We start from the raw sequence: 115343 nt of genomic DNA, 5'->3' as shown, positions 1-115343 counted from the left end.
CAGCCCCGCCATCGCACCGGCCATGGCCAGCAGTGACAGCAGCAGCAGTGCCTTTACCCGGTCCGACCATTGGCCAAGGCGCCCGCGCGGGGGCGGGGTCGGCTGGTCGGAGGGAGGGGCGGAGCGGTCGGTCATGGGGCGCAGATAGGATGCTTCAAGGCCGGGCGCAAGGGGGTGGATGGATAGATCAGCCCGATCGTGCCATGGCGATGCCCTGCTGCAACGCCTGGGCCATGCGTTCGGCCTTGTCGCGCAGGAAGGCGGATGCCTGGGGCGTGAACAGCCGATCGGCCGTCTCGGCGAACAAGGCCAGCCAGCGCTGGAAATGTGCCGCCTCAAGCCCCGGAATGCCGGCATGGACCTGCATGGGGCGGCCACCATAGCGGCCGGTACCCATGGTCACCGACGACCAGAAATCATGTACCCGGCGCAGATGGGCCGCCCATTCATCATCCCCCTCCCCCACCATGGCGTGGAAGACCGGACCCAGCAGCGGGTCCAGCCGGACATTGGCGTAGAATGCCACGATCAGGGCGGCCAGACTGGTGTCATCGATGCGGGGATAGGGGGGATCGGCGTCATTCATGGCCCTGTTCTATATCAAAGCCCCTTAAGTTTAGCTTAGGGGGATTTGATACGGCGGCGACCGAGGCCGCTGATCGGAACGATCAGCAGAAACGAACATGACGGACACAGGCTTGTCCGCGCGGACGGTTTGCGTTGCGCCGATCGCTTGCCTACAATCGCCATAACAACAAACGGATGCATCCATGCCCCGCGGCGACCTCTTCTCCCCGCTCGACCCTTTCCAGACCGGCCGACTGAAGGTTGATGATCTGCACACGATCTATTGGGAACAGAGCGGCAATCCCGATGGCGTGCCGGTGCTGTTCCTGCATGGCGGGCCGGGTGCCGGCGCCTCGCCCACCCATCGCCGGTTCTTCGACCCCACCTTCTACCGCATCATCATCCTGGACCAGCGCGGGGCCGGCCGGTCCACGCCGCTGGGCGAGTTGCGCGACAATGACATTCCGCATCTGGTGGGGGATCTGGAGGTGCTGCGGGCCCATCTGGGCATCGACCGCTGGATGGTGTTCGGCGGGTCCTGGGGTTCCACCCTGTCCATCGCCTATGCCGAGGCGCATCCCGACCGGGTGATCGGCCTGATCCTGCGCGGCATCTTCCTGATGCGCCGGTCGGAGATCGACTGGTTCCTCTATGGCATGAAGCAGATCTTCCCGGAGGCCTGGGCCCATTTCAACGCCTATATCCCGGCGGATGAGCGGGGCGACCTGCTGGAGGCGTACTGGAAGCGGCTGACCCATCCCGACCCCAATGTGCATCTGCCGGCAGCCCGGGTCTGGAGCATGTATGAGGGGGCCTGTTCCACACTGATGCCCAGCCCGGAACTGGTCTCCGCCTCGGGCGAGGATACGCACGCCCTGGGGCTGGCCCGGATCGAGGCGCATTATTTCCGCAATAACGGCCTGGACCCGGAAGACAGGCTGCTGCGTGACATCCGCAACGTGCGGCACATCCCCGCCGTCATCATCCAGGGCCGATACGACATCGTCTGCCCCATCCGCACGGCCGACGAATTGCACCGCGCCTGGCCGGAGGCGGACTATATCGTGGTACCCGATGCCGGGCACAGCGCCATGGAACCCGGCGTGCGCACCGCCCTGGTCCAGGCCACGGAGCGGTTCAAGACACTGCGCTGAAGCTTTTCGTGTTCCTCAGGCGCCGGCGCCGCATCCGCGGCTTGGCTTCACGCCGCACGTGCGGCGCGGCGGCGGTCGCCGCCGGAGCGGTTTCCGGTTACCCGCAAACCGCTCTAAGCGCCCGCACCCGGCCGGATCGTGTAGCGCACGTAAGGATCGGCCCCGCCCGACACCTTGTCATAGAGGATGCGGGCGCGGGCATTGTCCGTCTCGGTATGCCAATAGACGCGTCCCCAACCGGCCTCGCTGCCCATCCCGACCAGCCGGTTGATCAGGGCCCGCCCCACGCCCTGGCCGCGCGCCGCCTCCGCCGTGAACAGATCCTCCAGATAGCAGAGCAGTTGCGCCGACCAGGTATGGGGGTGCAGCACATAATGGCAAAGTCCCAGCAACCGGTCCTGGGCATCGACAGCCACCAGACCATTGACAGGGGAGACGGGGTCCAGGATGCGGCACCAGAGCGTTTCGGTCACCCGTTCCGGCACCTGCACCTTGTAGAAGGTGCAATAGGCGTCCCATAGCGCCCGCCATTCGGTCCGGTCGGTGGCCACGACCGTCCGCACGCTCACTTCACCCGCCATCATCCACTTCCCTGCTGATCTCCAGCCTCCGGATATCGCATTGGCGGCGGCCCCTGTCCATGCGGCGCATGTGACATCGGGCATATGACCATCGATTTTCCCCATGATCACAAGAGCCTGGGCCCGGCAAGTCGGCGGCTTCCCCCGACGGCTTCCCCCAACGGCTTCCCCTTGTCATGCCCCCTTGGCCTGTGGCACAGCTTTGGTTTGGCCGGCGGAACGGCGGCGGCGGATCGGAACGGCGCATGCGGACCCTTTTTCACCATCCCCTCTCCCCCTTCTCGCGCAAGGTGCGGGTGGCGCTGGCCGAAAAACGCCTGGATTTCGACCTGGTGGTTGAAAAGCCCTGGGAGCGGCGGGAGGAGTTCATGCTGATGAACCCCGCCGGCGAGGTGCCCGTGCTGGTGGAGGACGATGGCACCGCCATCGCCGAGCAGGGGGCGATCTGCGAATATCTGGAGGACGCCTACCCCACCGCCACGCTGCTGGGCAGCGAGGTGGCCCTGCGCGCCGAGGTGCGGCGGCTGGTCGGCTGGTTCGACGTGAAGTTCAAGGCGGAGGTCACCGACCTGCTGGTGGGGGAAAAGCTGTTCAAGCGCTTCTCCGGCCAGGGCACGCCGCAGGCACAGTCGATCCGCGCCGGCCTGGCCAATATCCATTACCATCTGGACTATATCGGCTGGCTCTGCGAACGGCGCACGTGGCTGGCCGGCGACCAGTTCAGCTGGGCCGACATCGCCGCCGCCGCCCAGCTGTCATCCATCGACTATCTGGGCGACGTGCCCTGGGATGATCATCCGGAAGCCAAGAATTTCTATGCCCGCGTGAAAAGCCGGCCCAGCTTCCGCCCCATCCTGGCCGACCATCAGCCGGGCCTGCCGCCGCCCAAGCATTACGCCGATCTGGATTTCTGATCCTTTCCTCAATCTCGTCGCAATTCGGCCGCAACCCGTGGGTTAGGATGCGGGCGGGGCGTTACCCGTTTGAAGGAAGTGGAGAAACAAGATGCGCCGGTCGTTGGTTCCCTTTGCCCTTGCCGGCCTGCTGGCCGCCGCGGTTCCCGCCGTATCGGCCCAGACCATTGCCCCGCCCCCTGTCACCGACACCGTGTCGCTGAACCTGTCCGTCGAGGATTGGGTGAAGACGGAGACGGCGCTGGTCACCCTGGTGGTCGATATGGCCGGCAACGGCAATGGCGGCACCGTCCGCACCGATGTGCTGAAGGCCGTGGCCGGCATCGCCGATAAGGCGGACTGGCGCATCGTGGCCATGAACCCGCAGAGCGACAGCGCCGGGCTGGAGCGCTGGCAGGCGCAATTGCAGGCCCGCCTGCCGGAAGGTCAGCTGGCGGCCCTGGGCGACCGCGCCAAGAAGGCCAGCAAGCCGGGACAGCAGGTGCGCGTCGGCAACATCACCTTCGATCCCACCCTGGAAGAGACGGAAGCGACCCGCGCGGGCCTGCGCGACCGCATCTATACCCAGGTGAATGCCGAGTTGAAGCGCCTGAGCGCCGCCTTCCCCGGCCGCGCCTATCGCGTGGGCGACATCAGCTTCTCCGAGGAGGAGGCACGGGCGGCTGTGGCGGTCACCAGCGCCTTCCGCTCCAAGGCGGCGATGGAGTCCGCCCCCATGGCCGACGCGTTGCCGGGTGTGCAGCAGAAGCTGGTGACGAATGCCCGCGTCACCCTGTCGGTCTTCGCCCCGCAGCCGTGATCATGTGCGGGGGTGCGGCCGTCACCGAACCGGTTGCAGCCGCACCCCCGGATTCCGTACCATCTCCGGCCATTGGGCAGCGGGCCGGATCGGAGGATGGGTGTCTGACAAGGAAATCGCCCTCATCCTGGCCTGCGACGACGGCTATTTCTTCCATCTGAAGAACCTGCTGCTCTCCATCGCGAGGAATGCGCCGTCGCTGCAGGCGATGGACAAGTTCTGCATTTCACCCGGCATGGCGCCGGAACATGTGGAGTTCATCCGCAGCCACGGCGTCACCTATGTCCCGATCGGCCATGATGCCTTCGACGGGCCGCTGCGCCAGATCGTGGCGCAGAAGCCATACACCTTCTGCCAGTTCATCCGGCCGCTGTTCCCCAGGATCGTCACCGGCTACGAGCACCTGCTCTACCTGGATTGCGACATCTGGGTGCAGGATGACCGGCTGCTGCCGGTCATCACCCAGGCGCTGACCTATTCGCCCCGCCGCGTGGTCGCCGCGCCCCTGATCTCGCATTACTACGAATCGACGATCATCAGCGCCGACAAGAACCTGGAGGTGCAACGCAACTGGGTCCATGGCGGCTATGACATCGTCCTGGCCGAGGCCATCGCCAACCGCACCTTCTTCTCCTCCGGCCTGTTCGCCCTTCCCGCCCGATCTCCCTTCTGGGACCTGTGGTGGCAGGAGGTGCTGGAGGTGGCGCCGCGCATCCAAATGGTCAACCGGGAATTCATCCATTTCGCCGAGCAGACAGCCTTCAACGGCGTCATTGCCCGCCATGGCCTGGCCACGGTGCTGGACCCGCTCTACAATTTCCACTGCAATGCCGGCGGGGTGGCCCGCAGCACCAACACGGGCAAGGTCTGCTCCGTCATGTCCAAGCCGATGCAGGAGATTTGCGTCGTCCATCTGGCCGGATGGAGCGGGCTGCAGGACAGCTACCGCGAGCGCCGGCTGGTCTATGAAGAATAGACCCGGAGCTGCTGGTTTGCCGTGTCATTGACGGGTTATACAGTCGGCCTGAATGATTGCCCTTCGGCCAATCATTCAGGCCCCTCAGTCGCCGGCGCCCACATCCGTGGGCTTGGCTTACGCGGCACGTGCCGCGCGGCGGCAGTCGCCGCCGTACCAACGGTCGAATATTTCGACCGTTGGTATCAGCCGATCCAGCTGTTCAGCGCATAGAGAACGCCGCCGATGGCGGCACCCAGCAGGGTGCCGTTGATCCTAATATATTGCAGGTCGCGGCCCACGCGCAGTTCCAGGCGGTGGGTGAACTCGCCCACATCCTGGGCCTTCAGGGTGCGGGCCACGAAATCGCGGATGGCCTGGCGCCAGCGCGGCAGGGCCCCGACGAAGGCCTGTTCCACCGCCTGGTTCAGCCGGTCGCGGACCGGTGCCTCCTGCATGGCGCCGGCCAGGGATTCCGCCACGCCGTGCAGCGCCCCCCTGATATGCCCGTCCGGCCGGTCCAGGTCGGCCAGGGCCGCGTCGCGCAGGCCCGACAGCAGGTCGTTCAGCAGCGGCCCCATCGCCGTCGGGCCCGCGAACTGCCGCACCGCCTCCAGCAGGCGCTGGGCCAGCTCGCTTCCCTCCTTGATCTCGTCCGGCAGGGCGCGCAGCCAGTCGCGCAATTCCCGCCCCGCCGGGGCGTGCGGGCTGCGCAGGTCCCAGAGATGGCCCAGGATGGCCTCGTTGATGGTTTCGGCCAGGGACTTGTCCATGGAGGACGGCATCCACCAACGCGACTTGTCGGCCACCGCCGCCTCCACGAAGCTGCGCTGGCCGTGGAACAGGTGGATCAGCCGGTCCACCATCTCCCGTACCAGCAGTTCCATGGCGTCGCTTTCCACGAAATGCCGGGCGGCACCGGCCAACGCGGGACGCAGGTCGGCCTGGGACAGGCCGGCGGCCAGCGCCCGGCCCAGCGCCTGGGCCAATGGCGCCTCCCCCTGCTGGGACAGGAGGCCGGGCAGCATGCCGGCCACCAGATCGACCAGCTTGTCGCGGTCGGCCGGGTCGGCCAGCAGCCGGGCGATGCGCGCGGCCGGATCCATGCGCCGCACCTGTTCGACCAGCATGGCGGGTTCCAGGAATTCCCGATCGATATAGGCGGCGATGCCGTCGGCGATACGGTCGCGATTGTGCGGCACCAGGGCGGTGTGCGGGATGGGCAGGCCCAGCGGCCGGCGGAACAGGGCCGTCACCGCGAACCAGTCGGCCAGCCCGCCCACCATCCCGGCCTCCGCCACCGCCCTGAGCGCCGGGGCCACACCCGGCGGCATGAAGGGCGCATGGCTGGCCGCCCAGCCGCCCGCCGCCAGGGCCAGGAACGATCCGGCCAGCCAGCGATGGCGCGACAGGTCGCGGGCCAGACTGTCATCGTCGGCGGCATCAGGAAGGGTCGAGGGGGGTGAATTGGGATCACGCATGCTCACATCCTACGCCGGCCATCGGGTTCCCGCCCCGGAATTTACCCGCCCGTTACAGGCCCGATACCAATTGTCTCGGCCGCCAGCTGCGCCGCCAGCCCTTCACGATAGGTGGGGTACAGCAGGTGATAACCCAACACCTGCTTCAACCGATCGTTCCGCACACGCCGGTTGTCGGCATAGAAGCTGGCGGCCATGGCCGACATGGCGGCCGGATCGAACGGCTCCAGCTTTGGTGGTTCCATCCCCAGCAGGCGGGCGGCATGTTCCACAACCTGGGCTGCCGGTGCCGGCTCGTCATCCACGACATTGCAGGCCGTCCCCGGTTGGGGTCGGGCCATGGAGGCCAGCAGGGCGCCGCCGATATCATCGACATGGATGCGGCAGAACACCTGACCCGGCTTGTCCACCCGCCTGGCCGTGCCGGCGCGCATATTGTCGATGGCGCTGCGTCCGGGACCATAGATGCCGGGCAGGCGGAACAGATGGACGGGCACGCCGGCCCCGCGATGCAGGTCCAGCCACCCCGCCTCCGCCGCTACGCGCCGCCGCCCGCGCGGGCCGGCAGCGGCCAGCGGGGAAGTCTCATCCACCCAGCCACCCCCGGCATCGCCATAGACCCCGGTGGTGGAGAGATACCCGACCCAGCGCAAGCCGGCAGCCCGCGCCGCGATGTCCGGCCCGTGCCGGTCCAGCACGGGATCGCCCGCCTCGTCGGGCGGGACGGAGGACAGGATGTGGGTGACATCGTCCAGGATGGTGGCATCCAGGGGCTGTTCCCGGTCGAAGGCGACGGCGTCGATGCCGGCGGCACGCAGGGAAGCGGCCTTGTCGGCCCCCCGCGTGGTCCCGCCGACCTGCCATCCAAAAGCGCGCAGACGGGCCGCCAGCCGCAGCGACGTGTATCCAAGACCGAAGATGAACAGCCGGCCGGCCGGCATGTCCGGCATGGGGAGCTTGTCGATCATGACTTTTTTGACACTTGCCAGCGGTGGGTGGATGGGGATTTGTAGCGTGCCATGACCCGTCTGCTCAATGCCGGGGCGTTGATCGCCCTCATCCCTCTGTGCCTGCCGCTGCCTGCCGCGGCGCATGAGGGCCTCGTTTTCCCCAACCGCGCCGCTTGCCTGGACCGGGCGGCGGACCTTCCCGATTTCGCGTTCGAGGAGGCGAAGCTGTGGGAGCGCCAGGGCGGCGGGGCCGATGCCCGCCTCTGCCAGGCGCTTTCCCTGCTGCTGCGCGGTGATTGGGAACTGGCGGCCCCGGCGCTGGAGGCATCGGCCGCGGAACTGACCCGCGACTCCGTGCCGTCGCGCGCCAACCTGCTGAGCCGGGCCGGCATGGCCTGGACCAACGCCCACAAGCCGCAGCAGGCCGAAGCCGCCTATGGCAAGGCGCTGGACCTGATGCCGCGTGACACCCAGATCCTGATGGACCGGGCCATCGCCCGGGCCGGCATGGAACATTACTGGGAAGCCATCGAGGACCTGAACCGGGTGGTGGATCTGGCGCCGAAAATGGCGGAGGCCTGGCTGCTCCGGGCCCAGGCACACCATGTGCTGGCGCTGGATGCCAAATCGATGGTGGATGTGGAGGAGGCGCTGCGCCTGTCGCCACAAAATGGTGAGGCATTGCTGCTGCGCGGCAATCTGCGCGCCGCAAAAAGCGACGCGTTGCATGCCAAGCAGGACTGGGAAGCCGTGCGCCGCGTGGCCGCCGGCACGCCCGCCGCCGCCATCGCGCTCCAGAACCTGAACGCGCTCGACCGTGCGCAGACGGAACAGAAGCGGGAATTGAAGAAGAAGGAAAAATAAACGCCTACGCCCCGGCCAACTCCACTGGCCGATCCTGCTTCAATCCGATCCCCGTCAGCTTCAGCCGCCGTGCCTCCGCCATCAGCCAGGCGATCAGGTCGGCAGCCAGCGCCGGGGCATAGCCGTCGGGGCGGATGTTGGAGACGCAGTTGCGCTCCGCATCGCGCGTCACGCCCGGCTGCGGATTGAAGGTCAGATAGGCGCCGATACTGTCCGCTGCCGTCAGGCCCGGCCGTTCCCCGATCAGCATCACCACCATGGCGGCGTTCAGGGCCGCCGCCACATCATCGCCCAGCGCCACCCGCGCCTGGGTCGCCAGGATCAGCGGCGCCAGATCCCAGCCCGCCAGCCGCGGCAGCAATTCATCCAGCAGTGCCTTGCCATGGTCATGCAGGGCACGCGCCGACAATCCGTCCCCCAGCACGATGACCGCATCATAGCTTTTCTGCGGCCCCTGCCCGTGGCAGCGCATGCCGGACAATTGCCCCTGGTCATCGGGATGCAGCCGCCTTCCCAGGTCGGGCCGCTGCAGATAGGCCGCCCGGTCCGGCGCCCGGCTGCGCACCCGCAGAGTCGGGTGGTCGGACAGGGCATCAGCCAAAGCATCGGCTTCGAAGGGTTGATGCACCGCGTCGCGGGCCAGGGCATGGGCCGCCTGGAATTCCAGCAGCCTTTCCACGGGCAGCGCGTCGCCCGTACGGCCCAGGGCGATGCGGGCGGGCGTGAAACGGCGCAGGTTGGACCAGGGGTCGAAGGTGCTCATGCCGCCACCCCCTCGATCAGCTTCAAGGCCCCGCTGCCGGCACCCAGAGCGGGGCGCACGCGGGCATCGCCATCCATCACACCCATCCGCTGCAACCACGCCTCGAATTCCGGTGCCGGACGCAGGCCCAGGGCGGTGCGCACATAATTGGCGTCGTGGAAACTGGTGCTCTGATAGGACAGCATCACATCATCCGCCCCCGGCACGCCCATGATGTAGGAACAGCCCGCCACCCCCAGCAGGGTCAACAGATTGTCCATGTCGTCCTGGTCGGCCTCGGCATGGTTGGTGTAGCAGACATCCACCCCCATCGGCAGGCCCAGCAGCTTGCCGCAGCAATGATCCTCCAGCCCGGCACGGATGATCTGCTTGCCGTCATAGAGATATTCCGGGCCGATGAAGCCCACGACGGTGTTGACCAGCAACGGATCGAAGGCGCGGGCCACGGCATAGGCGCGGACCTCCATCGTCTGCTGGTCCAGGCCGTGATGGGCCTCGGCCGACAGGGCGCTGCCCTGCCCCGTCTCGAAATACATCACGTTCCGGCCGACCGTGCCGCGCTTCAGGCTCTGGGCCGCCTCGTGCGCCTCTTTCAGCACCGACAGGTCGATGCCGAAGGACCGGTTGGCGGCCTGCGACCCCGCGATGGACTGGAACACCAGGTCGACGGGGCCCGCCCGTTCCATCACCTGGATCAGGGTGGTGACATGGGCCAGGACGCAGGATTGCAGCGGCACGTCGAAACGGCGACGCAGATCATCGATCATGGTCAGCAGGTCCAGGCACCGCGCAGCCGAATCCGTGGCCGGGTTGATGCCGATGGTGGCGTCGCCGCACCCATACATCAGCCCGTCCAGGATGGAGGCGGCGATAGCCTTGGGATCGTCGGTCGGGTGGTTGGGCTGCAGCCGCACCGACAGGCGGCCGGGCAGGCCGATCGTCGTGCGAAACCGCGTGACGACCCGCGCCTTGCGCCCCACGGCGATCAGGTCCTGGTTGCGCATCAGCTTGGACGTGGCCGCCACCATTTCCGGGGTCAGGCCGGGGGACAGCGTCGCCAGCGCCTCGGACGTGGCGGCATCGGACAGCAGCCAGTCACGGAACTGCCCGACACTCATGGACGCGACCGGCGCGAAGGATGCCGCATCATGGCTGTCCATGATCAGCCGCGTCACGTCGTCATCCTCGTACGGGACCAGCGGTTCGGCCAGGAACGCCTTCAGCGGCAGATCGGCCAGCGCCATGCGGGCGGCCACCCGTTCCGCATCGCTGCCCGCCGCCACCCCGGCCAGGAAATCGCCCGACCGGGCCGGCGTGGCGCGGGCCAGCAGGGTCTTCAGGTCATCGAACCGATAGTTCGTCCGCCCCACGGTCGCGCCATATGCCATGCCAGCCCCCGTCGTTTGACGGGAGATAGCGTAGCAAAGTGGGGAAGAACGGCAAGATGCTGCGGTGCAAAAGACTAGGTATTGGTCACATCCGTGACCAATACAGGCCGGCGACCGCCGGCCCGGCGCACGTGCGCCGCAAGCCAAGCCCGCGGATGCGGGCGTCCGGCGCCTGAGGGAACAGAAATTAAGTCATCCAGCCGGGGAACAAGGCCCGCAGCCCCGCCGCGATGATCTCCACCGCCACGGCCGCCAGCAGCAGGCCGGTCAGGCGGTTCATGATGTTCAGGCCGGTCTGGCCCAGCTTGTTGCCGATGGGCACGGCCAGCCGCAGGGTCAGCAGCAGGAAGGCGCAGACGATCAGGATGCAGCCGACCAGGATGGCATAATGCTCCCAGCCGATACCGCGCTGCGCCTCGATGATCACGGCGGAGATGGAACCGGGACCGGCCAGCAGCGGCAGGCCCAGCGGCACCACGCCGATGGCGGTGCGGGTGCCGGCCTCATCCGCTTCCTGCTGGGTCTGCTTCACGCCGCTGACCGTGGCGTTCAGCAGTGACAGGGCGATCAGCAACAGCACGATGCCGCCGCCCACCCGGAAGCTGGCCAGACTGGTGCCCAGCACAGTCAGCACCGCATCACCCAGAAAGACCGACGTGACCAGCACGGTCGCCACCGTCAGCACGGCCGAACGAGCGATGGCGTTGCGTTCCTTCGCGCTTCGCCCCTCCGTCATGCCCAGGAAGATGGGGATGGCGGCGAACGGCGTCAGGATGGCGAACAGCGCGATGAGGAACCGCGAATATTCCGACCAGGCTTCCATTTGTCTGTCCGATTGGCGCCCGGCCTTTGATGGCGGGCATTATGGATTGGCCGGGGCACCATAACATGGTTCTGGGGCCGGAATGGAAGGGCCGCAACGCAAAAGGGCGGGCACCGGGGCCGCCCTTCGCATCATAGGGTACCGAAGGAATCAGCCGGCAGCCCCATGGCAATGCTTGAACTTCTTGCCGCTGCCGCAGGGGCACGGCGCGTTGCGCGGGGTGTTTACCCAGGCCTCGCCATCGGTCAGGTCGGTTTCCTGCGCGACGGGCAGGGCCGCGGCCCCCATGCCGAAATGCGGCAGGGTGGCACGGCGCATGCCATCGGGCAGCGGCGCATCGGCCGGCGGCTGGCCACCGGCGAAGGCCGGGTCAAGGCGCGTTTCCTGCCCGAATTCCGGCATGGGCAGGGGCTCCGGTTCCGTCATGCGGACCTGGATCAGCATCAGCATCTGGGTCACCTGCTCGCGCAGATTATCCAGCAGGCCGGAGAACAACTCGAACGCTTCCTTCTTGTACTCGTTCAGCGGGTCGCGCTGCGCATAGGCACGCAGGTTGATGCCCTGGCGCAGATGGTCGAGCGACAGCAGATGGTCCTTCCAGACCTGGTCCAGGATCTGCAGCAGCAGGCTCTTCTCGATATTACGGATCAGGCCGGCCCCATAGGAGGCCTCCTTCTCCGCCATCTTGTCGTCGGCATATTTCAGCAGCCGCTCGGTGATCTCCTCGTCCGCGATGCCTTCCTCCTTGGCCCAGTCGCGGACCGGCAGGTCGGCACCCAGCAGGCGCAGGCATTCCTCATGCAGCAGGTTGACGTCCCACTGCTCGGCATAGGCGTTTTCCGGGATGGCGCGGCGCACCATGTCGGTGATCACCTCATGGCGCATGGACGACACCATCTCCTGGACGTCCTCTGCCTCCATGATCTCGCGGCGCTGTTCATAGATGACCTTACGCTGGTCATTCATGACATTGTCGTATTTCAGCAGGTTCTTACGGATCTCGAAATTGTGGGCTTCGACGCGCTGCTGGGCCTTTTCAAGGGCCTTGTTGATCCAGGGATGGATGATCGCCTCACCCTCCTGCAGGCCCAGCTTCTGAAGCATGCCGTCCAGGCGCTGGCTGCCGAAGATGCGCATCAGGTCGTCATCCAGCGACAGGAAGAACTTCGACGCGCCCGGATCGCCCTGGCGGCCCGACCGGCCGCGCAGCTGGTTGTCGATGCGGCGGCTCTCATGGCGCTCGGTGCCGACGACATACAGGCCGCCGGCCTTGATCACGATCTCCTTGGCGACCGCGATCTCGGCCTTGATCTCGGCGATGCGGCGCTGGCGTTCCTCGCCCTCCGGCACGTCCGCCAGTTCGAATTCGACCCGCATGTCGAAATTGCCGCCCAGCTGGATATCGGTGCCGCGGCCGGCCATGTTGGTGGCAATCGTTACGGCACCGGGACGACCCGCCTGCGAAACGATATAGGCTTCCTGCTCATGATAGCGGGCGTTCAGGACGTTGTGCGGGATACCCTTCTTCTTCATCAAAGCCGACAGCGTCTCCGACTTCTCGATCGACACGGTGCCGACCAGCAGCGGCTGCTGCTTGGCGCTGCATTCCTCGACCAGCTTGACGATGGCCTCGTACTTCTCCGCGGCCGAGCGATAGACCTCGTCGTCATTGTCCACGCGGGCGACGGGCAGGTTGGTGGGAATGTCCACCACTTCCAGACCATAGATCTCCGCGAATTCCGACGCTTCGGTCATGGCCGTGCCGGTCATGCCGGCCAGCTTGGGGTACAGGCGGAAATAGTTCTGGAAGGTGATGCTGGCCAGCGTCTGGTTTTCGCGCTGGATCGACACGCCCTCCTTGGCCTCCAGCGCCTGGTGCAGGCCTTCGGAATAGCGCCGTCCCTCCATCATGCGGCCGGTGAATTCATCAATGATGACGACCTTGTCGTCCTTGACGATGTAATCCACGTCGCGGGTGAACAGCTGGTGGGCCTTCAGTGCCTGGTTCATGTGATGGACCAGGGAGATGTTCTGGATGTCGTAAAGATCGCCGGTCTTCAGCAGTTCCATCTGCGTCAGGATCTGCGCCACCTTCTCCGTGCCCGATTCGGTCATCGAGACGGCCTTGGCCTTCTCGTCCTTCTCGAAATCATCCGGGCCGATCTGGGCCATCACCTTGTTGATGGCGATGTACAGTTCGGAACCGTCGGTGGAAGGACCGGAGATGATCAGCGGCGTGCGCGCCTCATCCACCAGGATACTGTCCACCTCATCGACGATGGCGTAATTGAAGGGCCGCTGCACCATGTCTGACAGGCGGTACTTCATATTGTCGCGCAGATAGTCGAAGCCGAACTCGTTGTTGGTGCCGTAGGTGATGTCACAGGCATAGGCGGAGCGGCGCTCGTCATCATCCAGCCCATGGACAATGACACCCGTGGTCAGGCCCAGGAAACCGTACAGCTTGCCCATGTGGCTGGCATCGCGGCTGGCCAGATAGTCGTTGACGGTGACGACATGCACGCCCTTGCCCTGAAGCGCGTTCAGGTAAACGGCCAGGGTACCGACCAGGGTCTTGCCTTCGCCGGTTCGCATTTCGGCAATCTTGCCAGAATGCAGAACCATGCCACCGATCATCTGCACGTCGAAATGACGCATGCCCATGACGCGCCTGGACGCCTCGCGCACGGTGGCGAAGGCGTCGGGCAGGATGTCCGCCAACGTCTCGCCCTTTTCCAGCCGGTCGCGCAGCCAATCGGTGCGCATCTGCAATTCGGCATCCGACAGGCCGGCCAGTTTCGGCTCCAGCGCGTTGATGGCTTCCACCTGACGGCGAAGGCCCTTGACCACCCGCTCATTGGCGCTGCCGAACAGCTTGCGGGCGATGGAACCGAACATAGAGGCACTCCGACTAGGAACAGGCGCGATTGAAGACACCGGGCACAACGAAATCCCGGTAACGGCCGGGCCGGCCGCCGGGATGGCTTCGCACCGGAACAGGGCTTGCCCATTCCAGCGCCCGTCACAGATAAGACCGCGCATCGCATCGGTCAATGCGGCATGCCACCGCCAAGGGGCTTTTCACGGGCTTTCCTGCCATGAAATGGCCACGCGGAAGCGCTTTCCATTGGCCTTATGGCTACGCGCGTGGCCCCTTGCCTGCGCACAGCCTGTCATGCTTTATGCCGATGCGGTCAGGAGGGGCTGTTCCCGCCTACCCATCGGACAGTTTGCAGGGAACCTCCACAGATGTCGTTCAAGACCATGCGTGCCGCTCTGGTTGCCGCCGCCCTCGGGTCGGTCGCCGCCGCCGCATTGACCCCGGCCATGGCGCAGGACGCCGCCAAGCCGGCCGCAGCCCCGGCCACCAAGCCCGCCGCCGGCACGCTGGCCGACGATCCGGTCGTCGCCCGCGCCAATGGCAAGGAATTCAAGCGCTCCGACGTGCTGGCCCTGTTGCAGCAGCTGGACCCCCAGGTGCAGCAGATGCCCTTGCAGATGATCTATCCGCAGCTGGTCGACCAACTGGTGCAGGCGCAGCTGGTGACCGAGGCTGGCTACAAGGCGAAGCTGCAGGACAGCGCCGAGGTCAAGCGCCGCCTGAAGCAGGCCGAGGAGCAGTTCGTGCAGCAGGCCTGGCTGAAGGCCGAGATCGACAAGAAGCTGACCCCGGAGAAGCTGAAGGCCGCCTATGACAAGTGGATCAAGGAGAATCCGCCGCAGGACGAGGTGAAGGCCAGCCACATCCTGGTGAAGACCAAGGAAGAGGCCGACGCCATCATCAAGCAGCTGAAGGGCGGCGCCGATTTCGCCAAGCTGGCGGCCGAGAAGGGCACCGACGGCACCAAGGAGACGGGTGGCGACCTGGGCTATTTCGTCAAGGACCAGATGGTGAAGCCCTTCTCCGACGCGGCCTTCGCCATGAAGGTGGGCGACATCAGCCAGACCCCGGTGCAGACCGATTTCGGCTTCCACGTCATCAAGCTGGCCGACAAGCGCAAGCAGGTGCCGCCGACCTTCGAGCAGGCCACCCCGCAGCTGCGCCAGATGGTGGCGCAGGAGATCGCCGAAGACGTGGTGAAGGGCCTGGAAAAGACCGCCAAGGTCGAGAAGTTCAATATCGACGGCTCGCCGATGGTTGCCGCCCCGGCCGCTCCGGCGCCGCAGAAGAAGTGATCAGCCGGGCGCCGGTTCCGCCGGCGCCTCGCAGATGCTGGCAAAAGCACCCCGTCGCATTGCGGCGGGGTGCTTTTTTTCTGCCATCCGTTGAGGGCTGAAAAGGCTCCATTACATCCTATTGTATTCATCACCCGAACCGATCGCAGCCGATGACGACGGTGGATTTGCGTTTACTAATGGATGAACCGAAGTTATTTAATTTCCCGCAATAGGGCATTTAATTACGCGGGTGCTGGTATGGCGAATTTGACGGAGCCGACGGATTTTTCGGCAACGATGTTCACGACGGGCCGGTTGACGCTGGGAGACCAGATGACGGGCACGATCTACATCGGCAACGACGAGGATTGGCTTGCCATGGACCTGGTGGCGGGCACGTCCTACCGGTTCGACACCATCAGCACCTTCGACCACGTCTTCCTGTCGCTTTTCAATTCGGCGGGATCCTATGTCAGTGGCACGGGCAATCCCGACAATCTCGGCTATACGCCAACGACTTCCGGCCGCTACTACCTGTCGGTCATGGGGCTGGAAGCCAGCGACGTCGGCGCATATATCGTGAAGATGCTGCCGGGGGTCCCGGATGATTACACGTCATCGACCCAGACGACGGGCCGGTTGACGGCCGGCGGTCAGGCGACGGGCGTGTTCACCATGCCCAACGACGATGACTGGTTCGGCGTCGATCTGGTCGCGGGCACCGCCTACCAGTTCGATGTCACCAGCACCGTTTCCCAGGTCGTCCTGTCGCTCTACGGCTCGACCGGGTCCTATATCTCGAACTCGGCCGGCGTGAACAAGACCAGCTTCACGCCCACGGTCTCCGGCCGTTATTACCTGTCGACCATGAACCTGTTCTCCGATCAGACCGGTTCCTACACGGTGAAGGTGTCGGGGCCGGCGGCTGTCGCGGACGATTATCCGGCCTCCACGTCGACCACGGGCATCCTGGCCGTCGGCGGCGAGGCGATGGGTACGATCGGCACGGGCGGCGACAAGGACTGGTTCGCCATGAACCTGGTGGCCGGCACCACCTATCAGTTCGATGGCTATGATGCGGCCAGCGGCGGCGGCACGCTGCCCTCCATCTATCTGTCGCTCTACAATTCCTCCGGCACCCTGATCTCCGGCACCGCCGCCGCCGACAAGACGACCTACACGCCCACCGTGTCCGGTCGCTACTACCTGTCGGCCGAAGGCCTTCTCACCACCCATACGGGCACATATTCGCTGAAGGCGACCGCACTGGCTTCAGACGATTATGCCAACAGCACGGCAACGACCGGCACGCTGGCGATCGGTGGCCAGGCAACGGGTACGATCGGCAGCGCCAGCGACAAGGACTGGTTCGCGGTCGATCTGGTGGCCGGCACGACCTATCAGTTCGACGGCCTCGACGCGGCCAGTGGCGGCGGCACGCTGCCCGCCATCTATCTGTCGGTCTATAATTCCTCGGGCAATCAGGTCTCCGGCGCCGCCACGGCCGACAAGACGACCTACACGCCAAGCGTGTCGGGCCGCTACTACCTGTCGGCGGAAGGGCTTGTCAGCACCGATCGCGGCACCTACACGGTGAAGGCGACAGCCCAGGCCACGGACGATTATGCGGCCAGCACGGCAACCACCGGCCTGCTGGTGATCGGCGGCCAAGCGACGGGCGTGATCGGGAACACCAGCGACGATGACTGGTTCGCGGTCAATCTGGTGGCCGGCACATCATACGAGTTCCAGGGGCTCGGCGCGCGCGACAACGGCGGCACGGTGCCCGGCCTCAACCTCACGCTGCTGGATCCCTCCGGTAACTATATCCCCACCCTGGGCGGCCTGGAGAAGGCGGAATACACGGCCACGACATCGGGCCGTTACTTCCTGTCGGCGAAAGGCTTCGGCGGCACGGGTACCTACACGCTGAAGGCGACGGCCGTGTCGGTGGATGATTATCTGGGCAGCACGCAGACGACGGGCGTGCTGACCATCGGTGGCGCCGAGGTGAAGGGGACTATCGGCGTCGCCCGCGACAAGGATTGGTTCGCCGTGGATCTGGTGGCCGGACAGACCTACCGGTTCGATGCCTTCGACGCGGAAAGCGGCGGCGGTACGCTGCCCGGTGCCTATCTGGACCTCTATACGTCGACCGGCGGTTCCCTCTATATCGGCGCTTCGGACAAGACCGGCTACACACCCATCGCTTCCGGCCGCTTCTACCTGTCCGTGGGCGGCACCTTCGAGACGCAGACCGGCACCTATTCGGTGAAGGCGTCGATGGCGCCGGTCGACGACTACAAGGGGACGACGGACACCACGGGCGTACTGGCCGTCGGCGGCGAGACGAAAGCCACCATCGATGCGATCGGCGATGCGGACTGGTTCGCCATGGATCTGGTCGCTGGCACGACCTACCAGTTCGACGGTCTTGGAGCCTCCGGTGGCGGCGGCACGTTGCCCCGCGTCTATCTCTCGTTCTTCAACGCGTCGGGCACCTACATTTCCAACACGTCCACCGTCGATCAGGCCACCGTCACGGTGAACACATCCGGTCGCTATTACATATCGGCGCAAAGCCTCAACAACACCGATCTGGGCACCTATACGCTGAAGGCGAAGGCGCTGTCGGCGGACGATTACCTTGCCAACATGAACACGACGGGTGTCGTGGTGGTCGGCGGTCCGCAGGTGACGGGCACGATCGGCATCATCAACGACAGCGATTGGTTCGCGGTGGACCTGGTGGCCGGGCAGACCTACCAGTTCAACGGCTTCGACGCGGCCGTCGGCGGCGGGACCTTGCCCAGCATCATGCTCTCGCTCTATTCCACGCTTGGCAATTACCTCCAGGTCGGCGGCCTGGACAAGATGAGCTACACGGCCATCGTGACCGGCCGGTACTATGTGTCCATCGGGAGCTTTGTCGAGAGCCAGACCGGCAGCTACTCTCTCTCGGCGGCGACTGTCACGGACGATTATTCCGGGATCAAGGATACGACGGGCAGGCTGGCGATCGGTGGCGAGACGACGGGCAAGATCGATATCAGCAACGATCGGGACTGGTTCGCCGTGGATCTGGTGGGTGGGGCCACCTATCAGTTCAATGGCTTCGATGCGGCCAGCGGCGGCGGTACGCTGCCCAGCATCTTCCTCGCGATGTACGATACCGTTGGCGGCTACATCGTCAATACGGGTGCCCTGGACAAGCTGAGCTTCACGCCCACCACCTCGGGGCGCTATTTCGTGGGGGTCGAAAACATCAATGATGTGGGTGTGGGCACCTACACGCTGAAGGCTTCCTCCTCCCAGGCATCCTTCCCCACCCTGTCGGTCAGCGCGCCGACCGCCGCGGAAGGCGGCGGCAATCTGGTCTATACGGTCAGCCTGTCGTCGGCATCGACGGTGCCCGTCACCTTCGTGGCGAAGACCGCCGGCGGCACGGCCACGGCCGGCACCGACTATACGACGGTCGAGAAGACCATCACCATCGCCGTCGGCGCCACCTCCGTCACCATCGAGGTGCCGATACGCAACGACAACAAGGCCGAGGCGGATGAAACCGTCACCCTGACCCTGTCGCAGGTGACCGGCGCCCTGCTGCCCGGCAACGCCGTCGACGGCGTGGTAAGTGCGACCGGAACCATCCGGAACGATGATTTCGGCGCCGCCTTCACCCTGGATGCCTATCGCGCGTTGAACCCCGATCTGGTGTCGGTCTTCGGCAACAATGACGGCGCCTATGTCAGCCACTATATCAGCAACGGCCGGGCGGAAGGCCGGGCCAGCGCCGGGTTCGATGCGGAGGCCTATGCGGCACTCAATCCCGACCTGTTCAACGCCTTCGGGTTGAACGAGGATGCGCTGGCCAGCCACTACCGCACCAATGGCAAGGCGGAGGGACGCCTGGCCGAGGGGTTCGATGCCGAGGCCTATGCGGCCCTGAACCCGGACCTGTTCGGGGCGTTCGGCACCAACCACACCGCCCTGATCAGCCATTACATCAGCAATGGCAGGGCGGAAGGCCGCGTGGCCACCGGCTTCGACGCGGAAGCCTATGCGGCCTTGAACCCCGACCTGTTCAATGCCTTCGGCCTCAACGCCACCAGCCTGATCACCCATTACATCCAGAGCGGCCGGGCCGAGGGACGGGTGGCCACCGGCTTCGACGCGGAGGCCTATGCAGCGCTGAACCCGGATCTGTTCAACGCCTTCGGCCTGAACCATTCCACGCTGATCAGCCATTACATCAGCAACGGCCGGGGCGAAGGCCGCCCCGCCTTTGCGGTGGATACGGGCGGCAGCGGCCAGGCCATGCTCGACCTGGTCGGGGTTACGGAGACCGGCTTCTGATGCCAGGAAACCCTGACGGACGGTGACAATACCGGATGTCAGGGTTCCTTTCCGGCCTTCCCAAATCGCGCGATCGCCGCCATCCCCACCACCAGTGCGGCCAGCCAGACCATCCGGCTCTGGTACCGGTCGTGCGGGTTGGACAGCGCCCCGCTGATGAAGGCATTGCCGATCAGGGCGATGGCGGTGAACAAAGCCAGTGCGGCCATATCACGCCGCCCGGTGCGCAGGCCCCACACCGCCACCAGGATCAGGCCCAGGCCCGACAGGTGCGCCACCGGCACATGCACCAGGTTCAGCGCGTCGAACAGGGCTTGGGTCGTCTCCTCCCGCTGCTGGCGGGCGGACATGAAATCCAGATAGCGCCGGCCGGGTAGCTGGGAAGAGAAGATCCAGCGCGTCACCTCCTGCCATTCATCCAGCCCGTCGCCGGTCTGTACCATGGTCAACTGGTCCCAGGTGGCCACCAGGGCGGTGTGCAGAAAGGCGCCCGGATAGGCGCTGACGATGCCGCCGACCAGACGCGACAGTTCCGCGTTCGCCCCATCCCACCAGCCGATGGCCCGGAAGGGGCTGTCCGCGTGCCAGATGAAATCATCCGCCGTGGCGGGCAACCGGTCCTGATAATCGCAGAGCTTGATGGTGGCGTCCGGGCAATGGTCGGCCAGATAGCGCTGGGCCAGCCCATCCTGGACCAGCCGGCCGAAGATGAAGACCGGCCCGCCCGGCGTGAAGCCCGGCTTGCCGATCAGCGCCATGTGCAGGGTCGGCATGGCCACCAGCGACAAGGCCAGCAATGCGGCGGCCGGCGCGACACGTGGCGCCAGGCCCCAGCCCCGCCAGCGGTCCAGCCCCTTGGCCGTGGCGATGGTCACCACCAGCCCCATGGCCAGCGCCATGCCCGACATGTGCGACAACAGCGCCAGCAGCCCGATGGAAGCCACCCCCGCCCGTTCCCGCCATTCCAGCCGGTCCCAGCGGAAGGACAGCAGCCAGAAACAGAGGACCAGCAGCGGCAGCAATATGTCGGGCATCAGCTGCCCCACATACCAGGAGACACCGGTCAGCAGGGACAGGGCGATGGCCACCACACCCGTCACCTGACGCTGCGGCCAGTCGCGGAAACCCACCTGATGCACACGCAACAGCAGATGGATCAGCCACAGCGTGACCACCGCCTGCGCCAAAGCCGGCCCCCAGAAGCTGAACCAGCCGGCGGAGGTAAAATAAAGGAACAGGCCGTAGAAGAAGGACCGGCCGGGCTCCAGCCCCCAATCCAGCACCCGCTTGATATAGCCGCCCGTATCGAAGAACACGATGGGGAAGCCGTTCCACAAGGCCGCCCCCAGCAGCGCGAAACCGCCCAGCCACAAGGCCAGCCGGGGTGCATCCAGGCCGGGCAGGCGGCGGCGCGGAAGGGGGCTGTCGTCGGCGTCGCTCATGGAAGGCCTCTGGCATGCGGGAAATACCAGCATGGCGCTACCATGATGGCGACGATCGGGCAATGAAACGGCTGTGTCGGCGGGGCCAAAACCAACGACCCTGTTGCAAACCACCGGAAAACAATTTCATCTGGCCGTTGTGACGCCATATTCCTGGCGTTCCATGCTATGCCATGTCCCGTCCCGTCCTTCGCCCCCCGATCCAGATGCCGCGCATTTCCGCCCTGCTGTTCGCCACGGGTATTATCCTGGCGCCCGCCGCCCTTGCCGCGCAGGAAGGGGCCCCGCCCCCTGCCGCCCCGCCGGGACCGGCCGCAGGGCCGGAGACGCGTCCGTTCGAACTGACCGGCGTGGAGATCACGGCGGAGCGTGACAGGCCCCAGGCCTGCTTCGCCTTCTCCCGTCCCCTGCCGCGCCAGCGCGGGCGGGTGAACGAACTGGCGCGGTTCATCAGCATCGAGCCGGGCCAGGGCGTTACCATTGCCACCCGCGACCAGAGCCTGTGCCTGGATGGCTTGAAGCATGGCCAGCGCTATGCCGTTACCATCAATGCCGGCCTGCCGGCGGCGGGGGCGAAGGAAAAGCTGGTCGATGCCGTCACCCGCGATCTGGCCGTGCCGGACCGCAAGCCCAGCCTGTCCTTCCGCGGCCAGGGCTATATCCTTCCACGTGTCGGCGGCGACGGCCTGCCGCTGCGCAGCGTCAATGTCGCCCGCGCGCGCCTGACCGTGCTGCGGCTGAATGACCGGGCGCTGGTGGAACAGATCTATTACGGCCGCTCCAACCAGAGCATGACCGATTTCGAGATCGGCGACGTGCTGGACCAGAAGGGCGAGCGCGTCTGGAAGGGCGAGATGGCCATCGGCGGGGAGCGCAACAAGGCAGCCGCCACCCCGTTCCCCATCGATGCGGTGATCGGCACCCTGCCGCCCGGCGTCTATGTCGCGGTGGCCGAAGATGCGGCTCTGTCCTTCCAGGCCTGGGACAAGCGCGCCACGCAATGGTTCGTCGTCTCCGACCTGGGCCTGACCAGTTTCAAGGCCGGCAACGGCCTGTATGTGTTCGCCCGTGGCCTGTCCACGGCCCGGCCGCAGCCCGGTGTCGAACTGCGCCTGGTAGCCCGCGACAAGCGCGAACTGGGCCGCGCCGTCACCGGCCCCGATGGCCTGGCCCGATTCGAGGCGGCGCAGATCGGCGGAGTGAACGAGGCGTCACCCCAGGCTTTGTTCGCGTCCAGCCCCGATGGCGGCTTCTCGCTGCTGGATTTCGGGGCGCCGGCGGTGGAACTGGCCGGCAAGGGCGATGGCGGCCGCGTCGTACCTGGTACTGCCGATACCTATATGTTCCCCGAACGCGGCGCCTATCGTCCCGGCGACCCGGTCTGGCTGACGGCGCTGCTGCGCGACGTGGATGCCAAGGCGCTGTCCGGACAGAAGTTGACCTTCAAGGTGGTCCGCCCCGACGGGTTGGAGGTCGAACGCCGTCTGGTCGATGATGCCGGCGGCGGTGCGCATGTGCTCCGCGCCGAACTGCCGGCCAATGCCCCGCCCGGCCGCTGGACGGCGACGGCGCATCTGGACCCGAACGGTCCTATTGTGGGCCAGACGAAGTTCAATGTCGGTGAGGTGGCACCGGCCCGTGTGGAATTCGCGCTTTCCGCCGATCGCGCCCGCATCGGTGCCGATGGCAAACTGTCCCTGTCGGTCGATGCCCGGTACCTGAATGGCGGGGCCGCCGGTCTGCTGCCGGGTGAGATGACCGTGACCCTGCGCCCCACCGACCGGTCATGGCCGGGGCTGGAGGGCTATCGTTTCGGGCTGGCCCAGCAGGGGCTGGCGCCGGAAAAGCGTACCCTGCCCGGCTTCACCACCGGGGCCGACGGCAAGGTGCAGGTCGCGGCCGACCTGGGCAAGCTGCCGGAAACCAGCCGCCGGATGGAGGCGGTGCTGCGTGCCACCCTGCATGATGTCGGCGGCCGGTCGGTGGAAAAGGAACTGGTGCTGCCGGTGGAGCATCAGCCCTTCGCCCTGGGCCTGAAGCCGAATTTCGGCGGCGATGCGGTGCCGGAGGGGGCCACCGTGTCGGTCGATGTCGCCGCCATCTCCCCCGACGGGCAGAGGATCGCCCGCAACGGCCTGTCCTGGGACCTGTTCGAGGAAGAGTACGATTACGAATGGTACGCGGCCGATGGCCGCTGGGAATACCGCACCATCGTCAAGGATCGCCGCCTGACCGGCGGCAGCATCAATATCGACGCCGGCAAGCCGGCCAGCATCGAGGAACAGGTCCGCGCCGGCCGTTACCGGCTGGAACTGTTCGACCCGGCCACGGGCATCGCCTCGTCGCTCCGCTTTTCCGCCGGCTGGTGGGTATCGGCCAAGCTGGGCGATACGCCCGACGCGGTGGAGGTGAAGGTCCAGGACCCGCTGCACAAGCCGGGTGAAAAGGTTCGCGTCTTCGTGCGCCCGCCCTATGCCGGCACCGTGGTCCTGGCCCTGGCCGACCGGTCCATCCGCCATACGCTGGTCAGCGAGATCGGAACGGAGGGCGCCTTCGTCGAGCTGCCGCTGCCCGCCGACCTGACGGCCGGTGCCTATGTTCTGGCCACCGCGTTTGCACCGGCCGATGCCGGCAGCCGCACGCCGCCGCGCCGCGCGCTGGGCATGGGCTGGGTCGCCGTCGATCCGGCCGACCGGTCGCTGTCTGTCGCCATCGGTGAACAGCCGGCCGTGCATCCGCGCGGGTCGGCCCATCTGCCCGTCACCGTGGCGGGGGCGGAACCGGGTTCGACCGTGCGCCTGCTGGTCACCGCCGTGGATGAGGGCGTGGCCCGCCTGCCGGAGACCCAATCCGTCGATCCCGTCGGCTGGTTCCTGGGCAAGCGCCGGCTGGCCGTGGAACTGCGCGATGTCTATGGCCGCCTGGTTGGCCCGAACGAGGGCGGGGCCGCCCCGGCACCCGCCAATGGCAATGACGGCAAGGGTACCCGCGTCACCACGGCACCGCGTTCCGGGCCGGTGACGGCGCTGCATTCCGGCGTGGTCACCGTGGGTGCCGACGGCAAGGCCGATGTCACCCTGGTCCTGCCCGACATGGCCGGCCGCCTGTCCCTGACCGCCATGGCCTGGACCGATGCCAAGGTCGGCGTCGGCAAGGGGTCGCTGGAGGTGCGCGACGATATCGCCACCGACATGACCCTGCCGGGCTTCCTGGCGCCGGGCGACCGGGCGCGCATCACGCTGGGCCTGGAAAACCTGTCCGGCCCGGTGCGCGGCGCCTACAAGGTGTCGTTGACCGCCGAAGGCCCGGTGAAGCTGGAGGGCGGCAAGGCCGACACCAGCTTCCAGGGTCTGGCGCGGGCCAAGAAGGTCACGCTGGACCGCACGCTGGTGGCCGGCGATCCTGGCTATGGCGTGCTGGTGGTCAATATCACGGGGCCGGAAGGCTACAGCCTGACCCGCCGCTTCCCCATCAATATCCGCCCGGCCCATGCTGTCGCGGCCACCCAGGCGCGCGGCACCATCGCCCCCAACCAGACGGCCAGCCTGACGGCACCCAAGCCGGATGGCGCCATCGCCGGCACCTCGTGGAAGCTGGCCATGGCCGGCACGCGGGAACCGTTGGACGCGCTGTCGCATCTGCTGCTGATCGATGCACGGCCCTTCGGGTCCGCCGACCAGATCGCCGCCCGCCTGCTGCCCCTGCCCGGTGCCAATGATTGGCTGAAGGGTCTGGGTCTGCCGGCCGATGAAAAGCTCAAAGCCAAGGCCGACGATCTGGTGGAACGGCTGATCGGCCGCCAGCGGGCGGACGGCGCCTTCTCGCTCTGGGCCCATGACGGGGCCGCCGATCCCTGGCTGACCGCCTTCGCGCTGGATGTGCTGACCCGTTCGCGCGAAGCCGGGTTCACTGTGCCGGAGGATGGTTATCGCCGGGGCATGGACTGGCTGGTCCGTTCCATCGGCAACAGCTGGGTGGAGGATGCGGAGCTGCCGGCGCGGGCCTATGCGCTGTATGTCGCCGCGCGCGCGCGGGCCATCGACGCCACGCCGCTGCGTTTCTTCCAGGAGACGTTCCAGGCCCGCGTGCCCACCCGCCTGGCCCGCGCCCAGATCGCCGCCGCCTTCGCCATCCTGGGTGACGGGCAGCGGGCGGGCGACATCCTGGCCAAGCTGGATGAGCCGTTGCCGGTTGCCGTCGGCATCCGCGATTTCGGTTCCCCCCTGCGTGACCGCGCCGCCACCCTGGCGTTGCTGATCGCCGCCAATGCCGATCCCGCCCGCATCCAGGCGGAAGAAACGGCGCTGGCCGCCATGCTGCGCGATCCGGCGCTGGTGGCCACGCAGGAACGCGCCTGGCTGCTGCTGGCCGCACAGGCGCTGGCCACGCGCGGCACGGCACTGAACCTGACTGTCGATGGCCAGCCGGTGACCGGCGACCGTCCGCTGCTGCGGCCGCTGGCCGAAGGGGCGCTCCTGTCCGTCGCCAATCGCGGTGAGCAGCCGGTGCGCACCCTGACCACCACAGCCGGCATCCTGTCCACGCCGGACAAGGCGGAAGCCGCTGGTGGCCTGACGCTGACCCGGCAGTTCAAGGATGGCAAGGGCCGCCCCGCCAACCTGAAGTCCATCCGTGCCGGCGACCTGCTGGTCGTGGTGCTGGAGGGCAAGGCTGAACAGCCGCTGACCGGCCCGCTGCTGCTGATCGATCCGCTGCCCGCGGGCCTGGTGGTGGAGAATGTGCGTCTGGCCGGCAGCGCGCAACTGGGCGACCTGTCCTGGCTGGGCACCCTGTCGGAGGCGGCGTTGGTGGAGTTCCGCGACGACCGGTTCGTGGCGGCCCTGGACGGCATGCCGGACAATGGCAATTTCCGTCTGGTCTATCTGGCGCGTGCCGTGACCCAGGGCAGCTTCACCCTGCCGTCGGCCCGGCTGGACGACCTGATCGATGGCGGCCGCTATGCCCGCACGGCGGCCGGCAGCCTGACTGTCCTGCCCCCGGCACCGGTGGCAGCACCGCCCGCACCCGTCCCGCAAGCGGCGCCGCCCCCGGCACCGTGACCCGGATCGGGCCTACGACCTTGGTAGATGCGGCGGAAATGCACAGGGGACCATCCTTCCGGAACCTTCATTTCGCACCTGCACTCGGCTAGGATCGCCGCGATTTACCACTGTTCAGTTGCCAAGAAGGCCCGTGCCATGGACATCACCAAGATCCCCGTCGGCAAGAACCCGCCCTGGGACATCAATGTCGTCATCGAGATCCCGCAGGGCGGCCAGCCCGTGAAGTACGAGCTGGACAAGGACAGCGGCGCGCTCTACGTCGACCGTTTCCTGCACACCGCCATGTTCTATCCGGCCAATTACGGCTTCGTGCCGCACAGCCTGGCCCTGGATGGCGACCCGATCGACGTGATGGTGGTGGGCACGACCCCCGTGGTCCCCGGCGTCGTCCTGCGCTCGCGCCCCATCGGCGTGCTGATCATGGAAGACGACGCGGGCATGGATGAGAAGATCCTGGCCGTGCCGGTGGACAAGCTGCACCCGTTCTACAAGGACATCACCAGCTACCGTCAGCTGCCGCAGATCCTGGTCGAGCAGATCGCCCACTTCTTCGAGCATTACAAGGATCTGGAGCACGGCAAGTGGGTCCGCATCGTCCGCTGGGACGAGGCCGACGTCGCTGCCAAGCTGATCGAGGAAAGCGTGGAGCGGTTCCAGAAGGAAGGCTGAGCCTTTCCGCTGGCACCAGCACTGCGAACTTGCAAAGGCCGGGCGGCAGCGCCCGGCCTTTGTCATATAAAGGTGCGCAATTTCTTAAAATCGCTCCAACCTATATGCGTCTTTCAAGTGGTGATAGGATCATAGACCTTAAATCGACGACAGGAAGATGTCATACCGGCTCTGACGGGTACGTCCAACGGGGACACGCTGGTGGGTGGCGTTGAGGGTGACACGATCACCGGCCTGGGTGGAAACGACAACCTGGACGGCAGTACCGGGGATGACCAGATCGACGGCGGCGAAGGTAACGACTTCCTGTACGGTGGTTTTGGCACCGACACGCTGATCAGCAGCCTGGGCGACGATACGATATTTGGCGACGCCGGCAATGACAGCATCCAGGGCGGCGACGGCAACGACCTGGTCGTGGATTTCAGCGGTGCCAACCGGATCGACGGGGGCGCCGGCAATGATGAATTCCGTATCTACGCCTCCGGCAACACCATCACGGGTGGCAGTGGCGTCGATACGATCCAGTTCCACAACGTCACCTCCGGCGCGGTCAGCATCGTCACCGACTTCACGGCCGGTGCCGGCGGCGACATCGTTGACATGCTGCCGTCCGGCACCAACGTCTTCGCGGACACTCTTGGCGGCAACCTGTTCGACAACCACCTGCGGCTGGTGCAGAACGGGGCCGACACGGTGCTGGAGGCCGATTATGACGGCGGGATGAACCTGTTCGGTTATAGCTTCACGCCGATCCTGCGCATGACCGGCGTGCAGGCCGGCAGCCTGACCGCCTATAATTTCAAGGGCTTGGCGCCACTTTCTACCATCGTCCATTCCCTGACGGGAGGGGCCGGCAATGATCGCCTGGATGGGTTTGGCGGTAACGATACGCTGGATGGCGGGGCCGGCAACGATATGCTGGCCGGGGGCGCTGGCAACGACCGGCTGACCGGTGGGGCGGGCATCGACGTCGCCTTGTTCACCGATATCCGGGCACGCTACACGATTACCAGGCAAAACGAGCTGACGATCGTCCGCCACGCTTCCGGCGAGATAGACATCCTGAACGGTGTCGAATATCTGGCATTCACGGACCAGACGATCTCGACCGCCGTACCGACCCTATCCTTCACCGGGGGCGCGGTGAAGGAGGGGGCGTCCGGCACGGCTTCCCTGCTTTATACGGTCACGTTGTCGGAGGCATCGTTCGCACCTGTCACCTTCACGGCGCACAGGTCGGGTGGCACAGCGATGGCGGGCAGTGACTATAGCTTTGTGAACCATGCCATCACCATCGCAGCCGGTGCGACCTCTGCCACCATCGAGGTGCTGGTGAGCGGCGACACCAAGGCGGAGGCGGACGAGACCGTCATCCTGACCCTGTCGAATGTCAGCGGAGCCACCCTGGTCGGTGGTGGCAATATCGGTGGCACGATCAGTGCCACTGGAAAAATCCTGGACGATGATAGCGCCGCCGCCTTCACACTCGCCGCCTACCGCGCCCTGAACCCCGACCTGATATCCGCTTTCGGCACCGATGACGCCGCCTATGTCCGCCATTACATCACCAACGGCAAGGCGGAAGGCCGGGCCACCAGCGGGTTCGACGCCGAGGCCTATGCGGCACTGAATCCCGACCTTTACACTGCCTTCGGTCTGAATGCCGATGCCCTGGCCAGCCATTACCGCACGAATGGCAAGGCGGAGGGACGGCTGGCCGAAGGGTTCGATGCCGATGCCTATGCCGCGCTGAACCCCGACCTGTTCACCGCGTTCGGTACCAACCATGCCACCCTGATCAGCCATTATATCAGCAACGGCCGGGCGGAAGGACGGGTGGCCACGGGCTTCGATGTCGAGGCCTATGCCGCCCAGAACGGCGACCTGTACCGGGCTTTCGGTCTGAACGCGGCCAGCCTGATCGACCATTACATCAAGAACGGCCGGGCCGAGGGCCGTCCGGTCGACGGGTTCGATGCGGAAACCTATGCGGCCCTGAACCCCGATCTGTTCAGCGCCTTCGGGCTGAACCACAGCGCCCTGATCAGCCACTATATCAGCAATGGCAAGGCGGAGGGACGGCCGGCCTTCACCGAGAATTCCACCCCTGCCGCGGCCCCATGGCCCTGCTGGGCCTGCTGGATGACGGGTTCTGACCCAACCATTCATACCGTGTCCCGGTGATCGTAACCGATCACCGGGCTTCAATCGCCAGCGCCGCCATCCGGCGGCTTGGCTACGCCGCACGTGCGGCGCGGCGGCAGTCGCCGCCGTACCAGATCCCGATGAGCTTCACTCACCGGGATCTGGTATCACGCGCATTTCCGCATGGGCCGGGCGGCGACGCCCGGCCTTTTTGCTGCCTGCAGGGCCGTTGTCACGGCTTTGACTCGCCCCCGTCCGCCATAATCCCGTTTAGAGGATGGCGCCAAAGGCGGCGTCCAGCAGATGGGGAGGCGGCATTGGCCAGCATCATCGGCGGGAGCAATCCCGAAGCCCTGACAGGGGACGCCGCGCATGACAGCATCCATGGCGGCGGCGGCAACGATACCCTGCGCGGCGGGGCCGGCAATGACACGCTGGTGGGTGGGGAAGGCTGGGACGCGCTGTTCGGGGAGGCGGGCGACGATGTGCTGATCGGCGGGTCGTTCGACACGCTGACCGGCGGAGCGGGCCGCGACCTGTTCGTGCCACGGGCCGAGGGCCAGGATTATTTCGCACCTCCGTCGGTGATCACCGACTTCACCCAGGGTGAGGACCGGATCGACCTGTCGGCGACCGGCATCAGCGACTTCGCCACCGCCCGCCTGTTCCTGCGGGAGGAGAGTGCGGACAATACGCGGTTCGAACTGCGCGCCACCAACGGTTACGCCGCGCTGATCATCAACCGGCCGCTCTCCACCCTGACCGCTGCCGATTTCGTGTTCGCGGCCGATAGTGGTGCCCGCAACTTGGTTGGAGGGACCGGACCGGACGATCTGGTGGGCGGGTCGGGCAACGACACGCTGGATGGCAGCCTGGGCGATGACAGCATGATCGGCGGGGCCGGCAATGACCGGCTGGTGCTGCGCGGCGGGTTCGATGATGCGCGCGGCGGGGCGGGACAGGATGTCTTCGTCCCGGCAGCGGCCGGCGGGTTCAGCACCCACCGCATCCTGGATTTCACGCCGGGCACCGACAAGATCGACCTCACCGCCTATGGTATCGGCAGCTGGAATGCCGTCAGCTTCCTGTTCAATTCCGACTATAACGGCACCGACAGTTCGGCCATCAACCTGATGCGCGGCGGACAGACCACACTGGTGTTCGACGGCGTGGAACGGTCGCGGGTGGTGCCGGCCGATTTCATCTTCGCCAACATCACCACGCCGCTGGAGCTTTATGGCGGGTTCCAGACCGACCTGTTCGGCGGGCGGGCCAATGACCGGTTGCATGGCGGCACCTTCGCCGAGCGCATGTTCGGCGAACAGGGGGACGACATCCTCTATTCCGGCGGCGGGCAGGAGACGATGTCTGGCGGGCTGGGGCGCGACATTTTCGTGCTGGCCGACCTCAACTCCCCGGCCACCACCACCATCGTGGATTTCCAGCAGGGGCTGGACAAGATCGACATCTCCGCCATGGGCATCGCCAGCTTCGACATGCTGCGCACCATCATGGGGCTGACGCCGGGCACCAACGGCACCTTCAATGTCGGCAACACCCTGCTCAGCCTGAACATCACCCGCGATCGGCTGCGCGCCGATGATTTCACCTATGCCGCCGACCAGCCGGGACGGCAGCTGGTGTCCAGCGGCGGCAATGGCGGGCTGATCGGGGCGGCGGGCAATGACACGCTGATCGGCGGGGCCGTATCGGAACGGCTGCTGGGCGGGGATGGCGATGATGTGCTGATGGACCAGGGCAGCCCGATCTATAGCGGCAACAATGACACGATGGTCGGCGGGGCGGGGCGCGACAGTTTCATCATCACCTATATGGACGGGCGCGACGTCATCACCGACTTCACGCCGGGCAGCGACCGGCTGGACCTGTCCGCCCTGGGCATCAGCAGTTTCGAGACCTTCCTGCTGCTGGCCGAATCGGCGCGGGTCAACGGCGTGGCCACCACCTTCATCCGCAGCACCCTGCCCTGGGATGTGGGCGGCGGAGTGGCGCTGCGCACTGATCGCGGCCTTATCACACCCGCCGACATCGTGCTGGCCACCCAGACCAGTGCCGTGACGCGCGAGACCGACGGCAGCACCGCATCCGACCTGTTCGGCGGATCGGCCGGCGATATCCTGCGCGGCAATGTCGGGGTCAACCGCCTGTTCGGAGAGGGGGGCGACGACACGCTGACCGGCGGGGGCGGCAATGACCGGCTTTATGGCGGGGCCGGCACCGACACGGCGCTCTTCAGTGGCAATTCCACCACCTACACCGTCACCACCATCAATGGCATCACGACGGTCCGCCATGGCGGCGGGGTGGATGGCACCGACATCCTGGTCGGGGTGGAAAGGCTGCAATTTGCCGACCGGGTGGTGACGGTCGCCACCACCAATGTCCCCATCCTGACCATCGATGGCGGCTACGCGCCGGAGGGCAACCGGGGCGATACGCCGATCATCGTCGATGGGCGGGTGGTCGGCATGCCCACGACGAATGCCACACCGCTGAACCTGCTCTATACCGTGAACCTGTCCACTGTCGCGGCGGAACCGGTGCGCTTCACCTTCACCGCCCAGGCGGAAAGCGCCTCCACGCCCCTGTTCACCGGCAGCTTCACCATCGCCGCCGGGGCGACCAGCACATTGATCAGGGTGCCTTACGAGCTGGGCGATACGGTACGGGGAACGGATGCCCGCATCATCGGCACAGTCAGCACGGTACAAGGCGCCCTGCTGACCACCGGCGGCGACAGCGCCCGCAACGCCTTCACCGTGCTGAACGATGATTTCCAGGCGGATTTCAGCCTGTCGGCCTATCGCGCCATGAATGGCGACCTGGACCGGTTCTTCGGCGGCGACGATGCGCGCCTGCTGTCGCATTACATCACCAATGGCAGGGCAGAAGGGCGCATCGCCCAGGGTTTCGATGCGGAGGCCTATGCCGCGCAGAACCCGGACCTGTACCGCCTGTTCGGGCTGAACGAAGCGGCGCTGCGCCAGCATTACATCGGCAACGGCGTTTATGAGGGGCGGCCGGCGGACGGGTTCGACGCGGTCGCCTATGCGGCCCTTAACCCCGACCTGTTCAACGCCTTCGGGCTGAGCCGCCAGGTGCTGGTCGAACATTACATGTTCCATGGCAACGGCGAGGGGCGGCTGGCATCCGGCTTCGATGCGGAGGCCTATGCCGCCCTGAACCCCGACCTGTTCGCCGCCTTCGGGTTGAACGAACAGGCGCTGGTGGCGCATTTCATCAATAATGGCAGGGCGGAGGGACGGGCCACGCTGGGCTTCAGTGCCGAGGCCTATGCCGCCCTGAATGGCGACCTGTTCGCCGCCTTCGGCCTGGACCATGCCGCCCTGGTCCGGCATTTCATCACCAATGGAAGGGCGGAGGGGCGGTTGGCCTACAGCCTGGATGGCGGCGTCCCCGATGCCCCGCCCACGGATCTGGCCATCCTGGGGTCCGCCAGCAACTGGGGGCCGGACAATGGCGGCTACTGGTGACGGCAAGGCCCCACTTGCATCGCCGGTCGCAAAAGGTTTCCATGGCGGCTTGCAACCAGGACAAGTAGGGGTAAGCCATGGATTATTCGGACGAGGGGCGGCACAGAAGCGCGCGCATGCTGGTGGTGATCATCAACCTGCTGACCATCGTGGGTTTCGGCCTGATCGGTGTGATCATCGCCTATCTGAAGCGGGCAGACGTACGCGGCACCCTGTGGGAGACGCATTTCACCTATTACATCCGCGGTTTCTGGCTGGGCGTGCTGGGCCTGTGCATCGGCTTCGTCACCACCTTCATCTTCATCGGCGTGCTGGTCATCTTCATCGTCAGCATCTGGTGGCTGATCCGGTCGATCAACAGCCTGCTGAAAGCCATCGACGACCGGCCCATGCCCGATCCGGAAACGCTGCTGTTCTGATCCGCTCCGGCCCTGCCCGATCCGGGTGACAGGGCCGGTAGGCTTCGTCACCGCCCGTTCACGCGATGGGGGCGAAGCCGATCAGGCCGGCGGCGTAGTCGTACATGTAGAGATGGCTGCGCAGCGGGTGGATGCCGACATTCACCTTGTAGGGATCGGCCGCGTTGGTCGACTGGCCCAGATAGACCACATCCGCCGGCGTCTCCGGCGGGGTCGTTGCCGCCGGGCTGTCCACCGTGAACGTATAGGACAGCAGCTGCGCACCGCCCAGTCCCAGCAGCTCGATGCCGATCTGCGTGCCGATATTGGGCACGAACTGCCGCTGCCCGGTGCCGCTTTCCAGCGCATTGGCCGGGATGAAGCTGTCAGGCGCCACCATCAGCATCTGGTTGATGCCGGTATCCATCATGAAATTGGCGCTGGCGCTGGCTGGCTGTGCCTCACCGCTGCCCTTCAGGGTCAACGTGGTCTGCGGCGGTGACCAGATCGGGCTGGACTGCCAGTTCATGGGCACCTGGTTGGTCTGGGCCGGTTCCAGCGGGAGCTCCGTCGGCGTCACCAGCTGCACATAATGGAAGCCCGGAAAGCCCAGATCGGTATGGTCGGCGCCGATGATCGCCGCCTGCTGCGTCAGCACGAAGCTCTGCGTCAGCGGCTGCTTCTGGTCATCCACCGTGACATAGGCGTTCAACAGCGCGTTGTAGGCCGGGTAGGAGGCCTGCGCCGCCACGCCCATCATGCCACCGCCGAAATCGGCCGGATCGTTGATGACCAGCACCATGCAGTTGCTGTCGATGGTTTTGCCCGAGGGCGTGTCGATCAGGCTGATGGGCAGGAAGTACCAGGTGCCCGACCGGATATTGTTCGACGGCAGGTAATGCATCTGGCCCGGCCCGAAGCAGGGATAGTCGTTCAGGTTCAGGTTCGAGGGCAGATAGTTCTGCCCGATGATCATGCCGCAGGAACCGCTATCCAACTGGAACGTGTGCGGCGCGCTGCCGGCCACGCTGGCCTGCACGAAGAAGCCGCCCTGGTCCACGTCGGAACTCTTGTACCCGAAGGAGAAAGTGGTGCCGCCCATATCCCATACTCCCGAAGCGTTAGGTGATTGGTCATAAGCCAGATAACCCGTTTTCCGGGTATTGGCACGGCATTTCTTAGTTAATGCACCCGCTTAGGATGTAAACCGTGGGTGAATGATGCGGGCGATTGACCCATGTCATCGCCCGTCCTTGGTCGCGGTTTATGGTGGCGCCGCTTCCTGGCATGCTGCCGGGGTGGCATGACCCCGTAGCCCGAGGAGCCCCCATGACCATCCGCAACCTGAACAGCCTGTTCAAGCCCGCATCGGTCGCCCTGATCGGGGCCAGCCGGCGGGAGAAATCGGTGGGCCAGGTGGTGGCCCGCAACCTGTTCAATGCCGGGTTCGACGGGCCGATCATGCCGGTGAACCCGCGCGAACGGTCGATCGAGGGGGTGTTGGCCTACCCATCGGTTTCCGACCTGCCGATCACACCGGAGCTGGCGATCATCGCCACCCCGCCCGCCACGGTGCCGGGCCTGATCGCCGAGCTGGGCGCACGCGGCACCAAGGCCGCCGTGGTCATCACCGCCGGTTTCGGCGAGATGGGGGAAGAGGGCAAGAAGTTGCAGCAGGCCGTGCTGGACGCCGCGCGCCCGCATCTGCTGCGCATCATCGGGCCGAACTGCCTCGGCATCATGGTGCCGGGCCAGGGGCTGAATGCCAGCTTCTGCCATGTGCCGCCGCTGAAGGGCGACATCGCCCTGGTGGCGCAGTCGGGAGCCGTGGTCACCAGCATCGTCGACTGGGCCACGCCGCGCGGCATCGGCTTCTCCCACCTCGTCTCGCTGGGGTCCAAGGCCGACGTGGATTTCGGCGACATGCTGGATTACCTGGCCCAGGACGGGTCGGTGCGGGCCATCCTGCTTTATGTGGAAGCCATCACCAGTGCGCGCAAATTCATGTCCGCCGCCCGCACCGCCGCCCGGTCCAAGCCGGTGATCGTCATCAAGGCCGGGCGCAGCGAGGAAGGGTCGCGCGCCGCCAGTTCGCATACCGGTGCGCTCGCCGGGGCCGATGCCGTCTATGACGCCGCCTTCCGCCGCGCCGGCATGCTGCGCGTGGGGGAGTTGGACGAGTTGTTCGCCGCGGTGGAGACGCTGGCCACCGGTGTGCAGATCAGTGGCGACCGGTTGGCCATCGTCACCAATGGCGGTGGCGTGGGCGTGCTGGCCACCGATACGCTGATCGCCGGCGGCGGCAAGCTGGCCAAGCTGGCGCCGGAGACGCTGGAGGGCCTGTCCAAGGTGCTGCCGCCGACCTGGAGCCATGACAACCCGGTGGATATTATCGGCGATGCCGACGGCAAGCGTTACGCCGACGCGCTGAAACTGGTCATGGCCGACAAGAACATCGACGGCGTGCTGGTGCTGAACTGCCCCACGGCGGTGGCCGACGGGCGCGATGCCGCCCAGGCCGTGGCCGATCTGGTGCGCGACCAGAACAGCCGGGCCGGCGGCGGGCGCAAGCTGCCCGTGCTGGCCAGCTGGCTGGGCGAACAGCAGGCGGCACCGTCGCGCAAACTGCTGGACCAGGCCCGCATCCCGCATTACCAGACGCCCAACCAGGCGGTCCGCGCCTTCCTGCATCTGGTGCAGTACAAGCGCAACCAGGAACTGCTGATGGAAATGCCGGCCAGCGTGCCGGAACAGTTCGATGTGGATATGGCCGCCGTCCGCCCGATCATCGACCAGGCCCTGGCCGAAGGGCGCGGCTGGCTGTCGGAGTTCGAGGCCAAGGAGGTCTTGCGCGCCTATGGCATCCCCTGCGTGCAGACCGTGATCGCCGCCACCCCGGCGGAAGCGGAACGGGCGGCCAAGCGCATCGGCGGGCGCATCGCCCTGAAGATCCTGTCCCACGACATCACCCACAAGTCGGACATGGGCGGGGTATCGCTGAACCTGCTGCCGACCCAGGTCTGGGCGGAGGCCGAGGCCATGCATGAGCGCATCCGGAGCGCCATGCCCGAGGCTCGGATCGAAGGCTATACGGTGCAGGAAATGGCGCACCGGCCGGGTGCCCAGGAACTGATCCTGGGCATGGTGGATGATGCGCTGTTCGGGCCCGTCATCCTGTTCGGGGCCGGCGGTGTGGCTGTGGAGGTGCTGGACGACAAGGCCCTGGCCCTGCCGCCGCTCAACATGAACCTGGCGCATGAGGCCATGGCGCGCACCCGCATCTACAAGCTGCTGCGCGGGTACCGCCACATGGCCTGTGCTGACCTGGATGCCGTGGCGCTGGCCATGACCAAGGTCAGCCAGCTGATCATCGATTTCCCGGAAATCAGCGAGCTGGACATCAACCCGCTCTATGCCGACGAGGCCGGGGTGCTGGCCCTGGATGGCCGCATCAAGGTGAAGCCGCTGACCGAACGGTCGCTGAAACGGCTGGCCATCCGGGCATACCCTAAGAAGCTGGCGCACAGCATCCAGCTGCGGTCCGGCCGGGAATTCCTGGTCCGCCCCATCCGGCCGGAGGATGAACCGGCCATCCATGACATGATCGCCGCCACCAGTGTGGAGGATCTGCGCCTGCGCTTCTTCGCGCCGCTGCGCCGCCTGTCGCACCAGATGGCGGCCCGCCTGACCCAGATCGACTATGACCGGGAAATGGCGCTGGTCGCCATCCCGACGGACCAGATGCAGGATGACCAGCCCGGCCCGATCTTCGGCGTGGTCCGCATCACCGCCGATCCAGACAATGAACGGGCCGAATATGCCGTGCTGGTGCGCAGCGACATGAAGGGCAAGGGCCTGGGGTCGCGCCTGATGCGCGAGATCCTGGCCTATGCGCAAAGCCGTGGCATCCATGAGGTGTTCGGCGAGGTGCTGCGGGAGAATGCCGGGATGCTGGGCCTGTGCCGCGACCTGGGCTTCACCCTGCATGACAGTGCCGAGGATCACGGGATTGTGGAGGTGAGTTACCGGTTCGGGAAGTGAATGCGCCCTCTCTACCCTGCCCTCCCCCTTTGATGGGGGAGGGAGAGGGTGGCAGCCGAACATCCGGCGTTGTTCCCTCTCCCTCCCAAGCCATCCGGCTTGGGTCCCTCCCTCTCCCGCAAGCGGGATAGGGCGAAAGAACGTCACACCCGCTCGAACCGGGCCGGCTTGCCGAAGAAGCGGGTGGCGAGTGTGGTGATCCGGTCCGCATCGCCGGTGGTGATGAATTTCACCTCACCCCGGCCGGGCTGGTCGAATTCCGGGTGGCGGTCCAGATAGGCGCGCAGGCTCTTGGCCGTCAGGTCGGGTTGCGACAGCACTTCCACCCCCGCCGGCAGGTTGGCGATGAACAGGTCGGCCACCAGCGGATAATGGGTGCAGCCCAGCATCACCGCCTGCGGCACCACCCCGTCCAGCTGGATCATCAGCCCATCGACATAGCGGCGCACCGCATCCTCAAGCTGGATACGCGACGCGTCATGTTCGATCAGCGGGACCAGTTCGGGGCAGGCCTGCTGCACCACCCTTACCTCCGGCGCCCGCGCCGCGATCTCGCGCGGATAGGCGCCGCTATCCACCGTGCGGCTGGTGGCGAAGATGCCGATGGTCCGCGCCTCCCCCGCCTGACGGCTGGCGGCCACGTCCGCCATCCAGGGCACACCCGTCACCGCCTCTACCATGGGCACCAGCACACCCAGCACGCGGCGTCCGGGCCAGGCATGGTCCAGCCAAGTCTGTTGCAGCCGGCGCAGCGCCACGGCCGAGGCGGTGTTACAGGCGACGATGATCAGCCGCGCGCCGCGTTCGAACAGGCGCGACATGCCGGCCAGGGTCAGGTGGTAGATCTCTTCCGGCGGACGGTCGCCATAGGGCGCGTCGGCATGGTCGCCCAGATAAAGGAAATCGTGCGCGGGCAGGCTTTGATGCAGGGCGCGCAGCACCGTCAGCCCGCCATGACCCGAATCAAACACGCCGATCATTCGAAAACCCATCCCCGAAACCTGTATGCGCTGTTTAGCACGGGTTTGGGGCGATGAAAGGGCATTTCCGCCGCTTGCAAGCCGGCGCGCGCTGTGCCTAACTCCGCGACCATAGTTAGGCCCCGCGCTGGAGCGTTCGCGTCCCATGTCCCTGCTGATCCGTTCCCTGTTCGCCGCTTCCCTGACGCTGACCGTCCTGCCGGCGCTGGCCGCCAATCAGGACACCGCGCGCCCTGTCGGCCCCACCATGGGCGATATCGTCAAACAGGCCGAGCAACCCGCCCGCCCGGCCACGCAGGCCGCCCCGTCGGTGCAGCTGCCCTCTGCCGCCAACATGCCGACCATGGGCGACGTGGTGAAGCAGCAGGATGAACGGGCCAAGGCCGCTGCGGCTGCCGCCCCGGGCTGCACCCGCCCCAAGGCGCCGGGCAAGCTGCCCGATGGCAAGACCGCCACCGATGCGCAGATGCGCGAGGCGCAGGTGGCCGTGAAGACCTATGTCACGGAATCGGAAGCCTTCAATGTCTGCCTGGACAAGCTGGTCAAGGCCTCGCTGAACCGCATCTCCGGCCAGGAATATCTGGCGCTGATCCAGCAGTATGACCTGACCGTCACTGCCATGCAGATCTTCGCCGAACGCTTCAACGTGCAACTGCGTGCCTATCGCGCCAAGAGCGGCGGGGCCAACGGCGGCGGGCAGTAACTTGCACCCTGCCCGGCCCCTCCCGTAAGTTGGGGAGGATCAAATGGCCGGGGGACCTTGAATGCTGCGCCGTCAATTCGCATTGCTCTGTCTGGGTCTTGCCGCCCTGGTCCTGCCGGCAAGCGCGCAGGAGAAGCTGGTTTTCGCCACCGACTGGCGCGCCCAGGCCGAACATGGCGGCTTCTATCAGGCATTGGCCGCCGGGCTTTACAAGGCGCGCGGCCTGGACGTCACCCTGCGCCAGGGCGGTGTGGGCATGGACCCGCAGCAATTGCTGGCCGCCGGCGCCATCGATGCCGCCATGGGGTCCAACGGCTATTTCACCTTGAATCTGGTGGAGGCGGGTGCCCCCGTGGTGACAGTGGCCGCCCTGTTCCAGAAGGACCCCGTGATCCTGATGTCGCACGACCGGCCGGACGTGAACAATCTGGCCGACATGAAGGGCAAGCCCATCGCCATCGGCGATCCCACGGTGCACACGATCTGGCGCTACCTGAAATCCCGCTACGGGTTCGAGGATGCGCAGATCCGCAAATACACCTTCAACATCGCCCCGTTCCTGGTGAACAAGGGCGCCATCCAGCAGGGCTATGCGACCTCGGAACCGCTGACGGCGCTGAAGGGCGGAGCCAAACCCAAGGTCTTCCTGCTGGCCGATGACGGCTACCTGTCCTATGCCGCCACGATCATGGTGCGCAAGGAACTGGCGTCCAAACGCCCGGAAATCGTGCGCGCCTTCGTGGAAGCGTCGATCGAAGGCTGGAAACAGTATCTCCACGGCGACCCCACCGCCGCCAATGCCCTGATCAAACGCGACAATCCGGAAATGGACGATGAGGCGCTGGCCTTCGCGCGCGACAAGATGATCGCCTATGGGTTGGTGGAAAGCGGCGATGCGCTGACGCGGGGTATCGGGGTGATGACGCCCGAACGCTGGGAAGAATTCACCAGGCAGATGGTGACGCTGGGCATCTACAAGCCCGGCATCGACTGGCGCCAAGGCGTGGATTTCACCTTCCTACCCAAGCCATAAAACAAAACCCCCGCCGGTCGCCCGGCGGGGGTTCGCTTATCAGCCCGAAAAGGGCCGATATCAGTAGCGGTAATGATCCGGCTTGAACGGACCGGCCACCGGCACGGCGATGTACTCGGCCTGCTTCTCGGACAGCACGGTCAGCTTGGCGCCGATCTTGTCCAGGTGCAGGCGGGCCACCTTCTCGTCCAGGTGCTTGGGCAGCACATAGACCTTGTTTTCGTACTTGGCATGGTTCAGCCACAGCTCGATCTGGGCCAGCACCTGGTTGGTGAAGCTGGCGGACATCACGAAGCTGGGGTGGCCGGTGGCGCAGCCCAGGTTGACCAGGCGGCCCTTGGCCAGGACGATCAGGCGCTTGCCGTCGGGGAACACGACCTCGTCGACCTGCGGCTTGACCTCTTCCCACTTGTAGTTCTGCAGGGAAGCGATCTGGATCTCGCTGTCGAAATGGCCGATGTTGCAGACGATGGCGCGGTCCTTCATGGCGCGCATGTGATCCTGGGTAATCACATCCACGTTACCGGTGGCGGTCACGAAGATGTCGCCGACGGGGGCGGCGTCTTCCATGGTGACGACCTGATAGCCTTCCATGGCGGCCTGCAGGGCGTTGATCGGGTCGATCTCCGTCACCAGGACGCGGGCACCCTGGGTGCGCAGCGAGGCGGCGGAACCCTTGCCCACATCGCCATAGCCGGCGACGACGGCGACCTTGCCGGCGATCATCACGTCGGTGGCGCGCTTGATGCCGTCCACCAGCGACTCGCGGCAGCCATACAGGTTGTCGAACTTCGACTTGGTGACGCTGTCATTGACGTTGATGGCGGGGACCTTCAGCGTGCCGGCCTTGACCATCTCGTACAGGCGATGCACGCCGGTGGTGGTCTCTTCCGACAGGCCCTTAATCTCGGCCAGCATTTCCGGATACTTGTCGTGCATGATCTGGGTGACGTCGCCGCCATCGTCCAGGATCATGTTGGGGGTCCAGCCATCGGCACTGCGCAGCGTCTGCTCGATGCACCACCAGAACTCCTCCTCCGTCTCGCCCTTCCAGGCGAAGACCGGGATGTTGGCGGCGGCAATGGCGGCGGCGGCCTGATCCTGGGTGGAGAAGATGTTGCACGACGACCAGCGCACGGTGGCGCCCAGGGCCGTCAGCGTCTCGATCAGCACGGCGGTCTGGATGGTCATGTGCAGGCAGCCGACGATGCGGGCACCGGCCAGCGGCTTGGACGCGCCATATTCCGCACGCAGGGCCATCAGGCCCGGCATCTCGGTCTCGGCGATGGTGATTTCCTTGCGGCCCCAGCCGGCCAGCGAGATGTCGGCGACCTTGAAATCGGTGAAGGCGGTCATGATGGCTCCCTGTCGCGCCGGGGCGCGACCCCAATGGGGTTTACGAAAACGCAACCAGCGGCAGGCCATGATGGCTGCCGCATCTGGCGCAGGATGTATCAGGCGGAGCGATATGGGGCAAGCATAAAGATATCTTTATGTGTGCATCTGTTTGTTGCGGTTCGGTGTCGGCTCCGCGACACTTTGACGCCAGCCATGTGAATGAGGCGGATTGCCACCCCCGGCAAGCTGACTGAAACTTGATCCGTGGCGGGGGTATTTTCGGGTGGGACAGTGGTATGGACAATGGTGATCGGGAAGAGGACGGCAACCGGCGGATCGTGACGACGGAAGGCCAATCGGACGAACAGCGCCGGCAGGCCAAGCAGGCCGAACGCATCCGGGACCTGGAACGGCAGATGCGTGGCGCCGCGGCCTTTTCGCGCAAGCCATAACCTACGGCTGCAAGAACCCCCGCGTCACCCGCACGGCCTCGGCCAGACCGACCTTGCGCACCTCTACCCCCTCGGGGAAGGCGCCGACCAGACGTGACGGCATCATCGGGTCCAGCAGCACGAACACCCCCTGATCATCGGCGCGGCGTACCAGCCGGCCGAACGCCTGACGCAGGCGCAGGCGGGTGATCATGTCGTCAAAGCCGCGCCGTGCGGCGATCTTGTCGAAATAATTACGCCGCGCCTTGTGCAGGATATCGGGCCGGGGCCAGGGCACGCGGTCGAAGACGATCAGGCGCAGGGACCGGCCCGGCACATCGACCCCGTCGCGCACCGCATCGGTGCCCAGCAGGCAGGCATCCTCCTCTCCCCGGAAGATATCGACCAGGGTCGGCACATCCATGCCGTCCAGATGCTGGGCCAGCAATGGAATACCCGCTTCCTCCAGCGGCTCGGCGATGCGCTCATGCACGCCGCGCAGCCGCTGGATGGCGGTGAACAGGCCCAGGCCGCCGCCGCCCGCGGCCAGGAACAGCTCGCGGTAAGCCGCCGCCACCTGCCCCAGATCATCCTTGCGCACATCATTGACCACCAGCACGCGCGTCTGGCTGGCATAGTCGAAGGGGCTGGGCACGGCGGCGCGCAACGGCAGCGCACCCATATGGACGGTGCCGGTGCGCAGGTGGGCCGCCTGCCAATCCTGTTCCACATCGCCGGTACCGTCGGTCAGGGTGGCGCTGGTCAGGACCAGACCATGGGCGGCGGTGCCCACCGTGTCGGCGAACGGGATGGTGGGGTCCACCCAGTGGCGATACATGCCCAGATCGAAGTCGCGCCCCTCCAGCCGTTCCACCCCGAACCAGTCGACGAATTTGCGCGGCGTCTCGGCCTTCAGGCTTTGCAACATCAGACGCCAGCCATTGACTTCGTTCTGCGCCCGGCGCTTGCAGGCCCGCGCCACACTGTCCATGCGGCGGCGGGTTTCGGCCTCCAGCTCGTCGCTTTCCTCGTCCAGCATCTCGACCAGCCGGTCGGCCAGCTTCTCCAGCGGCGTGGCCAGCTTTAAGAGCGCGATGTCCAGGTCGTCGGCCAGATCCAGCATGCCGTCGGCCACCGGCTTGCAATCGGTCTCCAGGCTGTAGGGATTGTCCACGCCCTGGGCGCGGGCATAGACCTGACCGCGCACGGCCACCAGGAACGCCTCCAGCGGCCCCTTGGTCTCCCCGCCATGGATGCGCTGCGACCAGGCCTCCCCGGGCAGGATTTGGGCCGCTTGCTGAATCTCCTGCAAAAGTTCCAGCGATGCCTTGTCACCACCGACAAGGTCCTCCACCCGGCGGCGCAGGCCCCGCGCCCGGCTGCGACCCGATACTTCCGCGCCCAACAACCAGCGGCGCAGCTCGGCCGCTTCCGCTGCCGTCAGATGCCCGGCGAAGGCATTGTCGGCGGCGTCGAACACATGATGCCCCTCATCGAACACGTACCGCGTGGGCACATAGGCATCGTCTCCGCCACCCAGTGCGGCCTGCACCATGACCAGCGCATGGTTGGCGACGACGATGTCGGCCTTGCGGGCGCGGCGGACCGATTTCTCGATGAAGCAGCGGGTATAATGGGCGCAGGCATTATAAACGCATTCCCCCCGCCGGTCGGCCAGCCCCAGCGTGCGACCCTTGCCCAATATATCGACCAGCCAGCCGGGAAAATCGCCGCCGGCCATGTCGCCGTCACGGGTCGCCGCCGCCCAGCGCGCCATCAGGCCGATGGCACTGGCATAGGCCGGCTGGGTATGGGCGATATTGGCCGCTTCCTCCAGGTTCAGCAGGCACAGGTAATTCTCCCGCCCCTTGCGCACCACCACCCGCTTGGCCTTCACCGCCGGGTCGGGATGCAGCCGGTCCAGTTCCTTGTCGATCTGCTGCTGCAACTGTCTCGTATAGGTTGATATCCAAACGGGACCGTTATTCTTCTCCGCCCAGACCGTGGCCGGCGCCAGATAGCCCAATGTCTTGCCGACGCCCGTCCCGGCCTCCGCCAGCACGACGCGCGGCACGCCCTGTTCATCGCGCGGCGTGAAGGCGGTGGAGACGGCACTGGCATAATCGGCCTGCTGCGGCCGGGGCTCCGCCGCCGCCCCGCTGCCCACCAGTTCGGCCAGACGCCAGCGCGCCTCCGCAGGTTCCACCGGGATATGGCCGGGCGGCGGCTCCGGCGCCTCGGCCTGCCATTCCTTCAGGTGGTTCCAGATCATCAACCCACGCCGCGCCCGCCCGTCGCCCGGCCCGTGCGGCAGGCCCAGCGCCGCCATCACCGACGGCGCCCAGGACCAGCCGGCCTGCCCCATGAACCAGCCGATGCCGGCGGCGTCCGATCGCTCGCGCGGCTGCTTGCGTTTCTCGCCATCGGGCTCCGGCCGGTTGTTCTCCGCCAGTTCCGACAAGAGCGCGGAGGCACTGTCGATCAGCGACAGGGCCTCCGCCTCCGGATCGCCCGGCACCGGCTGCCCCGTGGCCTCGGCCAACCCCTTGGGCGTGGGCAGACAGAAGCGGGCGGGCCGCACGAAGGCGAACAGTTCCAGCACGTCGAACGGATCGGCCAGCCGCTCCGTCTTCAACCGCCGCCCCACGGCGCGGGCATGGGCCAGGATCACGTTCTGGTGACGCAGGCGATAGGCCGCCTCGTCATGCGGGATCAGCTCCACCTCGCCATCGGGCGTCATCCAGGTGACGCCGCGTGCCCCCACCACGATGGCCGGCGCATCGGGCAGCAGCAGGCGCGGCGGGGCCGTGCGCAACGGTGCCACCGCATCCGACGCCGAAGCGGCACCGGGCCGGCGAAAGGGAACGATCTCGCTCATGGGCGCGGAGTATAGGGACTTCGCACCGCCATGCATCAACAAAACAGGAACATCCGGCCGGCGTCAGTGTGGGGCGGGGCCTGCGACAATGTCCAAGGCGCCGTCCAGCCCCCGCGCCACGGCCGCCATGCCGTCTGCCGTCAGGTGATAGGCCAATGTCCCCGGTGGGCCGGGATACCCTGTCATCCAGGGATCGGCGGCGCAGGCATCATGCCCCGCCGACAGGCTGGATGCCTTCACCAGCAGGGCGCCACTGTCGCTGGCCACGCGCGCGGTGACCAGGGCCAGCTGGTCGGCCACCTTGCGCCCCTGGTCAGCCTGTTTCGGGGTCAGCGGCGTGGCGGCACAGATGCCCGTGGGCGGCAGAACGACCGAATAATCGACGAAGATCAGCAGGGCCGACGGCGCCCGCCGGCGCACCGCATCGGCCACCGCGCGCATGGCCTGATAGGCGGCTTCCAGGTCGCCATCCTTCAGTTCCACGCCCTTGACGCATTTGTCCGTCGGCCCGCCCGTGCGCGCCGCCAGGTTCAGGCAGGATTGCGACATCAGATTGCCGATATAGCGCAGATTGTTGCCGCCGATGGTGACGGTGACCAGCCGCGTGTCGGCATCCACTGCCTCCACCTGCGCCGGCAGCTCGTTCCACCCGACCAGCACGGCCGCCGTCGTGGCCCCGGAACAGGTGGCATCGACCAGCGTCAGGCTGCGTCTGGCCGCCAGCAGATGGGCATAGTTGCGGGTGGAGCGGCCGCAGCGGGCCGGCGCATCCGCCACGTAAGGGGGCAGGCCCGGTCCCGAAGCATAGGAACTGCCCAGGGCCACATATTTGGCACCGACCGGCAGTGTGTCGGCCGGTGCCCCCATCGCCATGACCAGAAGGGCGAACAGGCCGGCCAGGACGGAATGGTGGCGGAGGGGCGGCATGGCATGATCCTTGGCGGCGGACGGGAAAATCATCCCCATATTGCCATCGACCATGCCACGCGCGCCTGCAACCAGACGGGTAACCGCCAGGCGGATGGCATAGACGTCGGGGGCAGCGCCAATTGCTCGTCAGAATGCGAAAGCCATTTCACCCGAACAGGACCAGCACGCCGGTATAGCCGTAAAGCTGGGCGTTGGAGATTTCCCCGCCGGCGAAAAAGCCGGTCAAGGGGAAATCACCCAGATGCCGGCGGATCAGGTCGGTTTCCACCCCCTCCCTGCCGAACAGCCGGGCACCCCGCGCCACGCAGGTGACATAGATCCCGGCCTTGGGCGCATCGCCGCCCAGGCGGCGCTTCAGCCCCTCCAGCATGCGGACCATATCCGCCTCGGCCGCATCGGCATCGCGGCGGCAGAACTGGATGGGTTGGCCATCGCTGACATTCTCCCCGATGGCGATCCAGCCGCGTTCCAGGTCGATGGCCGTCAGGTCGCGGACCAGCCGGTCGCCCCGGTCATCGCCGCGAATGGGCAGCCCCGCCATGATCAGCCCGCCGATGCGGCGCAGATCACCGGCCAGTTCCGGGCCGATATCGGCCTTCAGCGCTTCCAGGGGCGACGCCCCGTCGATCTCCATCACCACATGCGCGTCGGCCTTGGTGATGGTGCGGACGGGGCCGATGGGGGTGCAGCCCTGGGTCAGGCCGGTAGCCACCGCGATATCGGCATCGAACATCACGCCCGACAGGCCCGGCCCGCTATCATGCCCGCACAGCACCGCCTGTTCCCCGCGCGACGCCGTCAGCCCACCGACGATGAACCCACCCGTGCGCCCCGCCACATCGGTCAGCAGCGTGGGCAGGCGCGCATGCTGCGGATCGCCATGCATCAGCATCAGCAGAGGCGCATGGTCGCGCAGCCAGGGCTGGACCGCGTCCAGCGGCGCCGTACCGTCGGTCAACGGGCCCAGCAGCTGCGCCGCACCGTCGGGCAGTCGTCCGATCAGGACGGAGATGGCGGGCCGGTCATACTGTTCGACACCGGTGCCGACCACGCCCAACCCCACCGTGCCCACCCAGTCGCGCACGCCGGTGACGCCGCGCAGCAGGGTGGCGATGGAACCCATCTGATCGGCCAGATGGTCGGTGACATAGAGCAGGCCGACATTGGCCCCCGGCACCAGGGTCAGGTTATCCAGGCACTGCTTGGCGGCGCTGGACCAGTCGGTGCCCGTGCCGATGGCGCTGGCGAAACCGTCGGTCACTTCCCACCCGCCTTGATCTTGTCCAGTGCTGCCGTGACCGTGGGCAGGATACGCGACACGATCACCGCCACCCCTTCCGCCGTCGGGTGCATCCCGTCCTCCAGGTTCAGCTTGGGGTCCATGGCCACCCCGTCCAGGAAGAAGGGGTAGAGCGGTACGCCATGCTTTTTGGCCAGTTCCGGATAGATGGCATCGAACACCTTGCCATATTCGCTGCCCAGGTTGCGGGGCGCCAGCATGCCGGCCAGGACGACGGGTACGTTCTTTTCCTTCAGCTTGGTCAGGATCGTATCCAGGTTTTCGCGCGTGCGGGCGGGGTCGATGCCGCGCAACCCGTCATTCGCCCCCAGTTCCACGATCATCAGGCCCGGCTTGTCCGCCAGGATCCAGTCCAGCCGCGACAGGCCGCCCGACGTCGTCTCCCCCGACACGCCGGTATTGGGGACGCTGACATCATAGCCCTTGGCCTTCAGCGCGACTTCCAACTGGCTGGTGAAGGCGCCTTCGCGCGGCAGGCGGTATCCCGCCGACAGGCTGTCGCCCAACACGATGATCTTTGTCGGGGCTGGTGTGACCTGCGCCACCGCACCCGATGGGGCCAAAAGGCACAAAAGCATCAGGATCATTGTGCCGATTCGGTTGAAAGCGCCCCCCAAGGGGCCATATCGGTTCGGATCACCCTTGCTGCGAAGGTTTGTCATGGCGATGCCCATTGTTCCGGCCGATCCCGTTGTCCAGTTGCGCGATATCCGTCTTAAGCTGGAGAGCGAGGCGGGCAGCGTCAACATCCTGAAAGGCATCGATCTGCATGTCGGCCGTGGCGAGAAGGTGGGTGTCGTCGGTCCCAGCGGGTCCGGCAAGTCGTCGATGATGATGATCCTGGGCGGTTTGCAGCCCCCCACCTCCGGCTCCGTGCAGGTGAAGGGCCATGAACTGACACGGATGAGCGAGGATGAACTGGCGCGGTTCCGCCGCGACGAGGTCGGGATTGTCTTCCAGTCCTTCCACCTGATCCCGACCATGACGGCGCTGGAGAATGTCGCCATCCCCCTGGAATTCGCCGGAGCGCCCGACGCGTTCGACCGGGCGCAGAAGGGGCTGGAGGCGGTGGGGCTGGGCCATCGCCTGACCCATTATCCCGGACAGCTGTCGGGCGGGGAGCAGCAGCGCGTGGCCCTGGCCCGGGCGTTTGCGCCCGAACCCTCGCTGCTGCTGGCGGACGAACCCACCGGCAATCTGGATGGCGATACCGGCAAGCGCATCATCGAATTGATGTTCGCCATGGCCGACCGGGTGGGCACCACCATCGTCCTGATCACCCATGATTCCGGCCTGGCGCGGCAATGCGACCGGGTCATCCGGCTGGTCGATGGCCTGATCGTGGATGATACACGCGGCGACGTGAAGCATCTGGCGGCGGGGCGGTGATGACGGCCACGACCCTTTCCCAAGGTACCAGCACGGGTGCGGCCCACGGCGACACCCTGTCGCAATGGAAGCTGGCCTTCACCATCGCGCGGCGGGAACTGCGCGGCGGCTTGTCGGGCTTCCGCATCTTCATCGCCTGTCTGGCCATCGGCGTGGGGGCGATCGCCACCGTGCAGTCGATCTCCAGCGGCATCGAGGATGCGATGCGCAGCGACGGGCGCGCCATCCTGGGCGGCGACATCGCGGCCCGCATCCTCTACCGCCAAGCCACGCCCGAACAGCTTGCCTTCCTGACGGCACGCGGCGAGGTGATGACATCGGCCGAAATGCGCGCCATGGCCCGCGATCCCGATGATGGCGGCACCAGTGCCCTGGTGGAGCTGAAATCGGTCGGCAGCAACTATCCGCTATACGGCAGCTTCGACATCCAGGGGCCGGACGGGCAGCCGCAGCCGGCCGACATCCAGGCCCTGCTGGCCGACCGCGAGGGCCGATTCGGCACGGTGATCGAGGATACGCTGGCCGGGCGCCTGAACCTGAAGGTCGGATCGCTGGTCAGCATCGGCGGCATCAATGTGGAAGTGCGCGGCCTGATCGCGCGGGAGCCGGACAAGGCCGGATCGGGCAGTTTCAGCCTCGGCCCCCGTTTGATGCTGTCCGACGTGGCATTGGCCAAGACCGAGCTGGTGCAGCCCGGCAGCCTGATCACCTGGTCCTACCAAGTGAAGCTGAACCCGGACGTCAGCATCAAGGATTTCCGCGACCAGGCCAAGGCGGAGGTGGCGGATGCCCCCTGGCGCCTGCGCGATTACATGAACGCCGCCCCCCAGCTGGCACGGTTCATCGACCGCATGACCCTGTTCCTGACCCTGGTGGGGCTGACGGCCCTGCTGGTCGGCGGCGTCGGCGTGGGCAATGCCGTGCGGGCGTACCTGGATACCAAGTCCAACACCATCGCCACGCTGAAATGCGTGGGCGCGCCCGGTTCCCTGATCTTCAAGACCTATCTGATCCAGATCCTGGCCTTGGCCACCGTCGGCATCGCGCTGGGTCTGGTGGTGGGCACGGTGGCGCCGCTGGCCACGGGCCAGGCCCTGTCGGAACTGCTGCCGATCACGGCACGCATCGGCGTCTATCCGGGTGCCTTGGCCATTGCCGCCGGATTCGGCTTCCTGACGGCACTGGCCTTCTCGCTTTGGCCATTGGGCCATGCGCGGGAGGTGCCGGCCGTGGCCCTGTTCCGCGAACTGGTGCAGAAGGCCAAGGGGCGGCCACGCGCCGCCTATCTGGCCGGCATCGCCGTATCTGGCCTGGGGCTGGCGGGGCTGGCCGTGGCCACGGCACAGGAAAAGGGCTTCGCCGCCGCCTTCGTCGTCGGGGCGCTGGCCGTGCTGGGCCTGTTCTGGCTGGCCGGGATCGGCGTGACGCGCGCCGCCAAGGCCGTGGGCCGGCCGCGCCTGCCCGTCCTGCGCCTGGCGCTGGCCAATATCCACCGGCCGGGCAGCCCGACCAGTGCCGTGGTCCTGTCGCTGGGCCTGGGCCTGACCGTGCTGGTCGCCATCGCCCTGATCGAGGCGAATTTCCAGAAGGAAGTGTCGGACCGGCTGCCCGCCAATGCGCCGGCCTTCTTCTTTGTCGATATCCAGCCCGATCAGGTGGCGGATTTCCGTCAGACGGTGCTGTCCGTGCCCGGCACCAAAGACCTGAACCTCGTACCCAACCTGCGTGCCCGCATCGTGGCCGTGAACGGGGAGGAGGCGGAAAAGGCGCTGAAGACCAAGGAATATTCCTGGGTTCTGAATGGCGACCGCGGCATCACCTATCAGGCGGAACCGCCGGCCAATGACAAGGTATTGGCGGGCGAATGGTGGCCCGCCGATTACCAGGGTCCGCCCAAGCTGGCCGTGTCGAAGGAGATCGCGGAAAGCTTCGGCATCGGGCCGGGGGCCAAGATCACCATCAATGTCCTGGGCCGCGATATCGAGGGTGAGGTGGCCGTGGTCCGCGAGCTGGACTGGGACACGATCACCATCAATTTCACCCTGGTCTTCTCCCCCGGCGTGCTGGAGGCGGCACCGCAGACCTTCCTGGCGACCGTGCAGGCGCCGGAGGCGGCGGAACCAGCCGTGCAGCGCAATGTGGCCGTGAAGTTCAGCAATATCAGTGCCGTACGCGTCAAGGACGCGCTGAATACCGTGTCGGAGATCCTGGTCAATGTCGGGCTGGCCGTACGCCTGACAGCGGCGGTGACCCTGCTGGCCGGTACGCTGGTGCTGGCCGGCGCGGTCGCAGCCGGTCATAAGCGGCGTGTCTATGACGCGGTCGTGCTGAAGGTGCTGGGCGCCACGCGGACCACCGTATTGCGTGCCTTTCTGCTGGAATATGGCCTGCTGGGCCTGATCACGGCGGCGGTGGCGGGAATTCTGGGCACCATCGTCGCCTGGATCGTGGTGACGGAAGTGATGGATTTCGGTTTCGTCTTCATGCCCTGGGCCGTAATCAGCACGGCCTTACTTTGCACTGCGATCACCTTGACCTTGGGCTTCATTGGCACCTGGCGGGCCCTTGGTCAGCCGGCCGCCCCTATCCTTCGGATTGATTGACGACAATTGCCGCTGTCTGTTGTAGATATGTATCTGATCGTTGCCCACGCGCTATAGGCGTGGGCAACAAACGGCATGTATCGGGTGGGACAGCGATGCAGGTGGCGACGATGGAACCGGCAGTGAAGGCCGATAGTGGCGGCCCGATCCCGGACGAGGCGTTGAATGCCAAGCTGCTGGCCTGCTGGCAGGCGGCACTGAATACCGACGACCCCGATGAAAGCCAGCGCTGGGTGGACATGGCCGAATGGCTGGCCCATCGCGACGATGACCGGCCCGCCCCCAGCAACCGCAAGCGTACCGCCGCCGAACGCCGCCGCTTCCCCCGCGTGCCCGTGCGCAGCCCGGCCCTGTTCGCCCTGGGCGACCGGGTGATCAGGGGGGAAACGGTGAACCTGTCGCGCACCGGCGCCTGCTTCGCCTGCACCGGGCCGGACGGGCTGGAAACGGAAATGACGGGCATCTTCTCCGTCCGCGGCTGGGTGGAGGATCGTCCCGCCCGCATCGTGGCGCTGGACCCCGGGCAGATCAGGCTGCAGTTCGATTGATAGAAACGCCTGGTCGATAATCTACCAAAGAAAAACCCCGCCATCCAAGCCGGACGGCGGGGTTTTTGTTGGACTGAAAGCAGACCCTATACAACGGCATGAGTTCTTGGTTCATGCCGTTGGAGGCCGGCGACTGCCGGCCCGCGCCTCGTGGCGCGTGAGCCAAGCCGCCGGATGGCGGCGCCCGGCACCTGAGGGAGCATAAAAGATCAGGCGGCGGCCTTGCGCTGTTCGACGGCGGCGACGAAGTTGCGCAGCATGGCGTCGACCAGCTCGCTCATGTCTTCGCTGCTCTTGGCGGTCAGCAGGACGCGGTCCTGCACGATGGCCTCGTCCGACCACTTGGCACCGGCGGCCTCCAGGGCGGCGCGGGCGCTCTCGGCACCGGTCACGGTGCGGCCCTTGATGCGCTCCACCAGGGCCAGCAGTTCGACGCCCTTGCCGAAGGCGACGATGCCCTTGCCGCTGTCGACGAAGCTGCCGACGATGCGGCGGGTATGCGGGTTGGCGGCCAGCTTGGCCACCGAACGGTCGCCGCCCGGCAGGACCAGGAAGTCGAAATCGGCGGCCAGCACCTCACCGACATGACGGTCGGTGGGGAAGTAATGGCCCCAGGAAGCGCCGTGCCAGCCATTCACCAGGCCCTGTTCGGGCGAGATCACCTTCGGCTTGGCGCCGGCCTTCAGGAGGGCGCGCTGCGGATCGGTCATCTCCAGCTCTTCGAAGCCATTGGCGACGAGGATGGCGATGTTCTTTCCGGCAAGCAGTTGTTCAGTCAAAATATATCTCCTTCAGGTTGGTCCGCCGAGCCCGATGCCGATCCGGGATCGGCGAAGCCATGGGCGGAGAACGTCCCGGCCGGGCCGGAGCGTCCGAATTAGCCATGCCGAAAGCGGCGTTCGATCCCGATCCCACCATCCGGCCCAGCGGCACGGGGAGCCGGCAGGTGAGCCGGCCCGGGATTGATCCAGGTACGCCGCGAGCATCCGCGCGAACCCGTCAGGCGGGATCGGTCGGGTCTCTGGCCCCCTTGGCATCCCATGGGGATAGGGGGCGGGTTACGTCTTTTCATGCATGGGGCGGTAATTGGCCTTTCGCGTGCGCAAGGTCAATCCGCATTTCCCTCATCCCAGCCATCACACGATGGTGGGCCGGATGTTGAAGGGGATATTAACCTTTCAGGCGAAGCCAGCCGGCCGCCGTTCCAGCACGATGTCGGTGGCGTCGTCGCCGACCAGGATGAAGCCGGCGCGGGCCAGCAGCCGGCGGGCGGGATTGTCGTAGAAAAGGTCGGCACGCAGCGTACGGCCGGCCTGATCGGCCACACCGCAGAGGGCGGACAATGCCTTGCCCCCCCGTCCCTGCCGCCGCGATCCGGGCAACAGCGTCAGGTCCAGCAGGGTGACGATACCGCTGGATGGCCAGTCCAGCATCATCATGCCGATGGTGCGCCCGCCTTCCCCCAGCAGCAGGGTCACCGCCCCGGGGTGCCGCCGGCCCAGGGCAGCCAACCGGCCCTCCACCTGGGCCCCCACCAGCACGGCGCGGGCCGATCCCGGAATGCCGGTCAGCATATGCGCGGCATCCGCCCCGACGATCTGGCGCAGCAACGCCCGGTCACCGCTGAGGGCAACGCGCGCCAGCATCCCGTCCAGGGCGCCAATCAGGGCGGCAATCGGGTCGGCAGAGGGAACCTGTGTCATGACGCAACGATCCTGGGTTGCATGATGCCCCCACGATAACCGCGCATGCCCCCCCTTCGCCTGTGAATTGCTTCACGCCGCGGATTGTGCGCGGCGGCGCCGATTGTGCGCCAGGTGATCGGCGCCTTATACCATGTCCCGGTGATCGTAACCGATCACCGGCCTCAGTCGCCGCCGAACCAATTCCCGATGAGTCCAACTCATCGGGAATTTGGTATTACTCCGCCGCGGCCCCCGCGGTCGGGAGCGGATGGGACAGGAAGCGCTTGCGCAGCTCCGTCTTCAGCAGCTTGCCCGTGGCCGAATGCGGCAGTTCGGGAACGAAGACGATGTCGTCGGGCAGCCACCATTTGGCCACCTCCCCCTCCAGATGGCGCATCAGCCCTTCCTTGTCGGGCTCATGCCCCGCACGCGTCACGATGATCAGCAGCGGCCGTTCCACCCAGCGCGGATGCGGCACGCCGACCACGGCCGCCTCCTGCACCGACGGGTGCCCCATGGCGGCATTTTCCAGATCGATGGAGCTGATCCATTCGCCACCGGATTTGATCACGTCCTTGGCGCGATCGACGATGCTCATGGCGCCGTCGGCGCTGATCACCGCCACATCGCCGGTCTTGAACCAGCCATCGGGCGTGAAGGCGCTCTCATTGGCCTTTTCGTCCTTGTAGTAGCCACGGGTGATCCAGGGGCCGCGCACGGCCAGTTCGCCATAGGAGGTGCCGTCGCGCGGCTGGTCGTTGCCATCGGGTCCGATCACGCGCATTTCCACGCCATAGAGCGGCCGGCCGGCCCGCAGCTTGGCATCATGCTGCTGTTCGACGGGTAGGGCGGCCTCGGCCTGCGACAGCGCCCCCACCGTGCCCACGGGCGACAGTTCCGTCATGCCCCAGCCCTGGACGCAGGCCACACCATGGGTCAGCTCGAATTCCTCCAGCATGGCGCGCGGCAGGGCGGAGCCACCGACCGTCACCGATTGCAGACTGGTGAACTTCGCCCCCGTGGCCCGCATATGGGCCAGCAGGCCCAGCCACACCGTGGGCACGCCCGAGGAGACGGTGACCTTCTCCTGCTCCATCAGCTCATAGACGCTTTTGCCGTCCAGCCGGGGGCCGGGCAGTACCAGCTTGGACCCGATGATGGCGGCGGCATAGGGATAGCCCCAGGCATTGGCGTGGAACAGCGGCACAACCACCAGCACGCTGGCCGATGCCCTGATCTCCAGCCCCGGCGCGGTCAGCACGCCATAGGCATGCAGCACCGACGAACGGTGGGAATAGAGCACGCCCTTGGGATTGCCCGTGGTGCCCGACGTGTAGCAAAGGCCGCAGGCCGTGTTCTCATCGAACTCCTGCCAGTCATATTCGTCACTCTGCGACGCCAGCAGCGTCTCATAGCAGAGCAGATTGGGGATCACGGCGCTGGCCGGCATGAGTTCCGGGCGGGTCAGGACGACCACGCCTTCCACGCCCTTCAGGGCCGGCCACAGCTTTTCCACCAAAGGCACGAACATCGGGTCCACGAACAGGAACCGGTCCTCGGCATGGTTGACGATATAGGTGATCTGGTCGGGGAACAGGCGCGGGTTGACCGTGTGGCAGACGGCGCCAATGCCGGGCAGGGCGTAGTAGAGTTCCAGATGCCGGTGGTCGTTCCAGGCCAGCGTGCCCACCCGGTCACCGGCCTTCACGCCCAAGGCGTCCAGCGCATGGGCCAGCCGCGCCGACCGGTGCCAGGCGTCCTTCCACGTATAGCGATGCGGTCCCTCCACCGCGAAGCGCGAGGTGATCTCCTGATCCGCGTGGTTCAGCGCGGCATGCCGCAGCAGACCGGTGGTCAACAGCGGCCGGTCCATCATCATTCCTGCGAGCATTCGGATCTTCCTCCCAAGGGTTTATCGGCCAAGCCTTCTTGCATGGCTTGCATGCGTATAGCTTGGGGTTTTCCGTCTGCCGTTTCCAGAGGGATTTAAACGCTTGTTCCAAATTTTTCCGACGACGCAGACATGAGTGCGGGCAACAAAAAACCCGACCGCGTTGCCGGGGCCGGGCTTCGATGAAATCAACCGCCGTCAGTTGATCTGCGACAGGATTTCTTCCAACTCGTTGAAGTCGGGCATGTATTCGGTGGGCACCTTTTTTCGGGCCGCCTCGATCGACACCTGCGGCGCATATCCACCCAGATGCGCCACGATGGCCGTCTTGATCACGCCGAAGAACATGCTGTCTTCCTCCGCGATGCCCTTCAGGCGCCCCGCGATGGGGGCGGCCAGGCAATAGGCCAGGAAGATGCCCATGAAGGTGCCGACGAGCGCGCCGCCAATCAGCTTGCCCAGCACTTCCGGTGGTTCGGTAATCGACGCCATGGTCTTGATCACGCCCAGCACCGCCGCCACGATGCCCAGCGCCGGCAGCGCGTCGGCCAGACCCTGGATGGCGTGGGAGGAATGCTGGTCCTCATGCTTCATCTTGTCGATCTCCTGCTCCATCAGGCTTTCCATCTCGATGGGGTTGTCGACCCCGATGGAGAACATGCGCAGGTAGTCGGAGATGAACTTGACCGTGAGGTTGCTTTTCATCACGGCGGGATAGGCGTTGAAGATGTTGCTTTCCATGGGCTTTTCGATGTGCTGCTCGATGGCCAGCACACCCTTGCTCTTCATGGTCTTCAGGATCTGGTAGAGCAGGGAAAGCAGCTCGATATATTCCTTCTTATGGAATTTCGAGCCGGCGAAGATCTTCTTGATATCCGCACCCGACGCCTTGACCGTATGGGCGGAATTGGTGATCAGGAACGATGACAGGCCCGACCCGCCGATGATCATCACTTCCTTGGGCAGCGCCTCCAGGATGATGCCCATCTTGCCGCCGAAGATGACGTAACCGCCGAAGACGCAAAAGAACACGCCGACCAGGCCGATAATGGCGAACATGCGCTACCCCGGATGCTTGGGCCCCGCCTTGGACCGATCGGCCAAGGTAAACCAACATGTTGGCAAAACCAACATGACAGAGGGTCAGGTCTTCCGCCGCTCTCACCCCGCCAGCGACGCCGCCAGCACGATCTTCACATCCTCCAGCGCCACGTCGGCGCAGCGGAAGGCCTTGCCGATGCCACGGGCCAGGATGAAGGTGACGCGGCCATCCTTGACCTTCTTGTCCTTGGCCATATGGGCGGCCAGCTTGTCGACGGTCCAGGTCCCACCGCCCAGATGGGCGGCCGACACCGGCAGGCCGACAGCCGACAGATGCGCCTTCGCCCGCGCCAGATCGGCGGCGGGGCACAGGCCCATGCGCACCGACAGGTCGAAGGCCATGACCATGCCGATGGCGACCGATTCGCCATGCAGCAGGGCGCCGCCATAACCGGCCTCGGCCTCCAGCGCATGGCCGAACGTGTGGCCCAGGTTCAGCAACTCGCGCAGGCCGGCTTCCTTCTCGTCCTGGCCGACGATGTCGGCCTTGGCGGCGCAGGAGACGCGGATGGCCTCGGTCAGCAGCACGTCGTCACCATCGACCAGTGCCTTGCCGTTGGCTTCCAGCCAGGTGAAGAAATCCGGCCGGTCGATCAGGCCGTATTTCACCACCTCGGCATAGCCCGCCAGCACCTCGCGCTTGGGCAAGGTCTTCAGGCTGTCGGTGTCGGCCAGGACCAGGCGCGGCTGGTGGAAGGCGCCGATCAGGTTCTTGCCATGGCGGCTGTTGATGCCGGTCTTGCCGCCGACCGAGCTGTCCACCTGGGACAAGAGCGTCGTCGGCACCTGGATGAAATCGATGCCGCGCAGCGCAATGGCGGCGGCAAACCCGCCCAGGTCACCCACCACGCCGCCACCCAGCGCCACCAGCACCGTCTTGCGCTCGATCCCGCGCGACAGCAGGGCGTCCATCACCTCGCCCAGCTTTTCCATATCCTTGCTGGCCTCGCCCGACGGCACCACGATGGGTTCCAGCACCTTCGCCCCCGCCGCGCGCAAACTGTCCTGCAACGGTGCCAGATGCAGGCCGGCCACGGCGCTGTCGGTCAACACCACCAGCGGCCGGTTGCCCACCACATCGCGGATCAGTGTGCCGGCATTGGCGATCAGGCCCGGCCCGATATGGATGTCATAGGAACGGTCATCCAGGGCGACGGGAACGATGGTGCGCTTGGGCGTCATGGGTACGGTTCCAGATATCGGATAGGTCAGGCGGCGGTGCTGTCGGCGTCGCCCAGCCATTGGCGCAGCGCCACGATCACCCGGTCGGTGGTGACATCGGGCGGGCTGTCGTCGCTGTCCACGGTCAGGTCGGCCTGGGCATAGACGGGGTAGCGCACCTCCATCAGCCGGCCCAGCACCGTATGCGGGTCGCCCTGGCGCAGCAGTGGGCGATGGTCGCGCCGCGCCGTGCGGTGGACCAGCAGGTCCAGATCGGCGCGCAACCAGACGGAGATGCCGCGATCGCGGATCAGCTGGCGGGTGCCTTCATCCATGAAAGCACCACCGCCCGTGGACAGGACCTGGACGGGCTGTTCCAGCAGCCGCGCGATGACCCGGCGTTCGCCGTCGCGGAAACCCGCCTCACCGAACCGGTCGAAGATTTCCTGTATGGTGCAGCCGGCGGCCCGTTCGATCTCATGGTCGGCATCGACGAAGGGCAGATGCAGCTTGGTGGCCAGACGCTTGCCGATGCTGGTCTTGCCGGCCCCCATCAGGCCGATCAACACCAGGGTCTTGGGCACGGGCAGGGGCGTGGCGCACATGGGGATCGGGGTCCTGCTGACCGATGGCGGATGGTGGCGCGATTGCCAGCCCCAGGCATGGACGCTATGGTTGCTGGCAAGGCCACCGGAACGGACGTTTCCATAGCACGAGGGGGTGGGGTCGCCCAACCCTGCGAGCCAAGGGAAAAGCGGAACCGGACCCGGTAGCCGACGCATGGCTGGACCATCCATCCATGCGGCACACCTGTCATCTCGCGTTCGGGAAACCTGGTTCCATGAGCATGCTTGTGAAGATTCTGCTGCTGGTCGTTGTGCTTGTCGGTGTCGGCGGTTTCGCCGTGCTGGCCAGCGTCGACCTGCCCGCCCCCTCGCAGCCGGTGGAACGGGTGATCCCGAATGACCGTTTCAAGTAACCGCCGCCGCCGGCTGGGCTGTCTGACGGCGGTGGCCCTGGTGCTGATGGCGCCGGGGACCATGGCGCAGCAGACGGAGCCCGTTCCTTCCATCCCCACCGGCGCGCCTTTGTCCCTGTTCCCGCCGACACCGTCGGCCGACCCGGCGACACAGGCTGAACCGGACGCGATGAGCGCGGAGCCGGCACCGGCGGCCAACCCTGCCGACGCCCGCTCGCCCAAGGGCGTGATGGTAGAGGAGTTGAAGGCCCAGGACCCGGAACTGGCCGGCACCATGGGCCCCGACAATGGCGGCCTGTCGCCCGACCTGTGGCAGGGCCTGCCGCGTGCCGATGTGGAAGCGCTGATCGCCGGCATCCCCGCCGGCCTGACCAGCCCCGCCCTGCGCAGTGCCACCAGCGGCCTGCTGTTGACCAGTGCCGATGGACTGGGGGCGGGGGAGAAGACCCGCAACCTCGCCGCCTTGCGGGCCGAGGCCTTGCTGCGCATCGGTGATCCCGACGGGGCCGACGCCCTGCGCAATGTGGCCCCGGCGGTGCTGGAGGATGAAGGGGCGGCGCTCGCCTGGCTGGAGATGCAGTATTTCGCTGGCGACCGGCAGGCCGCCTGTGATCAGGCGCCGGGCCTGTCGGCCCGGTTCCAGCATCCCGTCTGGCAGAAATGGCAGATCGTCTGCCAGGTGGCGGCCGGGCAGACCGACGCGCTCTATCTCAGCCTCGACCTGATGCGTGAGCAGGGCGACAAGGACGACATCTTCTCCCGCCTGGCGGAAGGGGTGATGGCCGGCACCAAGACGCCGGTGAAGGGCGTGCTGGAACCCACCGCCACGCAATTCGCCCTGATCCTGGCCAGCGGCCGGCCCTTCCCGCCGGAAACCAAGATCGCCGGCCCCGGCCCGCTGGCTGCCGTGGCCCGGCTGACCAGCCTTCCTCTGCCGCAGCGTCTGGCCGCGGCGGAACGGGCGGTGGCGCTGGGCGGGCTGGATGGTGCCGGCCTGCTGACGGTCTATGAAGGTGTCGCGGACATCGATGCCAAGCTGCTGACCGTCGCCGGTGCCAAGAAGCCGACCGCCCTGTTCCGGGCCCAGGTGTTGAAGGCGCTGCGGGCCGACCCGATGGCCGCCAGCAAGGCCGGCCTGTTCAAGATCGCCATGCTGGCCAGTTCCACCGAACAGCAGGCCGGTGCCTATGGCGCCCTGCTGCTGGAGGAGGCGCGGCAGTTCCGTCCGACCGTGGGCTTTGCGTTCGTGGCCCCGCTGGTCGCGCGCCTGCATCTGTTGCAGGGGGAGAAGACCGCAGCTCTGCCCTGGGTCAATCTGGCCCGTGACGATTTCAATGTGTCCAAGGATGAGGGCGCCTTCGCCCGGCTGTGGCCGCTGGCCGCCGCCTTTGGGGTGGTGCGGGAAAGCGACTTCGAACGGTCCCGCTGGATCAAGGATCTGGGCGGGGAAAGTGCGCGTGATGCCGCCGATGGGGTGCTGATCCTGCTGACGGCCCTGCACGGCGGCAAGGACGCGCCCTTGCCGCCGCTGGCCGACGGGTCGGCCCCGCCGGGTCAGGTGAAGGGGGCTGTACTGCTGGATGCCGTCACCGCCATGGGCAAGGACGGCCCCACCGGCACGCCGGCACTGGACCTGTCGGAAATCCTGACCGGGCTGTCCCGTGCGGGCTTGGGCGATCAGGCCCGCCTGATCGGGGCGGAGGCTATTGCCGCCCTGCTGCGGCCGGGGGCGTAGCGCCATGGAGGGGGCCGCACCCAAGCCGGCCAAGGCAAGGCCCGGCCGGCCGCGCAAGGCCCCCGCCCCGCCCCCGCCCTGGGTCGATGCCTTCCTGGACATGATGGTGGCGGAACGTGGTGCCTCGGCCAACACGCGCGAGGCCTATCGCCGCGACCTGACCGATGTGGCCGCCTTCCTGCGGCAATCGGGACTGGGTGGCCTGGACAATGCGTCCAGCGACGATCTGCGGGCCTATCTGGCGCATCTGGCCGCCGACAGGATCAAGGAGAAATCGGCGGTCAAGACCGTGGCCCGCCGCCTGTCGGCCCTGCGCCAATATTACAAGTTCCTGGTATCGGAAGGGCACCGGGCCGAGGACCCGGCCAGCGTGCTGGACACGCCCAAACAGGGAAGGTCCCTGCCCAAGATCCTGACCGAGGCCGATGTCGGCGCCCTGCTGACCGCCGCCGCCAGACTGGGTGCGCCGGAGGGGCGGCGGCTGAACGCGCTGTTGGAGGTGCTGTACGCCACCGGCCTGCGCGTGTCGGAACTGGTGGGACTGCCGATGAACGCCCTGGGCCGTGACGGCCGTGCCCTGATCGTGCGCGGCAAGGGCGGCAAGGAACGGCTGGTGCCGCTGTCGGCCCCGGCGCGGGAAGCGGTAGAGGCGTACCTGCCGGACCGGCCCTATTTCATGACCAAGGGGCGGGAAGGCAAGCAGGGGGGCTTCCTGTTCCCGTCGCGGGCCACGTCCGGCGCCCTGACCCGCCAGCGCTTCGGGCAATTGCTGAAGGATCTGGCGATCATGGCCGGCCTGGACCCGGCCAAGGTCAGCCCGCACGTCCTGCGCCATTGCTTCGCCACCCATCTGCTGGACCATGGCGCCGACCTTCGGTCGGTGCAGAAGATGCTGGGCCATGCCGATATCGGCACCACCCAGATCTATACCCATGTCGTGGGCGAACGGTTGCGCAGGACGGTGGAGGAACATCACCCGCTGTCGGCAGCGAAGAAGGGCAAGCGGGGGTAACTACCCTCTACCCTCACGCCGCCAGGCCAGCAGCAGCATGCCCACCGCCAACAGCAGCACCGGCAGGGCCGGCAGCAGCGGCGTCTGGGTCACACCTGTCACCACATGGTCGCCATTGCCGCGCAGGCCCAGCCAGCCGGACCCGGCGGCATCGCGGTCCGGGCGCACGCGGCGGATGGCGGGCACGCCCGACCCGTCACCACCCAGCCAGTAGGACCCGCCGCCCGTCGCCTTGAGCACTGGGGCCAGCGGTTCCGGCGTGGAACGCACATCCGCCAGTTCCGGCGGGTTCACCGCGCCGACCACGGCCACGGCCGATTTCTCCCCATCCGTGACCCGCCAGATGCCGGGTTCCGATGCAATCAGGGTGCCGACCGCCTGACCATTGCCATTGTCGCCCATCTCCACCTGAAGCATCTCATCGGCGGGAGATGTGACGCTGACAGGGCGCGTGTCGGGTTCCAGCGACCGGCGGGTGATGGTGATGCGGCTGCCATCGACGGCGGTGCGCAGATCGTTCTCCTCCAACTCCGGTTCCTTCATCAGCCAGTGGGCCAGACGGCGCAGCAGTTCCGCCTGCGGCCCCCCGCCCTCATAGCCCCTGGACCAGAGCCAGAAATGATCGGATGCCAGCTGCGCCACGCGGCCCTGGCCCACCCGGTCCAGGATCAGCAGCGGGCGGCCCTCCGCCCCCGACATCACGGTACTGCCCTTGTCCGCCGACACATCGATCTGCCGCATCCAGCGGCCCCAGGGGCCGACCCCATCGGGCGCATCGGTCAGGCCCGCCGTGACCGGATGGCGCTTGCCCAGTTCCGTCACCGTCGGCTTGAACGGTTCCTCCATTACCCGGCCCGTGGGTTCGGCCGGCAGGACGGTGCCGATGGGAGTACGGTATAGCGACAGCGGCGTGGCGAAGGTCGGGCCGCTGGCCTCCAGAAACGCGCCGCCCTTTTCCACATACTCGGCGATATTGGCCAGGTACATGTTGTTGATGACGCCGCGCTTTTTATAGCGGTCGAAGATGATCAGGTCGAATTCCGACAGCTTCATCTCGAACAGCTCGCGGATCGGAAAGGCGATCAGGGAGAGTTCGCGGATGGGCGTGCCGTCATTCTTCTCCGGCGGGCGCAGGATGGTGAAATGCACCAGATCGACGGCGGGATCGGCCTTCAGCAGGTTGCGCCAGGTACGCTCCCCCGCATGCGGTTCGCCCGAGACCAGCAGCACGCGCAGCCGGTCGCGCACCCCGTTGACCACCACGGCGGCACGGTTGTTGGCCAGGGTCAGTTCCCGACGCCCGGCCTCCGCCGTCAGTTCCACGATGTTCAGGCCGCCATGCGCCAGGGGCAGGGTGAAGGGCACGTCCTGGCCCACCGGCACCGACAGGATCAGCGGGTCCTGCCCGTCCTGGCGCAGGGTGACGCTGGCCACCTCACCGCTCTCCCCACCCGGCAGGTCATCGACGCGGATGGTGAAGCTGATCTCCTTGCCGACAATGCCGAAGCTGGGCGCCTGCACGATGGTCAGGCGGCGGTCGCCCTCGTCCTTCTCACCCGTCAGCAGGGCATGGACCGGGCCGAAATCCTTCAGGCTTGGCAGATTGGCCGCCACGTCATGCACCTGCCCGTCGGTGACCAGGATGGCACCGGCCAGCCGCCCGCGCGGCACGTCGGAGACGGCGCGGGTCATGGCCTCCATCAGGCGGGTTTCCTCCACCTCCGCTCCATCGCCACCCCCGGCGCGCACCACCCGCACCTCCAAGTCGGGGAAGCGGGACAGGCGCTCACGCAAGGCGGCCACAGCCTTTTCCGTGCGGGCCGTGCGCTCGCCGATCTTCTGGCTGGGCGACTGGTCGACGACGATGACGGCCACATCCTTGATGGGCTCCCGCCGTTCGGTCACCAGCGACGGGTTGGACAAAGCGAGCACCAGCACCGCCAGACCCGCCAGCCGCCACCAGCCGCCGCGCGCGCGCCGGTACAGCCCGTATCCGGCGATCAGCAGCGCCAGCAGGCCCAGCGGCACCAGGGCCGCCCAGGGGATCAGGGGGGCGAAGGCGATATCCTGGCCCGTCATTGGCCCAGCCTCTCCAGGATGGCGGGCACATGCACCTGGTCGGCCTTGTAATTGCCGGTCAGGGCGTACATCACGATGTTCACGCCCACGCGATAGGCGATCTCCCGCTGGCGTTCCGGCCCGGGGACCACGGGATAAAGCGGCCGTCCGCGTTCGTCCATGGCCCAGGCGGCGGCCCAGTCGTTCGACCCGATGATCACCGACGACACGCCGTCATTGCTGGCATTGTCCTCCCGCGCCTCGGCCCACAGCTCCCCGCCGGCATAGCGGCCGGGGAAGTCGCCCAGCAGGTAGAAGGCCTTGGTCAGCACATGTTCGGCCCCCACCGGCGCCAGCGGCGGGATGTCCAGGCCGCGCAGCAGCGCCTCCAGCCCCGGCCCGCCCGGCCCCTCCCCCGACGCCACCGGCGTGCGCGTGTCGATCAGCACCATGCCGCCCTGGCGCATATAGTCGTTCAGACGGGCGCGGGCGGCGTCGGACAGGCTGGTCTGCCCCTCCGTCACCGGCCAATAGATCAGGGGGAAGAAGGACAGGTCGTCATTGTCCAGATCCACGGGCATGGCGCCCGCCACCTCCACCGCCGTGCGGTCGGCCAGGACGCGGCCCAGCCCTTCCAGCCCGGCTTTGGCGATAGTGTCCACCGCGCCGTCGCCCGTGCGCACATAGGCCAGCCAGTTCTGGGCCGTCGCCTCGATGGCGCGGGTATCATCGGCACGGGCGTCACCCACCGCGAAACCGGCGGCCAGCAGCAGGGCCAGCCCGGCGGCGGCACCCCGACCGGCCAAGCGCGGCAGCAGCCCGCGCAGCGACAGCGCGATCAGCAGATCGATCAGGCCCAGGATCAATGCCATGGTCAGCAGGGTCGGCTTCAGTTCGGTTTCACTGCCGCCAGCGTACAACCCCTTGGGCACGCCCGCCAGCAGCGCATCGGGCGTGGTCATGGCCGGCACCGACGGCGCCAGATTCAACGCACGGGGCGATTCGGCCGGCCCGTAATAGCCCGGCGGATGGCGGGGCGAGACGGGTGCCGACAGATCGCTGGCCGCCAGCGGGAACACCGTGCCGGCCGGGTCGGTCAGGTGCCCGTACCCGTCCAGGATGGCACGCGGCGCCAGGGTGCCCGTGGCCTCCCCGCCCTCAACCCCCGCCGACAGGGAGACGACCCGGCGCAGCATGTCCACATACAGGCCCGACAGGGCCAGATTGGACCAGTCCGGCCCGGCGCTGGTATGGACCAGCACCAAGGCCCCCCGCCCGCGCCGTTCGGCGGTGACCAGCGGCGTGCCGTCGACCAGCCGTGCCCAGGTGCGCGAGGCAAGGTCGATACCGGGTTCGGCCAGCACCTGCCGCTTCACCGTCACATCGGCGGGCACGGTCAGGCCATGGAACGGGCTGTCATCGGCAAAGGGCGACAGGCCGGCCGGATTATCCCAGGACAAAGCCCCGCCCAGCGCCCGTCCACCGGCCCGCAGCGGCACGGGGATCAGATTGTCGGCATTCTGTGCCAGACGCGGGCCGGCAAAGCGCAGCAGCACGCCGCCACCGTCGATCCAGCCGGCCAGACGCGCCACCTCCACATCCGCCAGCGACCCGACATCGGCCAGGATCAGGACGGACAGGTTGCGGTCCAGCAATTCGCCGATATTGCCCTTGCGCAGCTCCGCATAGGGGGCGAGTGCCCGTTCCAGATAATAGAGATCGGACAGCAGCGGCTGTTCCCCGCTGGCCCGGCCGGAGACCAGCCCCACGGGCCGCCGCCGCCAGCGCTCATCGGTCAGCAGCACGGCACCGGCACTGTCCTGGCCCTCCAGGCGCAGGCTGGCCAGTTCGTTGCGCAGCTCGGTCGGAAGGTCCAGCGGCACCTCCACCCGTCCCTCACCGGCCGCCAAAGTGACATTGGCGGCCCCCAGCAGGCGGCCATCGGCGCCCTGGGCGCGCAGCGTGACGGGCAAGGGCAGACCGGCATCGGAGCGTTCGATGGGCACGCGCAGCACCGTGCCCTCCAGCACAGGCTGGCGGATCAGCAGGGCCGGGCGTTCCGCCCCGTCGCCGCGCACTTCCAGCGAGCCCTGACGGCGCAGAACGGTGGCCAGTTCGGCCGTCGCCGGATCGGAAATACCGGTGGGACCGGCCGCCGCCAGCCCGTCGGTCAGCCAGACCACATAGGGGGTACCCTCGGGCCGGAAATTGCCCAGCGCCTTCACGGCACCGGCCCGGTCGGTCTGCCAGGGGACGGGGGCCATGGTCTGGGCCTGGCGCTTGGCGGCGTCGGCGGGCATGGGGCCAACCAGGACGGGGGCATCGCCATTGGCCGAGGGAGCGGTGGCCAGCAGGGTGACGGTGCGGCCCTGGCGATCGGCCTGATCGATCAAACTGTCCATCGCCGCCAGCCGCGCCGGCCAGTCGCGCGCCGAAGCCCAGCCATTATCCACGACCAGCAGCAGCGGCCCGCCGCCCGGCAGGGTGGCGGCCGGATTCAGCAGCGGACGCGACAAGGCCAGGATGACCAGGGCCGCCAGCAGGATGCGCAGGATCAATATCCACAGCGGCGTGCGGTTGGGTGTCTCCTCCCGATGCACCAGATCGGCCAGCAGGCGGATGGCGGGAAAGCTGATGGTGCGCGGGTTGGGCGGCGTGACCTTCAGCAGCCAGTACAGCACTGGCAAGGCCGCCAGCCCCAGCAGCAGCCAGGGGGCGGCAAAGGCGATGGGGCCCAGGTTCAGCATCGCCTCACCCTTCCCCCGCCAGGGCGGCCCACAGCGACAGGAGCGCCGTCTGCGGCGGCTTGTCGGTGCGGTGCAGGGTCAGGGTCCAGCCGGCGGCCCGCGCGATGGATGCGAGCCCGTCGCGCTGTGCGGCCAGCCGGTCAAGATAGGCGTCGCGCACACCATCGACGCGAGGCACCAGCAGCGATCCCTCGCCCTCCAGCCCCTTGAACCTGACGCGGCCCGCATAGGGCAGGGTTTCCTCACCGGGGTCCAGCACCTGTACCAGATGCCCGCGCACACCGCGCGCCGACAGGCGCGACACGGCCGCCTGGATATCGTCCAAGGGCGACAGCAGGTCACCGAACAACACCGCCTGGGCATTGCGCGGCAGCTGCACGGCGGCGGGCGGCAGGCCTGGCCCATCATGGGTATAGACCTGCCCCGTCAGCCAATCGGCCAGACGCGGCAGGATGGAACGGGCCGATGAGGGCGGCACGTCGCTGCCGGCCAGCTGCACCCGTTCCCCGCCCCGCAGCAGCAGCGCCGACAGGGCGAGCGCCAGCAGGTCGGCACGGTCGCGCTTGGTGGAAAGCTCGCGGCTGGACCGCCAGTTCATCGACGGGCTGTCGTCGCGCCAGACCCAGACGGTCTGTGCCGCCTCCCACTCATTCTCGCGCACGAAGACATGGGCGGACTTGCCGGTCTGGCGCCAGTCGATGCGGTTATGGGCGTCGCCCTGCTGATAGCGGCGGAACTGCCAGAAGGTCTCGCCCGTGCCCACGCGGCGGCGCCCATGCGCACCCTGCGCCACCGTGGCCGCGATGCGTTCGGCGGCCACCAGCAGCGGCGGCAGCCGGCTTGCCAGATCGTCGGCCCGGTGCTGGGCGCGGATGGAGGCGGGCTGGTGGGGCACATCCATGATGCTTACGCCAGCGGGGCACAAAGCTGATCGATGAGGACGTCCAGCGTGATGCCATCGGCGCGGGCGGCGAAATTCAGCGCCATGCGGTGGCGCAACACCGGCTTGGCCAGCGCCACGACATCATCCAGCGACGGCGTCAGGCGGCCATCCAGCAGGGCGCGGGCTCGGGCGGCCAGCATCAGCGCCTGGCTGGCGCGGGGACCGGGGCCCCAGGCCACATGCCGGCGCACGGCGTCCAGCGGGCTGCCGTCGGGGCGGGCGTTGCGCACCAGATCCAGGATGCCGTCCACGACGCTGTCGCCCACCGGCACACGGCGGACCAGGGCCTGGGCCGCCATCAGATCCTGCGGCGTCAGCACCGCCGTCACCCCGCCGGCATCAGCGCCGGTGGTGGCGATCATCATGCGGCGTTCGGCGTCGCGGTCGGGATAATCCACATCCACCTGCAACAGGAACCGGTCCAGCTGCGCCTCGGGCAGCGGATAGGTGCCTTCCTGTTCCAGCGGGTTCTGCGTGGCCAGCACATGGAAGGGCCGGGGCAGCGGATGGTAATGGCCGGCCACCGACACGCGGCCTTCCTGCATGGCCTGCAGCAAGGCCGACTGGGTGCGCGGACTGGCACGGTTGATCTCGTCCGCCATCAGCAACTGGGCGAAGACCGGGCCGGGAATGAAGCGGAAGGCGCGCCGTCCATCGTCGCGTTCCTCCAGCACCTCGGAGCCCAGGATGTCGGCGGGCATCAGGTCGGGCGTACATTGCACGCGACGGTCATCCAGACCCATGACGGTGCCCAGCGTTTCCACCAGCCGCGTCTTGGCCAGACCCGGCACGCCGATCAGCAGCAGATGGCCGCCAGCCAGCAGGGTGACCAGCGACAGGTCGATCACTTCCTGCTGGCCGAAGATGACGCGGCCGATGGCTTGGCGCGCGGCCGTCAGCTTGTCGCCCAGGGCCTCCACATCGCGCAGCAGGGCGTGGGGATCAGTGCCGCGACCGGCATCCAGAGAATTCACCACCGTCATCTTCCCTTCAAACCTCGCCACCCCGATTACCAGATGGGGATGGTGCGCCCTGGGTACCAGAAGCTAGCCATCACGACTATGTTATCAGTGGGGCGTAATGCCCCGCGCTCATACAAAGGGATGGTCCGTTCCACCATGACGGAAAGCAAGCACAATAGGGATGCCAATGCACCGCCCCCCGATGGGGCCACCAGTGCCGATGCCGCGCTGAAGGCCCTGGGTGGCGGCGCCCCCCAAAGCCCGAGTGCCGAGGATGAGGCCTATCCCATCGAGATCCGTGCCGACGGCACCTGGTTCTATCACGGCAGCCCCATCGGGCGGCTGCCGCTGGTCAAGCTGTTCGCCACCGTGCTGCGCCGGGACGAGGCCGGCGATTACTGGCTGATCACCCCGGCCGAGCGCGGGCGCATCACCGTGGAGGATGCACCCTTCGTGGCCGTGGGTCTGGAGGTGGAAGGGGCGGGCAAGGACCAGCGCCTGAGTTTCACCACCAATCTGGAGGCGACGGTCACGGCCGGCCCCGACCATCCCATCCGCGTGGTCACCGATGCCACCACGGGGGAGCCGCGTCCTTATATCCGCGTCAAAGGCCCGGCCGGGACGGGATTGGAAGCGCGCATAAACCGTGCCATCTTCTATGATCTTGTCGAACGGGCCGATGCGGGCGACGGTGACGAGATCGGGGTGTGGAGCCAGGGGATGTTCTTCCCCCTGGGCAAGGTCAGCGAGGACTGAAAGCAAGGTGTTGCAGGCAGAGGCAATGGCGGCCAGCCCCGCCATGGAGGCGATCCGTACCCTGTTCCGCCAGCTGGAACGGCCATCGGGCCGGCGCGGCGATCTGGATGGCAATCCGGGGCTGCCGTCCCTGTCCCCCACCCTGCGCGACGCCGCCGTGCTGGTGCCCCTGGTCGACCGCGACGAAGGGCCGACCATCCTGTTCACCCAGCGCACTGCACACTTGGCGGCTCATGCCGGCCAGATCAGCTTTCCCGGCGGCGGGGTGGAGTTGCACGATACCGACGCCGTCGCCACCGCGCTGCGCGAGACGGAGGAGGAGATCGGGCTGCCCCGCGCCTGTGTGGAGGTGCTGGGCCATCTGGACACCTACATCACCCGCACCGGTTTTTCCGTCGTGCCCATCGTGGCCCGCGTCCTGCCGCCCTTCACCCTGGTGCCCGACCCGAACGAGGTGGATGGGGTGTTCGAGGTGCCGCTGTCCTTCATCCTGAACCCGGCCAGCCGGGTGCGGGAGAGCCGCGAGTATGCCGGCGCGCTTCGGCATTTCTGGGCCTTCCCGTTCGGGGAACGATATATCTGGGGCGCGACGGCGGGGATGCTGGTCAATCTGTGCGATGTGCTGGGGGCGTTGGAGTGAAGGTCCGCATGCTGCTGGCAGCCCTGCTGCTGTCCCTGCCCGTGGCGGCGCAGGAGATCATCCTGGTCCGGCATGCGGAAAAGGGTACCGAACCCGCCGGCGACGTGGCCCTGTCCACGGATGGCACGCTGCGCGCCAAGGCGCTTGCCGACCTGCTGGCCAAGGCCCCACCGGTGATAATCCTGACCAGCCCGGCCCGGCGCACGCGGGAAACGGCGGCACCCACGGCCGAACTGGCCGGCGTGCCGGCGGAGGCGGTGCCGATCCCGCCGGGCGACCTGCCGGCCCATGTGCGGGCGACGGTGGAGAAGCTGGCCCTGCTGCGGCCGGGGGAGGTGGCGCTTGTGGTCGGCCATGGCAATACGGTGCCGGCGATCCTGAAGGCCCTGGGCGGGCCGGGCCTGCCCGACATGCCCGAATGCGCCTATGATCGGGTACTGCGCTGGGACGTGCTGGAGAAATCGCTGAGAGTGCAGCGATACGGGGTGAAGAGCGCGTGCCCGTTGGCGGAATAGACACAAAAACGCCCGCCGCCGGTTTCCCGGGGCGGGCGTTCTGCTTGAACCCGAACCTTACTCTGCCGTCGTCGTGGTGATCTTCGGCTTGGGCAGGTCCAGTTTGATATGCAGTTCCTTCAGCCGATCCGGCGTTGTGGCGTTGGGGGCCTGCATCAGCAGGTCTTCGGCGCGCTGGTTCAGCGGGAAGACGATGACCTCGCGGATGTTCGGCTCGTCGGCCAGCAGCATGACCATGCGGTCGATGCCCGGGGCCGAACCGCCGTGCGGCGGGGCGCCCAGCTTGAAGGCCGACAGCATGCCGCCGAACTTGGCTTCCAGCACCTCGGCCGGATAGCCCGCGATCTCGAACGCCTTGTACATGATCTCGGGCATATGGTTGCGGATGGCGCCCGAGGACAGTTCCACGCCGTTGCAGACGATGTCGTACTGATAGGCGTTGATGGTCAGCGGGTCCTGGTTCAGCAGCGCGTCCAGGCCACCCTGCGGCATGGAGAACGGGTTGTGCGAGAAGTCGACCTTCTTGCGCTCCTCGTCATATTCGAACATCGGGAAATCGACGATCCAGCAGAACTTGTAGGTGTCCTTCTCGATCAGCTCCAGCTCCTCACCGATGCGGGTACGGGCCAGACCCGCCAGCTTGGCGGCGGGGCCGGCCTGGTCGCAGACGAAGAACACGGCATCGCCGTCCTTCAGGCCGACCAGTTCGCGCAGGGCGGCCTGGGCCGCCTCCGGCACGAACTTGGCGATGGGGCCCTTGCCGCCCGCCGCCTCGAACAGGATATAGCCCAGGCCGGGCGCGCCCAGGCCACGGGCCCAGTCGTTCAGCTTGTCGAAGAAGCTGCGCGGCTTGTCGGCGACCGACGGGGCACGGATGGCGCGGACGACGCCGCCCTTCTCGATCACGCCCTTGAAGGCCTTGAACTCGACATCGTCGCGCTTGAAGATTTCGCTGACGTCGGTGATCACCAGCGGGTTGCGCAGGTCCGGCTTGTCGTTGCCGTATTTCAGCATCGATTCAGCATACGGAATGCGCACGAACGGGTAGGAGGACACGGTGCGCTTGGTGCCGGTGAAGCCGCTGAATTCCTCGAAGATGCCGTGGATGACGGGCTCGATTGCGGCGAACACATCCTCCTGCGTCACGAAGCTCATCTCGAAATCGAGCTGGTAGAACTCGCCCGGCGAACGGTCGGCGCGGCTGTCCTCGTCGCGGAAGCAGGGGGCGATCTGGAAGTAGCGGTCGAAGCCAGAGACCATCAGCAGCTGCTTGAACTGCTGCGGCGCCTGCGGCAGGGCGTAGAACTTGCCGGGATGGTTACGGCTCGGCACCAGGAAGTCGCGGGCCCCCTCCGGGCTGCTGGCCGTCAGGATCGGGGTCTGGAATTCCACGAAACCCTGTTCGATCATACGGCGGCGGGCGGACGCGATGACGTGGCTGCGCAGCAGGATGTTCTTCTGCATCTTCTCCCGGCGCAGGTCCAGGAAGCGGTAGCGCAGGCGCAGTTCCTCGCCGGCATCCTGGTCGCTGTTGACCTGGAGCGGCAGCGGATCGGCGGACGACTGCACCGACAGGTCGCGCACCTTCACCTCGACATGGCCGGTGGGCAGCTTGTCGTTGACGGTTTCGGGCGTGCGGTTGATGACCTCACCGGTGATGGTGACCACCGATTCCAGGCGCAACCCGTCCAGGGCCTTGAAATGCGGGGACGAGGTGTCGACCACGCACTGGGTGATGCCGAAATGGTCGCGCAGATCGACGAACAGCAGCTGCCCATGGTCGCGCTTGCGGTTGATCCAGCCGGAAAGGCGGACGGTCTGACCGGCATGGTCCGGACGGAGTTGGCCACAATTATGCGTGCGATAGGCGTGCATGGCGGATCGACCCTGGATGCGATAGGCAACAGAAAGGGGACACCGGCGGCAAAGCCACCGGCACGAAGTGCGCACACCACACCGGACGGGCCTTGCTTGTCAAGCGACGCAAAGCGCTTTGCTGCTACCCGGTCTCCCCCCAGCGCCGGATGATGGCATCGATGCTGCCATCGGCCTGGAGGGCGGCCAGGGCCGTGCGCATACGGTCGGCCTTCTCCACCCGGTCGCGCGGCAGGGCGATATAGCGCGGCACGGTGGCCAGCGGCTTGGGCAGGAAACGGATGGCACCCGACAGCCCTTCCCGCTTGGCCTTCCAGGCCAGCGCCAGCCGGTCGCCCACCACCATGTCCACCCGCCCCGACACCAGCTTGCGCAGCGACAGCTGGTCCGACGGGGCCGGATCGCGGATGAAATGCGTGGCCTGGTCGAATTCCGGCATGTAGGAGAAGCGGCGGCCGATGCCGATGGTCAGCCCCTTCAGGTCGTCAAGACTGTCGAAGGTGAGCGCGCTGCCCTTGCGCACGGCGAACACCGTCTGTCCGTCGCGCAGGGGACCGACCATCTGGTATTTCTCGAACCGTTCCGGCGTGGGCACCAGTTCGAACAGGATATCCGGCACGCCCTGATCGAGGCTGGCCAGCGCGCGCGACCAGACCATCTGTTCGATGCGGAACGGCACGCCCAGGCGCGTCAGGATGGCGATGGTGATATCCACATCCATGCCACGCGGTTTGCGCCCGGCGTCAGCCCAGCTATAGGGCGGGAAATCCTCCCCGCAATAGACCAGCCAGGACGTCTCCGCCCGACCCGGGCCTGGAAACATCAATGGCGACAGCAGCCCCGCCGCCAGCAGGCGCCGTCGCGTCAGTTGCTTGAAGCCGCCCCCCGGCCGCCCGTCCGGCATCCGCCCCACCCTCGGAAATCCCAGCCGATGCAAAGCCTACATGCATGCCGGCTTGCCGGATATCGGTATTCGACAGCGCACGCCCGCTGATGTATCAAGTTCGGCCATGAGCCTGATCACCACCACCGAAGCCCTCGCCTCCTTCATCGCCCGTGTCCGTGACGCCGAGTACGTCACCGTCGATACGGAATTCATGCGGGAAAAGACCTATTGGCCTGAACTCTGCCTGGTGCAGGTGGCCGGCCCTGACGAGGCGGCGGCCATCGACCCGCTGGCGCCGGGCATCGACCTGTCGCCGCTCTATGAGCTGCTGGCCGATCCCAAGGTGCTGAAGGTGTTCCATGCGGCCCGCCAGGACCTGGAAATCTTCGTCAACCTGACGGGCAAGGTGCCGGCGCCGCTGTTCGATACTCAGGTTGCGGCCATGGTCTGCGGCTTCGGCGATTCGGTGGGCTATGAGACGTTGATCACCAAGCTGACCCCGGCCCGCATCGACAAGTCCAGCCGCTTCACCGACTGGTCGCACCGGCCGCTGACCGACCGGCAGCTGCAATATGCGCTGTCCGACGTCACGCATCTGCGCCCGGCATACGAGAAGATCCGCGCCAAGCTGAACCGCACGGGGCGCGAGGAATGGCTGGCGGACGAAATGGCCATCCTGAACGATGCCGCCACATACCGCACGGAGCCGGAGGATGCCTGGAAGCGTCTGAAGGTCCGCACGGAGAAGCCGCGCTTCCTGGCCATCCTGAAAGAGGTCGCCGCCTGGCGCGAGCGCGAGGCGCAGCGCAAGAACCTGCCGCGCAACCGCGTGCTGCGGGACGAGGCGTTGATGGAAATCGCCGCCCACGCGCCGACCAATACCGATGATCTGGGCCGCACCCGCGGCCTGGGCACCGGCATGGCGCAGGGCCGTTATGGCACGGAAATCCTGGCCGCCATCAACACCGCGCTCGCCATTCCCGACAGCGCCTTGCCGCGCCCGGAACCGCGCGTGGAACCGGCGCCGGGCATCGCCCCCATTGTGGAGCTGCTGCGCGTGCTGCTGAAGATGGTGTGCGACGATAATGACGTGGCCAGCCGTCTGGTCGCCAACGCCGCCGACCTGGAAGCCATCGCCGGTGACGACAAGGCCGATGTCGATGCCCTGAAGGGCTGGCGGCGGGAATTGTTCGGCGAGGCCGCCCTGCGCCTGAAGCAGGGCAAGCTGGCACTCGCCATCGCCGGCAAGAAGGTGAAGATCGTCGATCTGGGGTGAGGGGGCTCCGTCACCACTACCCGGCGAAAGTTTAGGCTGCCAGGGCCACCCCACTCACTACCGTCACCCCGGCGAAGGCCGGGGCCCAAGTGACAAGCGCTTTGCTCTACGACCTGGGCCCCGGCCTTCGCCGGGGTGACGGTAGAGAGAGTGGCAACGGTTTGCTCAACCACCTTTCCAACGCCAATGGGCTTTCTCCGAGACGCGGTAGAGAGGTGTCATCAAAACGCCGCGTAGACCTCGTCCAGGGCCGCGTCGTCGAACCGGTAGGTGGCATTGCAGAACTCGCACGTCACGGCGACGGCACCGTCCACGCGCATATCCTCCAGGTCACCCCGCTCCAGGCTGCGCAGCACGTCACTGACCCGCTCGCGTGAGCAGCGGCAGCCGGGGCGCAGTTCCTTGCGCTCGAACACCACCGGCGTCTCCTCGTTGAACAGGCGATAGATCACCTCGTTCACCGGCAGGGACGGATCCAGCAGTTCATGCGCCGTCACCGTCTCCAGCAGGGCGCCGGCACGGTTCCAGTCTTCCTCGCGCACGCCGGCCTGGTGTTCGGAAAACACCCCGGCATTTTCCGGCGGCAGGGCCTGGAGCATGATCGCCCCGCCCACCCATTTGCCATCCGCGTCCTTGGACACGAAGCTCTTGATGCTGGCGGCCAGCTGCTCGGACTGCCGGAAATAATGGCGCACGGCATCGGCCAGGGTGGCCCCGCGCAGTTCCACGATGCCCTGGTAGCGCTCGGTATGCTCGCCCTGGTCGACCGTGAAGGCGACATAGCCGGCACCCAGCAGGGAACCCAGGTCGGCCTGGAACCCCCTGTGCGACTTCTGCGCCGCCAGCCGTTCGCCGTCCACCCGCGCATAGCCGCGCAGATCGCCGACCGAGGTGATATCGGCCACCGTATAGGCGACGGGGCCGTCGCCCTTGGTCTGAAGCGTGAAGATACCGTCATACTTCAGGGACGAGGCCAGCGTCGCCGCCATCAGGATGGTGTCCGCCAGCAGCGGCGCCAGCTCGTCCGGGTAATTATGCCGGGTGATGATCTCGTCCAGCGCCGGGCCCAGCCGGATCAGCCGCCCGCGGAAGGAGCTGCTGTCCAGCTGGAACGGCTGGCAGATATCGAATTCGGCCGTGACTTTATCGGTATCGTGGCGGGGATGGCCCGCCACGGGGGACTGGGAATTCATCGGTTCAGACACCAGGTCAGAATGCCCTTCTGGGCGTGCATACGGTTTTCCGCCTCATCCCACACGGCCGACTGGGGTCCGTCGATGACGCTGGAGGTCACCTCTTCCTCTCGGTGTGCGGGCAGGCAGTGCATGAATATGGCGTCTTTTTTCGCCAGACCCATGATCCTGTCGTTTACCTGATATGGCTTCAGCAGATTGTGGCGGCGATGGGCGTCCTTGTTGTGCATGGACACCCAGGTATCGGTGATGATGGCGTCCACGCCGGCCACCGCCGTTTCCACATCGCGATGGATGCTGACGCGCGCACCCTTTTCCTTGATCCAATCAAGCGTCTGTTGCGAGGGCGTCAGTTCCGGCGGGCAGGCGATGCGCATCTCGAAACCGAACAGCCCGGCGGCATGCACCCAGCTTTCGCAGACATTGTTGGCATCGCCCGTCCAGCAGACGACCGCTTCCTCGATGGGGCCCTTGCGTTCCTCGTAGGTCAGGATGTCGGCCATGATCTGCACGGGGTGCGAACTGTCGGTCAGGCCGTTGATGACGGGGACGGTGGCCGCCTCCGCCATCTCCTGCAGCTTCGCCTCATGGTCGGTGCGCAGCATGATGATATCGACATAGCGCGACAACACGCGGGCGGTATCGCCGATGGTCTCGCCATGGCCCAGCTGGATCTCCTTGCCGGTCAGGCAGATGACCTCACCGCCCAGCTGGCGCATGCCCACTTCGAACGACACGCGGGTGCGGGTGCTGGGCTTTTCGAAGATCAGGGCCAGCGTCTTGCCCAGCAGGGGGCGCTCGGCCCCCTGGCCACGCTTCATGAAGGCGGCACGGCCCAGCATCTCGCGCAGTTCGGCGACGCTGTGATCATGGATATCCAGGAAATGGCGGGGGGTCTTGTTATTGGTCATTGCGCCAGCTCCTGGCAGGTCTTGTCGATGATGGCGGCCGCTTCGGCGATTTCAGTGTCGCCAATGGTCAGCGGCGGCAGGATGCGGATGACATTGTCGGCGGCGGGCACGGCCAGGAAGCCGTTCTCGCGCAGACGGGTCACCACCTCGCCATTCGGCTTCACGCATTTCAGGCCCAGCATCAGGCCCTTGCCGCGCACTTCCGACAGCACGGTCGGGTGCTTGGCCACTAGATCGGCCAAGGCCGCCTGCAGCTTCTCACCCGTCGCCTCCACCTGTTCCAGGAAACCCGGGGCGGTGACGACATCCAGCACGGCATTCGCCACCGCCATGGCCAGCGGGTTGCCGCCGAAGGTGGAGCCATGTGTGCCCGGCACCATGCCCTTGGCCGCCTTTTCGGACACCAGACAGGCGCCGACGGGGAAACCGCCGCCGATGCCCTTGGCGATGGGCATCACGTCGGGCTCCACGCCCGCCCATTCATGGGCGAACAGCTTGCCGGTGCGCCCGACACCCGTCTGGATCTCGTCGAACACCAGCAGCAGGCCGAATTCATCGGCCGTGGCGCGCAGCGCCTTCAGATAGTCGTCGCTGCCGACGACGATGCCGCCCTCGCCCAGGATCGGTTCCACCACGATGGCGGCCGTCTGGGGCGTGATGGCGGCGCGCAGCTCGTTCATATTGCCGAACGGCACCTGGTCGAACGCGTCCAGCAGGGGACCGAATCCACCCACCATCTTTTCCGACTTGGCGGCGGCGATGGCGGTGGTGGAACGGCCATGGAAGGCCCCGCCGACCACGATGAAGCGGGTCTTCTCCGGATGGCCGGTATCATGCTGGTACTTGCGCACCGTCTTCACCGCGCATTCGAACGCTTCCACACCGGAATTGGTGAAGAACATCGTGTCGGCGAAGGTCAAGTCGCACAGACGCTTGGCCAGCTGTTCCTGTCCGGCAACCCGAAACAGGTTGGACGTGTGCCACAGCTTGCCCGCCTGCTCGGTCAGCTTTTCCACCAGATAGGGGTGCGCGTGACCAAGGGCGTTCACCGCGATGCCCGCAGTGAAATCAAGGAATCGTCGGCCGGTCGTGTCCCAGATGTAAGCGCCTTCGCCACGCTCGAACACGATGTCGATGCGGGAATAGGTGGGCATCACGGCAGGGATCACGGCTGCAACTCCATCGAGCCTGTTCCGAAACGTCCCGGGCAGGATGCCCGGACGCCGGAACCGGCGACTATTTAGGCTGCAGCCCCCCCTGTCAACGCACCCCCATGCATCCCTAACGTGACGTAGGCAAGAAGCGTTGCGGATTTAACCCTTTCAGCTTATGAATGAAACCGAAATGACGGGCCGTTTTCCTGGCCGTCAATCCCAAGTAATGCCGACCGTCCCCCGGTCCACCCTGGCGGAGTTGTTGAACCGATGCCCAACGATATCCTGGACCCGCGCAGTTTCCAGCGTCCCGGCCTGCATGGCATCGCCGATGCGGCGGTTGAAAGCGGGCCCGTCACAGGGGGCATCACCACCATTTCCGCCGAAGCGCGCATCGAGGGGGCGAAAATCTCCCACTGCCACACGCTGCATGTCGCCGGCCGTCTGGTCGATGTGACGCTGAACGAGATCAAGATCCTGGAGATCGCCGAGGGCGGACATTTCGAGGGCGTGGCCAAGGTGGAGCAGATGCGCGTCAATGGCCGCGCCACCGGCACCCTGGAAGTGACGGGCATCCTGTCGGTGGGCGAGACGGGGCAGGTGGACGGCACCATCCGCTATGGCCGTATCAACATCGCCGATGGCGGCAGCGTCACGGGTACGTTGCAGACCGGCAAGCCGGCGTAATTCGGATTTACTGTTCCAACTGTCATTCCCGCGAAAGCCGGAATCCAGTGTAAGGCGCGGTCGGCGCCAATATGAGTCATGTCGCGGCAGACGCCGCTCTCGCTGGATCCCCGCTTTCGCGAGGATGACGGTAGAGCGAATTCAACCCCGCTTCACCGCGAATTCCGGCCATTCCTTGGCCACCACCTCCCCATCGGTCGCCCAGACATGGCATGTGTCCAACATGGGCGGGCGTGGCCGGGGCGGCGGGGTTTCGCCTTTGGCAACCATCACCTTGCGCGCCTTCTTGTCCATATCGTCGAAATAGGGCGCGATCGTCTGGAACGCCGTGGTGGCCACCGGCCCCAGCAGTTCCACCAGATGGGTGCAGCCCTCCACCCCGCCCAGCCGTTCCTTCACCGCCGCCGTCCAGCCGCTGACGATGGACAGGCCGACCAGTCGCTGGAAATTCTCGGTGATCGACGGGCACAGGCGATAGGGCGCGGCATCGGTGACCGCCGTCACGGCCCGCACCTTCAACCGGTTATCCAGCGTCAGGCGTATCCACATCTCATGGATCGGATCGCCCGGCGTCACCGTGCGCCCGTCGCGTTCGAACGGGTAGGATTTGGTGTCCTTGATATGGCCTTCGATATCCCATAGTCCGTCGGCCCGCATGAAGCCTTGGCAGGTCACGGCACGGGTGTGGAAGGGCTGCCGTTCGGCATCCGGGGGCGGCAGGGGCATGGCGTGGGCTCCATGGCATGAAACAGGCCGCATCTTGGCGCCCCGTTCGCGCAAGGGTCAAGGCTTCAGGCTTACGTTTTGGTAAGCCACTTTAACAGGGGGGCATGGAAGGGCTGCCGCAACGGCCCTTCGCGGGGGCGTCGATCCGCGTTAAACCTGCCCAACATTCCCTCTAGGAGCTTCAAAGCCATGCGCCCCACCGACCGCGTCTTCGTCGCCTTGGACATGCACGACATTGCCGGGGCCAAGGACATGGCCGCCAGGGTGTCCGGTCTGGTGGGTGGGGTGAAGCTGGGCCTGGAATTCTTCATGGCCCAGGGGCCAGCGGGTATCCGCGATGTCGTGTCGGCGGGTGACCTGCCGCTGTTCCTGGATTTGAAGCTGCACGACATCCCCAACACGGTGGCCGGTGCCGTGCGCTCCGTGGCCCCGTTGGCACCGAAATTCCTGACCATCCATGCCGGCGGCGGCCCCGCCATGATCCGTGCGGCAGCCGATGCGGCGCAGGAAGAGGCCGATCGCCTGGGCCTGCCCCGCATGCGCATCCTGGCCGTCACCGTTCTGACCAGCTTGTCGGACGAGGATTTGGCCAGTGTGGGCCAGGCCGTGCCAGCCGCCGATCAGGTTCGCCGTCTGGCCGGCGTGGCCCAGGCCAATGGTGCCGATGGCGTGGTCTGTTCCCCCGCCGAGGTGGCCTTGCTGCGCCGTGACCTGCCCGCCGATTTCACCCTGATGGTGCCCGGCATCCGCCCGACCTGGGCGGTGGCCAACGACCAGAAGCGGGTGATGGGTCCGCGCGACGCCGTGGCCGCCGGCGCCGATCATCTGGTGATCGGCCGTCCCATCACCGCCCATGCCGATCCCGCCATCGCCGCCCGCCTCATCGCCGAGGAATTGGGCGCATGAGCGGGGTGAAGGCCAAGATTTGCGGCATCAGCACGCCGGAGACCATGCAGGCGGCACTCGATGGCGGGGCACGCTATGTCGGGTTGGTGTTCTTCCCCAAATCGCCGCGCAATGTCGCCATCGCGACCGCCGCCGAACTGTCGCGCATGGTGCGTACCGGCACGCGGGTGGTCGGCCTGTTCGTCGATCCGACGGACGCGTTGCTGGACGATGCGCTGGGCCAGGTGCCGCTGGACCTGATCCAGTTGCATGGGTCCGAGACGCCGGAACGGGTGGCTGCGATCAAGGCTCGATTCAACCTGCCCGTCATGAAGGCCGTGAAGGTGGCCGAAGCCGCCGACCTGGATGCCGCCAGGGCCTATGAGCCAGTGGCCGACATTTTACTGTTCGATGCCAAGCCGCCCAAGGGTGCCGTCCTGCCCGGCGGCAATGGCGTGAGTTTCGACTGGTCGCTGCTGGCCGGCCGGACCTGGGCCAGGCCCTGGATGCTGTCGGGCGGGCTGGACCCGGCCAATGTTGCCGACGCCATCCACGCCACGGGGGCCGACGCGGTGGATGTATCGTCGGGCGTGGAAGATGCGCCGGGCGTCAAGAGCGTGGAACGGATCGGGGCTTTTCTGGCGGCGGTGGCCGCATCGTAGGTCGGGAGGAGCATCGCGAACCCCGACGAGCGACATTCATAAGGGAGTGGATATGAGCGACAACGCCTTCACCCCGCCGCCCGGCGGCACGTCAGCCGCCTTCGGCCCACCCGGCCTGTGGCTGCGCGCCCGCCGCGTCGATGATGCCGAGGCCGTCAATGCCATGGCGTCGCTGCCCAAGTTCCGCCACGGCACGCTGCGCCCGCCCTTCCCCAATGTCGACGCGACACGCGCGTGGCTGGAGAAGGTCGGGCCGGATGATCTGCATATCGTGGCCGTGCTGGACGACCGGGTGGTCGGTTCCGCCGGCCTGTACCGCCAGGGCGGGCGGCGACGGCATGTCGCCGATTTCGCCATCGGCGTGCATGACGAGGCGCAGGGCAAGGGCGTGGGCAAGTCGCTGATCCATGCCCTGGTCGATGCCGCCGACCGCTGGCTGGACTTGCACCGGCTGGAACTGACGGTCTTCGCCGACAATGACGGCGCCATCCGGCTGTACCGGCAGTTCGGCTTTGTCGAGGAAGGGCGCCTGCGCGACTATGCCTATCGCGACGGCACCTATGTCGACGCACTGTTCATGGGCCGCATCCGGCCTGCGCGGGCATGAAAAAACCCCGCCGGTCATCCGGCGGGGTTTTCCATTCAAGGTCGGTACCGACGATTACTCGTCGTCGCCTTCCTCGGCATCGGCTTCGATCTGGTCGGCCAGATCGCGCAGCATGTCGGCCACATCCTCGTGGCTGGTCTCTTCCACGGCTTGGTTGACGGCGGCTTCGATCATGGCGATCGCCACATAGCCGGACAGGGCGCCGCCCTCCTTCATGGCCGCTTCAAGATGCTTCTCAGCCAGGTCGAGGGCCTTCTCGAAAAGCTGCTCGGCGGCGCTGGTGTTGGGCTCGGACATGGGTAAGGCTCCCTTCCGGGTGTCAAAGTGTTTGGTGCCCACCTTCTAGCATCCTTTCTCGCGGACTTCTTGCCAAAATCGCATGTCCCGCCTATGCCGGAGACAGGATTGATAAAGCCCATGGGCATTCCCATGGGTTTCTATATTTCGATATCGAAATAATAAAATCCCCCACAACACCGTTCCGGAATCGCACCAATGCTACCCCGTCGCCAAGCCCCCCGCCGCCCTGCTCAGCGCCCTGTACCCGAGCCGCCGACGCGCGGCCCGGTGGAAGTGGTGATCACCCGCGTGGGCGGTCGCGGCGACGGCTTGGCGGAATGGCAGGGCAGCCGGCTTTATGTGCCACAGACGCTGGTCGGCGACCGGCTGATGGTGAAGTTCGGCGCCCATCGCGGCGATGGCTGGGAGGGTGTGCCCGTCAGCCTGCTGGAGGAAGGCAAGGGAAGGGCGGAGCCGCCCTGCCCGCATTTCGGCAGCTGCGGCGGCTGTGTGGCCCAGCATATGGACGACGCCACCTATGATGCCTGGAAGCTGGAATCCCTGACCACCGTCCTGTCGCGCTGCGGCCTGCTGGGCGAGGACGTGACCCTGCATCCCGTGTCCCGCACCCCCGCCGGCAGCCGCCGCCGCGCGGTGATGAATGCCGTGCGCCGGGGCAAGCGCGTCTGGCTGGGCTTCAACGAGGCGCATTCCCACCGGCTGGTCGATCTGTCGGCCTGCACCGTGCTGGCCCCGCCGCTGGTGGCGCTGATCGCGCCGCTGCGTGATGCCCTGGCCCCGCTGCTGGCCGACGGGCAGTCGGTGGATGTGGCGATGACCCTGCTGGATGACGGGGTGGATCTGGTGCTGGAAGGGCTGAACCGCCCCGACCTGCGCGCCCTGGAACATCTGGCGGATTTCGCGGCGGCGCAGGATCTGGCCCGCCTGTCCTGGCGCCCGCACGACGGCCAGCCGGCCGAACCCATCGCCATGCGCCGCACCGGCCTGCTGGGCTTCGGCCAGGTCAGCGTTTCCCCCGCCCCCGGCGCCTTCCTGCAGGCCAGCCGGGAGGGCGAATCGGCCCTGGTCACCGCCACCTTGGCCGGCGTAGGCGAGGCCGACACCATCGCCGACCTGTTCGCCGGCAGCGGCACGTTCAGCTTCCCGCTGGCCGTGAAGGCGAAAGTGCACGCGGTGGAAGGCGACCCGACAGCCTTTGCCAGCCTGATGGGCGGGGCGCGGCAGATGGCGGGCAAGGTGACGGCGGAAAAGCGCGACCTGTTCCGCGACCCGCTGCCCCCCTATGACCTGAACCGGTTCCAGGCCGTGGTCTTCGACCCGCCGCGCGCCGGTGCCCAGGCCCAGGCCGCCCAGATCGCCGACAGTACCGTGCCAAACGTGGTGGGTGTGTCCTGCAACCCGATCAGCTTCGCCCGCGATGCGGAACTGCTGATCAAGGGTGGCTACCGCCTGACCGATGTCTGGCCCGTGGACCAGTTCCTGTGGTCCTCGCATATGGAACTGGTGGGCTGGTTCAAACGCTGACCAACAACAACAACCACAGCCCGGTCCAGTCATCCGGGCCGGGCTGTGGCGTCAGGCGGGCTCCCAAGTCGAGGGACCTCAGGCCGCCTTGTGGCTGCCACCCTGGGTGCCCAGGGTGAAGATGCGATCGGTGGGCAGAACCGTCGTCGGATCAACCTCCGCCATGGTCTTCAGGCGCGCATAGATCGGCGTGAAATCCACCGCCGTGGCGTCCATCAGCTGTTCATAGCTGTCGAGCACGAAATAGGTCTGCTGGTAGTCGTCGATCCGGTACTGGGTGCGCATCACCCGTTCCAGATCGAACCCGACGCGGTGGGGCGACGGGCTGTCGATGCAGAACTGCGTCTCCCCGCGCGAGGACAGCATGCCGGCACCATAGGCGCGCAACCCGTCCTTGGTGTTGATCAGCCCGAATTCCACCATGTACCAGTATAGCCGCGTCAGCTGTTCCTGCGCGGAATTGGCGATGGCCTTGGCCCCGCCGACACCATAGGCCTGCATATAGTCGGCGAAGACCGGATGGGCCAGCAGCGGCACATGGCCGAAGAAATCGTGGAACACGTCCGGTTCCACCAGATAATCCATCTCTTCGGGCTTGCGGATCCAGTTGGTCACTGGAAAGCGCCGGGCGGCCAGATGTTCGAAGAATTCCCGCTCCGGGATCAGGCCGGGCACGGCCACAAGGGTCCAGCCTGTCGCCTTGTCCAGAACGTCGGACGCGCGGCGGAAATCCGGGATGGCATCGCGCACATCCAGGCGCTTCAAACCTTCGATGAATTCGGGCGCTGCATAGCGTTCCAGCAGGGAAGACTGCCGGTCATAGAGCGTGCGCCACATGGCATGGTCGGTGTCCGTATACCGGTCCCAGCCCTGGTCGATGGTGTAATCGGCCCGCACGGCGCTGTAATCACCGCGCAGGGCGGTGTCGGTCTTGCCGCTGTCGGCGACGCGGGCGGCAAAGTCGCCGGTAACGGCGTTTTCGGTGTTCATGGCTTCCTCCCCAAACGATGTGGGAAACGTTGAAACCATGATAGCGCCGGGGCGGGGGCATTTCCTTGCGGATGCGCCCTGGCCATGCGGTAATTGCGCAATTCCTGCTGGTCATTGGACCAGCATTGCGCCATTTCCTGCCTCAATCAGGTCGGTTTCGGCAATGGCAGGGCGGTGGAATGTTTCACCACATCCAGCACGAAGCTGGACCGCACCTCCTTCACCCCCTTGATGGCCAGCAGCTTGCGCATGGACAGGTCGGCGAAACTGTCCAGATCCTCCACCACCACCTGCAGCAGGTAATCCATGGTGCCGGTCATCACGAAGCAGGACACGACCTCCGGCAGCAGCAGGATGCCACGGCGGAAATCGGCGTCGCCTTCGGCATTCTGGTCGATCTTCACCTCCACGAAGGCGACGACACCCATGCCCAGCTTGCGCCGGTCCAGAATGGCGGCATAGCCCTGGATATAGCCTTCCTCCTCCAGGTCGCGGACCCGGCGCAGGCAGGGGCTGGGCGATAATCCCACCTGGTCGGCCAGATCGACATTGGACAGGCGGCCATTGCGCTGCAATGCAGCAAGTATGCGGATATCTGCCGCGTCCAAACCACTCCTGCTCATCTTCTGCCCTCAAATCCTAGATTGGCGCAATTTCTCACCAGAGACTGCCAGAATCCGGACGCAGTTCGCAAGGACATGCCCTGGCCATCGGCGCTATCCTGGCAACAATTCCCCAACCGATGGATTTCCCGAGGAGAGCGAGATGGCGGACGGCAGCACGGCACGGGTCGAAAACGGCCAGATCGTGGGCGACCTGTGGGACAATCCCATGGGCACCGACGGGTTCGAATTCGTCGAATACACGGCCGAGGATACGGCCGCCCTGGACAAGCTGTTCACAATCCTGGGCTTCACCAAGGTGGCCCGCCACCGGTCGAAGAATGTCACCCTCTATCGCCAGGGCAATATCAACTTCATCGTCAATGGCGAGGGTGACAGCCTGGCGCAGCAATTCGCCCGCGACCATGGGCCCAGCGCCTGCGCCATGGCCTTCCGCGTCAAGGATGCGGCCTTCGCCCACAAGCGCGCCCTGGAACTGGGTGCCAAGGATGTGAAGGGCGCCATCGGCCCGATGGAGCTGAACATTCCCGCGATCGAGGGGATCGGCGGCAGCCTGATCTATCTGGTGGACCGCTACAAGTCGCCGGCCTCGATCTATGATATCGACTTCGTGCCGGTGGATGGTGCGGATCAGAACCCCGTGGGCTGCGGCCTAGTCGAGGTCGACCATCTGACCCACAATGTCCATCGCGGCCGCATGGACCATTGGTACGATTTCTATGCCAAGCTCTTCAGCTTCCGCCAGATCCGCTATTTCGATATCGAGGGCAAGCTGACCGGCCTGAAGAGCCGGGCGCTGACGGCACCCTGCGGCAAGATCCGCATCCCGATCAATGAAAGTGCGGGCGTCGAAGGCCGCGTCGACCAGATCGAGGAATATCTGCGCGAATACAAGGGCGAGGGCATCCAGCACATCGCCCTGTCCACCACCGATATCATCAAGACCTATGATGCGCTGAAGGCGAACGGCGTGGTGTTCATGACCCCGCCGCCGGGCACCTATTACGACATGCTGGAAGGCCGCCTGCCGAACCATGGTCAGCCGACCGAGGAACTGCGCCAGCGCGGCATCCTGCTGGACGGCGCGCCGGGCGGCGGTCTGCTGCTGCAGATCTTCACCAGCACGGTGATCGGCCCGATCTTCTTCGAGATCATCCAGCGCAAGGGCGATGACGGCTTCGGCGAGGGCAATTTCCGCGCCCTGTTCGAAAGCATCGAGCGCGACCAGGTGGAGCGCGGCGTACTGTCGGCCGATTGATTGGTTGGTAAAATGAGTGTTCGTGGAAAGGGCCGGGGAATTCCCCGGCCCTTTCTGCGTCAATATTTACCCGACAGGCCGATGAACAACCGCCGTCCCTGTTCGGGGAACCCATCGGCCAGCGTATATTGGCGGTCGAACAGGTTCTGCCCCCCGCCGACAGTTCCAGCGCATCGGTGACCCTGTATTCCGCCCGCAACCCGACCAGGGCATAGGCGCCGGTGCGGTAATAGCGGGTGCCGGCGGTGTTGACGGTCCAGCGACTGGAGGCCAGTTCGACATTGGGCACCAGACTGACGCCCTCCGTCACCGTCCAGTCGACATAGGCGAAGCCCTTGTGCCGGGGCACGCCCGTGGGGTGGAAGGCGGGGATGGACGGGTCGTCCAGGTCGCGTGCCAGATAGGTGTAATTGGCCCCGGCCCACACCGCGTCGGACAGCACCGCCGTCACCGACAGTTCCAATCCCGTCTGTTCGCTCTTGCCGACATTGCGGCTCTGGCTGACGGCATTGTCGGTGCAGACAACGGCCGCTATGCAGGTACGGTAGATGAAGGGGAAGGCGATGATGGCATCATCCAGCCAGGCATGGAAAACCGCACCCTCCAGGGTGACATCGCCCAGGCGCTTCACCCCGCCCACTTCCACCTGCGTGGCGCGTTCGGCATCCAGGTCGGGATTGGACACGGCCCCGCCGAATCGGGAACTGAACCGTCCGAAGATGGTGGGGAAGCGGGTGCGGGACGACAGGCTGGCATGCAGCTCGGTATCCTGCGCCACGGTCCAATCCACTCGACCCTGGACGTTCCAGGCCCGGCTGTCCTTGATCGGGTAGGAGAACAGGACGGACCCGGTCCGCCCCGGTACGGCACCATATTCCTCGGCCCGGCGCAGATCGCGCCAATCAACGGACCCGCCCAGGGTGAAGGTGATGGCGGGTGCCACCGCCATCCGGTTCTCCAATGCCAGACTGTAGGTGTCCTCCAGATTGGTCTGCTTGGGTTCCGTGCTGCCGGCGGGGAAGCTCTGCTGCCATTCCACATGCCGGTCGCGGCGGTAATGTGCGGCGACACCCAGCTGCGCCAGCGGACCCAGATCGGCCTCCACCCGCGCCGATCCGCCCCAGGCCTCGTCATCGTAATAGCTGTTGAAGGCGCGGCCCAGGGTCTGGCTGTTCTGGTTGCGGTTGTCTAAGGCGCGCAGCAGATTGTCGAAGCCGGTGCGATAGGCCCGCGTCTTCAGCGTGACCTTGTCGCCCAGGGAAGTGGTCGACAGGAAATACATGCTGTCGATATCCCATTGCGGCCAGGACCAGAAACGCTGGGTCGACAGCGCGTCGCTGACATGCAGGGGCGCGTTCTTCGAGCCTTCCTGTCTTGTATAGTTGATGGCGTATTCGTCCGTCGCATTGGGCGTCCAGCCCAGCTTCAGGTTCAGCCGGTCATCACGGGACCGGCTGAAATCCCGTTCCCCGCCATCCTCCGTCGCGGTCGGCGTGAAATCGTCGGGCAGATCCCAATGGTCGGTGAAGCTGCGGCTGTAGCGGGCCTGGGCGTACCAACTCTCCTGCTTCGTGCCCAGCCGGGCGAAGCCGGTATAGCCCTGGTAATCGCCGTCATTGTCGAAGCTGATGGTGCCGCGCGCTTCGGCCTCCGCTTCCTTCGTCGGGCGGATGGTGACCAGATTGACGGCCCCGCCAAGCGCCCCAGGCCCGTCCAGCACCGACGCATAACCCTTGGCCACCTGGATCTGCGCGATGTCGGGCGTCAGGAAGCGGCCATAATCCAGGCGTTTTCGGCCGGCAGATAGACGCGGATGCCGTCGATGGACAGCGGCACCTGGAACCGGTCGAAGCCGCGGACATTGATCATGCGCTCATTGCGCGATCCGCCGCTGTTGGTGGCGGTGACGCCGGGGATCAGCTTCGCCGCCTCGTCCAGGCTGTCGCGGTTGAAGCGGCGGATGGCGGCGGCCGACAGCGTTTCACCACCGACAAGGGCCCCGGCGCGGGGTGCGGTGACGATGATCTGGCCCAGGGTGAACACATCCTCGGCCGCGAAGGCGGGTGCCGCCGTCAGGATGAAGGGAAGCGTGCCGGCCGCCAGCAACAGGCGACCAGGGCGGGACTTGTGCATTTCTTTGTCTTTCCAACCCGATTTCGTTATATTTGTTTGGATATAACGATTCATGGAAAGATGTAAATGCCCCGGATCGCCGCGCCCATCCTCGCCCTGACCCTGTTCCTGGCCATGCCCGCCTTGGGGGCCGACAAGCCCGGACGCGGACCGATGCCCGCCGCCCCGCCGGCGGAACTGGCCGCCTGGGCCGCCCCCGTGCCCGACGGGCTGTCGGCCGGGGCATCGGTGGATGCCGCACCGGTCATCGCACCGGGCAAGGCCGTGGAACTGGCGCTGCGCCCGGAAGGCGGGGTGAAGCTGGCCGCCACACCGGGCAAAGTGGGTACGGGCACCAGCTTTGCCGGCCTGTTCAGCCTGACCGTCGATCGGCCCGGCACTTGGCGGGTGGCATTGGGCAAGGCCGCCTGGATCGATCTGGTCAAGGATGGGGCGGCCATCGCCTCCACCGCCCACGGCCATGGCCCGGCCTGCACCGGCATCCGCAAGATCGTGGATTTTGACCTGAAGCCAGGCCGATACCTGATCCAGCTGTCGGCCTCTCCCGCCGACCGGATGACGGCCCTGGTGCTGCCGCCCGCGTGATTTCACCCGTCACCCGCGCTACAGTGCCCGCCGTTCCCCCCGATACGGCGAAGGTCCCCCATGTCCGATCAATTGCTCCTGTCCGGCGGTCTGGTGTTCGACGGGCTGTCGGCCCCGAAATCCGGCCTGGGCGTGCTGGTCAGCGACGGGCGCGTGGCGGCGGTGGCGCCGGTGGCGGAATTCGCGGGCTATGCCGGTCCGCGCCACGACACGGGCGGTGCGACCCTGATGCCCGGGCTGGTCGATGCGCATGTGCATCTGGCGCTGGAGGCGGTGGGCGATGTCGTCACCACCCTGCGCCAGCGACCCATGGGTGACCTGACGCTGCGCCTATTGGAAAACGCCCAGGCGACGCTGGCTGGCGGCACCACTTCCATCCGCGACCTCGGTGGGGTTGAATGGCTGGAGATTTCCATCCGTGATGCCATCCGCAATGGCCGGCACCAGGGGCCGTCCATGCGCTGCGCCGGCAAGGCGCTGACCATCACCGGCGGGCATGGCGCCTGGATCGGCATCGAATGCGACGGGCCGAACGACTGGCTGCGCGGCGTGCGCACCAACGTCAAGCATGGGGCGGACTGTATCAAGCTGATCGCCACCGGCGGCGTGCTGACCGGCGGGGTGGACCCGCTGGCCCCGCATCCGGCGGAGGCGGAACTGGCCGCCGCCGTCACCATGGCCCATGATTTCGGCCTGAAGATCACCGCCCATGCCCAGGGGGCGCGCGGCATTGCCCGTGCCGTCGCGGCCGGAGTCGATTCGGTGGAACACGGGTTCGAGCTGACCGACGAGCAGATCGCCATCATGATCGACCAGGGCGTGCGGCTGGTGCCGACGCTGGCCGCCATGATGGCGCTGCTGGAGATGAAGGACCGGCTGCCGGCCTTCGTGCGGGCCAAGGCGGAACGGTTCTCCACCATGCATTTCGACAGTTTCCGCCGCTTCGTGGCGGCTGGCGGCGTGGTCGCCATGGGGACCGATGCCGGCACGCCCGGCAACCGCCATGGGGAGAATGCCCAGGAACTGCGCCACATGGTGGCCCTGGGCATGGACCCTTTGGCCGCCCTGAAATCCGGCACGTCGGTGGCCGCCGACCTGTTGGACTTTACCGACCGGGGACGGATCACCAAGGGAGCGGCGGCCGACCTGCTGCTGGTGCCGGGCGATGTGACGGCGGATATCGAGGCGGCGGCGGATGCGTCGCGCCATCTGGCCCTATGGAAGGATGGCGTGCCGGTGAAATTGTCGCGCGCACCGGCACCCCAAGATTTTGCTGCCGCCTCCGCTGCCGGCTTCTGACGCAACGCCCCCCTGTGGCAAAACCGGTTCCCCGCCGCGCACCCCGCGCGGTAGGGTCGCCGCCTGTTTTCCGGCTTTGGTGAAGGGGGATGGTGATGGTGACGGCGACGGGTGACCCGGCTTTGACGATCATTCCGCCTACCCATCCCCTGACGGGCCGCGTGATCCCGCCGGGTTCCAAATCCATCACCAACCGCGCCCTGCTGCTGGCGGCCCTGGCTGCGGGCACCAGCCGCCTGACCGGTGCGCTGAAAAGCGACGACACGCGGCACATGGCCAATGCCCTGCGCCAGATGGGCGTGAGGGTGGATGAACCCGACGCCACCAGCTTCATCGTCACCAGCAGCGGCCGCCTGGCCGCCCCCGCCGGGCCGCTGTTCCTGGGCAATGCCGGCACCGCCACCCGGTTCCTGACCGCCGCCGTCGCCACGGTGGACGGCACCGTCGTCGTCGATGGCGATGAGCATATGCGCAAGCGGCCCATCGCCCCGCTGGTCAAGGCGTTGACGGCGCTGGGCGTGGATCTGGACGCTCCCACCGGCTGCCCCCCCGTCACCGTACGCGGCAAAGGTGCGCTGGCGGGGGCCCGTGTGGAGATCGATGCCGGCCTGTCCAGCCAGTATGTCAGCGCAATCCTGATGGCCGCCGCCTGTTCCAGCGGGCCGATCGACATCGCTTTGACGGGCAGCGAGATCGGTGCGCGCGGCTATATTGACCTGACCGTGGCCGCCATGCGCGCCTTCGGAGCAGAGGTGGAACAAAAGGATGCGGCCACCTGGCGCGTACTGCCCACCGGGTACCGCGCCGCCGATTATGTGATCGAACCCGATGCCTCGGCCGCGACATACCTGTGGGCGGCGGAAGTACTGACCGGCGGTCGCATCGATCTGGGCGTGCCGACGGCAGCCTTCACCCAGCCTGACGCCTGCGCCCAGGCGGTGATCGCGCAGTTCCCCAACATGCCTTCGGTCATCGACGGATCGCAGATGCAGGATGCCGTGCCGACCCTGGCCGTGCTGGCGGCCTTCAACAACAATCCCGTCCGTTTCGTGGGCATCGCCAATCTGCGCGTCAAGGAATGCGACCGCACCCGTGCGCTCTCCACCGAACTGTCCAAGATCCGGCCGGGCCTGGCCTGGGAGGAAGGCGACGATCTGATCGTGGCTTCCGATCCGGCACTGGCCGGCCAGACCCTGCCCACCGACATCCACACCTATGCCGATCACCGTATCGCCATGTCGTTCGCGCTGGCCGGGCTGAAGATCAGCGGCATCACCATCCTGGACCCCGGCTGTGTCGCCAAGACCTATCCGGACTATTGGGACGCGCTGCGCTCGCTGGGTGTGGAACTGGTGGATCGCGGCTGAGCCCCTATTCCCGGAACCGACTCCAGTCACTGGCCACATTCCCCGTGATATCGGCGGCCTCTCCTGGGCTGCCGGCTGGCCTTCGCATGTCCGGCGCTTTCACATCAAAGGGCAAAGCCCTTTCCACCGCCACACGGCGCAGGAATACCCGCACCGCATCCGAAACGGTCAACCCCATGGCGGCCAGTGCCTCCGTGGCCTGGTCCTTCGTCTCCACATCGATGCGGACATGAAGCATGGTACTGGGCATGGCAGGCTCACTTAAGGAAATTGAGATACATTGTATCTCAATCGGTATCATTTGGATACAGGCCCTGTTCCCAGGGCGGGATGCCATGGAAGGCAGCGGCCAGGAAGTCCACCATGACCCGCACCTTGGCGCTGAGATGCCGGCGGGAGGGATAGACGGCCAGCACATCGATATCCGGCAACCGGAAACCGGGTAGCAGCGGCACCAGCCGCCCGTCGCGCAGCTCCGGGCCGATCAGGAAAGTGGGTTGCCAAATGATGCCCGCCCCTTCCAGCGCCGCGACGCGCGCCGTATCGCCATTGTTGGTCAGCATCGCGCCATTCACCCGCACGGCATGTTCGCGGCCCTCCCTATCGGTCAGGCGCCATTCCTCCGCCATCGCCGCCTGGGTGTAGATAAGGCAACGATGCTGCGCGCTGCCCAGGTCGGCGGGGACCTGCGGATGCCCATGGCGAGCCAGATAGGAGGGGGAGGCGCAGACGATATTGCGCGATACGGCCAGCCGGCGGGCCACATGGCTCTGCGATCCGGCGCGGGAGATGCGAATGGCCAGGTCGTAGCCTTCCTCGACAATGTCCACCACCCGGTCGATCAGCGACACGTCGAGCAAAACGTCGGGATAGCGTTCCATGAAGCGTGGCCAGAGCGGGGCCATGTGCTTGATGCCGAAACTGACCGGCACATTGATGCGCAACCGCCCGCGCGGCCGCACCGCCGCCGCGCCGGCCAGCGCCTCCAGCTCCGCCACCTCGTCCAGGATGGCCCGGCCCCGGTCGAACAGGGCCTGTCCCGCCTCCGTCAGCGATATGCGGCGTGAGGTACGGTTGAGCAGCCGCGTGCCCAGATATCCCTCCAGTTCCGCCACATAGCGGGTGACGTTGGCGGGCGAGGTGTTCAGCGCGTCCGCCGCCTTGGCGAAGCCGCCCTTGCCCACCACGGAAACGAAAACCTCGAACGCGCGCAGCCGATCCATGGGTAGGTCTTTTATTCATAAAAACTGAATGATCAAACCATTTTCGCGCCATCGATGAAAGCAATCATGTGAGTTAGGGTTCAACCATCAACGGCGCCGATGAGGGCGCCTGACCAACCCGGAGGACCCGAACATGAACCGCTTGCAGAACAAAGTCGCCATCGTCACCGGCGCCAGCGCCGGTATCGGCCGCGCCACCGCCCGTCTTTTCGCCGCCGAGGGCGCGAAGCTGGTCGTCGCCGCCCGCCGCCAGGCCGAGCTGGACAGCCTGGTCGCCGAAATCCAGGCCGCCGGCGGGGAGGCCGTGGCCCTGGCCGGTGACGTGCAGTCCGAGGCCTTCAACAAGGCCCTGGTCGATCTGGCCGTCAGCCATTATGGCAAGCTGGACATCGCCTTCAACAATGCCGGCACGCTGGGCGCCATGGGCCCGACCGACACGATCGAGGCCGATGCCTGGAACCAGACCCTGGCCATCAACCTGACCAGCGCCTTCCTGGGTGCGAAGTACCAGATCCCGGCCATGGGGGCCGGTGGCTCGGTGATCTTCACCTCCACCTTCGTAGGCTATAGCGGGGCCTTCCCCGGCATGGCCGCCTATGCCGCCAGCAAGGCCGGCCTGATCGGCCTGACCCAGGCGCTGGCCACCGAGTACGGCCCCAAGGGCGTGCGGGTGAATGCCGTGCTGCCGGGCGCGGTGGAGACGGAGATGTACCACACCGCCAACGACACGGCCGACAAGCAGGGCTTCATCAATAATATGCATGCCCTGAAGCGGGCCGGGCAGCCCGATGAACTGGCCAAGGCCGTGCTGTTCCTGGCGTCCGATGACAGCAGCTTCGTCACCGGCACCGCCAGCCTGGTCGATGGCGGCCTGTCGGCGGCGCGGGCTTGATCGGGTGTTTCGCTTAAGACCAGTTCCCGATGAGTTTGACTCAACGGGAACTGGTCCAGCGGCGACCGCCGCCGCGCCGCACATGCGGCGTAGCCAAGCTGCCGGATGGTAGCGCCGGCGATTGAGGTCGGTGATCGCTTGCGATCACCGAGCCTTAGTATAACAAGCCCGGCCGTGCTATCACGGCCGGGCTTTTCCCGTTCCAGAGCCTTGCCATGCCCGAATTGCCCGAGGTGGAAACCGTCCGACGCGGCCTTGCCCTGAAGCTGGAGGGGCGGCGGCTGGCACAGGTGGATCAGCACCGGCCCGATCTGCGCTTCCCCCTGCCCAAGGATTTCGCCAAACGGCTGACCGGGCGCCAGATCCTGTCGCTGGACCGGCGGGCGAAATACATCCTGATCCGGGTGGAAGGCGGGCTGGTCTGGATGATCCATCTGGGCATGTCGGGCAGCATGGTGGTGAAGCCGGGCCCGGCCCCCGCCCCCGGTGCCCATGACCATCTGGTCTTCCATACCGATGATGGCTGGGTCGTCACCTATAATGACACCCGCCGCTTCGGCTTCATGGACCTGTTCGATGAGGCGGGGATGGAGGCCCATCCCATGCTGGCGGCCTTGGGGCCGGAACCGTTGGGCAACGGGTTCCATGCCGGGGGCCTGTCGGCCCGGCTGCGCGGGCGGGCCGCCCCCATCAAGGCGATGCTGCTGGATCAGAAGGTCGTGGCCGGCCTGGGCAATATATATGTGTGCGAGGCTTTGTTCCGCGCCGGCATCCACCCGACCCGCAGCGGCGACAGCGTGGCCGGGGCCGATACCGAACGGCTGGTCCCCATCATCCGCGACGTGCTGAACGACGCCATCGCCGCCGGCGGCTCCACCCTGCGCGACTTCGTGCAGTCCGATGGGGAGCTTGGCTATTTCCAGCACAGTTTCCAGGTCTATGGACGGGAAGGCGAAACGTGCGCCCGCTGCGGCAGCGACCCGGCCGCCACCGGCGGCATCCATCGCATCACCCAGTCGGGCCGCTCCACCTTCTTCTGTCCGCAGTGTCAGCGCTGAAACAGCCGTTCCGGTCACGCTCGTTTGGGGCGTGAATCAGGCGGTGAAATGGGGTATCGAGAAGGAATGAAGCACCTGCTCCGGGGGCTGCGTGCCCCGCTCACCGCCACCCTGATCGCGCTGGCCGTTTCCATGCCGGTCACGGCACTTGCCGCCTTCGTGCCGGGGACGGAGGATGTGCCGCTGGCACCCGGTCTGGCGGCGGTGGCCGATGACGCGCTGGTCTTCGACAATCCCACCGGCCGCATCGTGCAGGCCGTGGCCACCGGCGCCAACGATGCCGACACCGTCACCCGCTTCTATGCCGAAACCCTGCCGCAGCTTGGCTGGGCGCGTGGCGGTGACGGGCGCTGGACCCGTGCCGGCGAGGTGCTGGATATCGCCATCGCCATGGATGCCACCAGCCGCCGCCTGACCGTGCGGTTCCAATTGTCACCCAAGGGCAATTGACGCAACCCAGGGCAAACAAGGGATGGGGTATCCAAATCAAGCGACACCCCATATACACATCATTACTGTTCGCGATCTTGGACTCCACGGCCCAACGACTCGGACAGGACTCTGGCAAACCCCATGGGGAGATGGCCAGACAAGCAAGTTTCGTATGGGCGCCTTGCCCGCACCCGCTTGACGGGGCGGTGGGGCCCCTGTATAAGCGCCGCTTCCTACGGCACATCCATGTCCCGCGTAAAGGTTTCCTATGGCCAATCATAAGTCCGCTGAGAAGCGCATCCGTCAGACCGCCACCCGGACTGAGGTCAACCGCGCCCGCGTCAGCCGCATCCGCACCTTCCTGAAGAAGGTCGAGACCGCCATCTCTTCCGGCAACAAGACCGCCGCTGGCGAGGCTTTCAAGGAAGCCCAGCCGGAGCTGATGCGCGGCGTGAGCAAGGGCGTGCTGCACGCCAACACCGTCTCGCGCAAGCTGTCGCGCCTGTCGAGCCGCATCAAGGCCCTGGCCTGATCACTGGCTTGCCGTAAGGAACCCGCGCGGTGCGATATCGCCCGCGCGGTTTTCTTTGTCGCCACGGGATCGGGTCCGCCAAAGCCTGTCGTCCGCCGATTTTGAAATCAGCTTGCGAACGATTTTTGCTTTTTTCGGCGTTCCCTTTTCGGTCCCGTTGCGACTCTTCCGCGGCCCCTCTAGCATCCCTCGTCCGCCGTTCGGCGTGACAAATGGAAGTGATGCAGACGGGTGTAGTCGCGCTTGGATTGCAATCCAAGTTAGCGTGCGGATAATGGATGCCAAGAAGCATCCCAGTTCCGGCCCCCGCCGGTTGGCTGCCATTTCTTAAAATGAGACCTGTACGAAGGGGGTATCCCGCAAGGGAACGTCCGTTGTTACGGTTTTGTGTTTCCGCAACCATTCCCATTACCCACTATAGGGGTGAACCGAAAGAGGAATGGGCGGGTCGGGTACCGGGTGGGGACGGTGCCAATGGCGACATTGGCCCACGACATGGGGAGGGGGCTGTCTGATCGGTTGATACCGGTGGGATGGTTTTTGATAACCGTGGACCGGACGGGTCTGCGGATGGGGTGGCATTGCCACCGGTTACGGTTGAACCATGTTGCGGAAAGCGCGCCACCGTGATTGCGGGACGTGCTGCTGTGAAGTTGGGCCTTGGGGCGGGGAGCAACGGTCGAATGTCGGTGCAGGGTTCGCTGGATCAACAGTGGGCGCGCGTGCGGGGCCGCTTGAAGGACGAGGTGGGGGAGACCGCCTATCGTTCCTGGCTGAAGCCGCTGACCGTCGGCACGCTGGATGGCGGGCAGCTGCGCATCCTGGTGCCCACGCGCTTCATGCGCGACTGGATCCGCACCCATTATGCCGACCGTATCCGCGCCCTGTTTTCCGGTGAGAATCCCGGCGTGCAGTCGGTGGAGATCGTGGTGGCCAGCGCCGCCAAGCCCGAGCTGATCGCCGCCGCCAATGATGCGCCCGTGGCCGCGACCGCCGTAGCCGCGACCCGCGTTCCGGAACCCGTCACCGAACTGGTGATCGAGCCGACACCGACCCTGACGGTGGTGGAAGACCGCACCGACGAGATGTCGGCGCCGCTGGACCCGCGCTTCACGTTCGAGAATTTCGTGGTGGGCAAGCCGAACGAGCTGGCCTTCGCCGCCGCCCGGCGCGTGGCCGATGCGCAGGCCGTGCCCTTCAACCCGCTGTTCCTTTATGGCGGCGTGGGCCTGGGCAAGACCCACCTGATGCATTCCATCGCCTGGGCCATCCGCAAGAAGGACCCGTCGCGCCGGGTGATCTATCTCTCGGCTGAGAAGTTCATGTACCAGTTCATCCGGGCCCTGCGCTTCAAGGACACGATGGCCTTCAAGGAGCAGTTCCGGTCGGTCGATGTGCTGATGATCGACGATGTGCAGTTCATCTCCGGCAAGGACAGCACGCAGGAAGAATTCTTCCATACTTTCAACGCCCTGGTGGACCAGAACCGCCAGGTGATCATCAGCGCCGACAAGAGCCCGTCGGACCTGGAAGGCATGGAGGAGCGGCTGCGCTCCCGCCTGGGCTGGGGCCTGGTGGCCGATATCCATCCCACCACCTATGAGCTGCGCCTGGGCATCCTGGGCCAGAAGGCCGACCGGATCGGCGCCAAGGTGCCGCCCAAGGTGCTGGAATTCCTGGCCCACAAGATCACCAGCAATGTCCGCGAGCTGGAAGGTGCGCTGAACCGCATCGTCGCCCATGCCGAACTGGTGGGCCGCGCCATCACACTGGAATCCGCCCAGGACGTGCTGCACGATCTGCTGCGCGCCAGCAACCGTCGCGTGACGATCGAGGAGATCCAGAAGAAGGTCGCCGAACATTTCAATATTCGCCTGGCGGATATGAGCAGCGCCCGGCGCGCCCGCGCCGTGGCCCGGCCCCGGCAGGTGGCCATGTATCTGGCCAAGCAGCTGACCCAGCGCTCGCTGCCCGAGATCGGCCGCAAGTTCGGCGACCGCGACCACACCACCGTCATGCATGCCGTCCGCAAGGTGGACGAGCTGTGCGGCACCGACCCGGCTTTCGCCGAGGATGTCGAGCTGCTGCGCCGCATGCTGGAAGGGTGATGTCACCTTTCCGTCACCCTGTGCCCCCTTGCCATCGTTGATCCGGAATGTTTCCCTCATGGAATCGCCGTAGGGAAATGCCGGGAGCGCGCATGATGCTGGGACGAATGTCCCGTTGGATGGCGATCGCCTGGCTGGCACTGGTGCCGGCCCTGACCGTTTCGGGTGCGGAGCCCGAAGTGGTGCGCGTCTCCGACTGGCGCGGACCGGGAGATGATGTCGAGCGGCCCGACTATTTCCACGATCTGTTCCGCCGCCTGATGGTGGAGACCGCGCCGCGCTATGGTGCGGTGAGGGTGGAGACGGTGAATGACCGGTTCAGCCAGGGCCGCCTGTTGGCCGAACTGAAGGCCGGCCGCATCGACGTCACCTGGACCGGTACCAATATCGAACGGGAAAAGCAGGGCCATCCCATCCGCATCCCCATCGATATGGGATTGATCGGCCAGCGCGTGCCCATCATCCGTGCCACCGACGCTGCGGCCTTCGCGCAGGTGCGCAGCGTGCAGGACCTGAAACGCTTCACCGCCTGCCAGGGGGCGCAATGGCCCGATGCCGATGTGCTGGCGGCCAGCGGCCTGCCACAGGTGACCAATGTCTATTTCGACCAGCTTTACGCCATGCTGCGCGCCGGTCGCTGCGATTATTTCGCCCGCGGCCTGGCGGAGGTGGCGGGCGAATTCGAAACCTATGGCGGCCCCGACCTGATGGTGTTCGACAAGCTGGTCGTGGCATATCCGATGCCGGTCTATTTCTACGTAGCCCCAAACCTGGACACTCTGGCCCGCCGGCTGGAGGAGGGGCTGCGCGCCATGCTGGCCAGCGGGGAGTTGCGGCGCATGCTGTCCACCCATCCGTCCACGCGCGGTGCCTTCCCGCTGGAACGGTTCAACGACGCCACCATCATACGCCTGCCCAACCCCAACCTGCCACCCGCCACGCCCCTGTCGGACCCCACCCTGTGGCTGAGCGTCGGTCGCACGGGCCAGGGTCCGTCCTGATGGTGCTTGCGTCCGTCCGGACCCTGAACGATTATCGAACATCCGGAACCCGACCACCCGCCGCACCCACCTTGTCCGCCCGCCCGACCCCGCCAGCCGCCAAGCGGCCCCCTGCCGGCGCCCCCGATCCGGGCGCTTCGCTGCTGGCTGCCGTCACCGCCTTTTCGGCGCAGAATAGGCGGCAGCAAGCGGTGCTGGTGCAGCAGGTGGTGCGCGCCTGGTGGCAGGCGCTGGACACAGGCCTGGACCTGACGCCCCCGCCCGTCCTGCGCGGACAGGCGAGCCTGGATGCCGGCGTTGCCGCGTCCGCCCGTGACTATGGCGAGGAACTGGCGTCCCTGCCCGTGACGCAGGTGGCCGACCGTATCGGCGCCCTGCATGCCGGCCTGATGCCGGGGGAGGAACGGGCCAGGCACGGCGTCTATTACACACCCCCTGCCCTGGCCGCCCGATTGGTCGATCTGGCCGAAGAAGGCAAGGTTGATTGGGGTACGGCGCGCGTGCTGGATCCCGCCGCCGGCTGCGGCGCGTTCCTGGTGCCGGCGGCCCTGCGCATGGCCAAGGCGTTGAAGGGCGTGGAGCCGGCGCTGGCCCTGCGGTCCATCGCCACCCGCCTGCGCGGGCTGGAACTGGACCCGATGGCCGCCTGGATATCGGGGGTGATGGTAGAGGCGGCGTTGCTGCCCCTGGTCCGGGCTGGTGGGCAGCGTCTGGCCCCCTGCCGGGCCGGCGATGCGCTGACCGCCCCCGCAGCATCGGAATATGATCTGGTGATCGGCAACCCGCCCTATGGCCGCCTGACCCTGGCACCGGAGGTGCGCGCCCGTTTCGCGCGCAGCCTGTATGGCCATGCCAATCTCTATGGCATGTTCATGGATCTGGCCGTGCGCTGGACCGTGCCCGGCGGGCTGATCGCCTTCCTCACCCCGTCCTCCTTCCTGGCGGGGGATTATTTCAAGCATCTGCGCCGCACCTTGTCGGACATGGCCCCGCCCGTGACCCTGGACTTCGTCGATGAACGCAAGGGCGTGTTCGACAATGTGCTGCAGGAGACGGTGCTGGCCACGTACCGCCGCACCGGCGGACGCAGGAAGCGGCCGGAACGCGCCCTGGTCAACATGATCCGCGCCGGCGATGGCGGCGGCGGACTGACCATCGTCGGCTCCGGGTATTTCACCCTACCGGACGAGCCGACGGCGCCCTGGATTCTGCCCCGCCATGCCAGCGAGACCGGGTTGGCCACGCGATTGCGTACCCTGGATTGCCGGCTGGCCGACTGGGGCTATCGGGTGGCCACCGGGCCACTGGTCTGGAACCGCTACAAGCCGCAAATATCGGACAAGCAGGCCAAGGGGGCCGTTCCCCTTGTCTGGGCAGAGTCTGTCACACCCGACGGCCGCTTCGCCTATCGCTGTGAGAAGGCCAACCACAAGCCCTGGTTCCAGCCGGCCTTGAAGGGCGATGAATGGCTGCTGACCCGCCGGCCGTGCGTGCTGTTGCAGCGGACGACGGCCAAGGAACAGGCCCGCCGCCTGATCGCCGCCGAAATGCCGGAAAGCTTCCTGGCCAGACATCCGCGCGGGGTGACGGTGGAAAACCACCTGAACATGCTGCTGCCCCTGGACGAGCGGGTGCCGCCCGTGCCCCCCGCCGTGCTGGCCGCGTTCCTGAACAGCCGGGCCGCCGACCGCGCCTTTCGCTGCATCTCCGGCTCCGTCGCCGTGTCGGCCTATGAGCTGGAGGCCATGCCTTTGCCCAACCCGGCGGCACTGAAGGAGTTGACCGCGCTGGTAACAGCGGGTGCGTCACGCGAACGGCTGGACCAGGCCGCCGACCGGCTGTACGGGATCGGCTGATGACCCTGCCCGCCTTGCTGGACCGGGCGGAGGCGGCCCGCCGCCTGCGTCTGATCTTCCCGGAAGGCACGCCGGATCGGGACAAGTGTGTGCGCGATGCCGCCGCCGCGACCGTGGCCGCCTTTCTCTATATCGGTGCCGTGGAAGGGGCCGATATCTGGCTGAACCCCGTGCATGTGGTGCGGCTGGGCGATACGCGCATGCTGTTCTACGCCGACCCCGCGTCGCGCGCCGATTATGCCAAGGCCCCGCGCGCGACGGGGGAGCGCTGGTATCAGGATAACAGCCGCGAACAGGTGCGGGACGAGGTGATCCGCCAGGGCCTGATCCCCAATGGCGCCGTCATCGAACGGCCGGGCGTCCCCACCACCTCCTCCAAGCCGCGCTATGCCCTGGCCGCCCCCTTCGCCGCCCTGTTCGACCCGGCCCTGCAGGGCCATGCCCTGGCCAGTGCCGCGAAGAAATGGGCGGATGAGACCCTGAACCCCATGGCCCTGGCCCGCATCGTCAGCTTGCGTGGCGCCGCCGACCGTGACGGAGCGGATGTGCTGGTGCGCTTTCCCAATGGGGAAACGCGGTTGCTGGCCCCCGGCCCGTCCAGTCGCATCGCCCGGGCCGTGGTGGAGCAGTTCGCGCCGCGCTTCCTGGCCGATCCGGTGGTGCTGTGGCTGTCGGAAAGTGCCGCCAAGGTGGCGGCCCGCGACGAGGGCTGGATCAGGAAGCTCCGCCTGCGCATCACGCCCGACCGCACCCTGCCCGACATCATCCTGCTGGACCGGGGGAAAAGTGCCGCCGACCTGATGCTGGTGTTCGTGGAGGTGGTGGCGACCGACGGTCCCGTCACCGAACAGCGCGCCCGCGCCTTTCTGGAAATCGCGGCGGAGGGTGGGTTCGATGCATCCCGCGTGGCCTGCATCACCGCCTTCCTGGACCGTGACCGGGCGGAGGTGAAGAAGGCCCTGCCCTCGCTGGCTTGGGGCGGCCATGTCTGGTTCGCCTCGGAACCCGACCGGCTGGTCCGGCTGCTGCCGGAGCCCGGCAAGCTGGCAGGGATGGCGTAGGGCGGGTATCCTCCGCCCGATCACCACCACCGGACCCGCACCATGACGCTTTCCATCCCCCGCCTGATCGGCCATCGCGGTGCCGCCCGCCACGCGCCGGAGAACACGCTGGCCGGCATGCGGGAGGGCGCCCTGCAGGGAGCCTTATGGGTGGAATTGGATGTGAAGCTGACGCGCAACGGCGTGCCCATCCTGATGCATGACGATGATCTGGACCGCACGACCAATGGCCATGGTCCCGCCGCCGCGATGGATTTCGAGGATATGCGTCGCCTGGATGCCGGATCCTGGTTCGGCGCGGAATTCCGGGGTGAACGTGTGCCCACATTGGCGGAGGCCATCCAGGCCGCCCAGTTGCTGGACATCAACCTGAATCTGGAGATCAAGCCCTGTCCGGGACGCGATGAACAGACGGCGGGCATCGCCCTGTCGCTGGCCCTGACCCTGTGGCCCGCCGACCGGCCGCCGCCGCTGGTTTCCAGCTTTTCGGTGGAAGCACTGGAGATGGCGAAGATCGTCGCCCCGCATTGGCCGCGGGGATATCTGATGGATGAGGAGCCGACGGACTGGGCCGCCATCGCCGACCGGCTGGAGGCCACCACCATCAATATCAACGCGAAGCGGCAAAGTGCCGACAGCATCAAGGCGTTCCGCGCCACCGGCCGGCCCGTCCTGGCCTATACGGTGAACGAGGCGGAACAGGCCCGCCAGCTGTTCCAATGGGGCGTGGCCGGGGTCTTCACCGACACGCCCAAGGGGCTCTATCAGGGGCTGACCGGCAAAAGCTGAAACAGAAGAAGCCGCAGCGCCCGAGCGCTGCGGCTTCTTCTTTCATCGGGTAACCGGCTTGTACCATCAGGCCGGCGACTGCCGGCTTAGCACTCTCATGGGCGCGTGAGTCAAGCCCGCGGATGCGGGCGCCCGGCGCCTGAGGGAACACGAAACAAATCAGGCGTTGCCCTGGGCATCGCCGATCTCGCCCTGCTGGGCCAGGACCTGGCGGCGATACAGGTCGACGAAGTCCAGCGGCTGCAACAGCAGCGGCGGGAAGCCGCCCTGGGCCGTGACGTCGGCGATGATCTGGCGGGCGAAGGGGAACAGCAGGCGCGGCCCTTCGATCAGCAGCACGGCGCGCTGCGTGTCGGCCGGCAGCGGCGGCAGGGTGAAGACACCGGCATAGACCAGCTCGGCGATGAAGGCCGTGGCCTCGCCCACCGTGGCTTCGGCGCGCAGGCGGATCTGCACTTCGGCGACATTGTCGGCCAGACCCTGGGCCTGGAGGTCGACCTGCAGGTCGATCTTGGGCTGCTCGCTGGCGCCGGTCAGGATGCGCGGCGCGTTCGGGTTCTCGAACGACAGGTCCTTCACATATTGCATATTGACGACCAGCGGCGGCACCGGGCCTGCGGACTGGGCTTCGGCGGCGTCTTCGGCCTGGTTGACCGTCTCGTCGGACATCTGGAACTCCGGAAAAAAGCGTGAAGGGTTTGGCGCGGGACCTAGCACGGAATAGACCCGTTCGGCAACCGGCCCCGCGCCGTCCCCCTTACTCCCGCCCCATGGTGACAATCGCCTGGAACCCACCCAGGATCAGGCGCCGTGCATCGAATGGGATGTCTTCGGGGGCCACATCCATGCGCGGGTCCCCGTGCATCCTCGCCTCCGCCGCGTCCAGGGTGGCCTTGTCGGGCCAGATTTGCCAGCAGAAGACGATCCTCTCCCCCTCCTGCGCCGCCACGGCCCGCCTGAAATCGGTCTGCTTGCCTGAAGGCACATTGTCTTCCCAGGCATCGACCGTTTCCAGGCAGCCATATTCCTTGAAGAAGGCGGCACTGCGTTCCGCCCAGCGCCGGTAATCCTCCATCCTCTCCTCCGGCACGGGGATCACCAGGCCGCAGACATACATGGGCGGTCTCCGTCAGGCCGTTTGCGGGCGCAGGATGCGGGCCATGGCCAGCCCGGCCAGCGCCCAGCCCGTCACGTCGAAGGCGGCGTAATAGAGGAAGAATCCCCAGGGCATCTGGTACCAGATCGGCTCCGAAAGCCGCCCGGCGAACCCGATCAGCAACCCCGCCCCGACCACGAAGGCCCAGCGGTCGCGGAAGCCCGGCAGCGGCCCGCCGGCCCGCAGATAGAGCCAGCCGATCAGCAGGGCCGAGACGAAGAAATGCAGAAAGCCCATGCCCATGACGCCGGGGTCCATGAAGCCCGCCCCGGCATTGCGGTAATGGATCATCGCCACCGGGCCGGCGGCATAATCGGCAATGGTCCGCGCCGTGATCTCCGGCGTGCTGTCATCATAGGCCGGCGACATGTAGGTGCCCGATGCCAGCTTGGCATCCACGAAGGCCGCGATGCCCGGCTTGGCCGCATCCGGCAACGATTGCAGCGACTGTTTGACCAGCGGCGAGATGCCGAACCAGAAGAAGCCCCAGAAGAACAGGATGAAGGCGGCCGCCAGTGCCGCAAGCCCCAGACGCTTGATCATGTCGATACCCCCTGTCGGTCGATCTTTATGGTTAATGGTTGTCCCGCCAGCCTAAGGCCGATCGCGGGCGGCGACCAAGGGGGTGCAGGGCCGGCCATGGAGTTGTCTCCATGCAATGGCATGGCTTGACAAGTGCCGGCCGGCGGGATTTAACCGTTGCCACGTGGTGATTTGGTGACCGGATTGCAGGCCACGTCTTAAAGAAGCTGCTAAAAGGTCGAAGCCATGGATTGGACGCCGTGCAAGGCGCGACCAGGGCCTCGATCGAACCGGTCGAAGGCTTTGAAGGACCATGGCGATGAGCGACCTGCCCGACGATTTAAATTCCGCCACCCTGCTGGTGCATGGCGGCACCCGCCGTTCCCAGTTCGAGGAGACGAGCGAGGCGATCTTCCTGACCTCCGGCTTCGTCTATGGCAGTGCCGAAGCGGCAGAGGCCGCCTTCGCCAATGACGGTTCGCGCTTCGTCTATTCCCGCTTCCGCAACCCCACCGTCGCCATGTTCGAGGATCGGCTGGCACAGTACGAGGGTTACCCACGCTGCTTCGGCACCGCGTCCGGCATGGCCGCCGTCCATGCCGCCGTGTTCGGCCTGCTGAAGGCCGGCGACCGGCTGGTGGCCAGCCGCGCGCTGTTCGGTTCCTGCCTCTATATCGTCAGCGATCTCGCCAAGCGCTTCGGCATCGAAAGCGTGATCATCGACGGCACCAGGCCGGAAGAGTGGGAAAAGGCCCTGTCGGTACCCACCAACCTGGTCTTCCTGGAAACGCCCAGCAATCCCTGCCTGGAGGTGGTGGACCTGGAACATGTGGTGCCGCTGGCGCACAAGGCCGGGGCCCGCGTCGTGGTCGACAATGTCTTCGCCACGCCCGTCCTGCAAAAGCCGAAGAAGTACGGCGTGGATATCGTCGTCTATTCGGCCACCAAGCATATCGACGGCCAGGGCCGTTGCCTGGGCGGTGCGGTACTGTGCGATGACGAGGTGGCGGCCCTGATCGCCCCCTTCCTGCGCCACACCGGCCCGGCGCTGAGCCCCTTCAACGCCTGGACCCTGCTGAAGGGCATGGAGACGCTGGAACTGCGGGTGAAGGCGCAGTCGGCCTCGGCATGCAAGGTCGCCACCTTCCTGGAGGCCCATCCGGCGGTGGAGCGTGTGCTCTATGCCGGGCTGGACAGCCATCCGCAGCGGGCCCTGCTGAAGAAGCAGATGAGCAGCGGCAGCAACCTGATCTGCTTCCACCTGAAGCCGGTGAATGGCGATGCCAAAGCCGCCGCCTTCGCGACGCTGAACGGGCTAAAGATCGTCAAGATCTCCAACAATCTGGGTGATTCGAAGAGCCTCGCCACCCATCCGGCCACCACGACGCACCAGCGCCTGACGGTGGAGGAAAAGGCCATCCTGGGCATCGGCCCCGGCACCATCCGCCTGTCGGTGGGGCTGGAGGATGCCGACGACATCATCGCCGACCTGAAGCATGGTCTCGACAGTCTGGTCTAAGGGCGACCGCCCGCCGGCGCGGAGTGGTTAATCCTCCGCGCCACCCCATTTATGCACCCGTGACCGGCATTCGGCCCGTGTGACCCGGCGCTTCATGTGGTAGGGATAGCCATCCGGCCGCCCATATCCAGGGGGTCGGGCCTGGTGCTTCATGGATGGAACTGGTCAGGCCATGACGATGATGAGCGGCACCCCGGCGATTGTGCCGGAGGTGGGGCGGAGCCCCGATCCGGTAGCAGGCGCCAGGCGCCTGCTGGCCCGATTGCGCGACGTCATGGCCGGCAGCGGGTCGGCCCAGGACCGTCTCGACAAGATCGTCATGACCATCGCCCATGAAATGGCGGCGGACGTCTGCTCCTGCTATGTCATGCGCGCGGGCGAGGTGCTGGAACTGTTCGCCACCATCGGTCTGAACCCCGACGCCGTGCACAAGACCCGCATGCGGGTGGGCGAGGGTCTGATCGGCGATGTGGCCGCCCATTCCCGGCCCATCGCGCTGGCCAATGCGCCCAGCCATCCCAATTTCGCCTATCGCCCGGAAACCGGCGAAGACCCGTTCAACGGCTTCCTGGCCGTGCCCATCCTGCGCGGCGGCCGCGTGCGCGGCGTGCTGGCCATCCAGCACAAGGATCGCCGCGATTATGACGAGCAGGAGGTGGAGACGCTGCAGACCATCGCCATGATCGTGGCGGAACTGGTCGTGGCGGGCGAGTTGGTGGACAGCCGCGAGCTGTCCATGGTCAACGACCTGGTGCTGCTGCCGTCCCGCGTGGAGGGCACCAGCCTGAACCGCGGCGTCGGCATGGGCGTGGCCGTCCTGCACCGGCCACAGCTGACCATCCGGCAGATGGTGGCCGATGATCCGGATACCGAACTGGCGCGGCTGAAGGAAGCCGTGACCAGCATGCATTCGGCCATCGACCAAATGCTGATCGCGGTGGGCGAGTCCGACAGCGAACATGCAGAGATCATGCAGACCTATCGCATGGTCGCCGCCGACCGCGGCTGGCTGAACCGCATCCGCGAGGCCATCCGGTCCGGCCTGACGGCGGAAGCCGCCGTGCAGCGCGTGCAGGACGACAATTCCACCCGCATGGCGCAGGTGGCCGATCCCTATATCCGCGACCGGTTGCTGGACCTGAACGACATCACCAACCGCCTGTTGCAGCATCTGGCCGGCAAGCCCGTCGTGGCCACGGGCGGCACCCTGCCCGACGAATTCGTGCTGGTGGCTCGCAATCTGGGTCCGGCCGAACTGCTGGATTACGACCGCCGCCGCCTGCGCGGGCTGGTGCTGGAGGAAGGGTCGGCCTATTCCCATGTCGCCATCGTGGCGCGTGCGCTGGACATCCCCGTCGTGGGCCAGGCGGCCGACATATTGCGCCGCGTGGAGCCGCTGGATTTCCTGATCGTCGATGGCGATAACGGCCAGGTCTTCGTGCGCCCTGCCGACGATATCCAGGCCGTCTTCGTGGCCAGCCTGGCCGCCCGCCAGCGCCGGCAGGCCGAATATGCCAAGCTGCGCGACCTGCCCGCCGTCACCCGTGACGGGCAGGATGTGAAGCTGATGCTGAATTGTGGATTGCTGATCGACCTGCCGCATCTGGTCAGCACCGGGGCGGACGGGGTCGGGCTGTACCGCACCGAAATCCCCTTCATGGTCCGCCCCTCCTATCCCGATGTGGCGACCCAGCTGGACAATTACACCAAAGTCCTGGCGGAAGCCGGCGACCTGCCGGTGAATTTCCGCACCCTGGATGTCGGCGGGGACAAGGCCCTGCCCTATTTCCCGGAACTGGGGGAAGAGAACCCGGCACTGGGCTGGCGCGCCATCCGCATCGGGCTGGACCGTCCGGCCATGCTGCGCAAACAGCTGCGCGCCATGCTGCTGGCGGGTGCCGGCCGCGACCTGCGCATCATGTTCCCCATGGTGGCCACCGTGGCGGAATTCGTGCAGGCTCGCCGCATCCTGGATTTGGAGGTCAAGCGCCTGAAGAATGCAGGCCAACCGGGCCCGCGCGACCTGAAGGTCGGCGTGATGATGGAGGTGCCGGCTCTGCTGTTCCAGTTGGACGCGCTGCTGCCGCTGGTCGATTTCATGTCGGTCGGATCGAACGACATGTTGCAGTACCTGTTCGCCAGCGATCGCGGCAATCCCATGCTGAACAACCGCTACGACCTGCTGTCGCCGGCGCTGCTGCGCGTGCTGAAGATGCTGGTAGAGAAGTGCGACGCGGCCGGCGTCACCCTGTCGCTGTGCGGGGAGATGGCCAGCAAGCCGCTGGAGGCCATGGCCTTGCTGGGCGTCGGCATGCGCCATCTGTCCATGTCCGCCCCCGCCTTTTTCGAGGTGAAGGGCATGCTGCGCACCGTACATGTGGCGGAAGTCGCGGCCTATATGGACCGGCTCTATCACCTGCCGGTCCGCAGCCTGCGCCCGCACCTGCGCGCCTATGCGGCCGATCATGGCGTGCTTCTGGGGTAACCCCTTTCCCTGGCCGGGCGGGTTGCGCCTCCGGCGGGCGGTTGCTAAGACAAGGGCTTGCGGCGAAGGCCAGGCCGGCGGGGAATGATGGGCGACCAGTACGGACGACAGCACGACATGCGCGACCTGCGGAACGGCGGAGGCACCACGGTTCCGGAAACGGAGGGCACCCCGGTGCCGGCCGGCCCGCGCCATGTGGGCGAGGCGCTGAAGGCGCGGCGCGAGGCGTTGGGCTATGCCCTGCCCGATCTGGCCGCCAGCCTGCGCATCCGCCTGAACTTCCTGGAAGCGATCGAGGAGGGGCGCTGGGCCGACCTGCCGGGCCATGCCTATTCCACCGGCTTCCTGCGTTCCTACGCCCAGATTGTGGGGCTGGACCCCGGTGCCGTACTGCTGCGGTTCAAGCAGGATGCGGCGGGGCATGAGCCGGCACCGGAACTGTATTTCCCCGAACCGGTGAATGAAAGCCGGGTGCCCGGCGGTGCCGTGCTGCTGATCGCGGCCTTGCTGGCCGTCGGCGTCTATGGCGGCTGGTACGTGCTGTCGGCATCCGACCGATCGGTGGGCGATCTGGTGCCCGCATTGCCGGAACGGCTGTCCAAGCTGATCTATGGCGATGGCACCATCCCGGAACCGCCGCCCGTTCAGACCCAGGTGCTCAATCCCGGCCAGGTGGAAGCGCTGGTGGAGGGGTCGTCCCCCTCGGCGCCGGAGGTAGGGTCGACCACCACCGCCACTTTGCCTTCCCCCCCTGCCCCGGCTGGAACGGACGCCCCCCTGCCCGCCACCGACACCACGCCCGTGGCCCAGGGCCCGGCGACGGAGGAGGATAGCGAGGTTCCCCAGCTTCCCGACCTTGGTCAGGCCCCCGCCCCCGCCCCGGCCGCCGAGCCGGTGACGCCCGACGTGGAGCCGGTGGCCGCCGGCGAGGCGCCGGCCGCCCCCGCCGGTCCTGCCGCCAATGCCGCACCGGCCCCGGTGGAGAATGTGGTGCCCACGGGCCGCGTCTTCGGTCAGGCCGACGGCAAGGTGCGCGTCACCATCCGCGCCGTTGAAGATAGCTGGATCGAGGTGCGCGACGCCAAGGGCACGCTCTGGGCCTCGCGCGTCCTGCGCCGCGGCGACCTGTTCAAGGCACCCGACGTGCCCGGCATGGTGCTGAACACCGGCAATGCCGGCGGTCTGGTGGTCAGCCTTGACGGCCGCGACCTTGCCCCGCTGGGGGCGAAGTCCCAGGTTATGCGCAGCGTGCCGCTGGCGCCCGAGGCGCTGGCCGCACGGTAATGCGGATCATCTCGCGCCGAAGCCTGCGGGAGCATTGGGAAAAGCCGGGACGGGGCGATAGCGAGGCGCCGCTGACCGACTGGTACAACATTGTCCGGCGGGCCGATTGGGCGGATACTGCCTCCGTAAAGGCGCAGTTCCGGTCCGCCTCCTTCGTGGGCGACCGCATCGTCTTCAACATAGCGGGTAACAAATATCGTCTGGTGGCGAGCATCGACTATCGCTACCGGACACTCTATGTGAAGTGGGTCGGCACACACGCCGACTATGATCGCATCGACGTCAGGGAGGTCTGAGGCATGGAAATCCGTCCTATCCGCTCCGACGACGATCATTCGGCGGCACTGGCCGAGATCGACCGTCTGTGGGGTACCGCCCCCGATACGCCGGACGGGGCGCGGCTGGAAGTGCTGCTGACCCTGGTGGAAGCCTATGAGGAGGCCAGCCACCCGATCCCGCCCAGCGACCCGGTCAGCGCCATCCTGTTCATGATGGAACAGCGCGGCCTCGGCCCAGGCGATCTGGAGCCGATGATCGGCCGGGGACGGGTAATGGATATCCTGAACCGCCGCCGCCCCCTGACCTTGACCATGATCCGGCGACTTTCCGCCGGGCTGCACATTCCGACCGATATCCTGGTGCGTCCCTATCCGGTTTCCCGCGCCGCCTGACCCCCAGAGAAGCGACCTTCCAGCATCATGAGCAACCACGACGCCGCCGCCCATCGCCCCTGGCGCCAGATCATGCGCCGCAAGTCCCGCCAGGTGCGGGTGGGTTCCGTACTGGTGGGCGGTGACGCGCCGATCACCGTTCAGACCATGACCAACACGGTCACGGCCGATGCCAAGGCGACGATCGAGCAGATCCGGCGGATCGAGGAGGCAGGGTGCGACATCGTCCGCGTCTCCTGCCCCGATGAGGAGAGCACGGCCGCCATGCCGGAGATCGTGCGGGCCGCACAGATCCCCATCGTCGCCGACATCCATTTCCATTACCGCCGCGCCATCGAGGCGGCGAAGGCCGGCGTGGCCTGCCTGCGCATCAATCCCGGCAATATCGGGTCGGCGGAACGCGTGCGCGAGGTGGTGCAGGCGGCACGGGATTACGGGTGCTCCATGCGCATCGGCGTCAATGCCGGCAGCCTGGAACGCGAGTTGCTGGAACGCTATGGCGAGCCCTGCCCCGATGCGCTGGTGGAAAGCGCCCTTACCCACGCCAAGATTCTGGAAGACCACGACTTCCGGGACTTCAAGATCTCGGTCAAGGCGTCCGACGTGTTCATGGCCGTCGCAGCATATCAAGGGCTGGCGGAAGCCTGCGATTATCCCCTGCATATCGGCATCACCGAGGCCGGTGGATTGCGCGCCGGCACGGTGAAATCCTCCATCGGCCTGGGCATGCTGCTCTGGTCGGGCATCGGCGACACGATCCGCGTCTCCCTTTCCGCCGATCCGGTGGAAGAGGTGAAGGTCGGGTACGAGATGCTGAAAAGCCTGGGCCTGCGCCGCCGGGGCGTCACCGTCATCTCCTGTCCGTCCTGTGCCCGCCAGCAGTTCGACGTGATCAAGACGGTGGAGGTGCTGGAGGAACGGCTGGCCCATATCACCACGCCACTGACGGTCAGCGTCATCGGCTGCATCGTCAATGGCCCGGGCGAGGCCACCATGACCGATATCGGCTTCACCGGCGGCGGCAAGGGCACGCATCAGGTCTATCTGGGCGGCCTGCCGGCCCACCGGCTGAAGGATGAGGGCATCGTCGACCATCTGGTGAAGCTGGTCGAGGCCAAGGCGGCAGAGATCGAGGCGGCGAAGGTTTGACCCCTCACACCACCTCCTGCTGCTTGGCCCACAGCGCCGCATAGGCCCCGCCCAGCGCCAGCAGGGCCGCGTGGCTGCCACGTTCGGCGATGCGGCCGGCTTCCAGCACGATGATCTCGTCGGCATCCACCACGGTGGACAGGCGGTGGGCGATGACCAGGGTGGTGCGGCCGCGCGCCACGTCGCCCAAGGCCGCCTGGATTTCCCGCTCCGTATGGGTGTCCAGCGCCGATGTCGCCTCGTCCAGGATCAGGATGGGCGGGTCCTTCAGCAGGGTGCGGGCGATGGCCACGCGCTGCTTCTCCCCACCCGACAGCTTCAGCCCGCGTTCCCCCACCATCGTGTCCCAGCCATCGGGCAGGGCCTTGATGAAATCCAGGATTTGCGCCGCCTCGGCCACGCGCTCCAGCTCCGCCTGCTCCGCACCCGGCCTTCCATAGGCGATGTTATAGCGGATCGTGTCGTTGAACAGCACCGTGTCCTGCGGGACGATGCCGATGGCACCGCGCAGGCTCTCCTGCGTCACGCCCCGCACATCCTGCCCGTCGATCAGGATGCTGCCGGCCGTGGTGTCGTAGAAGCGATAGAGCAGGCGTGACAGGGTGGATTTTCCGGCCCCCGTCGGCCCGACCACGGCCACCGTATGGCCGGCCTGGATGGTGAAATCCAGCCCCTTCAGGATGGGCCGGCGGGTGTCATAGGCGAATTCCACACCCTGGAACCGCACCTCACCTCCCTGCGTGGCCAGGGCCGGCGCGCCGGGGGCGTCCTGCACCTCGCGGTTCACGGCCAGCAGTTCGAACATCCGCTCCATCTCGTTCAAGGATTCCTTGATGCCGCGATAGACGAAGCCGAAAATGTTCAGCGGCTGGTAGAGCTGCAGAAGATAGGTGTTCACCAGCACGAAATCGCCGATGGTCAGGCTGCCCTGGATGATGCCGTCGGCCGCCATCCACATCACGGTAACCACGCCGACCGCGATGATGATTCCCTGGCCGACATTCAGCAGCGACAGAGACGACTGGGTGCGCACGGCGGCATTCTCATAGGCCAGCAGCGCCTTGTCGTATCGCCGCGCCTCGAACGCCTCGTTCCCGAAATATTTGACCGTCTCGTAATTCAACAGGCTGTCGATGGCCCGGGCACTGGCGCGGGTATCGGCATCCAGCATGTCGCGGCGGATGCGGGTGCGCCAGTTGGTGACAGCGATCGTGTACCAGATATAGCCGGCCACGGTGCCGAAGGTGACGGCAGCGAAGCGGATATCGAACAGGTGCCAGAGGATGCCGGTGACCAGCACGATCTCCAGCAGGGTCGGCAGCACGTTGAACAAGGACGTGCCCAACAGGCTGTCGATGGCCTTGGTGCCCCGCTCCACCACCCGGCTCAAGCCCCCCGTCTGCCGTTCCAGATGGAAGCGCAGCGACAGGGCATGCAGGTGCTGGAAGACGTTCAGGGCGGCCACCCGCATGGCCCGCTGGCTGACCCGTTCGAAGATGGCGTCGCGCAATTCCCCGAAGGCCAGGCTGAGCACGCGGGCCAGCCCATAGGCCAGGATGAAGCCCACCGGGATCGCAATGGCCGGGTTGGTGGCCACACCACCACCGGCGGTCAGGGCATCGACGGCCCCCTTGTACCAGACGGGGATGGAAACGTTGGCCGCCTTGGCCGCCGCCAGGAACAAGAGTGCTGTCACCACCCGCACCTTGATCCCGGTCTGCCCCGCCGGCCAGAGATAGGGCAGAAGCTGGCGCAGCACCTGCCCATCGGACAGGCGCTGGGTCTTGGCAAGGGAAGTGTCCTGGCCGGAAGGGCGGTCGTGACGGCGCATGATGGTCCGGGATTTGGGGAGGCGCGGGGGTGGGAAGGGATGATATGGCTGGAACCGCAGGCAATGACAGCGCGGTCACTCGTCATGGCTGCCATCCGACCTTGAGCGCGCTTTATTCCGTCATCGCTTCTCCCTTATCCTAACTCCCCTTTCATGGAGGTCGCCCGCGCATGCCGCCTTTGCCCGACCGTGCCACCGCCTTCTGGACGCTCGCCCCCGGCAAGGGGGCCTTATGCCAGCAGGAACTGCCGGAACCGCTGGCGGGCGATGTGCTGATCCGGACCCTGGCCAGCGGCATCAGCCGGGGCACCGAGTCGCTGGTGTTCCGCGGCGGGGTGCCGGCGGAGCTGCAGCCCATCATGCGTTGCCCCTTCCAGGACGGGGATTTCCCCGGACCCGTGAAGTACGGCTATGCCCTGGTCGGCATCGCCGAATACGGCCCCGCCAATCTGGCCGGCCGCCGCGTCTTCTCCCTGCACCCGCACCAGGATGTGGCCGTGGTGTCGGTGGAGGGCTGTCGCCCCGTACCCGACAATGTGCCCACCGAACGCGCTGTGCTGGCCGCCAATATGGAGACCGCGCTGAACATCCTGTGGGATGGCGGGGCGGCTCCCGGTCAGCGTATCGCCGTGGTCGGCGGCGGCATTGTCGGCGGGCTGGCAGCATATCTCGCCGCTCGCATGCCGGGGGCGGAGGTCACCCTGGTCGATATCGATCCCGCCCGCGCCGAGATGGCCAGCACCTTCGGTGCCCGCTTCGTGACGCCGGACCAGGTGGAGACCGGCGATTGTGACCTGGTCGTCCATGCCAGCGCCACCGGTGAGGGCCTGAACACCGCCCTGCGTCTGGCGGGGCAAGAGGCGACGGTGGTGGAGGCGTCCTGGTATGGCGACCGGCCCATCACCCTGTCGCTGGGCGGCACGTTCCATCCCGGCCGGCTGCGTATCATCTCATCGCAGGTGGGCAAGGTGTCACCCGCCTTCCGCCCGCGCTGGACCCTGTCGCGGCGCCTGGACAAGGCCCTGTCGCTGCTGGCCGACCCGGTTCTGGATATGCTGCTGGGCCCGCGCATCGATTTCGTCGATCTACCCAGGGCCATGGCGGAACTTTCCACCCTGCCCTTCGGTTGTCCCGTCGTCCGCTACCAGCGCTCCGTTCCCTGAAAGGACTGCCATGTATCTGCTGTCGGTGCGCGAGCACATCATGATCGCGCATAGTTTCGTGGGTGCCATCTTCGGGCCCGCCCAGGGGTTGCACGGCGCCACCTTCGTCGTGGATGCTGAATTCCGCCGCCGGCAGCTGTCGCCGGAAGGGCTGGTGGTCGATATCGGGGCGGCGTCGGTGCTGCTGAAGGATGTGCTGGCGCCGCTGAATTACCAGAATTTGGACGAGCTGCCGGAATTCAAGGGCCGCAACACCACCACCGAATTCCTGGCCGGCGATATCCATCGCAAGCTGGCGGCCGGCATCCGGGCAGGCGCGCTCGGGGCGGACGGGCCGGCGCTGGACAGCCTGCGCATCACCCTGTCGGAAAGCCATGTCGCCTGGGGCGCCTATGACGCGCCGCTGAACGAGGGGGCCAAATGAGGGGCCGGACGCTGCACATCATCTGCCCCGGCGACATCAACCAGCTGACCGGCGGCTATTTCTATCTGCGCCAATTGCTGGCAGGCCTGCGCGACCTGGGCGTGCCGGTCGCACTGCATGAACTGCCGGGGCCGCATCCCTTCGTGGACGAGGCGTCGCGCACCGCCGCCGACGCCATCATGGCCGCCATCCCTGACGGCGATCTTGTGCTGATCGACGGTCTGGCCCTGCCCGTGTCGGCGCATGCCGTCTGGGTCGACCGCTACCGCCTGCGCTTTGCAGCATTGGTGCATCATCCGCTGCATCTGGAAAACGGGTTGACGCCGGAACAGGCCGACACGCTGTTCCGCATCGAACGCGACGCCCTGTCCCATATGCGCCACGTCATCGTGCCCTCGCGCACCACGCAACAGGGTGTCATCGACCTGTCGGTGCCGGCGGAGCGCATCACCATCGCCAATCCCGGCACCGATCCGGCCGAACCAGCCAAAGGCAGCGGTGACGCCATCCCCACCATCCTGTGCGTCGCCACCCTGACCCCGCGCAAGGGGCATCTGGTGCTGGTCGAAGCCCTGGCGAAAGTCAAGCACCTGCCCTGGCGGCTGGTCCTGGTGGGCAGCGATGCCCGCCATCCCGGACAGGCGGCCGCCATCACGCAAGCCGTCGCCAGCCATGGGCTGGGTGATCGGGTGCGCATGGTGGGGGAATTGTCGGGGACGGCGCTGGAGGCCGAATGGCAGGCGGCCGACCTGTTCACCCTGCCCAGCTTCCATGAAGGCTATGGCATGGTGGCGGCCGACGCGCTGAAACGCGGTCTGCCCTGTGTCGTCACCGACGCCGGTGGCCTGGCCGAAGTGGTGTCGGCGGAGGCCGGGGCCGTGGTGCCACCGGGTGATGTAGCGGCACTGGCGGCCGCCTTCGAAAGGCTGCTGTCCGATCCCGCTGCCCTGTCGGCGGCCCGCGTGGCGGCCCGGCGACAGGGTGCGGCGTTACCGTCCTGGCAACAGTCTGTGGCGTTGATACGCTCGGCACTCTCCGGCATGCTGGTTTCCAGGGAAGATGATCGGACGACGGCATGAATCTTGACTTCGAACCCGAATGGCTGCGCCTGCGCGAACCGCTGGACGAGGCAGCGCGCGCCGTGGGGCTGGCCTGGGCCTTCGGCCGTGTCCTGCCGCAGCATCCGATGATCATCGACCTGGGGGCCGGTACCGGCAGCAATGTCCGCCAGCTGGCCATGAAGCTGGGGCGTGGCGAGCAGGACTGGACCCTGATCGAGAAGGACCGCAAGCTGCTGGCCAAGGCGCCGGGGGAGATCGGCCGCTGGGCCGACCGCAATGGCTGGGAACACAAGGAACAGCGCCGCGCCTACATGATTACCTGCGACGACATGGCCGTGCGGGTGGAGATGCGCAGCTTCGATCTGGCCCAGGACCCGGTGGAGCTGGGCCTGAACCAGTATGACGGCGTCACCGCCAAGGCCCTGTTCGACCTGGTGTCGCAGCCCTGGCTGGACCGGTTCGTCAAGGAGCTGGCCGGCTGTGGCTTCCCGCCGCTGCTGGCCACATTGACCGTGGACGGGCGGGTGGAATTCTCCATCCCGGATGAGGATGACGGGTTCGTCCTGGACCTGTTCCACACCCATATGGGCCGGGCCAAGGGCCTGGGCGGTGCGGCCCTGGGGCCGGCGGCACCCGCGGCACTGGTCACAGCATTGACAGGGGCCGGATACAAGGTGGAAACCGCCCAGGCCGATTGGAAGATCGGGCCCAAGCAGATCGCCGCGCATCTGGCCATGATCGCCGGATACGAGAAGGCGGCGGGCGAGCAGGACCCCGGCAGCGCCGCCCGCATCCACGCCTGGGCCGAACGCCGCAGCACACTGGCCAGCGAACAGGG

At 66.6% G+C, this 115343-nt stretch carries 98 protein-coding genes and 1 riboswitch (2 of these 99 running past the window's edge); of the genes, 54 read left to right on the top strand and 44 right to left on the bottom strand.

Annotated elements, in window-relative coordinates; genetic code table 11:
• Both ACM9HJ_RS08735 and ACM9HJ_RS08730 read right to left on the bottom strand, forming a co-directional pair.
• Positions 1–135, bottom strand: partial view of a hypothetical protein gene (locus ACM9HJ_RS08735; protein ID WP_416571323.1) — the 5' end (the start) only. Its footprint begins 300 nt before the window's first position; the window shows 135 of its 435 coding nt (coding positions 1–135); its start codon is at positions 133–135; the stop codon falls past the left edge of the window.
• Positions 136–187: 52 nt separating this feature from the next.
• Complete coding sequence (locus tag ACM9HJ_RS08730; protein ID WP_416571322.1) at positions 188–586, bottom strand: group III truncated hemoglobin; 399 nt, start codon at positions 584–586, stop codon at positions 188–190.
• Between the two features lie 184 nt (positions 587–770).
• Between ACM9HJ_RS08730 and pip the strand changes: the two genes are divergently transcribed.
• Positions 771–1721 (top strand): prolyl aminopeptidase, encoded by a 951-nt coding sequence (gene pip / locus ACM9HJ_RS08725; RefSeq protein ID WP_416571321.1) that lies wholly within the window; start codon positions 771–773, stop codon positions 1719–1721.
• Between the two features lie 113 nt (positions 1722–1834).
• Here pip and ACM9HJ_RS08720 read toward each other — a convergent pair whose 3' ends face one another.
• Positions 1835–2302 (bottom strand): GNAT family N-acetyltransferase, encoded by a 468-nt coding sequence (locus ACM9HJ_RS08720; protein WP_416571320.1) that lies wholly within the window; start codon positions 2300–2302, stop codon positions 1835–1837.
• A gap of 245 nt (positions 2303–2547) precedes the next feature.
• On the opposite strand from ACM9HJ_RS08720, the gene ACM9HJ_RS08715 reads away from it, so the two are divergent.
• From ACM9HJ_RS08715 to ACM9HJ_RS08705, 3 genes are all read left to right on the top strand, one after another.
• Positions 2548–3216 carry a glutathione S-transferase family protein gene (locus ACM9HJ_RS08715; RefSeq protein WP_416571319.1) on the top strand — a complete coding sequence of 223 codons (669 nt, stop codon included), beginning with the start codon at positions 2548–2550 and terminating at the stop codon, positions 3214–3216.
• A gap of 91 nt (positions 3217–3307) precedes the next feature.
• Complete coding sequence (locus ACM9HJ_RS08710; RefSeq protein ID WP_416571318.1) at positions 3308–4015, top strand: hypothetical protein; 708 nt, start codon at positions 3308–3310, stop codon at positions 4013–4015.
• Between the two features lie 100 nt (positions 4016–4115).
• A complete protein-coding gene (locus ACM9HJ_RS08705; protein ID WP_416571317.1) occupies positions 4116–4991 on the top strand; it encodes a glycosyltransferase in 876 nt (291 codons plus the stop codon).
• A 185-nt stretch (positions 4992–5176) separates the two neighbouring features.
• Here the strand turns inward: ACM9HJ_RS08705 and ACM9HJ_RS08700 are convergent, their stop codons facing one another.
• Together ACM9HJ_RS08700 and ACM9HJ_RS08695 are read right to left on the bottom strand one after the other, a co-directional pair.
• Positions 5177–6451, bottom strand: coding sequence for a DUF445 domain-containing protein (locus ACM9HJ_RS08700; RefSeq protein WP_416571316.1), 1275 nt, complete (start codon positions 6449–6451; stop codon positions 5177–5179).
• Between the two features lie 41 nt (positions 6452–6492).
• Positions 6493–7419 (bottom strand): SDR family oxidoreductase, encoded by a 927-nt coding sequence (locus tag ACM9HJ_RS08695; RefSeq protein ID WP_416571315.1) that lies wholly within the window; start codon positions 7417–7419, stop codon positions 6493–6495.
• A 51-nt stretch (positions 7420–7470) separates the two neighbouring features.
• On the opposite strand from ACM9HJ_RS08695, the gene ACM9HJ_RS08690 reads away from it, so the two are divergent.
• Positions 7471–8265 (top strand): tetratricopeptide repeat protein, encoded by a 795-nt coding sequence (locus ACM9HJ_RS08690; protein ID WP_416571314.1) that lies wholly within the window; start codon positions 7471–7473, stop codon positions 8263–8265.
• Positions 8266–8269: 4 nt separating this feature from the next.
• Here ACM9HJ_RS08690 and eutC read toward each other — a convergent pair whose 3' ends face one another.
• The 4 genes from eutC to secA form a co-directional block, all read right to left on the bottom strand.
• Positions 8270–9028 (bottom strand): ethanolamine ammonia-lyase subunit EutC, encoded by a 759-nt coding sequence (gene eutC, locus ACM9HJ_RS08685; protein ID WP_416571313.1) that lies wholly within the window; start codon positions 9026–9028, stop codon positions 8270–8272.
• Positions 9025–10416 carry an ethanolamine ammonia-lyase subunit EutB gene (locus tag ACM9HJ_RS08680; RefSeq protein ID WP_416571312.1) on the bottom strand — a complete coding sequence of 464 codons (1392 nt, stop codon included), beginning with the start codon at positions 10414–10416 and terminating at the stop codon, positions 9025–9027. The genes eutC and ACM9HJ_RS08680 overlap by 4 nt, the downstream gene beginning before the upstream one ends.
• A 187-nt stretch (positions 10417–10603) precedes the next feature.
• Positions 10604–11239, bottom strand: a complete 636-nt coding sequence (locus tag ACM9HJ_RS08675) for a MarC family protein (RefSeq protein WP_416571311.1) — start codon at positions 11237–11239, stop codon at positions 10604–10606.
• A gap of 150 nt (positions 11240–11389) precedes the next feature.
• Complete coding sequence (gene secA / locus ACM9HJ_RS08670) at positions 11390–14137, bottom strand: preprotein translocase subunit SecA (RefSeq protein WP_416571310.1); 2748 nt, start codon at positions 14135–14137, stop codon at positions 11390–11392.
• A 351-nt stretch (positions 14138–14488) separates the two neighbouring features.
• Here secA and ACM9HJ_RS08665 point away from each other — a divergent pair, with 351 nt between their 5' ends.
• Together ACM9HJ_RS08665 and ACM9HJ_RS08660 are read left to right on the top strand one after the other, a co-directional pair.
• On the top strand, positions 14489–15415 hold the full coding sequence (locus ACM9HJ_RS08665; protein WP_416571309.1) for a peptidylprolyl isomerase: 927 nt from the start codon (positions 14489–14491) through the stop codon (positions 15413–15415).
• Positions 15416–15730: 315 nt separating this feature from the next.
• Positions 15731–19753 (top strand): Calx-beta domain-containing protein, encoded by a 4023-nt coding sequence (locus ACM9HJ_RS08660; RefSeq protein WP_416571308.1) that lies wholly within the window; start codon positions 15731–15733, stop codon positions 19751–19753.
• 38 nt (positions 19754–19791) lie between these two features.
• Here ACM9HJ_RS08660 and ACM9HJ_RS08655 read toward each other — a convergent pair whose 3' ends face one another.
• Entirely contained in the window at positions 19792–21195 is a 1404-nt protein-coding gene (locus tag ACM9HJ_RS08655) for a hypothetical protein (protein WP_416571307.1), read from the bottom strand.
• A 173-nt stretch (positions 21196–21368) separates the two neighbouring features.
• Here ACM9HJ_RS08655 and ACM9HJ_RS08650 point away from each other — a divergent pair, with 173 nt between their 5' ends.
• The 5 genes from ACM9HJ_RS08650 (at position 21369) to ACM9HJ_RS08630 (ending at position 33009) form a co-directional block, all read left to right on the top strand.
• The gene (locus tag ACM9HJ_RS08650; RefSeq protein ID WP_416571306.1) at positions 21369–26255 is read left to right on the top strand and encodes an alpha-2-macroglobulin family protein; all 4887 of its coding nucleotides are present in this window, start codon (positions 21369–21371) and stop codon (positions 26253–26255) included.
• 138 nt (positions 26256–26393) lie between these two features.
• Positions 26394–26927, top strand: a complete 534-nt coding sequence (gene ppa, locus ACM9HJ_RS08645; protein WP_416571305.1) for an inorganic diphosphatase — start codon at positions 26394–26396, stop codon at positions 26925–26927.
• Positions 26928–27089: 162 nt separating this feature from the next.
• Positions 27090–29114 (top strand): Calx-beta domain-containing protein, encoded by a 2025-nt coding sequence (locus ACM9HJ_RS08640; RefSeq protein WP_416571343.1) that lies wholly within the window; start codon positions 27090–27092, stop codon positions 29112–29114.
• A 278-nt stretch (positions 29115–29392) separates the two neighbouring features.
• Positions 29393–32590 (top strand): M10 family metallopeptidase C-terminal domain-containing protein, encoded by a 3198-nt coding sequence (locus ACM9HJ_RS08635; RefSeq protein ID WP_416571304.1) that lies wholly within the window; start codon positions 29393–29395, stop codon positions 32588–32590.
• Positions 32591–32667: 77 nt separating this feature from the next.
• On the top strand, positions 32668–33009 hold the full coding sequence (locus ACM9HJ_RS08630) for a DUF4870 family protein (protein ID WP_416571303.1): 342 nt from the start codon (positions 32668–32670) through the stop codon (positions 33007–33009).
• Between the two features lie 58 nt (positions 33010–33067).
• On the opposite strand, the gene ACM9HJ_RS08625 is transcribed toward ACM9HJ_RS08630, so the two are convergent.
• On the bottom strand, positions 33068–34090 hold the full coding sequence (locus tag ACM9HJ_RS08625) for a hypothetical protein (RefSeq protein ID WP_416571302.1): 1023 nt from the start codon (positions 34088–34090) through the stop codon (positions 33068–33070).
• Positions 34091–34317: 227 nt separating this feature from the next.
• On the opposite strand from ACM9HJ_RS08625, the gene ACM9HJ_RS08620 reads away from it, so the two are divergent.
• Positions 34318–37029 (top strand): GNAT family N-acetyltransferase, encoded by a 2712-nt coding sequence (locus ACM9HJ_RS08620; RefSeq protein WP_416571301.1) that lies wholly within the window; start codon positions 34318–34320, stop codon positions 37027–37029.
• A gap of 143 nt (positions 37030–37172) precedes the next feature.
• On the opposite strand, the gene murI is transcribed toward ACM9HJ_RS08620, so the two are convergent.
• Positions 37173–38009, bottom strand: a complete 837-nt coding sequence (gene murI / locus ACM9HJ_RS08615; protein WP_416571300.1) for a glutamate racemase — start codon at positions 38007–38009, stop codon at positions 37173–37175.
• Between the two features lie 145 nt (positions 38010–38154).
• Between murI and ACM9HJ_RS08610 the strand changes: the two genes are divergently transcribed.
• Positions 38155–38712: a hypothetical protein gene (locus ACM9HJ_RS08610; protein WP_416571299.1), complete on the top strand. Its 558-nt coding sequence runs from the start codon at positions 38155–38157 to the stop codon at positions 38710–38712.
• A gap of 61 nt (positions 38713–38773) precedes the next feature.
• Positions 38774–39745: an ABC transporter substrate-binding protein gene (locus ACM9HJ_RS08605; protein WP_416571298.1), complete on the top strand. Its 972-nt coding sequence runs from the start codon at positions 38774–38776 to the stop codon at positions 39743–39745.
• A 60-nt stretch (positions 39746–39805) separates the two neighbouring features.
• Here the strand turns inward: ACM9HJ_RS08605 and ahcY are convergent, their stop codons facing one another.
• Complete coding sequence (gene ahcY, locus ACM9HJ_RS08600) at positions 39806–41101, bottom strand: adenosylhomocysteinase (protein ID WP_416571297.1); 1296 nt, start codon at positions 41099–41101, stop codon at positions 39806–39808.
• Positions 41102–41379: 278 nt separating this feature from the next.
• Here ahcY and ACM9HJ_RS08595 point away from each other — a divergent pair, with 278 nt between their 5' ends.
• Positions 41380–41535, top strand: coding sequence for a hypothetical protein (locus tag ACM9HJ_RS08595; protein ID WP_416571296.1), 156 nt, complete (start codon positions 41380–41382; stop codon positions 41533–41535).
• Position 41536: 1 nt separating this feature from the next.
• Here the strand turns inward: ACM9HJ_RS08595 and ACM9HJ_RS08590 are convergent, their stop codons facing one another.
• The 4 genes from ACM9HJ_RS08590 to ACM9HJ_RS08575 all read right to left on the bottom strand — a co-directional run bounded on the left by ACM9HJ_RS08590 (position 41537) and on the right by ACM9HJ_RS08575 (position 47209).
• Positions 41537–44392 carry an ATP-dependent DNA helicase gene (locus ACM9HJ_RS08590; RefSeq protein ID WP_416571295.1) on the bottom strand — a complete coding sequence of 952 codons (2856 nt, stop codon included), beginning with the start codon at positions 44390–44392 and terminating at the stop codon, positions 41537–41539.
• Between the two features lie 63 nt (positions 44393–44455).
• Positions 44456–45319 carry an SGNH/GDSL hydrolase family protein gene (locus ACM9HJ_RS08585; protein WP_416571294.1) on the bottom strand — a complete coding sequence of 288 codons (864 nt, stop codon included), beginning with the start codon at positions 45317–45319 and terminating at the stop codon, positions 44456–44458.
• 148 nt (positions 45320–45467) lie between these two features.
• Positions 45468–46583: an FIST signal transduction protein gene (locus ACM9HJ_RS08580; protein WP_416571293.1), complete on the bottom strand. Its 1116-nt coding sequence runs from the start codon at positions 46581–46583 to the stop codon at positions 45468–45470.
• Positions 46580–47209 (bottom strand): arylesterase, encoded by a 630-nt coding sequence (locus tag ACM9HJ_RS08575; protein WP_416571292.1) that lies wholly within the window; start codon positions 47207–47209, stop codon positions 46580–46582. Before ACM9HJ_RS08575 ends, ACM9HJ_RS08580 begins: the two co-directional genes overlap by 4 nt.
• A 73-nt stretch (positions 47210–47282) precedes the next feature.
• Between ACM9HJ_RS08575 and ACM9HJ_RS08570 the strand changes: the two genes are divergently transcribed.
• From ACM9HJ_RS08570 to ACM9HJ_RS08560, 3 genes are all read left to right on the top strand, one after another.
• On the top strand, positions 47283–48011 hold the full coding sequence (locus tag ACM9HJ_RS08570) for an ABC transporter ATP-binding protein (RefSeq protein WP_416571291.1): 729 nt from the start codon (positions 47283–47285) through the stop codon (positions 48009–48011).
• Positions 48011–50614: an ABC transporter permease gene (locus ACM9HJ_RS08565; protein WP_416571290.1), complete on the top strand. Its 2604-nt coding sequence runs from the start codon at positions 48011–48013 to the stop codon at positions 50612–50614. The genes ACM9HJ_RS08570 and ACM9HJ_RS08565 overlap by 1 nt, the downstream gene beginning before the upstream one ends.
• Positions 50615–50709: 95 nt before the next feature.
• Entirely contained in the window at positions 50710–51162 is a 453-nt protein-coding gene (locus ACM9HJ_RS08560; protein WP_416571289.1) for a PilZ domain-containing protein, read from the top strand.
• 209 nt (positions 51163–51371) lie between these two features.
• On the opposite strand, the gene ACM9HJ_RS08555 is transcribed toward ACM9HJ_RS08560, so the two are convergent.
• The 6 genes from ACM9HJ_RS08555 to ACM9HJ_RS08530 all read right to left on the bottom strand — a co-directional run bounded on the left by ACM9HJ_RS08555 (position 51372) and on the right by ACM9HJ_RS08530 (position 57605).
• On the bottom strand, positions 51372–51941 hold the full coding sequence (locus tag ACM9HJ_RS08555; protein ID WP_416571288.1) for a DJ-1/PfpI family protein: 570 nt from the start codon (positions 51939–51941) through the stop codon (positions 51372–51374).
• 399 nt (positions 51942–52340) lie between these two features.
• A complete protein-coding gene (locus ACM9HJ_RS08550; protein WP_416571287.1) occupies positions 52341–52865 on the bottom strand; it encodes a GNAT family N-acetyltransferase in 525 nt (174 codons plus the stop codon).
• Positions 52866–53082: 217 nt separating this feature from the next.
• On the bottom strand, positions 53083–54738 hold the full coding sequence (locus ACM9HJ_RS08545; protein ID WP_416571286.1) for a long-chain-fatty-acid--CoA ligase: 1656 nt from the start codon (positions 54736–54738) through the stop codon (positions 53083–53085).
• 198 nt (positions 54739–54936) lie between these two features.
• Positions 54937–55797, bottom strand: a complete 861-nt coding sequence (gene motA, locus ACM9HJ_RS08540; protein ID WP_416571285.1) for a flagellar motor stator protein MotA — start codon at positions 55795–55797, stop codon at positions 54937–54939.
• A 102-nt stretch (positions 55798–55899) separates the two neighbouring features.
• Positions 55900–57021, bottom strand: a complete 1122-nt coding sequence (aroB, locus tag ACM9HJ_RS08535; RefSeq protein WP_416571284.1) for a 3-dehydroquinate synthase — start codon at positions 57019–57021, stop codon at positions 55900–55902.
• Between the two features lie 26 nt (positions 57022–57047).
• Positions 57048–57605: a shikimate kinase gene (locus ACM9HJ_RS08530; protein WP_416571283.1), complete on the bottom strand. Its 558-nt coding sequence runs from the start codon at positions 57603–57605 to the stop codon at positions 57048–57050.
• A gap of 236 nt (positions 57606–57841) precedes the next feature.
• On the opposite strand from ACM9HJ_RS08530, the gene ACM9HJ_RS08525 reads away from it, so the two are divergent.
• Genes ACM9HJ_RS08525 through ACM9HJ_RS08515 form a run of 3 tightly spaced genes read left to right on the top strand, consistent with a single transcriptional unit; the run spans position 57842 to position 60726 of the window.
• Positions 57842–57979, top strand: coding sequence for a hypothetical protein (locus tag ACM9HJ_RS08525; RefSeq protein WP_416571282.1), 138 nt, complete (start codon positions 57842–57844; stop codon positions 57977–57979).
• The gene (locus tag ACM9HJ_RS08520) at positions 57963–59714 is read left to right on the top strand and encodes a hypothetical protein (RefSeq protein ID WP_416571281.1); all 1752 of its coding nucleotides are present in this window, start codon (positions 57963–57965) and stop codon (positions 59712–59714) included. Before ACM9HJ_RS08525 ends, ACM9HJ_RS08520 begins: the two co-directional genes overlap by 17 nt.
• Positions 59715–59718: 4 nt before the next feature.
• Positions 59719–60726 (top strand): site-specific tyrosine recombinase XerD, encoded by a 1008-nt coding sequence (locus tag ACM9HJ_RS08515; protein ID WP_416571280.1) that lies wholly within the window; start codon positions 59719–59721, stop codon positions 60724–60726.
• On the opposite strand, the gene ACM9HJ_RS08510 is transcribed toward ACM9HJ_RS08515, so the two are convergent.
• Genes ACM9HJ_RS08510 through ACM9HJ_RS08495 form a run of 4 tightly spaced genes read right to left on the bottom strand, consistent with a single transcriptional unit; the run spans position 60727 to position 67451 of the window.
• On the bottom strand, positions 60727–62805 hold the full coding sequence (locus tag ACM9HJ_RS08510; protein WP_416571279.1) for a hypothetical protein: 2079 nt from the start codon (positions 62803–62805) through the stop codon (positions 60727–60729).
• Positions 62802–65531 (bottom strand): DUF4159 domain-containing protein, encoded by a 2730-nt coding sequence (locus ACM9HJ_RS08505; RefSeq protein WP_416571278.1) that lies wholly within the window; start codon positions 65529–65531, stop codon positions 62802–62804. Before ACM9HJ_RS08505 ends, ACM9HJ_RS08510 begins: the two co-directional genes overlap by 4 nt.
• 4 nt (positions 65532–65535) lie before the next feature.
• Positions 65536–66432: a DUF58 domain-containing protein gene (locus ACM9HJ_RS08500; protein WP_416571277.1), complete on the bottom strand. Its 897-nt coding sequence runs from the start codon at positions 66430–66432 to the stop codon at positions 65536–65538.
• A 5-nt stretch (positions 66433–66437) separates the two neighbouring features.
• Entirely contained in the window at positions 66438–67451 is a 1014-nt protein-coding gene (locus ACM9HJ_RS08495; protein ID WP_416571276.1) for an AAA family ATPase, read from the bottom strand.
• Between the two features lie 141 nt (positions 67452–67592).
• Between ACM9HJ_RS08495 and ACM9HJ_RS08490 the strand changes: the two genes are divergently transcribed.
• From ACM9HJ_RS08490 to ACM9HJ_RS08480, 3 genes are read left to right on the top strand one after another with little or no spacing between them, the layout of a single operon-like run.
• Entirely contained in the window at positions 67593–68192 is a 600-nt protein-coding gene (locus tag ACM9HJ_RS08490; protein WP_416571275.1) for a DUF1285 domain-containing protein, read from the top strand.
• Between the two features lie 25 nt (positions 68193–68217).
• A complete protein-coding gene (locus ACM9HJ_RS08485) occupies positions 68218–68832 on the top strand; it encodes a CoA pyrophosphatase (protein WP_416571274.1) in 615 nt (204 codons plus the stop codon).
• Between the two features lie 8 nt (positions 68833–68840).
• Positions 68841–69347: a phosphoglycerate mutase family protein gene (locus tag ACM9HJ_RS08480; RefSeq protein WP_416571273.1), complete on the top strand. Its 507-nt coding sequence runs from the start codon at positions 68841–68843 to the stop codon at positions 69345–69347.
• Positions 69348–69404: 57 nt separating this feature from the next.
• Here ACM9HJ_RS08480 and aspS read toward each other — a convergent pair whose 3' ends face one another.
• Both aspS and ACM9HJ_RS08470 read right to left on the bottom strand, forming a co-directional pair.
• Positions 69405–71222 carry an aspartate--tRNA ligase gene (aspS, locus tag ACM9HJ_RS08475; protein WP_416571272.1) on the bottom strand — a complete coding sequence of 606 codons (1818 nt, stop codon included), beginning with the start codon at positions 71220–71222 and terminating at the stop codon, positions 69405–69407.
• 124 nt (positions 71223–71346) lie between these two features.
• Positions 71347–72126, bottom strand: a complete 780-nt coding sequence (locus tag ACM9HJ_RS08470; RefSeq protein ID WP_416571271.1) for a substrate-binding periplasmic protein — start codon at positions 72124–72126, stop codon at positions 71347–71349.
• Between the two features lie 106 nt (positions 72127–72232).
• On the opposite strand from ACM9HJ_RS08470, the gene rnd reads away from it, so the two are divergent.
• A complete protein-coding gene (gene rnd / locus ACM9HJ_RS08465) occupies positions 72233–73384 on the top strand; it encodes a ribonuclease D (RefSeq protein WP_416571270.1) in 1152 nt (383 codons plus the stop codon).
• A gap of 221 nt (positions 73385–73605) precedes the next feature.
• Here rnd and ACM9HJ_RS08460 read toward each other — a convergent pair whose 3' ends face one another.
• From ACM9HJ_RS08460 to ACM9HJ_RS08450, 3 genes are read right to left on the bottom strand one after another with little or no spacing between them, the layout of a single operon-like run.
• On the bottom strand, positions 73606–74577 hold the full coding sequence (locus tag ACM9HJ_RS08460; protein ID WP_416571269.1) for an Hsp33 family molecular chaperone HslO: 972 nt from the start codon (positions 74575–74577) through the stop codon (positions 73606–73608).
• Complete coding sequence (gene argF / locus ACM9HJ_RS08455) at positions 74574–75488, bottom strand: ornithine carbamoyltransferase (RefSeq protein ID WP_416571268.1); 915 nt, start codon at positions 75486–75488, stop codon at positions 74574–74576. Before argF ends, ACM9HJ_RS08460 begins: the two co-directional genes overlap by 4 nt.
• Complete coding sequence (locus ACM9HJ_RS08450) at positions 75485–76657, bottom strand: aspartate aminotransferase family protein (protein ID WP_416571267.1); 1173 nt, start codon at positions 76655–76657, stop codon at positions 75485–75487. Before ACM9HJ_RS08450 ends, argF begins: the two co-directional genes overlap by 4 nt.
• Before the next feature lie 255 nt (positions 76658–76912).
• On the opposite strand from ACM9HJ_RS08450, the gene ACM9HJ_RS08445 reads away from it, so the two are divergent.
• Entirely contained in the window at positions 76913–77329 is a 417-nt protein-coding gene (locus tag ACM9HJ_RS08445) for a bactofilin family protein (RefSeq protein ID WP_416571266.1), read from the top strand.
• A 141-nt stretch (positions 77330–77470) separates the two neighbouring features.
• Here the strand turns inward: ACM9HJ_RS08445 and ACM9HJ_RS08440 are convergent, their stop codons facing one another.
• Complete coding sequence (locus ACM9HJ_RS08440; RefSeq protein WP_416571265.1) at positions 77471–78055, bottom strand: DUF2889 domain-containing protein; 585 nt, start codon at positions 78053–78055, stop codon at positions 77471–77473.
• 189 nt (positions 78056–78244) lie between these two features.
• Between ACM9HJ_RS08440 and pyrF the strand changes: the two genes are divergently transcribed.
• The 3 genes from pyrF to ACM9HJ_RS08425 are packed head-to-tail and all read left to right on the top strand — an operon-like array spanning position 78245 to position 80209.
• On the top strand, positions 78245–78961 hold the full coding sequence (pyrF, locus tag ACM9HJ_RS08435; protein WP_416571264.1) for an orotidine-5'-phosphate decarboxylase: 717 nt from the start codon (positions 78245–78247) through the stop codon (positions 78959–78961).
• Complete coding sequence (locus ACM9HJ_RS08430; RefSeq protein WP_416571263.1) at positions 78958–79602, top strand: phosphoribosylanthranilate isomerase; 645 nt, start codon at positions 78958–78960, stop codon at positions 79600–79602. Before pyrF ends, ACM9HJ_RS08430 begins: the two co-directional genes overlap by 4 nt.
• 52 nt (positions 79603–79654) lie before the next feature.
• Positions 79655–80209: a GNAT family N-acetyltransferase gene (locus ACM9HJ_RS08425; RefSeq protein ID WP_416571262.1), complete on the top strand. Its 555-nt coding sequence runs from the start codon at positions 79655–79657 to the stop codon at positions 80207–80209.
• A gap of 54 nt (positions 80210–80263) precedes the next feature.
• Here the strand turns inward: ACM9HJ_RS08425 and ACM9HJ_RS08420 are convergent, their stop codons facing one another.
• A complete protein-coding gene (locus tag ACM9HJ_RS08420) occupies positions 80264–80506 on the bottom strand; it encodes a hypothetical protein (protein ID WP_094455012.1) in 243 nt (80 codons plus the stop codon).
• Positions 80507–80785: 279 nt separating this feature from the next.
• Between ACM9HJ_RS08420 and ACM9HJ_RS08415 the strand changes: the two genes are divergently transcribed.
• The gene (locus ACM9HJ_RS08415; RefSeq protein WP_416571261.1) at positions 80786–82033 is read left to right on the top strand and encodes a class I SAM-dependent RNA methyltransferase; all 1248 of its coding nucleotides are present in this window, start codon (positions 80786–80788) and stop codon (positions 82031–82033) included.
• A gap of 78 nt (positions 82034–82111) precedes the next feature.
• On the opposite strand, the gene phhA is transcribed toward ACM9HJ_RS08415, so the two are convergent.
• A complete protein-coding gene (phhA, locus tag ACM9HJ_RS08410) occupies positions 82112–83023 on the bottom strand; it encodes a phenylalanine 4-monooxygenase (RefSeq protein WP_416571260.1) in 912 nt (303 codons plus the stop codon).
• Between the two features lie 146 nt (positions 83024–83169).
• Positions 83170–83646: an Lrp/AsnC family transcriptional regulator gene (locus ACM9HJ_RS08405; protein ID WP_416571259.1), complete on the bottom strand. Its 477-nt coding sequence runs from the start codon at positions 83644–83646 to the stop codon at positions 83170–83172.
• 142 nt (positions 83647–83788) lie between these two features.
• Between ACM9HJ_RS08405 and hppD the strand changes: the two genes are divergently transcribed.
• Complete coding sequence (gene hppD, locus ACM9HJ_RS08400; protein ID WP_416571258.1) at positions 83789–84904, top strand: 4-hydroxyphenylpyruvate dioxygenase; 1116 nt, start codon at positions 83789–83791, stop codon at positions 84902–84904.
• Here the strand turns inward: hppD and ACM9HJ_RS08395 are convergent.
• The gene (locus ACM9HJ_RS08395; protein ID WP_416571257.1) at positions 84798–86645 is read right to left on the bottom strand and encodes a TonB-dependent receptor plug domain-containing protein; all 1848 of its coding nucleotides are present in this window, start codon (positions 86643–86645) and stop codon (positions 84798–84800) included. The two genes, hppD and ACM9HJ_RS08395, sit on opposite strands and share 107 nt — an antisense overlap.
• Before the next feature lie 23 nt (positions 86646–86668).
• Complete coding sequence (locus ACM9HJ_RS08390) at positions 86669–87037, bottom strand: TonB-dependent receptor plug domain-containing protein (RefSeq protein ID WP_416571256.1); 369 nt, start codon at positions 87035–87037, stop codon at positions 86669–86671.
• A 66-nt stretch (positions 87038–87103) separates the two neighbouring features.
• Here ACM9HJ_RS08390 and ACM9HJ_RS08385 point away from each other — a divergent pair, with 66 nt between their 5' ends.
• The 3 genes from ACM9HJ_RS08385 (at position 87104) to aroA (ending at position 90288) form a co-directional block, all read left to right on the top strand.
• Positions 87104–87622, top strand: a complete 519-nt coding sequence (locus tag ACM9HJ_RS08385) for a hypothetical protein (RefSeq protein WP_416571255.1) — start codon at positions 87104–87106, stop codon at positions 87620–87622.
• Positions 87623–87682: 60 nt separating this feature from the next.
• A complete protein-coding gene (locus tag ACM9HJ_RS08380; RefSeq protein WP_416571254.1) occupies positions 87683–88921 on the top strand; it encodes an amidohydrolase family protein in 1239 nt (412 codons plus the stop codon).
• A gap of 89 nt (positions 88922–89010) precedes the next feature.
• Positions 89011–90288, top strand: a complete 1278-nt coding sequence (gene aroA, locus ACM9HJ_RS08375; RefSeq protein ID WP_416571253.1) for a 3-phosphoshikimate 1-carboxyvinyltransferase — start codon at positions 89011–89013, stop codon at positions 90286–90288.
• Between the two features lie 4 nt (positions 90289–90292).
• On the opposite strand, the gene ACM9HJ_RS08370 is transcribed toward aroA, so the two are convergent.
• Both ACM9HJ_RS08370 and ACM9HJ_RS08365 read right to left on the bottom strand, forming a co-directional pair.
• The gene (locus ACM9HJ_RS08370) at positions 90293–90538 is read right to left on the bottom strand and encodes a type II toxin-antitoxin system RelB/DinJ family antitoxin (RefSeq protein ID WP_416571252.1); all 246 of its coding nucleotides are present in this window, start codon (positions 90536–90538) and stop codon (positions 90293–90295) included.
• A 37-nt stretch (positions 90539–90575) separates the two neighbouring features.
• Complete coding sequence (locus ACM9HJ_RS08365; RefSeq protein WP_416571251.1) at positions 90576–91511, bottom strand: LysR family transcriptional regulator; 936 nt, start codon at positions 91509–91511, stop codon at positions 90576–90578.
• A 133-nt stretch (positions 91512–91644) separates the two neighbouring features.
• Here ACM9HJ_RS08365 and ACM9HJ_RS08360 point away from each other — a divergent pair, with 133 nt between their 5' ends.
• From ACM9HJ_RS08360 to ugpQ, 9 genes are all read left to right on the top strand, one after another.
• Positions 91645–92403: an SDR family oxidoreductase gene (locus ACM9HJ_RS08360; RefSeq protein ID WP_416571250.1), complete on the top strand. Its 759-nt coding sequence runs from the start codon at positions 91645–91647 to the stop codon at positions 92401–92403.
• 215 nt (positions 92404–92618) lie between these two features.
• On the top strand, positions 92619–93461 hold the full coding sequence (mutM, locus tag ACM9HJ_RS08355; protein ID WP_416571249.1) for a bifunctional DNA-formamidopyrimidine glycosylase/DNA-(apurinic or apyrimidinic site) lyase: 843 nt from the start codon (positions 92619–92621) through the stop codon (positions 93459–93461).
• A gap of 66 nt (positions 93462–93527) precedes the next feature.
• A complete protein-coding gene (locus ACM9HJ_RS08350; RefSeq protein ID WP_416571248.1) occupies positions 93528–93911 on the top strand; it encodes a hypothetical protein in 384 nt (127 codons plus the stop codon).
• Between the two features lie 250 nt (positions 93912–94161).
• Positions 94162–94425 carry a 30S ribosomal protein S20 gene (rpsT, locus tag ACM9HJ_RS08345; protein ID WP_416571247.1) on the top strand — a complete coding sequence of 88 codons (264 nt, stop codon included), beginning with the start codon at positions 94162–94164 and terminating at the stop codon, positions 94423–94425.
• A gap of 683 nt (positions 94426–95108) precedes the next feature.
• Positions 95109–96533 (top strand): chromosomal replication initiator protein DnaA, encoded by a 1425-nt coding sequence (gene dnaA, locus ACM9HJ_RS08340; protein ID WP_416571246.1) that lies wholly within the window; start codon positions 95109–95111, stop codon positions 96531–96533.
• A gap of 107 nt (positions 96534–96640) precedes the next feature.
• Positions 96641–97534: a substrate-binding periplasmic protein gene (locus ACM9HJ_RS08335; RefSeq protein WP_416571245.1), complete on the top strand. Its 894-nt coding sequence runs from the start codon at positions 96641–96643 to the stop codon at positions 97532–97534.
• Entirely contained in the window at positions 97534–99390 is a 1857-nt protein-coding gene (locus ACM9HJ_RS08330) for an HsdM family class I SAM-dependent methyltransferase (RefSeq protein WP_416571244.1), read from the top strand. The genes ACM9HJ_RS08335 and ACM9HJ_RS08330 overlap by 1 nt, the downstream gene beginning before the upstream one ends.
• Positions 99390–100451, top strand: coding sequence for a BsuBI/PstI family type II restriction endonuclease (locus tag ACM9HJ_RS08325; RefSeq protein WP_416571243.1), 1062 nt, complete (start codon positions 99390–99392; stop codon positions 100449–100451). The genes ACM9HJ_RS08330 and ACM9HJ_RS08325 overlap by 1 nt, the downstream gene beginning before the upstream one ends.
• A gap of 42 nt (positions 100452–100493) precedes the next feature.
• Positions 100494–101240, top strand: a complete 747-nt coding sequence (gene ugpQ, locus ACM9HJ_RS08320) for a glycerophosphodiester phosphodiesterase (RefSeq protein WP_416571242.1) — start codon at positions 100494–100496, stop codon at positions 101238–101240.
• 159 nt (positions 101241–101399) lie between these two features.
• Here ugpQ and secB read toward each other — a convergent pair whose 3' ends face one another.
• The 3 genes from secB to ACM9HJ_RS08305 all read right to left on the bottom strand — a co-directional run bounded on the left by secB (position 101400) and on the right by ACM9HJ_RS08305 (position 102939).
• Entirely contained in the window at positions 101400–101909 is a 510-nt protein-coding gene (gene secB / locus ACM9HJ_RS08315) for a protein-export chaperone SecB (protein WP_416571241.1), read from the bottom strand.
• An 88-nt stretch (positions 101910–101997) separates the two neighbouring features.
• The gene (locus tag ACM9HJ_RS08310) at positions 101998–102357 is read right to left on the bottom strand and encodes a DUF1428 domain-containing protein (RefSeq protein ID WP_416571240.1); all 360 of its coding nucleotides are present in this window, start codon (positions 102355–102357) and stop codon (positions 101998–102000) included.
• 12 nt (positions 102358–102369) lie between these two features.
• Entirely contained in the window at positions 102370–102939 is a 570-nt protein-coding gene (locus ACM9HJ_RS08305) for a hypothetical protein (RefSeq protein ID WP_416571239.1), read from the bottom strand.
• A gap of 153 nt (positions 102940–103092) precedes the next feature.
• Positions 103093–103172, top strand: a riboswitch (SAM riboswitch).
• Between the two features lie 59 nt (positions 103173–103231).
• On the opposite strand from ACM9HJ_RS08305, the gene metZ reads away from it, so the two are divergent.
• The 6 genes from metZ (at position 103232) to ispG (ending at position 110026) form a co-directional block, all read left to right on the top strand.
• Positions 103232–104437 (top strand): O-succinylhomoserine sulfhydrylase, encoded by a 1206-nt coding sequence (metZ, locus tag ACM9HJ_RS08300; protein ID WP_416571238.1) that lies wholly within the window; start codon positions 103232–103234, stop codon positions 104435–104437.
• A gap of 181 nt (positions 104438–104618) precedes the next feature.
• A complete protein-coding gene (ptsP, locus tag ACM9HJ_RS08295; RefSeq protein ID WP_416571342.1) occupies positions 104619–106922 on the top strand; it encodes a phosphoenolpyruvate--protein phosphotransferase in 2304 nt (767 codons plus the stop codon).
• Positions 106923–107039: 117 nt separating this feature from the next.
• On the top strand, positions 107040–108206 hold the full coding sequence (locus ACM9HJ_RS08290) for a helix-turn-helix domain-containing protein (RefSeq protein WP_416571237.1): 1167 nt from the start codon (positions 107040–107042) through the stop codon (positions 108204–108206).
• A complete protein-coding gene (locus tag ACM9HJ_RS08285) occupies positions 108206–108502 on the top strand; it encodes a type II toxin-antitoxin system HigB family toxin (RefSeq protein WP_416571236.1) in 297 nt (98 codons plus the stop codon). Before ACM9HJ_RS08290 ends, ACM9HJ_RS08285 begins: the two co-directional genes overlap by 1 nt.
• Positions 108503–108505: 3 nt before the next feature.
• Entirely contained in the window at positions 108506–108877 is a 372-nt protein-coding gene (locus tag ACM9HJ_RS08280) for a helix-turn-helix domain-containing protein (RefSeq protein ID WP_416571235.1), read from the top strand.
• Between the two features lie 27 nt (positions 108878–108904).
• Positions 108905–110026, top strand: coding sequence for a flavodoxin-dependent (E)-4-hydroxy-3-methylbut-2-enyl-diphosphate synthase (gene ispG / locus ACM9HJ_RS08275; RefSeq protein WP_416571234.1), 1122 nt, complete (start codon positions 108905–108907; stop codon positions 110024–110026).
• Positions 110027–110030: 4 nt separating this feature from the next.
• Here the strand turns inward: ispG and ACM9HJ_RS08270 are convergent, their stop codons facing one another.
• Positions 110031–111857, bottom strand: coding sequence for an ABCB family ABC transporter ATP-binding protein/permease (locus ACM9HJ_RS08270; protein ID WP_416571233.1), 1827 nt, complete (start codon positions 111855–111857; stop codon positions 110031–110033).
• A 170-nt stretch (positions 111858–112027) separates the two neighbouring features.
• On the opposite strand from ACM9HJ_RS08270, the gene ACM9HJ_RS08265 reads away from it, so the two are divergent.
• The 4 genes in view from ACM9HJ_RS08265 to ACM9HJ_RS08250 are tightly spaced (at most 10 nt apart) and all read left to right on the top strand, a layout consistent with a single transcriptional unit that may run on beyond the window.
• Positions 112028–113020: a zinc-dependent alcohol dehydrogenase gene (locus ACM9HJ_RS08265; protein ID WP_416571232.1), complete on the top strand. Its 993-nt coding sequence runs from the start codon at positions 112028–112030 to the stop codon at positions 113018–113020.
• Positions 113021–113030: 10 nt separating this feature from the next.
• Complete coding sequence (locus tag ACM9HJ_RS08260) at positions 113031–113444, top strand: 6-pyruvoyl trahydropterin synthase family protein (protein ID WP_416571231.1); 414 nt, start codon at positions 113031–113033, stop codon at positions 113442–113444.
• Positions 113441–114523, top strand: a complete 1083-nt coding sequence (locus ACM9HJ_RS08255; RefSeq protein WP_416571230.1) for a glycosyltransferase family 4 protein — start codon at positions 113441–113443, stop codon at positions 114521–114523. The genes ACM9HJ_RS08260 and ACM9HJ_RS08255 overlap by 4 nt, the downstream gene beginning before the upstream one ends.
• On the top strand, positions 114520–115343 hold the 5' portion of the coding sequence (locus ACM9HJ_RS08250; protein WP_416571229.1) for a hypothetical protein. It continues 46 nt past the right edge of the window; only the first 824 of its 870 coding nucleotides appear in the window; its start codon is at positions 114520–114522; its stop codon lies off the right edge, out of view. The genes ACM9HJ_RS08255 and ACM9HJ_RS08250 overlap by 4 nt, the downstream gene beginning before the upstream one ends.

It is taken from the genome of Niveispirillum sp. KHB5.9 (assembly GCF_048066115.1).
Lineage (GTDB): Bacteria > Pseudomonadota > Alphaproteobacteria > Azospirillales > Azospirillaceae > Niveispirillum.
Note: the sequence above shows the minus strand (reverse complement) of the source record. Positions and strands in the feature narration are given on the sequence as shown.

Excerpts from the sequence above, each read along its gene's own strand:
- ACM9HJ_RS08680 (WP_416571312.1), bottom strand. The coding sequence starts at position 10,416 with ATGGCATATGGCGCGACCGTGGGGCGGACGAACTATCGGTTCGATGAC.
- ACM9HJ_RS08490 (WP_416571275.1), top strand. The coding sequence starts at position 67,593 with ATGACGGAAAGCAAGCACAATAGGGATGCCAATGCACCGCCCCCCGAT.
- eutC (WP_416571313.1), bottom strand. The coding sequence starts at position 9,028 with ATGAGCACCTTCGACCCCTGGTCCAACCTGCGCCGTTTCACGCCCGCC.
- ACM9HJ_RS08690 (WP_416571314.1), top strand. The coding sequence starts at position 7,471 with ATGACCCGTCTGCTCAATGCCGGGGCGTTGATCGCCCTCATCCCTCTG.
- ACM9HJ_RS08700 (WP_416571316.1), bottom strand. The coding sequence starts at position 6,451 with ATGCGTGATCCCAATTCACCCCCCTCGACCCTTCCTGATGCCGCCGAC.
- ACM9HJ_RS08470 (WP_416571271.1), bottom strand. The coding sequence starts at position 72,126 with ATGCCGGACGGGCGGCCGGGGGGCGGCTTCAAGCAACTGACGCGACGG.
- ACM9HJ_RS08720 (WP_416571320.1), bottom strand. The coding sequence starts at position 2,302 with ATGGCGGGTGAAGTGAGCGTGCGGACGGTCGTGGCCACCGACCGGACC.
- argF (WP_416571268.1), bottom strand. The coding sequence starts at position 75,488 with ATGACCAATAACAAGACCCCCCGCCATTTCCTGGATATCCATGATCAC.
- ACM9HJ_RS08625 (WP_416571302.1), bottom strand. The coding sequence starts at position 34,090 with ATGGGCGGCACCACTTTCTCCTTCGGGTACAAGAGTTCCGACGTGGAC.
- ACM9HJ_RS08715 (WP_416571319.1), top strand. The coding sequence starts at position 2,548 with ATGCGGACCCTTTTTCACCATCCCCTCTCCCCCTTCTCGCGCAAGGTG.
- ACM9HJ_RS08515 (WP_416571280.1), top strand. The coding sequence starts at position 59,719 with ATGGAGGGGGCCGCACCCAAGCCGGCCAAGGCAAGGCCCGGCCGGCCG.
- ACM9HJ_RS08325 (WP_416571243.1), top strand. The coding sequence starts at position 99,390 with ATGACCCTGCCCGCCTTGCTGGACCGGGCGGAGGCGGCCCGCCGCCTG.
- ACM9HJ_RS08650 (WP_416571306.1), top strand. The coding sequence starts at position 21,369 with ATGTCCCGTCCCGTCCTTCGCCCCCCGATCCAGATGCCGCGCATTTCC.
- ACM9HJ_RS08595 (WP_416571296.1), top strand. The coding sequence starts at position 41,380 with ATGGACAATGGTGATCGGGAAGAGGACGGCAACCGGCGGATCGTGACG.
- ACM9HJ_RS08505 (WP_416571278.1), bottom strand. The coding sequence starts at position 65,531 with ATGCTGAACCTGGGCCCCATCGCCTTTGCCGCCCCCTGGCTGCTGCTG.
- ACM9HJ_RS08610 (WP_416571299.1), top strand. The coding sequence starts at position 38,155 with ATGTCCCTGCTGATCCGTTCCCTGTTCGCCGCTTCCCTGACGCTGACC.
- ACM9HJ_RS08560 (WP_416571289.1), top strand. The coding sequence starts at position 50,710 with ATGCAGGTGGCGACGATGGAACCGGCAGTGAAGGCCGATAGTGGCGGC.
- ACM9HJ_RS08255 (WP_416571230.1), top strand. The coding sequence starts at position 113,441 with ATGAGGGGCCGGACGCTGCACATCATCTGCCCCGGCGACATCAACCAG.
- ACM9HJ_RS08485 (WP_416571274.1), top strand. The coding sequence starts at position 68,218 with ATGGCGGCCAGCCCCGCCATGGAGGCGATCCGTACCCTGTTCCGCCAG.
- ACM9HJ_RS08270 (WP_416571233.1), bottom strand. The coding sequence starts at position 111,857 with ATGCGCCGTCACGACCGCCCTTCCGGCCAGGACACTTCCCTTGCCAAG.
- ACM9HJ_RS08310 (WP_416571240.1), bottom strand. The coding sequence starts at position 102,357 with ATGTATGTCTGCGGCCTGGTGATCCCCGTGCCGGAGGAGAGGATGGAG.
- ACM9HJ_RS08350 (WP_416571248.1), top strand. The coding sequence starts at position 93,528 with ATGAAGCACCTGCTCCGGGGGCTGCGTGCCCCGCTCACCGCCACCCTG.
- ACM9HJ_RS08380 (WP_416571254.1), top strand. The coding sequence starts at position 87,683 with ATGTCCGATCAATTGCTCCTGTCCGGCGGTCTGGTGTTCGACGGGCTG.
- ACM9HJ_RS08620 (WP_416571301.1), top strand. The coding sequence starts at position 34,318 with ATGACCATCCGCAACCTGAACAGCCTGTTCAAGCCCGCATCGGTCGCC.
- ACM9HJ_RS08425 (WP_416571262.1), top strand. The coding sequence starts at position 79,655 with ATGAGCGACAACGCCTTCACCCCGCCGCCCGGCGGCACGTCAGCCGCC.
- secA (WP_416571310.1), bottom strand. The coding sequence starts at position 14,137 with ATGTTCGGTTCCATCGCCCGCAAGCTGTTCGGCAGCGCCAATGAGCGG.
- ACM9HJ_RS08440 (WP_416571265.1), bottom strand. The coding sequence starts at position 78,055 with ATGCCCCTGCCGCCCCCGGATGCCGAACGGCAGCCCTTCCACACCCGT.
- ACM9HJ_RS08585 (WP_416571294.1), bottom strand. The coding sequence starts at position 45,319 with ATGCCGCCCCTCCGCCACCATTCCGTCCTGGCCGGCCTGTTCGCCCTT.
- ACM9HJ_RS08500 (WP_416571277.1), bottom strand. The coding sequence starts at position 66,432 with ATGGATGTGCCCCACCAGCCCGCCTCCATCCGCGCCCAGCACCGGGCC.
- pyrF (WP_416571264.1), top strand. The coding sequence starts at position 78,245 with ATGCGCCCCACCGACCGCGTCTTCGTCGCCTTGGACATGCACGACATT.
- ACM9HJ_RS08385 (WP_416571255.1), top strand. The coding sequence starts at position 87,104 with ATGCCCCGGATCGCCGCGCCCATCCTCGCCCTGACCCTGTTCCTGGCC.
- mutM (WP_416571249.1), top strand. The coding sequence starts at position 92,619 with ATGCCCGAATTGCCCGAGGTGGAAACCGTCCGACGCGGCCTTGCCCTG.
- rnd (WP_416571270.1), top strand. The coding sequence starts at position 72,233 with ATGAGCCTGATCACCACCACCGAAGCCCTCGCCTCCTTCATCGCCCGT.
- ACM9HJ_RS08660 (WP_416571308.1), top strand. The coding sequence starts at position 15,731 with ATGACGGGCACGATCTACATCGGCAACGACGAGGATTGGCTTGCCATG.
- ACM9HJ_RS08445 (WP_416571266.1), top strand. The coding sequence starts at position 76,913 with ATGCCCAACGATATCCTGGACCCGCGCAGTTTCCAGCGTCCCGGCCTG.
- ACM9HJ_RS08420 (WP_094455012.1), bottom strand. The coding sequence starts at position 80,506 with ATGTCCGAGCCCAACACCAGCGCCGCCGAGCAGCTTTTCGAGAAGGCC.
- ACM9HJ_RS08305 (WP_416571239.1), bottom strand. The coding sequence starts at position 102,939 with ATGATCAAGCGTCTGGGGCTTGCGGCACTGGCGGCCGCCTTCATCCTG.
- ptsP (WP_416571342.1), top strand. The coding sequence starts at position 104,619 with ATGAGCGGCACCCCGGCGATTGTGCCGGAGGTGGGGCGGAGCCCCGAT.
- ispG (WP_416571234.1), top strand. The coding sequence starts at position 108,905 with ATGAGCAACCACGACGCCGCCGCCCATCGCCCCTGGCGCCAGATCATG.
- ACM9HJ_RS08365 (WP_416571251.1), bottom strand. The coding sequence starts at position 91,511 with ATGGATCGGCTGCGCGCGTTCGAGGTTTTCGTTTCCGTGGTGGGCAAG.
- aspS (WP_416571272.1), bottom strand. The coding sequence starts at position 71,222 with ATGCACGCCTATCGCACGCATAATTGTGGCCAACTCCGTCCGGACCAT.
- aroB (WP_416571284.1), bottom strand. The coding sequence starts at position 57,021 with ATGACGCCCAAGCGCACCATCGTTCCCGTCGCCCTGGATGACCGTTCC.
- ahcY (WP_416571297.1), bottom strand. The coding sequence starts at position 41,101 with ATGACCGCCTTCACCGATTTCAAGGTCGCCGACATCTCGCTGGCCGGC.
- ACM9HJ_RS08525 (WP_416571282.1), top strand. The coding sequence starts at position 57,842 with ATGAGCATGCTTGTGAAGATTCTGCTGCTGGTCGTTGTGCTTGTCGGT.
- ACM9HJ_RS08460 (WP_416571269.1), bottom strand. The coding sequence starts at position 74,577 with ATGAATTCCCAGTCCCCCGTGGCGGGCCATCCCCGCCACGATACCGAT.
- ACM9HJ_RS08390 (WP_416571256.1), bottom strand. The coding sequence starts at position 87,037 with ATGCACAAGTCCCGCCCTGGTCGCCTGTTGCTGGCGGCCGGCACGCTT.
- ACM9HJ_RS08510 (WP_416571279.1), bottom strand. The coding sequence starts at position 62,805 with ATGACGGGCCAGGATATCGCCTTCGCCCCCCTGATCCCCTGGGCGGCC.
- ACM9HJ_RS08265 (WP_416571232.1), top strand. The coding sequence starts at position 112,028 with ATGCCGCCTTTGCCCGACCGTGCCACCGCCTTCTGGACGCTCGCCCCC.
- ACM9HJ_RS08665 (WP_416571309.1), top strand. The coding sequence starts at position 14,489 with ATGTCGTTCAAGACCATGCGTGCCGCTCTGGTTGCCGCCGCCCTCGGG.
- ACM9HJ_RS08630 (WP_416571303.1), top strand. The coding sequence starts at position 32,668 with ATGGATTATTCGGACGAGGGGCGGCACAGAAGCGCGCGCATGCTGGTG.
- ACM9HJ_RS08280 (WP_416571235.1), top strand. The coding sequence starts at position 108,506 with ATGGAAATCCGTCCTATCCGCTCCGACGACGATCATTCGGCGGCACTG.
- ACM9HJ_RS08260 (WP_416571231.1), top strand. The coding sequence starts at position 113,031 with ATGTATCTGCTGTCGGTGCGCGAGCACATCATGATCGCGCATAGTTTC.
- ACM9HJ_RS08545 (WP_416571286.1), bottom strand. The coding sequence starts at position 54,738 with ATGCTCGCAGGAATGATGATGGACCGGCCGCTGTTGACCACCGGTCTG.
- motA (WP_416571285.1), bottom strand. The coding sequence starts at position 55,797 with ATGTTCGCCATTATCGGCCTGGTCGGCGTGTTCTTTTGCGTCTTCGGC.
- ugpQ (WP_416571242.1), top strand. The coding sequence starts at position 100,494 with ATGACGCTTTCCATCCCCCGCCTGATCGGCCATCGCGGTGCCGCCCGC.
- ACM9HJ_RS08520 (WP_416571281.1), top strand. The coding sequence starts at position 57,963 with ATGACCGTTTCAAGTAACCGCCGCCGCCGGCTGGGCTGTCTGACGGCG.
- ACM9HJ_RS08550 (WP_416571287.1), bottom strand. The coding sequence starts at position 52,865 with ATGACACAGGTTCCCTCTGCCGACCCGATTGCCGCCCTGATTGGCGCC.
- ACM9HJ_RS08565 (WP_416571290.1), top strand. The coding sequence starts at position 48,011 with ATGACGGCCACGACCCTTTCCCAAGGTACCAGCACGGGTGCGGCCCAC.
- ACM9HJ_RS08695 (WP_416571315.1), bottom strand. The coding sequence starts at position 7,419 with ATGATCGACAAGCTCCCCATGCCGGACATGCCGGCCGGCCGGCTGTTC.
- ACM9HJ_RS08675 (WP_416571311.1), bottom strand. The coding sequence starts at position 11,239 with ATGGAAGCCTGGTCGGAATATTCGCGGTTCCTCATCGCGCTGTTCGCC.
- pip (WP_416571321.1), top strand. The coding sequence starts at position 771 with ATGCCCCGCGGCGACCTCTTCTCCCCGCTCGACCCTTTCCAGACCGGC.
- dnaA (WP_416571246.1), top strand. The coding sequence starts at position 95,109 with ATGTCGGTGCAGGGTTCGCTGGATCAACAGTGGGCGCGCGTGCGGGGC.
- ACM9HJ_RS08360 (WP_416571250.1), top strand. The coding sequence starts at position 91,645 with ATGAACCGCTTGCAGAACAAAGTCGCCATCGTCACCGGCGCCAGCGCC.
- ACM9HJ_RS08605 (WP_416571298.1), top strand. The coding sequence starts at position 38,774 with ATGCTGCGCCGTCAATTCGCATTGCTCTGTCTGGGTCTTGCCGCCCTG.
- secB (WP_416571241.1), bottom strand. The coding sequence starts at position 101,909 with ATGTCCGACGAGACGGTCAACCAGGCCGAAGACGCCGCCGAAGCCCAG.
- hppD (WP_416571258.1), top strand. The coding sequence starts at position 83,789 with ATGGCGGACGGCAGCACGGCACGGGTCGAAAACGGCCAGATCGTGGGC.
- ACM9HJ_RS08370 (WP_416571252.1), bottom strand. The coding sequence starts at position 90,538 with ATGCCCAGTACCATGCTTCATGTCCGCATCGATGTGGAGACGAAGGAC.
- ACM9HJ_RS08330 (WP_416571244.1), top strand. The coding sequence starts at position 97,534 with ATGGTGCTTGCGTCCGTCCGGACCCTGAACGATTATCGAACATCCGGA.
- ACM9HJ_RS08570 (WP_416571291.1), top strand. The coding sequence starts at position 47,283 with ATGGCGATGCCCATTGTTCCGGCCGATCCCGTTGTCCAGTTGCGCGAT.
- ACM9HJ_RS08575 (WP_416571292.1), bottom strand. The coding sequence starts at position 47,209 with ATGATCCTGATGCTTTTGTGCCTTTTGGCCCCATCGGGTGCGGTGGCG.
- ppa (WP_416571305.1), top strand. The coding sequence starts at position 26,394 with ATGGACATCACCAAGATCCCCGTCGGCAAGAACCCGCCCTGGGACATC.
- ACM9HJ_RS08530 (WP_416571283.1), bottom strand. The coding sequence starts at position 57,605 with ATGTGCGCCACGCCCCTGCCCGTGCCCAAGACCCTGGTGTTGATCGGC.
- ACM9HJ_RS08710 (WP_416571318.1), top strand. The coding sequence starts at position 3,308 with ATGCGCCGGTCGTTGGTTCCCTTTGCCCTTGCCGGCCTGCTGGCCGCC.
- ACM9HJ_RS08480 (WP_416571273.1), top strand. The coding sequence starts at position 68,841 with ATGCTGCTGGCAGCCCTGCTGCTGTCCCTGCCCGTGGCGGCGCAGGAG.
- ACM9HJ_RS08430 (WP_416571263.1), top strand. The coding sequence starts at position 78,958 with ATGAGCGGGGTGAAGGCCAAGATTTGCGGCATCAGCACGCCGGAGACC.
- phhA (WP_416571260.1), bottom strand. The coding sequence starts at position 83,023 with ATGAACACCGAAAACGCCGTTACCGGCGACTTTGCCGCCCGCGTCGCC.
- rpsT (WP_416571247.1), top strand. The coding sequence starts at position 94,162 with ATGGCCAATCATAAGTCCGCTGAGAAGCGCATCCGTCAGACCGCCACC.
- ACM9HJ_RS08335 (WP_416571245.1), top strand. The coding sequence starts at position 96,641 with ATGTCCCGTTGGATGGCGATCGCCTGGCTGGCACTGGTGCCGGCCCTG.
- ACM9HJ_RS08655 (WP_416571307.1), bottom strand. The coding sequence starts at position 21,195 with ATGAGCGACGCCGACGACAGCCCCCTTCCGCGCCGCCGCCTGCCCGGC.
- murI (WP_416571300.1), bottom strand. The coding sequence starts at position 38,009 with ATGATCGGCGTGTTTGATTCGGGTCATGGCGGGCTGACGGTGCTGCGC.
- ACM9HJ_RS08405 (WP_416571259.1), bottom strand. The coding sequence starts at position 83,646 with ATGAGCAGGAGTGGTTTGGACGCGGCAGATATCCGCATACTTGCTGCA.
- aroA (WP_416571253.1), top strand. The coding sequence starts at position 89,011 with ATGGTGATGGTGACGGCGACGGGTGACCCGGCTTTGACGATCATTCCG.
- ACM9HJ_RS08285 (WP_416571236.1), top strand. The coding sequence starts at position 108,206 with ATGCGGATCATCTCGCGCCGAAGCCTGCGGGAGCATTGGGAAAAGCCG.
- ACM9HJ_RS08290 (WP_416571237.1), top strand. The coding sequence starts at position 107,040 with ATGCGCGACCTGCGGAACGGCGGAGGCACCACGGTTCCGGAAACGGAG.
- ACM9HJ_RS08590 (WP_416571295.1), bottom strand. The coding sequence starts at position 44,392 with ATGAGCGAGATCGTTCCCTTTCGCCGGCCCGGTGCCGCTTCGGCGTCG.
- ACM9HJ_RS08730 (WP_416571322.1), bottom strand. The coding sequence starts at position 586 with ATGAATGACGCCGATCCCCCCTATCCCCGCATCGATGACACCAGTCTG.
- metZ (WP_416571238.1), top strand. The coding sequence starts at position 103,232 with ATGGCGATGAGCGACCTGCCCGACGATTTAAATTCCGCCACCCTGCTG.